The sequence below is a fragment of the Membranihabitans marinus genome (assembly GCF_019802045.1).
GTDB lineage: Bacteria > Bacteroidota > Bacteroidia > Chitinophagales > Saprospiraceae > Membranihabitans > Membranihabitans marinus_A.
Genome location: NZ_JAHVHU010000005.1, coordinates 230,686 through 346,028, shown reverse-complemented (window position 1 = coordinate 346,028; position 115,343 = coordinate 230,686). Strand labels below are relative to the sequence as shown.

Here is a 115,343-nt window from a genome sequence, read left to right as displayed (position 1 = left end):
CCAACCTCTTCCGCTTCAAAGCTTTCTTATCTGCCTTTTATTTACATCGTTTGGGCAGACGGCCTATTAACGGATTCTGAACTCGAGATCGTCCGATACACGCTCAGAAATGACTCAACCCTTCGTGAACAAGAACGGACAGAATTATTTAAGATGTTGGATCCACAACGTAAACCGGATTCCAAAACATTTAAGAATTGGAAAGAAAGCATTCAGAACAATAAATTGACAATTGATTTTGAAAAGGAATATCCGTTGTCCGATTATGCCATTCGGCACGCCAGAAAGCAATTTCCTGATTTCAAGGGAAACGAAGAAGGGTTGCAGCATATTGAGCATAATCTGGGACTGCAACCTGGTCAATACCGTCATTTTTTCCAGGATAGTGGGGGAGAAGTGGTGGAAAAGCCTTCCTTCGATTCTCATAAAATGAGGCGTATCTTGGATGGATCATATGATTCATTGATTCGTCGCATCCAAAAGGTGCTTAAAGAAAATGAATTGTATCAGTGGGAGCTGGTTAAAGATCTTCCTGCGATCCGATTAAAAACCAACAGACAGGTTGTGAATTTAGGTGAGAAAGGCTTTGGGCCTTTGGCTTTTCCTGGAAAGTATGGGGGAACCGGTGATTTGCAGGCTTACGGACATATTTTTGAAAATCTGATTTATGCCGGAGGAAGTACAGCTGTTAAGTTTGGTGTGCAATATGGCCTTTTTGGTGGAAGCATTGCAAATCTTGGTTCTCAAAAACATCATGATGCGTGGCTTCGCGATCTGGGACGCGGACAGTTATTGGGATGTTTTGCTATGACGGAAGAAGATCATGGCTCCAATGTCCGGAATGTAAAAACTACTGCTACCTATAAACGCGAACAAAAATCGTTGGTGGTACATACACCTGCGCCTAAAGATTGCAAGATCTATATTGGTGGAGCGGGATCGGCTCGATTGGCCACCGTTTTTGCACAGCTGATTGTCAAAGGAACAAATCATGGTGTCCATGCAGTGGTGGTTCCGCTACGAGATGAAGCAGGTGAGTTGTTGCCTGGCATTCGAATTGAAGATAACGGATACAAAGCCGGACTCAATGGAGTTGATAACGGTCGAATCTGGTTTGATCAGGTGGAGGTACCTGTTTTCAATCTGTTGGACCGGTTTGGATCCATAGATAAGGAGGGAAAATATCATTCACCGATAAAAAAAGATAGTAAGCGATTTTTTACCATGCTCGGTACACTGGTCGGAGGACGGATTTGTGTGGGAAAAGGAGCGGTGGGAGGATCAAAACTGGGGTTGGCTATCGCTATTCGGTATGCATACTCCCGTCGACAGTTTGGGAAGGACATTCATCGTCAGGAAAATTTGTTAATCGAATATCCAACGCATCAAATGCGCCTGTTTCCCCGGTTGGCGAAAACCTATGCCCTTCATTTTGCTTTGGAGAATTTAATGGAACGATACGCGAATGCAGATCCAGATGATGATGTACGGGAACTGGAAGCAGAAGCAGCGGCTTTAAAATCTGTAGCCAGCTGGCATGGAAATGATACGCTTCAGGAATGTAGAGAAGCCTGTGGAGGCAAAGGATATATGAGCCGGAACCGGATTCCTGAATTAAAAGCAGATTTAGATATTTTTGCCACCTTTGAAGGAGACAATTATGTGATTCTTCAATTGGCAGCCAAAGGAGTTTTATCTTCTTTTCAAACCGATTTCAGCGCGGACAGCTTCTTTGGAGTCATTAAGTTCTTACGACGAAAATGGGCGGACACGCTGGTTACGTACAATCCGATTTACACCAATAACGTGGATGTCTCTCATTTGTACAGTCGGGAATTTCACCGGGAAGCATTTAGTTACCGGCGGCGTCGGTTGACGTTTTCTCTTGCACAGCGGATGAATCGTATGTTCAAAAAACGAGTGACTCCCTATGAGGCCTTTTTGAAGGTTCAGACCCATATGATACAGATAGCACAGGCTTACGCGGAAGAACGATGTTTGCTAGCCATGCATCAGGTCATTGAGAAAACGAAAGAAGAAGATGAAAAATTCATGCTCAAAAAGTTGTCAGCGCTCTATGCGTTATCGACCATTTATGATCATCATGGATGGTATTTGGAGCAGGGGTATATTAGTGGAACCAAATCCAAGGCAATTCGACAATTGATCCATCGCCATGTACAGCAAATGGTCCCCGACGGACCGGCTTTGGTGGAGGCATTTGGTATTCCCGAGCAGTATCTGGAGTTGCCTTTATTAGGTTGAGTTGTTGAGTTGTTAAGTTGTGGATTCGTTGAGGGAACTGCGAATCCATGGTCTACTGCCCGGGTGCTATATAACTAATCATATTGGAAAGTCAGCGGAATGATTGGAGTACAAGCCTGGATTGCCGAGCTAAGCTTAGTTAGAAATTAAAATGGTATAAATCCCTTTGATTGCCCCTAATTCACTGCTATTTAGGCCAGAATCGGCCGGTTTTATATTTGTATGCCTGATATTCCGGAAATTTCTCTGCAAGTAATTTTTCTTCATATCTTGATTTAAAGTAAAATAGCACATAAAGCAAAACGGTGACCATTATCCTGTACAGAGAAGCTGAATAGAGGGCATAGCCCAGGCCGGCTAATAAAATTCCGGAATAGATTGGATGGCGGATGTATCGGTATACACCAGATGTGATCAATCGAGCTGACGGTAACGGGCTGGGGAAGGGGGAGAGGCTTTCTCTGATTTGGACCAAAGCCACGATGCCAAAAACAATGCCGACAATAGCGATGATAATTCCCAAATAGGACAACCAGGCAGGAATTATTATCCTTCCCAATTGGATATGGAATAAATAGGCCATGAATAGCAGGAATTGTGTCCCAGTGAATAGGTAGTCATTTTCTATTTGTTTTTTAACCATTTGTTTTACTTTAAGGACTGCCACGTGAATAAAGCGGGACAAGTTGTCAGATATAGGAGGTGTCTGCCACTTGAGTTGTCAATACGGTTCGGGGCACTCGCTTTCTCACCAGGATATGCTGCAAATGCCCTTCAATATCCAAACAACAACTCTTTTTAAATTATAATTGCACGAGTAGGTTATTTTGTTTCGAATTCTGGATTACGTTTTACAGGAACAGGAGCGGACACCTCTTCTCGCCAGTCCAAGAGTCTGTCTTTTAGTTTTTTGGCGATGTCAGGTCGGGAATCGAATAGGTTAGTCCGTTCACCAGGATCTGTCTCGAGATTATAAAGCTCAAAAGCAGTGGTCGGATTATCCTCGAAGTATTGATGCAGTTTCCACTTTCCTTGCCGAAGTGAAGAACCGGGCCGGGTACGAAACAGATCATCCCGCGAATCATCCCGGGCTCCGGAGTAGGCCTGTAGGTAAATGGGGAAGTGCCAATATAAAGATCGCTCCCTCGGCAGTGGATGACCGGTCCATTCCGGGGATATGTCGATACCATCCAGGATTTTTTCAGTAGTTTGTTTGTGGTTGATCACAGCAAGGAGTGTAGGGTAGAAGTCGATATTGCTCACGGGCAGGTCACTCACAGATCTGGGCTTGATATGCCCGGGCCAGGAAATGATTAATGGCACCCGGGTTCCTCCCTCATAGTAGGATCCTTTTCCCCCGCGGAGGGGATGCTGGCTGTGGATGGCAGCAATGCCGCCATTGTCCGAAGTAAAGAGAATTAACGTGTTTTTACGGAGCTTCAGACTATCGAGTGCGTTGAAAAGCCTTCCCAGATTGGTGTCCATGTTTTCGACCATGGCTGCGTACTCGGCTGTTTTTTTGGGTAAACCCCGATTTAGGTACTTTTGCACCAAGGACTTTTTACCTTGCAACGGAGTGTGTACTGCAAAATAAGGCAGATACAGGAAGAAGGGATGATCTCCGACGGACATTTGGGCAATCGCCTCTCGGGTCAACCGGTCCGTAAGATATTCTCCTTCCGGTCCATCTATTAGATTGGGATTTTTGTACGGGCTGAAGTAGGATTTGGGATGCCCCGAATGGGTTCCTCCTATATTCACATCAAACCCCTGGGTGGTGGGATCAGCGCCCAGGTGCCATTTGCCTATAGCGACAGTTCGGTATCCGGCTTTCTGAAGTTCATCGGCTAAGGTGACTACACTGTCCGGCAAGGTTGTGGTATTTAGTGTGGGGATGAGTTTCCGGTCTTTGCTTTTTCCACGCTCCGAAGAACCGACCGTGTAGATGCCATGGCGGGGGCTGTACTGTCCCGAAAGCATGCACGCCCGGCTGGGTGCACAGTTGGCAGCGGAAGCATAGGCCTGTGTAAAGGTCATGCCCTGAGCAGCGAGCTTGAGAATATGGGGTGTTTTTATATCATGGCTTCCATACAACTCGGTGTCCATATACCCCAGATCATCTACGTTGATGAGAAGGATGTTGGGGGGATTACTTCCAGGGCTTTTGGTTTTTAGGTGGCAGCCAATCGCAAATAGAATAAGCAATAAGGTTACTGAAAATATGGTCGGACTATTGTTCATTTCATTTTTTCATAGTTTATCCTAAGTTGAAAACCAATCCCTTCTTTAATTAATAATTTATCATTCACAATTAATAATCATTTGACGTCCCCCAAAGCTTCCATTCGGAATCGCTCCAGTTCAGGTTCCTCGTGCTCTTTGGCCATGATTTTAGTCATTTTTTTGACGATATCCGGATGCTGGTTTGCGACATTGTGTTGTTCCCGCAGATCATTATCCAGATTATATAATTCGATGGCTATATTTCCTTTATTGATATTTTGACGAATTGCTTTCCACGGCCCCATGCGTACTGCTTGTTGGCCACCGTAGGAAGGGAATTCCCAATAGAGGTATTCCCGGTCCAGCTGGTCTTTCCTGCCTTCTAGTACCGGAAGTAAATTTACGCCGTCCACATCTGAGGGTGTTTTAGCTCCGGCTATCGCATCGAAAGTAGGCATCATATCCCAGAATGCAGAGATGACATCCGACTGACTCCCGGCTTCGATCACGCCCGGCCAGGCAGCAATAAATGGGACCCGGATACCCGCCTCGTAAACGTACCCTTTCCCTCGACCTTTTTCACTTGGAAACGGGCCTCCGCTGCCAAACCAGGGAGAATCGCTCCCGCCATTGAAGGTGGGTCCATTGTCACTGGTGAAAATGATCAGCGTGTTGTCGTACAATCCTTCTTCTTTTAACTTGTCAATTAATTCACCAACTTGTTGGTCAAGATAAGAAATCATACCCGCATAGGCTGCGCGGGGATACCGATGAGGGAAATACCCTTGATCACCGAGGTAAGGTTCTTCATCACCAAACTTATTAACATACTTCATGTACCATTCTGGTGGGACCTGAAGCGGCACATGAGGAATCGGACTGGCATAATACAGAAAGAATGGGTGGTCCTTATGGCGTTCAATAAAACCGAGTGCTGCTTCCTGCATCTTCGCCGGGGCATAGTCCTTCTGATGAAATAAATCATAGGAGCCTATATCCATGGGATCACTTTCTTTGGGCAGTTTGGTGCCGGGAACGACGATTTCATTCTCCAGCCATATTTTTTTATCATTCTCCCACAGGAAAGGCGGATACAGGTTATGTGCCTGACGCTGGCAGTTGTACCCGTAGAAATAGTCAAAGCCCTGGTTGTTGGGGACGCCTTCTGTTTCAGGGGCCCCGAGTCCCCACTTTCCCACCAGGGCCGTTGTGTATCCGGCGAACTGGAGCGTTTCACCCAGGGTGGTGGTTGAATCAGGTATGGGGTACTGGCCCTCCAGGTGGATATTGTGCACTGCTTTCTTATAGTCCCAGGTGTCGCCTCGTTCCCCCCATTCGTGGTTACTTCGGATGAATGCGTGGCCCGGATGCTTGCCGGTGAGGAACATATAACGGGATGGGGCACAAACCGGCGACCCAGCGTAGTGCTGAGAAAATTTCATGCCCTGCCGGGCCAGGGCATCAAGGTTGGGTGTCTCGATCTTGTCCTGACCATAGCAGCCCAGATCACCATACCCCAGGTCATCGGCCAGGATGTAGATGATGTTGGGTTGGTTGGGAGATTGAGCTTCGAGATGCAGGAAAGAGGTGGTATATATGGATAAAATAAAAAATAATGCTGCTTTATTCATATTTAGTTTATTTTAGATTCGAGCCTTCTGCTTATCCGTTTGTGACACACAAACTCATGGTATAAAGATACTACTAATTTGCTCAAAATTAATTTTTCACGAACATCCGACCCCAACCGAAGGTCGGGACCCATCGCTAATATACCGACGACCCTTCAGGTCTTTTTTATGAACTGTTTAAATATATGCGTGCAACTAATTCCATTTGAATTCATAATTACCGCATATATTCTGAAATATTATTGGATTCTCTTCGTCAAAAATACTCGGTGTAACTCCAGCTACACCTCCGTTTTTTTCTCGACAATCTTTGAATATTTGCAAAATCTTATACGACAGTATCAAGTACAAATGGCATAAAGCACTTCATGGTCTTTTTTTCACAGTAGCAAGTGTCATGCATCAGTTCTTTGATTCTGATCACGCCCTATCAGTTATCTAGGTGTGGAATGAGGCGTATTCTGTGGTGAATAGAAACAGGCTAAGAAACTAAAAAGGAATCCGGATGAGGTGAATCCGATTATTTGATTAAAAACAACCAATCCTTATTACTTCCACAGGTATTTGATCTTCTCCTCCTGACTGTATCCGTATGGGAATTGATCTGTCTGATGATTGGCCCGGTATCTTTTTTCCCAAACTCCATTGCCTGGTGAGATTTTTCGGTTCCCTGGCATTTGGAGGTATCCGGCCGGATCTTTTTCCCGAATCCATTCAAAGGCATAGGATAAAAAAACATTGCGTTTCTCTTCAGGCAACAGGCTGAACCACGTGATTTCATCATAGCCCCAGACAAAATGATCTTCCAAAGCTGCTTCACCGGGATGGTCACTAATTCCAAAGTTGTCAAATTCGACCAGATAGGGGAGGCTCGAAGTGACCCATCCCGAAGGGGTGACGCCGCCTTTGCTGCGACCATACAAGCCATCCAGATAACCCATTTCCAGTCGTCCCTCCATGTTTTGGGCTGGTGTTTCTTTTATACGTAAAGGAAAAGAGTGAAAATCTAGTAACAATCGATTCTCTACGACCAATCCACCAAAAGGAGTATGTCCATCGCATAATACCCAGCCGCGACGCGAATTATGTGCTGCATATTTTCGTACGCGTATTAAAAGAGCTTGCCATGCCCGGAAATCGTTTTCAGCGTCGGCCCGGCCGGTCAGTTGAACCTGTCCCCAGTGAAGGGCTTCCATACCGGCATCGATGTAGGAAGTAGCCAGGAAATAAAACCATAGCCGGGTTTCCATCCGGGTTACATCCGGCACGCTGGCTCCTTCGCCCCAGTGATTGACAAAATCGCCCGACGAAAAGGTCATATTTTCATATTGAAAATTTCTACGGACCGGTTTTAATCCAAACGCATGAAAAACCCGTGCCGGTACCGACACATTTTCGACCTGTCTGGTTACGATTTCAAAAATGCATGCTTGAAAGATGAGTTCGGGATCCTGTTCCTGAAGTTTTGTGATGTTGGCTTTTATCGAATTAAAAAAGCGGGGGTGTGCGGCTTTGTTTTCCTGTCCCCACAAATAGGCCGATCGTCCGATAAATTTTGCTCCTATATCTAGGATCATTCGTTCGTCATCTTCCCGGTTCGGAATATCGGAATCCACATAGAACTCCGGTCCTGTCACAACTTCTGCCATGGTGATCGATCGACTGAGATAACTGCGAAGAACATTTTCCGGCATCGAATCTTGAAATGAGAAAGAAAGCGATGACGATTTATCATTTTGGAGGTCAGATCCTTGCTGGGGCCCGCAGCCTTGGGCGGTTAGGAGCACCATAAAAAGCAATACATACATCCAAGTGTACTTAATCAGATTGGTCATGATACAAATTTATCAGTTGCGTAACACATTCCGAGAATAATTTTGAAGAATCTTTTTTGAGATTTTTTCCTCAACCATGATATGAACATCCTGCCTTCTCATTTCTTTAGATAAGAAGGTTATTGGTTTATAAGCGGCGTATATGAAAGTAGATAATGTTTGGTCTGACATCAAAGATGCTCACCTTGGCAGTTTTGATATCTTGTCACCACTGCGGGATGGTCGTGCTTATACGCTGATAGAATTGTCAAATGCGGCCAATACGAACCGTGATTATACTCATAAATTTCTGGATAAATTGATTCGTGCCGGTATTCTTCACACGCGCAGAAACCGCAAACGGACCTATTACTACCTGGAAAATGAACTGGCTGCCGAACTGGCGATCTTCCTGAAGTTACCCGAGGATGTTAATGAAAAAACACTCCCCGACGGTATGAAGTTTTGCCGTCATTGTTACCGCCATCTGGCTGGATACGTCGGGGTGAAGTTAACGGAAGCGCTGGTCAATAGGCGATTTCTGATTGGACAGGAAGTTGATTATGTAGTTACAGAAAGGGGTTGGAAGATGTTATCTGAACTGGGGATAAAGCAGTCAGATTTTGATGATACGAAACCACTAACCAAACAATGTCTTGATTTTAGTGAACGTAAATCCCACCTGGGGGGCCAGTTGGGTGATGCTTTGTTGGATAGAATGCTCACTCGGGAGTGGATGGTTCATGTTCAGGATTCCAGATTAATTCGCATGACGGACAAAGGGCGTGAGGAACTACAAATGATCATTGGGGAAGATTTGTTCCACCCAGGCTAAAATCCGAAAAGAAATGAGCCCATGCCATTTTACGGAAACCCGATACCGGAAGCTGGATTACGCGGAAAGAGACCACGAAGGCATAAGAGGCTTTGACCCAAGGCGCAATACCGGTGAGAACCGTCAGCCTTTCAGTAAGGAGTAAAACCTACCTCTTGGTCAGCCTGATATCATACCATTGGGGCCCACGCTGCAGATACGTCCAAGTAAAGGAATCGCCATGTCTGCTCGATAATTGATAATCACTGTATGGGGATCGTGATTGATGTGAAAGATAAACTCTCGCCATCTTCGGGTTCATTGAAACTATCAAAAATAGTCTGATGCCTGAGTACAGTTTCTAATTCCTACATTCATCTCGTCGTTTTTTCATCCAGTGATGGTCCATAATTTAGCCCAAATAAGTCAAACGTCATCCAAGATTGGGATGACTGAAAGCAGTCTCTGCTCGGCCGAGACCAGAGGTCGTCAATCGTCCTCTGTTGAGGGCTATTCTGATAAGGTCTCATATTCTGATCAGAAACCCATTGTCCGAAGGGGATGAACTGGACGGTTATCGTTTGAAATATTTATAAGCAGCAGGCTTTTGGTTTCCATCGGTTTTCATCGTAGTGGTGATATTTTGATCCCACCGTTCCCAATAATAAAGAACGCCTGTTTCTGTTCCGACCAATAGGTCGGGAATCCCATCCTGGTTAAAATCTGGTGTGACCGGACCGTCCGTGTGCCCCATCAGTGTACGTGATACCACGCGCCCCATATATTGAAGAACCATTTTCCCGTCTTTCATGCCCAGGTTTTTCATCCAGTCTACTGCGGGTTTGGATGAAAAGACCAGGTCCTTCAGACCATCGCCGTCCCAATCCGTAAAAGTGATTTTTAACCGGCCATGACTTGATCCGGTTCGTTGATTTAACAGTATGGGTTGTCCGTCTGGTGATATGAAGTTTCGTTGTGGATGATCCAGTATCATCCCATCATCGGTGACTTTTCTGGGGTAGACGACAAGATATCCCTCGTAATCCAACATCACCAAATCCGGAAGCCCATCCTCGTTAAAATCCATGATAAAAGGAGAGGTGCGCCAGGGCGCTAACAATCCATTGCCTTCCGAAACGCCCGGTGTCCAGGCCGGTTTTTGAGGTACACCGTCCCATTCAACATATAATGGCTTCGGTGCTTTAAGTCGGGGATTTTTCTTTGTGCCAGTATTTTCAACCCACACGATGTTTCCGTTGTGATCATTAACCAAAATGTCCGGTAATCCGTTGTTGGTCCAGTCCCCCACATCAATCGTGGTATATCCCCAGTGCGGGTCTTCGGTATTGGGCAAAGCTTCATCTTGTAAGATTCGAAGGGGAACACCCCCCGCTTCTAAAAGCTTTGGTGCGTCCCATTTGGGTGGATATCCCCCACGATTTTTGACGAACAATACATCTCCGGCGCCGTTTCCGCACAGAATATCATCCAGTCCATCGCCGTCCCAGTCAAATACCCGGGGTGCCACCAAGGCACCCAAATCCATGAATTTCGCTTCTTGCTGAAAGAATACGGGAGGCAAAAATTCGGGGATACCATTTACCAATTGTCCGGTATTTTGGATAAATGAAACCTTCCCTTCTTCATCGCCGGCAATGATGTCGATGTGTCCATCCTGGTTGAAATCCACCGCCCGGAGTTTGATGGCTCCGCCATACCGGGAATAAAACTGGATGTTCTCACCACGGTAAGCCAGTTGATGTTCTTCTTCGAACTCATGTGAAGAGGGTGTACCTGAGTTCTGGAAATACACGATCCCGCCGAACGGTGTGACCGCTACATAATCCAGATCGCCATCTCCATCATAGTCAGCCAATGGGACTTCCAGGTAATAATCTTTGCCAATAGGGACTCCGGATATGGTTCTTATTTTTTGAGGAAGGGCATAATCAGGCTGTTCATTGGAGCCTTCATTTTTAAAGAACAGAAGATAACTTCCGGAAGGAGTGGTTGGACTGGATACCAGATCATACCGTCCATCATGGTCAAAATCAATCATTTTCCATGTGTTGTAATTGGTGTTTTCTACATGACCTGTTGCATTCACCGGTAGCTTGATTCGATTCCAGAAGACATTTTCCGGTACGTCAGCATATAAAAGAAGTTGTTCATTTACCCGGTCGGGGGTGAGCACATGGATGTGATCTTCGACTTGGGAGACAGCGAAAAACTTACCATCATAGCCCAGTCGAAACCGGTCCGATGACAGCCGCTGTCCTTGCCTGAATACAGGGTGATCTACGTTTCCGCTGATGTTCTCAAAATAAAAAATGCCGGATTCGACATAACTACCCGAAGCCGATATCAAAAGATCCAGGTCACCATCTCCGTCGAAGTCCATGGGTAATGGGACGGATTTAAATCCAACATCAAGATCAACGAGGAGGCCGGGATGGTTGTACTTGAGTTTTTGGAGACCGCTGTGACTTAATTCAAATTCTGATGTAGGAACTATTTTTGGACTGCAGCTCAGACCAACAAGGACAAGGAACGCGAAAAGATAAAAGCTAAGGGGTTGGCTCATTTTTGTTGTCGTTTATTTTGATGGCTGGTTGCGGCTTTAAAACACGCTAATTTGCATAAAAATTTGGAATAACGCAAGAGAACCAAAGTTTATACTGAAATGGGCATTGCCATTCCTGACAAGGTTGTTGTTATTTGGGGTTGTAGTGTGTCCTATTTACATTGACCAATAATAAGAATCCCAAAACCGGGAAATCGTAATTTCTCAATTTTGGGTTCGTCAGTCCTGGCTTTTCCAGGTTATGTATTAGGAAAGATCGCGCTGGTCATCAGGGCTATCATCCGGGAATAATATCTTCCGTGGGATTTACCAGAGAATTAACGACGTGAATGATACCATCTGATGCATGAACATCTGCGCGGACAATTTCTGCATTTCCAATCAATATGTCATCTTGGGCACGTTGAATTGTAATGGGAACTTCTTTTTTCATCGCTGTTTTAATTACCTGTCGTTCCATGAAATCTGAACTTTCCATTTCTGAAGGTATGATGTGTCTGCGCAAAAATTTTTGCAATTCAATTTTATTTTTAGGATCTATGAGATCCCTGAGTTCGCCCACGTTCATCTTGTCAAAAGCGGCATTGGTAGGCATAAACAACGTGAATCCTTCAGCAAATAACATATCCATTTCGAGGTCGGCGATGTCTATAAGTTCTGCAAAGGTTGAAAATCGATCATCCATATGAGCCAAAGTCATGGCTTCGTAATTTTCGGTTTCGATCCCTTCAAACATGGTCGAATAATCGGATTTGCTTCCGCTGCAGGATATCATTAGGCCGACAAAACCTGCGACGATGGTGAGATAAAAGATGTTTAGCCAGTTTGGTTTAATTAATGTAGTCCACATAATATTAGGTATTTTAATTCTTAAAATCAAAATATACTAAAAATTACTGCAGTGTAATGAATGATTTGTTGGTTTAATATAATAATAAATAAAGTGAAGAAAAAGATGCGGATTGTTTGGTTTAATTTAGTGTGTGTCAATATAATTTAATAGTAGGAGGGCGTTTTATCTACCTGATACCATCTTAATTCATACTTGCCGAATACATATATAAAGACAAGATTAAATGATGTTAATCAACGCTCATTGAAAGATCCAAAAATTCTTTGGTTTGAAGTAGAAAGAATGCGAAGAATTCCTTATTCGAATGCATCAGCTGGTGCAAGCAGTGTCAGGTGTGTAGTGGTTTTTAAGTAATCGATGAACAATATACCAAGTGCATAGAAATGATTGACGTGGTGAATGAGCCGGGGCATCACCTATGATCGGTTTTGTTTTAACCCTTTATAAAAAAAAGGTCGCTAAGAATTAACCTTAGCGACCTACAATTCTGAAGTTTTAGAAGCTCCCTAATTTCTGGCAGCGGCCTAAATGCGAGATTCCGTTGCTTTAGGGATAGATACTCGCATAATTAATCAATCATCATTACCATTAATAATTACTCTCCCCAACCTGGGTTTTGTTCGATAGCCGGATTCTGCGCGATTACATTTTTGGCAATGGGGAAAAAATAGTCTTTCCCGGGATCAAACACCCGGTTCTCAAACTGACTTCCGGCGTATACATCAATATACTGGTGGCCATCCACTTCTGTGGTTACGATATTAGCGCCAGGAAATTGAGTTTGGATATCACCATCGATGCGCATACCTAGCACACGTTTAGTCAACTCATCACCCTGAGCCCATCGCATCAGGTCATCATATCGGAATCCTTCGTAAGCCAATTCTACCCGTCGTTCCCTTCGGATCTCGACCAAGATGGCTGGTAAACCTTCATTGGCGTACTTTGGATCCAATTCTACATCCAGCGTGAGATGAGGCATACCCACCCGATCGCGGAGCAGGTTGATTGATTTGTCCAGGTCTGCCTGCGTTAATGTACCCAATTCTGCTTTGGCTTCAGCAAAATTTAGCAATACCTCACCCAATCGGAATAGGATAGCATCATTTTCTTCCTTAGCGTATCCTTTTTTAAAGTCATCGACGTCAAAATATTTGATCATGGTGTAGCCGGTTGTGGTTTTCCAACCGCCCGTCATACCGGGGAATCGGGGATAAGGGCCAGCTTCGTAATCATTTTTGAGCAAATACTTTTCGGTGTCATCTGGATGGAGGGACGTTTGTCGTAATCGAGGGTCTCTGTTTTCAAACACCGCTTCGATCGTCGCATCACCTTGATACATGGAAGACAATTGAATGGGTTTACCATCGATGGCCAGGTAGTCCTCGACCAGGTCTTTCGTCAACCCATTGGCTTTCGCACGCTGGTATCCATTGAATCGGTGGCCATTTACACCAGTAATGTACCTGCGAAATGCGATGACCTCGGAGATATCCTCCAGTTCGAGTTGACGGAAGAGATGGTTGTAGTCATTTTGCGGGTCGCCGGTCGTGTACAAAGTGAATGGTCCCTCGTTCATCAACACTTCAGAAGCACTAACGGCTTCCTGAAACCATTTCGCGGCATCACCTCCTTGGTTTCTGTATTTTTGGAAAGATCCTTCATACAACGCAATCCTTGATTTCAAAGCCAATGCGACCCACTTATCAAAGCGGGTTTCACTACTGCTCCAATTTTCGGGCAGGTGCTCGATAGCGAAGTTGATATCTTCCAGTACATTTGCCATCACTTCCGAACGTGGATCACGTGGGGCATATAATACATCGGATTCTGTGTTCAACGGCTTGTCAATCCAGGGCACATCACCAAAATGCTTGACTTTATCAAAGTAAAACCAGGCGCGGAATAACCGGGCTTCCGCGGCATACTTGTTTTTTACTTCCTCTGCAATAGGTGTTCGGTCATAGTTGTCGAGGAAGAAATTAATCCGTCGAAGCAAACTCCACCGCCATCCACGCTGGGTTGGATTGTCGGGGATGACCCGTTGTCCTGAAGCAATAACCTGATATTTGTCCAGTCGAGAATCTTTGGGTGCGCCATTGTCTGACATGCAGTCTTCCCATCCCATACCATTGTATCCGGAGGCAAACGGGGAATTGTAGTACCCCAGTAAGAAATAATAGCTGCCATTATTCCCTGCTTCGTTGTAGATGCCGTTATTATAAATCTCCAGGGACGATTCGGAGGTCCAGAAGGTTTCATTGTTTAGATCCGCTCCAGGTGTTCTGTTCAGAAAGTCATCATTACAACTTGATAGCAAGAAAACAATGAGGAGCGGTAATATATATAGTTGATTTTTCATAATATCATTTTTTCCATTCCAATTAATGGAGTCATTTAAAAAGTTACATTCAATCCAACAGAATAAGTCCGCTGATACGGATATCCCAGTCGGGAAGAAGCGCTTCCCAGATTTATTTCGGGATCAAGCGGTTTTCCGATATTGGAATATTCCCAAAGGTTCTGTCCGCTCAGATAAATGGAGAATTTCTCCATGCCCAGTCGAGAAATCAGTTCCGGTGGAAGATTGTATCCCACGGTCAGATTTTTGAGTCGGACGTACGAAGCGTCTTGCAAATACCGGGTCTGTGGATGCCGGTTTTTGGTCTGCCGGGCCAGTGGTCTTGAAAAATAGGCGTCGCGATTGTCTTCGCTCCAAGTATCGGTCACAAAGTGTTTTTGTACCTGGTACCACTGTGTGGGGAATGGCCAAAACGCATCGACAGTCGGCCAGTAGTCCCTTTTTCCGATTCCCTGGAAAAAGATGTTGACGAAAAAATTCTGATAGCTCATGTCTGATCCCAAACCAAATGATAACCGAGGGAGACTGTTGCCAATAATTTTCAGATCACCTGGATTGTCAATTGTATAGTCTCCGGTAGTGATCTTGCCATCTCCGTTCAAATCTTCATAACGAATATCACCGGGTTTCCACTCGGATCCGATTTCTGATTGGTCAGCGGCTTGGCCGATTTCTTCTTCGTTTTGAAATATGCCGTTGGTTTCAAATCCCCATATTTCACCCAAGGTCTGACCCTCATAATAATCGCCCAAAGCACCGGTCTTATTCTCATACTTTGTGATTTTTGCTATGTTGTCTGAAAGGACAGCGCGCACACTCCACTTGAATTCACTTCTCAGATCTTCCCGCCAATTCAGTGTTAACTCCCAACCTTTGGTTTCCAATTCGGCGCCATTTTGGGCCGGCGCACTTGCACCCAGTACCTGGGGAAATGAAACGCGGATCAACATGTCCGAGGTAGTCCGAGTATACCAATCAAAATTCGCTTCCAACCGGTCCCTTAAGAATCCGACATCCACGCCAAAGTTTAACGTAGTGGAAGTCTCCCAGGTCAGGGAGGGTGATACCAAGCCTGGAGGATTGATTAATAAGTCCGCGACATCATGCAGTAAAAAATTGGAGGTTCTACCAGAGCCCATGCTGGGAATGTACGGATAGTACAACTCATTGTTATTGAATTTAATGGTTTGATTTCCCAACGAACCATAGGATGCGCGAAGCTTCAGATTGCTCAGACTACCTGCGTCAGAAAGAAAATCTTCCTGAGATATTCGCCATCCAGCGGAGAATGATGGAAAGAAACCGTATCGCGTGTCTTTAGGAAACCGGGAACTCCCATCGTATCGACCATTAAATTCAAACAGATATTTGTCCGCCCAGATCAGGTTTAACCGCGCAAAAGCACCACGAAGTGCCCATTGGTTCTGGTTCCCGTTCACCAATTGGTCTCCGGTGGCGAGGTTAATCGCCGGTTGTTCCGGGTTGATCATGTTGTATCGACGTGAACTATACCAGTCATTGTCATCCAGCTCCTGATTGAATCCAATCATCCCCTTGGAATATAAACTACCGAGAAAAGTTCGCTCATACTGGGTATATAGATTGAGTGAATAGTAGTTGCTATTGTATGCCCTCAAATCGAGGTAATCATTGTTGGATTCGCCGTAAGATGTAGTAAAGTCGCCTTTGAGATACGGGACTCTTTTCCGGTACCGGCTGCGGCTGTTTCTGTAAATATTGTAGCTAAAATCACCTACGAATGAAAGGTATTCATTTGCTGTAGCGGTAAGGCCGGTATTTAGTAGAATATGATTCACTCTGTTTTTGTCTCGTCCCCCCAGCAACTGCGTTGATCCGGGATTTTCGAAGTATCTGCCTTTGTAAGCCGGATCATCACCCGGATATCTGATAGGTGGGTTCAGTGGGCTGGAGAACACCAGGCTGTTGGTGGGCTCTTCACCTCCTTTATAAGTGTGGAGACGGTTTGTTTGGTTATTGTCAAATCCGACCCGGGCCCGCGTTTTTAACCACGAAAAGGTCTGGTCCTGCACAGAAAGGTTGACATTGAATTTGTCGTAACCGTCTGGTCGTTGTTTATGCAACCCTTCGGTCTTTGAGTACCCCACCGATGTGTAGAATTGAGTGCGTTCATTTCCGCCTGATACACTCAAAGAATGTTTTTGTGTAGGTGCAAAGTCTCTCAACAGAAGTTCTTCCCAATCGTTGTAGCCATACCAGTTAAACACACCGTTAACTACTTCAAATTCAGGATTGTTTTGCGGATCGTCATAGTATGCTTTGATTCCTGCAAGACGTTCTTCGTTGAAGGTATAGGTCCCGTTATTGTTAAACATAGCCTCGTTGATCGCTACAGCCTGCTCATAAGAATTGTCAATGACATCGGGTAAAATGGTTGGCCTTGAAAAACTAAAGTTTTCATTGAAAGTCACTCTGGTCGCACCAGCTTTTCCACTTTTGGTTTGAATGAGGACCACACCAAAGGCGGCTCGGGCTCCATATATAGCAGCAGCTCCGGCATCTTTCAGTACAGTCACGCTCTCGATATCAGATACATTGATCATATTGGGATTCATTTCCACACCGTCCACGAGAATGAGGGGTGCCCCACCATTGATCGATGTAAATCCACGAATATTGAAATTCGCTGAGGCCCCGGGTTGTCCGTTCTGACTGGTGATGTTCAGATTGGGGATGACACCTTGAACCGCTGTGGATACATCCACCAGCGGACGATTTTCGAGAACTTCTGCCGATACCTGATCGACAGATCCGGTCAGATTGGCTTTTTTCTGCGTACCATAACCAACGACAACCACTTGATCGAGGGTCTGGGCATCTTCGGACATGGTAATGGTGATGTCAGTACGTCCATCGACAGCCACGGTCATACTTTGGTAGCCAATGTAGGATACCTGGAGTGTCGCATTTTCATCCACCGCAGTGAGGGTGAATTTTCCCTCAAAATCAGTGGAAGTTCCTTTTCCTGTACCTTCCACCAGGATATTCACGCCGATCAGAGGTTCCCCTTGCTCATCGATGACCTGTCCGGTGATGTCAATATCGTTTACAATAAGAGACTCATTTGTTTTTAGAAGTCTCGTTTCTTTGGTTTCTTCAGCTGATGTCTTACTTAGAAGGCAAAAAATAAGCATCACTGGAAGAGCCAGTTTTAGGATAGATCGTACCTGGTGTGTTCGTCTTTGCATAAGACGTGGAACAACACTGGTACTTCCAGAGTGTAATTTCTCCATGATTATAAGTTAAGATTGATAAATTAATAAGTTTCACAAAAAGAGTTAAGCAATGTACAGGAGGTGTTCTTATCTGCAAAATATTTTAACAGTTTTTCTTGCCGAGCTTATGTTCATCAGAACACCAAATTGTTCCGCATCAAGGCTGATCAATACCCAATCACGAGTTTTCGTATAAGGCATGGGGATGGATGAATCTCAAGCTAAATATCACCCCATACATCATCTCGAACTGCCACAAACGGACCGGCCTCATACCCGTTATCAGGAAAATTGGGAACCAGAAGAGCAGTATCATATATTTTAAAACATTTTCAACCGAATGGATGATTTTAGAGTTAAAATTGATTATTTTCCATTTAAGAATCCAGAAAATGGAAATAGCTTGAACCATCAAATAATAAATAAAATAATATGATGCATAGTAGACCTTTTATGGTGTTCGTCATGATCCTGTTCCTTTTTACACCCGATTACGGCGTAGGACAATCTTTTACCTCAGCCCAAATCGACTCGCTCGTTGATGCCACCCGTCAAAAAATGCCATTAGCTGGAATAGCTATTGGAGTAGTGAAGGATGGACAGGTCGTTCATCATAAAGGATATGGCATGACTGCTGTAGATAATCCTCAACCTGTTAATGCACATACTCGTTTTGCTATCGCGTCAAACAGTAAGGCGTTTACGACGGCTGCATTAGCTATCCTGGTGGATGAAGGTAAATTGACTTGGGAGGATAAGGTCGTGGACCATATTCCCGAATTCCGGATGTATGCGCCATATGTAACGGCGAATTTTAATATTCAGGATCTGCTGACACACCGGAGTGGCTTGGGACTGGGTGCCGGAGATTTGATGTTTTTTCCAGACGGCGCGGATTTTTCTATGGAAGATGTATTAAAGAGTTTCCAATATCAGCAACCCGTGTCCGCCTTTCGCACAAAATATGATTACGATAATTTGCTTTATTTGGTGGCTGGTGAGGTGGTCGCGCGTGTAAGCGGTCAGTCGTGGGCTGATTTTGTCCGGGAACGAATCATGGAACCATTGGGAATGTACGAAAGTGTGCCGGTGTATCAGCAAACAATTAAAAAGGATAATGTGGCCATGCCCCATCGGGTGGCTGAGAATCAGTTGGTGCAATTGGAGACCTACACCAAACCCAATGCAAGCCTTGGGGCGGCGGGTGGCATATATGCCAGTGTACATGATCTGACGAAATGGATGATCATGCATCTGAACGGGGGCGTCTATATGCAGGATGGGATGGAGCAACGACTAATTTCGGTAGATAGTCATCGTGAGATTTTTCGACCGCATACGAACATTGATTTTGAATTATTGCCCGATGCCCCGTACTATACCCATTTTTTCTCTTATGGATTGGGTTGGGGAATTCGGGATCGAAAAGGAATGATCTGTGCTGAACATACGGGCGTGTTGCCCGGAATGCTATCCCGTACCATATTGGTGCCAAGATTAAAGTTGGGAATTGTGGTGTTGACAAACACAGACCCGGGTGGATATGCATATCGTTCGATCTCTCAGTCCATATTAGATGGTTATCTCAACGTCATTGACCGGGATTGGATCGATACGTATGAACGGCAAATTTCCGAAATGGCGTCGACTTCTGATGCTGTCACCCATAAGGTGTGGCAAACGGTGGAAGAAAATAAATTTAGATCTCTTAATCTGGATGCATATACTGGGGTATATCATGACGATTGGTTTGGTCGGGTGGTAGTGGGCGTCAAAAATGGACAACTGTGGTTCTCGTCCCTAAGGTCTCCGAAGCTCAGCGGACCGATGCATTATTATAAAGGAAATACGTTTGCGATCCGATGGGACTACCGGGATATGAATTGTGATGCTTTTGCCAGCTTTATGTTGGACACAGAAGGGAATGCGGTTCGAATAAGTATGAAAGGAATATCTCCGAATATTGACTTTAGCTTTGATTTTCAGGATTTGGACTTAAGACGTGTCGAAGAATGATGGATCGATCTTCCTTTTCTACTGATCATGAAATATTGTGGAGAAACCACAGCAACATTTGACGGAAATCAGGGTAAAAAAAAAGACAATGTCGCGTTGCATTGTCTTATCCTGTGCATCTTGGAAGTATGATATATCTACTCCCAAAACCCACGACAAATATACGAGCTCAATGTGAAATCACCGTTCATCCACTGTAAAGTTCAGGTTAACTTATCCGGTGCCGAGACCGTAGTTTGTAGCCAAATGCGAGGACGCACCTGGCCATACCAAGTTTGTGCCCCATAGGTGTTATACCTTGAGCAATAAAACCATGATTTGTTTAGAAAAATGTATAAGAATTATTCGCTGTGAGAAGTGCGCTCCGCTTCCAGTTTCTCTTTTTCAGCTTTGACTTTTTCCAGGCGTTCTGCTTCCAGTCTTTTTTGCTTTTTTTCCTCTTCATCCATCCCTTTTTGGAGTTCATCTTCCAGCGATGACCGAGCGGTATTGAACTCTTTTATTCCTTTACCTAGGCCACGCATAAGCTCAGGGATTTTTCGGCCACCAAATAAAAGAAGAACTACAAATACAATAATGATAAGCTCTACGCCGCCAGGCATGCCGATTAAGACTAAATATGTCATGATATTTCCTTTTTATTTTTTATAAAGATACAGCTTACTAAAGACATTGTTGCCAATTCCTATAATTTTTTTTGTGTGTCAGGCGTATTTGCCCATTTCGCTAATAAGTCAATATTCCCTTTAACCAACTGGTCGGGTTGTACCAAAATCTGAGCATCCAGGGGTAGAAAGACATCGACTCGTGAACCAAATTTTATAAAACCCAATTCCTCGCCCTGAACCAGATGGTCTCCTGGCTGGAGTCTGCATACGATTCGTCGGGCGACAGCACCTGCGATTTGCCGTACCAGTAGTTGACGTTTTTTTGAATCTTCCAGGATGATGGTGTTTCGTTCATTTTCTGTACTGGACTTGGGATGCCACGCAACGAGGTACTTTCCAGGATGATATTTATAATGAATCACTTCACCGGTAATCGGCGATCTGTTGACGTGTACGTTCAGCGGGGACATAAAGATAGAGATCTGCCAGCGTTCCTCTTTGAAGTATTCGGGTTCGAAAACTTTTTCAATCACGACCACTTTGCCATCAGCAGGAGAAACAATGTTTGATGAATTTTCCTCAACTTGGCGGTATGGGTTTCTGAAAAAGTAAAAGGCAAAAGCTGTCCATACTAGAAGAAGGAGGCTTAGAAAACGAAGTAATGCACTGCCATAGACCACAGATGCCAGCATGCAAAATATTAATATGGCTGCGCTGCCCCAGGCTATAACACGTCCTTCCGGGTGTGTCTTCATTGTACATGACTATTTAATATCGTGACAAAGATATAATAAATAGGAATGGCAAACAACAAAGAATCCATTCGGTCCAACACCCCTCCATGGCCGGGCAGCAATGTTCCACTATCTTTGATATTATGTCTGCGTTTTATTTTCGATTCGAACAAGTCCCCCAAAATGCCAAATATGGCTACCAGTATTCCGATAGAAAACCAAATCGAAAACTGCTGCAGATCCAGAAAATAACGAGCGACTACTAAAGCAACAATCCCCGCAGCCAAAATTCCGGAAATAGCACCTTCCCAGGTTTTGCCCGGTGATATGGAGGGGATGAGTTTGGTCCGGCCGAAAAGTTTTCCTCCCAGATAGGCAAAGGTGTCACTGGTCCAAATAATACAAAAGAGCAGTAGCAGGAAGGTTGGCGGGATCGCAAGTCCCAGGATATATAAAAATAGAAATGGAACCAGAATATAGAAAAAAGAACCTGGAATAAATTTTCGGGGAAACACGTCTTTTCTGAAGGCCAGCGCACAGAATAAATAAAAAGCGATTCCAAGTAATATGGCGATATTGTTCCAGGCCGGTCCATAGGCCAGTTCTGCTAGAAATAGTCCGAACTGTAGAAAGAGAAACAAAATAAGACCGGAAAACAGGATAATCTCGTTCTTTTTTAATTTCTCTTGCAGGCGGCTCCATTCGTACATGGCCACGATAAGTAGAAGAGCACATACCAGCAGCCAAAATGGTTGCCGGAAGTACAATCCTCCAAGGAGCGCCAGGATATATATGGAGGCTCCCAATATTCTTCGGAGTAAATCTTTCATTCGGCCACAAAAATGTTACTTTTAATTTGAAAATCAAAAAAGAATAAAAAATGTCAAGAACAAAACTCAGCGTAAATATTAATAAAGTGGCATTAATACGAAATGCCCGTGGTGAAAGTAAACCTGATTTACTCCAGTTTGCCCGGGACTGCGAATCGTATGGAGCTGACGGCATTACGGTCCATCCACGCCCGGATGAACGCCATGTTCGCTATGATGATGTACCGGCTTTGAAGGATCTGGTGCGGACAGAGCTGAATGTAGAAGGGAATCCCACGCCAGAGTTTATGAAGTTGGTTCTGGATGTGGTCCCTCACCAATGCACATTGGTTCCTGACGATCCGGGGGCATTGACCAGTGATCAGGGTTGGGATGCCAGAACTCATCAGGATTTTTTGAGTGAGGTGATCGGAGAATTGCATCAAAAAGGAATCCGGGTCAGTATTTTCGTGAACGATGATCCGTCGATGATGGAAGCTGCGGCTCAGACGGGTGCAGACCGGGTAGAGCTTTATACCGGGCCTTTTGCGCTCCATTATCATGACGATTCCGCCGCTGCCATAGAAAGTTATATTAGGACGGCTGAACGTGCCCGCGAACTGGGTATGGAGGTGAACGCGGGGCATGACCTTGATTTGGAAAACCTCAACTACCTGGTAGCATCAATTCCATTTATTGCGGAAGTTTCCATCGGTCATGCGTTGATTTCCGACGCTTTGTACTATGGAATCGAAAATACGATTCAAATGTATCAGCAGAAATTGAAATAAGAAAGTGGTCGCATAGTATTTTCTATGATAGGGTATTTTGATTATGGACTCAGCGTTGCGCTGGGTCCTTTTTTATTTTTAGATAGATAAGAAATAACTCTTGTTGGTTTTTAAAAATACTGAAGTTGAATTCAATTACTACGATGGTGATGTGTTTGATTTAAATTAAGTTTGTTTTGTTAAAATAGGGGAATTGTTGGTGATGTGGTCAATAAAAGGTCAAAAGTCTTGGAAAATCTTAAAAATAAGTTGATATTAAAGAATATTTGAGTTATATGGTTAAAGTGGTAGTATCTGGATTTTATGGTGTGGTTTAAAAGTTTTTAATAAAAATAGAGCCATTAAAGAAGCGTTTTGGACTTAGCATACGTTTTTGAAATAAATATACGGGGCTGGGGTTTTTAGTATTTTGACTATAGATTCTGGTTTTATTCGTTAATTATAAATAAACATGGCATGAAAAGAATTTTATTGTTAATTGTGTGCCTGTGCAGCATGGGTGTTATTTTAAAGGCCCAAAATGTTGTAAGCGGGAAAGTGACGGATTCAGCTGGCGAGCCTTTAATTGGAGCGAATATTCTGGCTGAAGGTACTTCTATTGGAGCTGTCACAGATTTCGATGGACTGTATGAAATTGAAATTCCAGAAGGAGCTACAGTACTGATTTTTAGTTACACCGGGTTCGAAAGTGTAAAGGAACCCATTGATGACCGCTCTACGATTGATGTAAGTTTGACCGAGGGCCAACTGCTGGATGAGGTAGTGGTTACGGCCTTGGGGATTTCTAGGGAAAAGAAAAGTCTGGGATATGCGGTTCAAGAAGTTGGTGCCGAGGAGTTAACCCAGGCTCAACCTACCGATGCATTAAGTGCACTGAGTGGTAAGGTTTCCGGTGTGCAGCTTCGTCAATCTTCCAATATTGGTGGATCAAACCGGATTGTAATTCGGGGAGCGAGCTCATTTCTCGGTGAGAATCAGCCTTTGATCGTGCTGGATGGCTTGCCGATTGATAATTCCAATTTTAATACCAAAGCGACTCAAGGGGGAAATGGTGGCGTGGATTATGGGAATATGCTCAATGACCTCAATGTGGATGATATTGAGAGTATTTCCGTCTTGAAAGGCACTGGTGCCGCTTTGTATGGTAGTCGGGCTGCGAATGGGGTAATTGTGATTACGACCAAGAAAGGAAACATTGGGCGCGAACAATTCGGTGTTAATTTTAGTTCTTCAGTAGGATTTGAAGATGCTTATATGATGCCGGACCTCCAACGCAAGTATGGTGGCGGTGCGATTATATCCGATGCGGATGGCGGGCAGGATGGATTCGAGGTGGTGAATATCGAAGGTCAGGACTACAAAGTGGTTCAGTATGGCATCGATGAAAGTTGGGGGCCAAGATATAATCCTAATATTTCGGTATTGCATTGGGACGCGTTTTCAAAAGAGAGTTATCCCGAGCAGTATCTCAGGCCGAGACCTTGGGTCGCACCAGAGAATGATGTAGATGCCTTCTTCAACACCGGTGTGACCTATACAAACAGTTTGGCGATCGACCGGTCCAGTCAGGATTATGGGGTGCGATTCTCTTATTCGAACACCTCCGGAACCGGAACGATTCCAGGATCTGCACTGCATAAAAATAATTTTTCATTAAATGGAGATGCCAAACTGTTTGAGAATCTCAAAGCTGAGGCGTACCTCAACTATATTAAATCTACTACCAAAGGCCGGCCTGTATTAGGTTATCCTGCATCTGGACAACGGTATGGAAATACCTTCGGTCAGACTCTGTTTCAGTGGACACAGCGACAGTTGGATTACAAACGAATGGCAGAATATAAAAACCTGGATGGCACCCAGCGGTCCTGGAACCGCAATGCCTGGGATGATGCCACACCTCATTATTCGGATAGTCATTATTGGATAGCACATGAAAATTATGGCGATGATGAACGCGATCGGGTGTTGGGAAATTTTGGGTTGCATTATACTATTTTAGATGGCTTGGTCCTGTCTGGGCGGGTCAGTGCAGATAGCTATTCTTTTTACAGTCGAGAAAGAGTGGCTTATGGTTCACAGGCGGAGAGTAGTTATTTTGAATCCATCCGAAATAATTTGGAGTATAACCTTGAAACCACATTGAACTTTGACCGTCAGTTGTCGGATAATATTTCGTTGTCAGCCATGGCAGGTGGGAATCAGTTTAGACTACGATACCACTACAATGATGGTGCTACCTCGGGTGGTTTGGTGGTTCCAAACCTGTACAATCTATTAAACTCATCCGGAACGATAATTGCTGAAGATTTGTCTAGGGTAAAGAAAATTAATAGCGTTTTTGGTTCTGTTGGTGTGGGTATTGGAAATATGCTTTATGTCGATTTGACAGCTCGAAATGATTGGTCTTCAACATTGCCAGCCGACCACAATTCCTATTTTTATCCCTCTGTTTCCACCAGTTTTGTTTTTTCAGAATTGATGAGCCCCGGATCATGGTTAAGTTATGGGAAAATCCGGCTTGGTTGGGCTCAGATTGGTAAAGATACAGACCCTTATAATGTGAATCCGGTGTATAGTTTTTCTTCCTATTTAGTGAGCAATCCACTTTCTGGTCCATTTCAAGGGGCGACCCGGGTTTATGTGCCCATAAAACTTTTAAATCAGGATCTCAAACCTGAAACTACGACCACATGGGAAGCAGGTGTCGAACTAAGTGCGTTTGACGATCGTCTGGGTCTCGATGTTACCTTTTTTAATAACACAACAACCGATCAAATCCTACCGCTTGAGTTATCTAAAGCAACCGGATACGATTCAAAGTTTATCAATGCGGGCGAGATTGAGAATCAAGGGGTAGAATTGAGTTTAAGTGCTGGAGTGGTGCGTTCAAATGACTTTAATTGGAATGTAAATATCAACTTTACGAAAGTAAACAACGAAGTGGTAGAGATCGCTGAAGGAATCGATGCAATTGACATTGGTACAGCGCCATTCTCCGGTGTGACTTTACGAGCAAGTGTTGGTCAGCCATACGGACAATTATGGGGATATGATTTTTTATATGACGATAACGGAAACCGGATAGTGGGGGATAATGGGTATTGGTTGCGAACACAGAATCTGGTTCCCATGGGGACCGTGACACCAGATTATAATATTGGTCTGGGTAGTAATTTTAACTATAAGGGGGTTCGATTGAATGTGCTTTTTGATATTCAGAAAGGCGGTAAGTTTTATTCCGTATCACACATGTGGGGACATTATGCAGGAACCTGGGCACCTACGGCAGGGGGCAATGATAAAGGGAATGAAATTCGTGCCGGTGTAGAAGAAGGTGGTGGAATCAAACTGGATGGAGTTACGGCTGATGTCACCTTTAACGATGATGGAACATATACGGTGTCCAATGTACAGCCCAATGAGAAATATGTATCCGGTCAGGGATGGGCGGCTAGGCATTATCATGGTTTTGGGATGCCCAGTGCGCAGTCGTTGTTCGATGCCGATTACATCAAATTACGTGAGCTTAGTCTGGGGTATACCTTTGATTTTTCAGAGCGTAATGTGGGTGTGTCCAGAATCACGTTAACCGCTTATGGTCGCAATATTTGGACGGGTGGTTTGGCCTGGGATGGATTGGATCCCGAAATGACTGTGAATGGCTCTGGAAATATCCAGGGAATTGAGGGTGGATTCTTACCCACATCGCGGACATTTGGACTGAAGTTAAATCTTGGAATTTAAATAGAAAAACAATGAAAAAATTATTAATCATACTAAGTGTATTTTTCATCGGATTTGCGTGTGATGTGGATTATGAAAATAGTCCCAATTCCATCACCGTGCCGCCTACTTCGGGTCTATTAAATGGGGCCACAAAAAGAGTCGCGGATGATTTATATGATCAGTGGTTCTCGGGTCGGTTTACGCAGGTCGTGATGCAGTATTGGACACAGACAGCTTATGCTGACGAGGATCGCTACGTCTTTCGGGAGTCCCAGCGGGAAACCTGGGAAGATTTTTATTATAATCTGGAAAGCTATCGAAAGATTATTGCTTTGAATACAGATGAAGAAACCAAAGGTACCATGTTAGCATACGGAGCCAACGAGAATCAAATCGGTGTAGCTCGGATCCTAATGTCCTGGGTGTTTAATATTATGGCAGATACCTGGGGGGATATACCGTATTATTCCTACGGATCGGATAATGCCAATTTCCAGGCACTGGCTGTAGCGGATGCAGACGAAGAAATATTAGCACCAAAATACGCGACGCAGCAAGAAATTTATGCTGATATTTTAAGTGAGCTGCAAAGTGCTGCTCAGATGATGGATGCTTCGAAGAAAGGTATGGAAGGGGATAACATATATCATGGGGATGTGGATGCTTGGAAACGATTTGCAAACTCATTGCGGCTTCGGATAGCGGTGAAAATACAGGATGCCGATCCCGGATTGGCGGAAAGCCACATCAACAGTGCTATATCCGCCGGGGTCATAGCGTCCAATAATGATAATGCTGATTTTGAGTATGAGGCCAATGCACTGAATGGGGCACCGATGTATCGTGCCTATAATGTGGATAAACGAACTGACTTTGCGCTAGGCCATAGTTTTGTCGAACTATTGAAGGGGGATAACCTCGTTCATGGAAGTGAGATAGTAGTGCAAAATCCATTTGAAGGCATAAGTGACCCAAGACTGCCAATTTATGCACAACCAAATTCTGAAGGTACCATTATTGGAATGCCTAGTGTGACTTCTTCGGCAGAATCTCAAGTTATTAGTTGGCGTTCCCTGCCCGGTGATGCAATTATTAATACACCGGATTTTGAGCAACCCATTTTGGAGTACCCTGAAGTTTGTTTTCTCCTGAGTGAGGTTAATAACTGGGACCAGGAATGGTATGAAAAAGGGACACGCGCGTCGATGGAAAACTGGGGAGTAAGTGCAGAGGAAATCGATGCATATATTGCCCAACTACCAGCCGCTTCAGAAGAAACGGTATTGACGCAAAAGTATATTGCACTTTATATGGATCCGCATACCGCATGGGCCGAATATCGACGAACAGGTTATCCGGAATTTATTATTAAGCCCGGAACAACCTACACAGCTCGGGGTGTAAGTGGTGATGTAGAATATACGTTTACTTCATTAATCGACGGGATGACAGATTTACCTAAACGCTTGCAGTATCCTGATTTTGAACGAACGCTGAATGGAAAAAATCGAACCGAAGCAGTGTCTCGCATGAGCAATGGCGACGCCTTGAACTCCCCATTGTGGTGGGACAAATAGTTGGAAAGTTTGTAATAGGATTTAAAAGGGCGGGTTTTCCCGCCCTTTTTTATGTAAGCTGCGCATAAAACACTACTTTGTTAGACGACTTATTTCCTATTCAAGATATTAGAATCCAGAGTCACGCAATGAAATTTCCTTGATAATTTCAAGGTGAACGGCTAAAAGTTTTTTAATATAGTGTCAGTACACCTGGTCGTTTTATAGGATCTGGAATATGTTTCTATCCTTGACTCCTTCCTGCAGAGCTGTCCGCATTAAAAATTGAAAACCGATCAAGAAATTTCGGCAGTGGAGGCCAGGTTGAGAAATATTCCCTATTTTCATTTCTGATTATTTATATAAATTTGTATTTTTTTTATATTTTGGTCTAAATACGGTCAGATATATGCCTTTACCTGTAATTTAGCCCTCGGCCGGTATCATGACGAATGAGGTTTAAAACGACCTAATTGGTTGGTATCACATTATTAAACCAGCATATTTTGTTCAAACAATTGAACCAAAGTCAAATAATTGTTAATTTTTTCCAACACGTATTTTACCAAATTTTCAAAATAGGAGTGTAGGAAATTAAAATATCATTTCACTAGCTGTATTTTATTGACTAAAGTAAAAAATAAGTCGATTTAATTCGATTTTATTTGATCTCATGTCGAATTGGTTTTTTGAAATTCTTAGGGTTTTGCTATCTTTGACCTGCTATTTCTTGACCGCTTCAAGAAGCGTTTTGCGATTGGAATACGTTAAGTGGGTAGTTATTTGACTCTAAGTCCGTTTTAGGCATGACGAATTTGAGTTGAAAAAGTTAATCAGATTAACTTGGCATGAAAAGATTTTTTTTCTGATGCTTCTTTTTGGGTTGCATAGTTCTTCATTCATCGGTCCGGCCTGGATGTACGATTTGTTGGAGGGTACTAAGAGTACGACCAGAAAGATCGCAAAGTCTTATATAAGAACTCGCCATTTTAAATTCTTGATTAATACATAATATATAATGATCGGTAACTCCTGCGTAAAGGAGTTGTTTCTGCAATCCATCTCCTTGGTGAAAGGTTGGATTGCGACAATCGGTTGTGCTTTGGAAACAAATTTTTTAGTTGAAAAACAGTGTTAATACAGCATGTCTAGAAATTCTTATTCACAAAAAATTAAATCATGAAAAGATTATTACTTTTAGTTGCTTTTCTGGGGTTTCTATCCTTTACGGTAGAAGCGCAGAAAACCATCACTGGAACGGTGGAAGATATCGAAGGCGATCCTTTGATTGGCGCGACGGTTCAGGTGGTGGGGCATCCCAGCGTAGGAACGGTCACCGATTTTGACGGCATTTTTGAAATTCAACTGCCTGATGGAGCAAATGAAATCCGAATCTCCTACGTTGGATTTATTGCTGAAACGGTTACCATAGAAGATGGAGAGACCAATGTGACCATTGTTATGAATTCCGACAGCCAGTTGTTGGATGAAGTGGTCGTAGTGGCTTATGGAACTTCCACCAAGGGATCGTTTACCGGTTCTGTAGGGGAAGTGGATAGAGATTTACTCGAAAAACGACAGGTGTCTAATATCTCCAATGCACTGACAGGTGCAGTGGCCGGTGTGCAGGTACAAAACAGCAATGGCCAACCTGGAACTTCAGCCAAAATAAAGGTCCGTGGTATTGGATCCATTAATGCCGGATCCGATCCCCTCTATGTGGTAGATGGAATCCCTTATGACGGCGACCTGGCTTCCATCAACAGTTCAGACATCGAATCCATGGTGGTATTGAAAGATGCTGCATCGACGGCATTGTATGGTTCTCGTGGAGCCAACGGTATTATTATGATTACTACAAAAAAAGGTTCTTCCGGAGAAGCAAAAATTCGGTTTGATATCAAAGGTGGTGTCAACTCGCGGGCAGTTCGCAACTACGACGTATTGACCAGCCCACAGAATTATTCCGAGTTAGCTTACCGCGCCATTTATAATGCTGGTATCTACAACCTGGGATATGATCCGTATCAGGCCAATGCTTATGCGAATCAAAAATTGGTGACCAACACCGAAGGGGGCCATGGGTATCAGATTTATACGGTACCTCAAAATGAGGTATTGATCGGAACCAACGGTAAATTGAACCCCAACGCTACGCTGGGGTATAGTGATGGAACGTATTATTTCACGCCTGATAGCTGGGCTGATGAAACCTTTCAGAATAATCCGCGCCAGGATTATAACTTGTCTGTATCTGGCGGAACTGACAAACAAAATTACTATCTGTCCTTTAACTATATGGACGATCAGGGGGTCATTCCAGGTTCTGGATTTAAGCGTTTTTCCGGTCGATTCAACGGAGAGCAGAAAGTAAAAGACTGGTTGAAAGTGGGCGCCAATGTGAACTACAATCAGATCGACAGTGATTATCCCGGCGAACAGGTGACGACCAATTCCAGTGCGAATGCGTTTTTCGTATCCAATTACATCGCACCCGTGTATCCCATCTATGTACGTGATGCAGAGACTCAGGCGATTTTGCGAAATCAAGGAAGAAAAATATATGATTATGGAGATGGTAAAAGTACTCCATTCTCCCGGTCCTTTATGCAAATTGCTAATCCAGCCGGTGATCTGACTTTTGATAAGACAGATTATCTGAAAGATATTGTGAACAGCAGTTTCTTTGCGGAACTCAACCCGATCCAAGGACTTCGTGTAACGGCAAAGTATGGGATGAATGTAGGGAATACTCAGTACAAGAACCTGGGGAATGCTTACATGGGGCAATCCGCGAGTTACGGAGGAACGGCATATCAAGACCAAACTCGTATCTGGGGTATTGATCAGCAATATATTGCCTTTTATGAATTCAACATCAATCGTCGCCATCAGTTTGATGTGACTGCAGGATATGATGGGTATTCATATACAGAAGAAAATGTATTTGCATCCGGGCAAAATCTATACAACCCCGAGATTAACTATGTGGATAACGCCATTGATAATCTTCGTGGTGGCGGGGAAAAAGATTTCTACACTACCAAGGGGATTTTGGGACGGTTAAATTATGGATTGGACGACACATACTTTGCGAATATCGCTTATCGCCGGGACGCATCTTCGCGTTTTTCACCGGAGAACCGATGGGGTAATTTCTGGTCCGCCAGTGCCGCATGGATATTGACCAACGAGTCCTTCCTGGCTGGAAATTCGACGATTAATATGTTGAAACTCAAAGCCTCTTATGGAGAACAGGGAAATGATGACATCGGAAACTATTATGCCTGGTTGGATCAATATCAGGTTACCGGGGCAGAAGGTGTGTTTTCTGATGGAACACTGATCTACAAAGGAAATCCGGATCTGACCTGGGAAACCTCGACCTCATATAATATAGGATTGGACTTTGGTTTATTCCGGCACGCATTGACGGGGTCGATAGAGTATTTTGGCCGAAAGTCAGTGGATATGCTGTATAACAAACCAGTGGCAGGAAGTCTGGGGTATACCTCTATTCCATTGAATGTGGGTTCGATGACCAACTCCGGGCTTGAAGTTGACTTGGGATGGAACATTATTAGTTCCGATAATATTCGCTGGAGTCTGAGTGCAAATGCCACAGCGATCAAAAATAAAATCAATGAGCTCCACAAGGATTTGGATGGAGAGTTGATCGATGGTACTCGTATTTATTCAGAAGGCGAATCCATGTATAGAATGTATTTGGTAGATTATGCAGGCGTAGATCCGGAGACCGGAATGGCGCAATACTGGGCTCAGGATGAAAATGAAGGAATGATCAAAACGAGTGATTATGCAGTAGCACAATCGTATAAAGTAGCTACAGATGACCTGCTTCCTAAGGTGTACGGTGGATTTGGAACCAACCTGGAAGCGTATGGTTTTGATGCTTCAGTTCTGTTCTCTTATCAGTTGGGAGGTCAGATATACGACTCAGGATACCGGAGATTAATGCACAGTGGATCATCTAGTTTTGCCGGTAATAACTGGCACAAGGATATTTACAATGCCTGGACACCGGATAATCCAAATTCAGATATCCCTCGGTTAAATGCCAACGACAGGTACGCCAACTCCACGTCAACTCGTTTTCTTGTTAGCTCAGATTATCTGAGTCTGAATAACGTGACGGTAGGGTACACCTTGCCATCTCGTGTGATGGATGCAATGAAAATCGAGAAATTACGACTTTATTTCGCAGCAGATAATCTTGCGTTGTTGGCAAGCCGTACAGGTCTTGATCCACGACAGAGCTATACTTCTGCCACGACAGCAAGATACACTCCGATACGTACGATTTCCGGAGGAATTAACCTGACGTTTTAATCATTTACCAAAAATTAAAAATAAGGATGATGTATAAAAGATATTATATAATTTTAATAGTAGCCGTCTTCTTTGGAATGATGAGCTGCGAAGACTTGAATACGCTGCCGGTGGGGGACACCGTGACTTCTGATCAGAAGGAAGAGGTGGCCGAAAATGATCCGGCCAAAGCCGAAGCAGGTGTGAACGCCATTTTTGCTCAATTTAGCGCCTATGCCCCCAATGAAGATGCACTGGGGTCGGTCCGACATAACGACTTTGGTTACCCAGCGGTAATGATGTTCATGGATCAAAACGGAGTCGATGTTGTATCGGAAGATAATGGCTACAATTGGTTCGGAAACAATCTGGATTACAGCGACAGGGAATATACCTCGAACGAAGGTCAGATCCTATGGAACAACATGTATTCCATCATTAATAGCACGAACAATGTCATCGGCGCTTTTCCTGCTGATATTGAAGATCCGACTGGTCAGTTTTTTCTAGGCCAGGGACTTGCAGCCCGGGCTTTCAGCTACTTGGTGCTGGTGCAGCTGTATCAGTTTAACTATGTAGGGAATGAATCCAAACCAGCCGTGCCTATCATTACGAATGAGAACTCGAATGAAGCGGCCTTGAATGGCGCGCCCCGATCTACTGTTCAAGAAGTATATGATTTTATAAATTCAGATCTCACAACAGCAATTTCGTTGTTGCAGTCTGCTGAAGAAGGTGGAGTAACCAGAAACGATAAGCGGTACATTAGTCTCGCTGTAGCCTATGGTCTTCGAGCGCGAATGCACCTGGCTATGCAGAAATGGAATGAAGCTGCAGCGGATGCTACTGATGCCATCAATGCATCCAGTGCTGTCCCGGCACAAATCTCCGATGTAAATCATCCGACATTTTGGTCATCTACCCAATCGGACTGGATGTGGGGTATTATTATTCAGGAAACGGACCGGGTAGTGACTTCCGGAATTGTAAACTGGTATTCGCACATGGGGTCTTTTAACGGAAACGGTTATTCTACGGTTTCTGAAGGGAAGCAAATTAATAAAGCTTTGTTTGAATCTATTGCCGATACAGATGTTCGGAAAGGTTGGTGGTTGGATGAAAACAAGACCTCAGCGAATCTAAATGAAGAACAGGCCGATTTTATTGCTGGTCTTGGATACGTACCATACACACAGGTTAAGTTTGGCCCTTACAATGACAAGGTGGCAACTTCTACCAATGCGAATGACATTCCGCTGATGCGTATCGAAGAAATGTACCTGATCAAAGCGGAAGCAGAAGCGATGAGCGGAGGCGATGGCAAAGGTACACTTGAGAATTTCATAAAAACTTATCGCGATACCAGCTATGTGGTTTCTGCGAGTACGCCACAAGAAGTACAAGAAGAAGTATTCCGTCAACGACGCATAGAACTGTGGGGCGAAGGTTTGAACTGGTTTGACATCATGCGCCTCAATAAAGATGTAGATCGACGTGGAGGTGGATTCCCCAATGCGACGATGGTATTTAATATTGACGCAGGATCTGATCTGTTGTTGTGGAGAATCCCGGAAGCGGAGATTCAGGCTAACCCCGCGTTGAGTGAATCTGATAATAATCCATCTGCCCCAACACCGGATCCCGTACCAGACGAATAATGTTTATCCTTTAACTATAAAAAACAAAATATGATGTACAATAAAATAATTATAGCAGTTTTTGCCCTTTTTATCGGATTGACATTTTCATGTGAAGACGAATATGTAGATACGGTTGAGCCCAGTCCTGTAGTGGGAGCTGATGTTCCCGGTTTGGCTTTTTCCAATGAAAATACAACCAGTTTTGAATTGGATCCAGCTCAAAATCCATCCATCACTTTGACGGTAACCCGGAACAATGCCAGCGGCAGTGTTGATGCACCCGTTGTGGTGGTGGAAAACACGGAAAATAGTTTCGAAGTTCCATCGACGGTTTCATTTGCCAGTGGTGCGGATACGGCCACATTGGTGATCCCTGTGAAGGAAGGAGCACCCACGGCTACACCACTTACATTAAAATTGAAGTTCGAGGAAGCCTATGTAAATCCGTATACTGAGAATTATCCCGTGTATGTCGGAGAGCTCACGCTGATCAAGTGGGACAAGTATGCCGACGGAACCTACAACAGTGCGTTTTTTGAAACTTCCTGGGATCAGGAATTGCTTCGGCAGGAGGGGTCGAATATTTACAGACTCAAGGATGTTTTTGCACCAGGTGTCCATTATGAGTTTGAATGGGAGGAAGGGGCAGTAGAAGTTACGCCCTTGCCTGGAGTTCAACTTTCAGGATACGATCATGCGACCTATGGTCCGGTCACGACGACTACGAGTGCGAATCCTGAAGCCACAAATTATGATGCTGAGACCAGTACGTTTTCTTTCTTACGTAAATGGACGGTATCTGCCGGGTCTTTTGGTGAACTTGTAGATACGTATGTCATCACGGAATTGGCTGAGTAGTACGACGAAAAAATTTTAGGAAATTTATTAAAAGGGATGCTCGAGCGAGCATCCCTTTTTTTATCAAATTGGTTCGAACCCACTAGTTATTACACGATGAACATATATGATACCTATTGAATTCTTAATTGCCGAATATATTCCGAAATATTCTTCGATTCTCTTCGTAAAAAATACGCGGTGTAACTTCATTTGTACCTCCGTTTTTTACTCAACAATCTTTGACATATTTACAAAATCTTATACGGCATTATCGAATACAAATGGTATAATGCGTGCGGAGTCTTTAGCCCGCTATATTCACCACGTCATTCATACATTATCCTCGGGACAGCGCCCCACAGCCTAGGCGGGGACAGGTCGATTCCCATATCCTACCCACCCAAAATGAGAACATTTTGGTTCCTTCACGATTGACCACATTCGATCTCTCCCTTGGCGAGATTTTATCTGTACCTGTCCAACAGCCATTAAAAAAATAATCAACGCCAGGTAGGTAAATCAAAAGCCACGAATTTTGCGAGTTAGCTCCAAGTGTTGTGCAAAGTGGTCATCCTATGGATTTCTGTAACCGGTAATATTTAAAAATATTTTAATTTCTGAGATATAACAATTATATTTAGGAACATCAGTTTAAAGGTGTATGTGTGCTTTTACTGGGTGGGGTGGGACTTCTGAGTTTTTGGATGAAAATTTTAGAAACTTATGTTACGTCGTTAAAGAAGTCGAAGTCTCGTCAGAGTCGCTTGTAGAGAATGACCAAGATGTCGTCTGGTAATTACCGGAGAGTCTGATCAGGTTCTCCAGGGTGAGCACACAGCGTGAATTTTGTTGACCAATACAAATATTGATGACAGCAGAGTGGAAGATAGATGAGTTTGTCAGTTACTTACGGTTTGAAAAACGTTATTCGCTACATACATTGACGGCTTACCAGTGTGACCTGAAACAGTTTAAGGATTACATGCTTGATCAATATCAATTGCTTTGCAGTACAGAAGTGAAGTTGATGCACGTGCGGAGTTGGGTGTACGATATGACCGAACGGAAGCTTAAAAAGCAATCCATCAACCGAAAATTATCCACACTGCGTTCCTATTTTCAATTTTTAAAACGAGAAGGCCATGTTGAAACCAATCCGGTTGCCCAGATTCAGCCCATGAAGACCGGTAAACAATTGCCTGAGGTAATTCCGGAAGCGGTTATCAAAATGTATCTGCAGGGGGGAGGGCAAGACCATTGGAAAGATATCCGTGACCGTATTCTTATTGCGATATTGTATGAGACTGGGATGCGAAGAGCAGAATTGATGAACCTGGAATGGAAAGATATTGACCTGAGATCCGGGTACATTGTAATCATGGGGAAACGGCAAAAACAACGTCAGATACCTGTTCGGCCCGAGTTACTTCAATCCTTGAAACAATACCGGATGAGTACCATGGACGAATTTAATCGGTTGCCTTATCCGGTGATGGTAACGGATCAGGGTGAAAAGGTCTATGCCAAATGGATCTATAATAAGGTAAAATCAATTTTGGGCGGATGGTCTAGTAGTCAGCGACTTAGTCCTCACTTATTGCGTCATTCCATCGCCACACACCTGCTGAATGCCGGGGCTGACATCCAGGTTATTCGGGAGTTTTTAGGACATAGTACCCTTGCAGCAACAGAAATATATACACACAACAGCATTGAAAAACTAAAGAAGACATATCAAAATGCACTTCCGGATCTTGATGCTGTGATTGATTAATTCATAAAACCACATTGAATATGAAAATTAGAGTAGAATCAGTACATTTCACCGCAGATGCGGAATTAATTGAGTTTATTGAAAAGAAATTATCCAAACTGGAACAGTTTTATGACCAGATTTTGGATGTCAGTGTATTCTTGAAATTAGAGAATTCCGGTCAGGTACGAGATAAAATCTTCGAAGCACGGGTACATGTCCCGGGAGATACTTTATTTGTAAAAGAAGTCGATAAGACATTTGAATCGGCTACAGACAGTGCTGCGGATACTCTGAAGCGACAAATCATCAAGCACAAGGAAATGCAGCGGTCGTACTGACCAAGTCAATACATCACTGAAGCCTCGGAGAAATCATCCGGGGCTTTTTTGTAAATGGAGGTGTGTTTTTCGCTGTGATCTGTATGTTTGTGGATGAAACCTGCATAAGGAAGCATTCGTACGACGCCTTCGTTCGATCTGTTTTTATCATCCCCATCGTTGCACTGCGTCAATAAAAAAGCCGGTTGGCGTAAACCGATTTTGGCCGAAACGAAGAGGATTAAATGACATGTTGAATGGTGTCAATCCATCATTCAAAAAAAATAAAGAAATTCTGTTTTGATAATAAAAAATATTACACTATCTTTGCCATCGCTTTAAGAGAAAGCAGTACAATTTGAAATAATTTTTTAATATATCTATCGCTAACACCTTACTCTCTTGGTGGAATCAGTGTTTTAAATAGCCTGGTGTAAAGAAGAAGGAAAAGGAAGATTGATGTGTTATGATTGAGTCAATGGCTATTAAGATGGTTTTTTTGAATATTCTTGCAAAGAATAATAGTAAAAACTAATACAAGCCAGCATAGCTCAGTTGGCCAGAGCAGCTGATTTGTAATCAGCGGGTCGGGGGTTCGAATCCCTCTGCTGGCTCAGAAGCCTTTGCTGATGGTTTTGTTGAAAGACCGTTCGGGAGGTTACTCTGAATAATCAACCAATATACACAGATCTTTTTTTACTTTTCTTTTATCAGCTACTCTGAGTTTGTATATTGAGTTTAGGCATAAATTGAGATGTATATCCTGATTAAAGCATTCATCGGGTATGACACGAAGTCAGTACCAACCTTTTTAGATGAAATGTTATTTGGCCTGTAGTGGGTGTTTTGTCAGGGTGGTTCATGAAGTAAAGATGGACAAAATGGGGGTGCGCCGGAGTTGGAGAGCCGGGCCAGACTGTAAATCTGGTGACTACGTCTGAATAGGTTCGATTCCTATCACCCCCACACATATACATTGGATGGTAAAGAATAAGATTAAGATATTAATTTAAGCGGGAGTAGCTCAGTTGGTAGAGCATCAGCCTTCCAAGCTGAGGGTCGCGGGTTCGAATCTCGTCTCCCGCTCAATCGATATTTTATGCCAATGTAGCTCAGGGGTAGAGCACTTCCATGGTAAGGAAGGGGTCGGGGGTTCAATTCCCTTCATTGGCTCCATGTTAGCGTAGATGGTAACATCAATTAATTGTTGATAAATAAAAATCACATGTAATGGCAAAGGAAACTTTTGAACGGAGTAAGCCGCACTTAAACATCGGAACCATTGGTCACGTGGATCATGGTAAGACAACGCTCACAGCAGCGATCACTTATGTATTATCAAATGATGGATTTGCATCAAAAATGGATTATGATTCCATTGATGCAGCTCCGGAAGAGAAAGAACGGGGAATTACTATTAATACCTCGCATGTAGAGTACGAAACTGAGAATCGTCACTATGCCCATGTGGATTGTCCTGGTCACGCTGACTACGTCAAAAACATGGTAACGGGAGCTGCTCAGATGGATGGTGCTATCCTTGTAGTTGCGGCTACAGATGGTCCTATGCCTCAGACGCGTGAGCACATCTTGTTGGCGCGCCAGGTTGGTGTTCCTCAGATTGTCGTATTCATGAACAAAGTAGATCTGGTAGATGATCCTGAGATGCTTGAATTGGTTGAAATGGAAGTTCGCGAACTTTTGGATCAATATGAATTTGACGGAGACAACATTAGTGTTGTTCAGGGTTCTGCATTGAAAGCCCTGGAGGGTGATGATGATGCAGCAGCTGCAATCAAAGAATTGATGGCTGCAGTAGATTCAGACATTCCTGAGCCTGAGCGTTTGGTAGATCTTCCATTCCTGATGCCTGTAGAGGATGTATTCTCTATCACAGGACGTGGAACAGTAGCTACTGGTCGAATCGAGCGTGGTGTAATCAATGTTGGAGATCCGGTTGAGATTATTGGTATGATGGCGGAAGGCGAGAAGCCAAAGACTTCTACCATTACCGGAGTAGAGATGTTCCGTAAGATATTGGATCGAGGTGAAGCTGGTGATAACGCTGGTTTGTTGCTTCGAGGAATTAATAAAGAAGATATTGAACGAGGTCAGGTGATCTGTAAGCCCGGATCAGTGACACCTCACAAGCATTTCAAATGCGAGGTGTACGTTCTGAGCAAAGAAGAAGGTGGAAGACACAAGCCTTTCTTTAATGGATACCGTCCACAGTTCTATTTCCGAACAACGGATGTCACGGGTGATATTTCTTTGCCGGATGGCGTGGAAATGGTGATGCCTGGTGATAACGTAACACTGGAAGTCAAACTGATCAATACGATTGCTATGGAGAAAGGATTGCGATTTGCAATTCGAGAAGGCGGACGAACGATCGGTGCCGGACAGGTAACGGAAATCATAGAGTAAAACCAAAGAGGAGTACTTAGAACAGAGTACTTGGATTTTGGGTCAAAAAATTAGTATCAGACGCGATTAGTAATTAATCGCGTCTATACTTGATAGAGCGAAGAGGTAGAGCAGAATGGGGCAGGGTGTCAGTGACCTGAAATAGAGTACGAAAGACTAGGAACTAACAAAGGAGAGTGGCTCAATTGGTAGAGCAGCGGTCTCCAAAACCGCAGGTTGCAGGTTCGAGTCCTGTCTCTCCTGCTTTTATACAGATTAGGGGATTTTTGGCTGAGATTAAAGAGGAACAATGAGTAAAATTACAGACAGCTTCCGGGAGAGTTACTATGAACTCACACATAAAGTAACCTGGCCTTCTTGGCAAGAACTCATCAGTAGTACAATTCTAGTGTTGGTTGCCAGCATTATTTTTGCGCTTCTTGTTTTTGTTATGGATACCTTCTCCAAACAAGTTCTGGACTTGATTTACAGTCTTGCATAGATAAAATTATCAGATCCAAATGGAAGAAACGAAATGGTATTCTCTACGTGTAATAAGCGGAAAAGAAAAGAAACTTAAAGAACGCATTGAACTTGATCTGCAACGATCAGGGTGGACGGATATCGTGACCCAAATCGTGGTGCCTACCGAAAAAGTGTACAAAATCCGTGGAGGAAAAAAAGTCATTACTGAACGCAATATACTTCCAGGGTATTTGTTGGTAGAGGCTGATCCGGAGCGATTTAGTGGTGAAATCATACAATCTATAGCTTCGGTAAACAATGTAATCAACTTCCTGGGAGGTACCAATCCGATACCGATGCGACAGGCTGAGGCCAATCGAATGCTCGGCAAGGTGGATGAGTCCAATATTTCTGAAGAAGTAATGATCGAACCCTTCCTGGAGGGGGAGACCGTTCGAATCGTCGATGGACCATTCAATGACTTCGTAGGTGATGTGATTGAGGTCAACGAAGAAAAGAGAAAATTAAAGGTTATTGTTAAGATTTTTGGCCGGGGCACTGAAGTTGAACTGAATTTTGTTCAGGTTGAAAAGCAATAGGTCAAGAATAACAAAAGAAAATAGATACAAATGGCAAAGGAAGTAGATACTTATGTAAAATTACAGGTTCGAGGAGGGCAAGCTAATCCCGCTCCACCGGTCGGACCTGCACTAGGTGCTAAAGGTGTAAACATCATGGAGTTCTGTAAACGGTTCAATGCCGAGACTCAGGATAGGATGGGACAGGTACTGCCTGTCGTATTGACGGTGTTCAAAGACAAGTCATTTACCTTTATCATAAAAACACCGCCGGCTTCGGTACAGTTGCTCGAAGCGAGTAAAGCAAAAAAAGGTTCCGCAGAATCCAATCTGAATAAAGTAGGATCTGTTACCTGGGATCAGGTCAAGACCATTGCGGAAGTAAAAATGCCAGATCTTAATGCGTTCACCATAGAAGCAGCGATGAAGATGGTGGCAGGGACGGCACGAAGTATGGGAATCACCGTAAAAGGGACACCACCCTGGGAGAACTGATTTTAAACTTCTGAGGACCAGAAGTTTTTGTATTCGATTATGAACACAGAGGGAGCTTGTTGCTAAGCGCATAACCTCATAAATTATAATAATGGCAAAGTTAACTAAGAAAAGAAAAGCGGTTCTGGAAAAAATAGACAAAGAAAAAGTCTACCCTATTCCAGATGCGATGGCTCTTGTAAAAGAAGTAAATACAGCAAAATTTGATGCCTCCGTCGATATGCATATTCGACTTGGAGTAGACCCCCGGAAAGCGGATCAAGCCATACGAGGAACTGTTGTGTTACCCAACGGAACAGGTAAATCAAAAACTGTCCTGGTACTGTGCAATCCTGATAAAGAGGCTGAAGCACTTGAAGCCGGTGCAGACTATGTAGGGTTGGATGAATATGTCCAGAAAATCAAAGATGGATGGACAGATGTTGATGTGATTATTGCGACACCTGACGTCATGGCGAAAGTCGGGCAGATTGGTCGGATTCTGGGCCCCAGAGGTCTTATGCCGAACCCTAAATCCGGAACAGTGACCCCCAATGTGACGAGCGCTATTGAAGAAGTCAAAAAGGGTAAAATTGCTTTTCGAGTGGATAAATTTGGAATAATTCATACCTCGATAGGCAGGGTTTCTTTTACAGCTGAGAAGTTGGCTGAAAATGCCCGAGAACTCTTGACGACCTTATTCAGGATGAAACCAGCTTCTGCGAAAGGTTCTTACTTTCGATCTGTTACGGTGGCTTCTACGATGAGCCCCGGCGTAAAAGTGGATCCCAAAGCAGTAGTAAATTAATCTTAAAAAAAGACACCGATGACCAGAGCAGAGAAAACACAACTGATCGAAGACCTTGCTGTTCAGCTTAAAGAGTCTGAATACTTTTATATAACCGATTCCTCAGCGCTTTCCGTAGAAAATGTGAACAAACTACGGCGGCAATTTTTTGAGAATGGGATTCAAATGAAAGTGGTAAAGAACACCCTGATGCGAAAAGCACTGGAATCTTTACCTGAAGAGAAAAATATTGGCGGATTGTACGATTCGCTGAAAGGCCCGACGAGTATACTATTTACAGAAGTAGCAAATGCACCGGCCAAAATACTGAAAGAATTTCGTAAAACGCACGAAAAACCTGTACTGAAAGCAGCCTACATTGATACGGATGTTTTCATCGGGGACGATCAAATAGGGCCCTTGTCCGAACTGAAATCCAAAGAAGACTTGTTAGGCGATGTAATCGGATTGCTGCAGTCTCCTGCGAAGAATGTGCTTTCTGCACTTCAATCTGGATCTCAGACCTTGGCTGGTCTTGTTAAAGCCCTTGAAGAACGAGGTGCTGATAATTAATACTATTTATTCAAAATTGGCTTCCAAGCTTAAACGCTCTCAATATATATTTGAGCAAAATTAAAAAAAATCAAAATGGCGGAATTAAAAGAATTAGCAGAACAATTAGTAAATCTGACTGTTAAAGATGTCAGTGAATTAGCAGATATACTCAAAGAAGAGTATGGAATCGAACCAGCAGCAGCTGCTGTAGCTGTAGCCGGACCTGCCGGAGGCGGTGATGGTGGCGCTGAAGAAGAACAAACTGAATTTGATGTTGTATTGAAATCAGCTGGTTCAGCAAAATTGGCTGTAGTAAAAGAGGTTAAAAACCAATTGGGTATCGGATTGAAAGATGCCAAAGAAATGGTTGACGGAGCTCCTGCAACATTGAAGGAAGCTATATCAAAGGACGAAGCAGAAAGTCTGAAAGCAGCTCTTGAAGGTGCAGGTGCAGAAGTAGAATTGAAGTAATTTTAAAATCTTCAGCTATAAATATAATACGTAGAAGGTTATATATGAAATAATGTTTTTAAAAGACTTAACCACCCCGGGTGGGTTAAGTCTTTTTTGCGTATTCTGAATCTAGAAATCCCGGTGTTGTAACGACAACATAATAATTTTACCACCAAAAATATAGTGTCCAATGGCTTCCAATGGTAATCAAGTAACAGCGTCCGAACGAGTGAACTTTGGGAAAATTAATCTAATGACTGAGTACCCCGATTTACTCGAAATACAACTTCAGTCATTTCAAGAATTTTTTCAACTGGAAACTACGCCCGAAAACAGAGGAAATGAGGGCTTATTTCGGGTCTTCCAAGAAAATTTTCCAATCACCGATGCCCGAAATATTTTTGTCCTCGAATTTTTGGACTACTATATAGATCCTCCGAGATACTCCATCGAGGAATGCATGCAGCGTGGATTAACCTATAGTGTTCCTTTGAAAGCAAAATTGCGCTTATCATGTAATGATGAAGAGCATATTGATTTTGAAACCATCGTGCAGGATGTATTCCTAGGGAATATCCCTTATATGACACCGAAAGGTACTTTTGTGGTAAATGGAGCTGAGCGAGTGATTGTATCACAGCTGCATCGTTCGCCAGGTGTCTTCTTTAGCCAGTCTTTTCACCCGAACGGAACAAAAATATATTCTGCTAGAATTATTCCATTCAAAGGAGCCTGGATGGAGTTTGCTACTGATATCAATTCTGTAATGTATGCGTACATTGACCGGAAGAAAAAATTCCCGGTCACTACGCTTTTACGCGCTATTGGTTTTGATTCGGATAAAAAAATATTGAATCTGTTTAATCTGGCCGAAGAGGTCAATGCAGATGAAGACCGATTACACAATTCGATTGGCCGAAAATTAGCGGCTCGTGTACTAAAATCATGGACAGAAGATTTTGTCGATGAGGATACAGGGGAAGTAGTCACGATCGAACGAAATGAAATTATTCTCGAACGCGATGTCGTATTGGAGGAAGAGCACATTGAGGCTATTCTCGAGTCAGAAGTCGAAGTGGTCATGTTCCAGCGGGAGGATATCGATGAAGATTATAGCATTATCTTCAATACCCTCCAAAAAGACCCGACCAGTTCCGAAATGGAAGCTGTGACCTACATCTACAGACAACTGCGTGGTACCGATCCACCAGATGAAGAAACTGCTCGCGGGATTATTGAGAAAATGTTCTTTTCGGATAAAAGATACAATCTGGGTGAAGTCGGCCGGTATAAGATCAATCGAAAGCTGAACCTTGATATCTCGATGGAAACCCTGGTGTTGTCCGAAGAAGATATGATTGAGATCGTGAAATATCTGGTTAGTCTGGTCAATCAAAAAGCCGAACTCGATGATATTGATCACCTAAGTAATCGACGGGTTCGGACCGTAGGGGAGCAGTTGTATGGTCAGTTTGGCGTCGGGTTGGCACGTATGGCCAGAACCATACGGGAGCGAATGAACGTACGAGATAATGAAGTATTTACGCCGGTGGATCTGATTAATGCGCGAACGCTGTCCTCCGTGATTAATTCATTTTTCGGAACATCCCAACTCTCACAGTTCCTTGATCAGACCAATCCGCTCTCAGAGATTACACACAAACGCCGGATATCAGCACTAGGGCCAGGAGGATTGTCCAGAGAGCGTGCCGGTTTCGAGGTTCGGGATGTGCATTATTCACACTATGGTCGTCTGTGTACCATCGAGACGCCGGAAGGTCCGAATATTGGTTTGATATCTACGCTTTGCGTTCATGCCAAGGTGAATAAAATGGGCTTCCTGGAAACCCCATACCGACCTGTGGAGGAAGGCAAGGTGGTGATGGAAGGTGATGCTAAGTTTTTAAGTGCTGAAGGAGAAGATTATAAAATTATTGCACAGGCAAACTCCATCATCAATGATCAGGGTGAATTTCTCAATGATCGGATCCGATGTCGGGAGCATGGTGATTTTCCCGTATTGGCTCCGGACGAGATTGAGTTTATTGATGTTGCTCCGAATCAGATTGTAGGTGTTTCTGCATCGATGATTCCATTCTTGGAGAATGATGATGCGAACCGGGCTTTGATGGGATCGAACATGCAGCGTCAGGCATTGCCATTGCTTCGGCCATCTGCACCAATTGTAGGAACCGGGCTGGAAGGTAAAGTAGCGCGTGACTCACGAATGATGATTAATGCTGAAGGAGATGGTGTGGTCGAATCAGTCGATGCTAATGAAATTGTAATCCGATATGATGCCTCCGAAGAAGATCAGTTGGTTACTTTTGAAAACAATGTGAAGACGTATAGCTTGCTGAAGTTTTTACGAACCAACCAGGGATCGTGTGTAAACCTCAGACCCATCGTTCACAAAGGGCAAAAGGTCAAGAAAGGACAAATACTTTGTGATGGATACGCCACAGAAAAAGGAGAATTGGCTTTGGGGCAGAATCTTAAAGTGGCGTTCATGCCGTGGAAAGGCTACAACTTTGAGGATGCTATCGTCATATCTGAACGTGTCGTTCGCGATGACATATTTACTTCCATCCACATTCAGAGCCATGAATTGGATGTCCGAGAAACGAAATTGGGCGAGGAAGAATTGACTAATGATATCCCCAATGTCAGCGAGGAAGCAACAAAAGACCTTGATGAAAACGGAATCATCCGGGTTGGTGCCTGGATCAAGGAAGGAAATATTCTGATCGGTAAAATAACACCGAAAGGAGAAACCGATCCGACACCGGAAGAAAAATTGCTCCGTGCCATCTTTGGTGATAAAGCAGGTGACGTAAAAGATGCCTCATTGAAAGCCGGACCTTCTACAGAAGGGATTGTTATTCAAAAGCAATTATTTGCCCGCGAGAAAAAAGATCAAACCAAAAAAGCGGAGGAGAAAGAGAAGTTAAAAGAGCTGGAAGAAAACCACGCTGTAGTACTCAATGAACTCAAGACGCTGTTGATCGATAAACTTCGAACCGTGTTGAATGATGAGAAATCAGCCGGTGTGCGGACCGTGTACAATGAAGAGGTCGTCAAACCCGGTACAAAGTTTTCTAAAAGTCTGTTGAAAAATATCGATTACTCCATTATTGATTACAGCCAGTGGACCGATGATGAAGAAACGAATAAATTGATTGCGCGCATGTTGCACAATTATTCCATCAAAGTCAATGAGGAGGTAGGTCGATATAAAAGAGAGAAATTTAATATTAGCATTGGAGATGAGTTACCGGCTGGTGTGCTCAAACTTGCAAAAGTTTACATTGCCCAGAAGCGAAAGCTCAAAGTAGGTGATAAGCTGGCTGGACGTCATGGAAACAAAGGGATCGTAGCCAAGATCGTCCGGGAGGAAGACATGCCATTCCTGGAGGATGGAACACCCGTAGACATCGTGCTCAATCCGCTTGGTGTGCCTTCGCGGATGAACCTGGGCCAGATATTTGAAACCGTACTGGGTTGGGCTGGAGAAAAACTCAACCTCAAATTTGCAACACCCATTTTTGACGGAGCAACGGTGGAAGAAATTGATGAATATGTCGATAAAGCCGGGTTACCAAAACTGGGTCAAGCCTACTTATACGACGGCGGAACAGGAGATCGTTTCCACCAGAGGGCTACAGTAGGTGTGATTTATATGCTGAAATTATCACACATGGTCGATGATAAAATGCATGCTCGTTCGATCGGACCTTACTCATTGATTACGCAGCAGCCCCTCGGTGGTAAAGCACAGTTTGGTGGTCAGCGATTTGGTGAGATGGAAGTGTGGGCATTGGAGGCTTTTGGTGCTTCGAACATCCTTCAAGAACTGCTCACGGTCAAATCGGATGACATCCAGGGACGAACCAAAACATATGAATCCATCGTGAAAGGGGATACCCTTCCCGTACCAAATATTCCGGAATCATTCAATGTCCTGGTTCACGAGCTTCGTGGCCTCGCGTTGGATATTAAATTTGATTAACCAATAAATAATTGAATGTCATGGCATTTATAAATAATAAGGATACCAAACCCAACTCAAATCTCAATAGCATAACCATATGCCTGACTTCTCCGGATGACATTTTGGAACGTTCATTTGGTGAAGTGCTCAAGCCGGAAACCATCAACTACCGAACTTATAAACCAGAGCGTGATGGTTTATTTTGTGAGCGGATATTTGGACCGGTAAAGGATTATGAATGTTACTGTGGAAAGTACAAACGGATCCGATATAAAGGAATTGTTTGTGATCGCTGTGGAGTCGAGGTGACAGAGAAAAAAGTTCGAAGAGAGCGTATGGGGCACATCAAATTGGTGGTTCCCGTGGTCCACATTTGGTTTTTCCGTTCTTTACCCAACAAAATCGGATACCTCCTTGGTTTTTCTTCAAAAAACCTGGAAACGATCATTTACTATGAACGGTACGTGGTTATTCAAGCCGGAATAAAAGAAGAAGATGGGGTCAGCAATAAAGACCTTCTGACCGAAGAAGAGTATTTTGAGATACTGGATACACTGCCTAAAGATAATCAGGCGTTGGATGATGAAGATCCCAATAAGTTTATCGCAAAAATGGGTGCCGAAGCCGTTAAGGATTTATTGGCACGATTGGAGCTGGATGAATTGTCTTATGCCTTGCGCCACCAGGCAGCTACAGAGACTTCTCAACAAAGAAAGTCTGAGGCCCTGAAGCGTCTCCGTGTGGTCGAAGCATTCCGGGATGCAGCTACCCGGGTAGAAAATCAACCAGAATGGACCATTATCCAATACCTGCCGGTTATCCCGCCAGAGTTGAGACCATTGGTTCCATTGGATGGAGGCCGTTTTGCTTCGTCGGATATGAATGATTTATATCGACGGGTAATTATCCGGAACAATCGATTGAAGCGATTGCTGGAAATCAAAGCACCGGAAGTGATTTTACGGAACGAAAAGCGGATGCTTCAGGAAGCTGTTGATTCGCTCTTTGACAACTCCCGGAAATCCAATGCGGTGAAAGCGGAAGGCGGTCGACCTTTGAAATCTTTAAGTGATGTACTAAAAGGAAAACAAGGCCGGTTCCGTCAAAACCTATTGGGTAAGCGGGTGGATTATTCCGGTCGATCGGTCATCGTTGTCGGTCCTGATCTTCGATTGCATGAATGTGGAATTCCGAAAGGGATGGCTGCAGAGCTTTTCAAACCATTCGTTATTCGAAAATTAATCGAACGCGGGATCGTAAAAACCGTGAAGTCCGCTAAAAAAATGGTGGACAAAAAACAACCCGTGATATGGGAAATACTGGAAAATATCCTAAAAGGACACCCTGTATTACTTAACCGGGCACCAACACTGCACAGATTGTCTATTCAGGCTTTCCAACCAAAGCTGGTCGAAGGGAAGGCCATTCAGTTACACCCCCTGGTCTGTGGTGCATTTAACGCGGATTTTGATGGTGACCAAATGGCGGTTCATGTTCCGTTGAGTCAGGCGGCTATATTGGAAGCTCAGGTACTAATGTTGTCTGCACACAACATGCTGAACCCGCAGGATGGATCACCCATTACCCTGCCTTCCCAGGATATGGTTTTGGGATTGTATTACATGAGTAAAGAACTTAGTCCAAACACAGATTTTTCAGAAATTAAAGGCGCAGGACGTACATTTTATTCATTTGATGAGGTACGGATTGCATTCAACGAAGAACAGGCTAACCTTCATGCACCCATTAAACTACTGACTAAAGTAGCGGGCGAAAATGGAGAACTAAAGAACGACATTATTGATACCACGATAGGCCGGGCATTGTTCAATGATTCAGTGCCGGAGTCTGTTCCGTATATTAATGTGTTGTTGACCAAAAAGAATTTGAAGAAAGTGATTTCCAATGTCATTGAAATTACGGACTTCGCGACGACAGCCCGATTCCTGGATAAAGTTAAGGATCTAGGATTCTATTGGTCTTTCCGTGGTGGATTGTCATTTAACCTGGGCGACCTGATCACACCCTCCAAAAAAGAAGCGACGCTTAATGAAGCCCAGAATGAAGTGGATGAGGTCTGGGAAAACTACAACATGGGGCTGATTACCAACAATGAGCGTTACAACCAGATCATCGATAAATGGACGTATGCGGATAACGTGATCACGGACAACCTGATGAATGAGTTGTCTACACACAGAAACGGTTTCAACTCGGTGTATATGATGCTCCATAGTGGGGCTCGGGGATCCAAACAGCAGATTAAGCAGCTTTGCGGAATGCGAGGATTGATGGCCAAGCCGCGAAAATCTGGTGATACAGGTGGGGCCATTATTGAAAACCCTATTCTGTCCAACTTTTTGGGTGGTTTGACGGTGCAGGAATACTTTATTTCTACGCACGGTGCTCGGAAAGGTTTGGCCGATACGGCTTTGAAAACAGCGGATGCGGGGTACCTGACCAGACGATTGGTCGATGTATCTCAGGATGTGGTCATCTATGAAGAGGATTGCGATACGCTTCGCGGGATTGAAATGACAGCCCTTATAGAAAACGATAAGATCGTTCAGCCGCTTTCTGTACGTATTCGGGGCCGATATACCCTATACGAAATCAATCATCCGGAAACGGACGAGGTTATTTTGGAGGCGGATGAATACATTTCCGAGCCAATAGCCCGACAGATTGAAGCAGCTGGTATCGAAGAAGTAACCATACGATCGGTGTTGACCTGTGAATCACAGCGTGGTGTTTGTAAAAAATGCTATGGTAAAAACCTCGCTAGTGGTCGGGTCGCTGAAATCGGTGATGCGGTGGGGATCATTGCTGCGCAATCAATCGGTGAGCCCGGAACACAGCTGACGCTTCGTACCTTCCACGTGGGTGGTATTGCTTCAGTCAGTCAATCCGAATCTCAGTTGGTGTCCAAGTACAATGGTATCGTCAAATTTGATAGTGTCCGTACCGTCGAAGTTGACAGCAACGAAGGAGGTAAAAAAGGAATTATTCTTTCCCGAACCGGTGAAATGCAAATCCGGGATAAAGAGACGAACAGACTTCTTTCCACCGCCCACTTGCCATACGGCGCCGATATATTTATCGAAGAAGATCAGGAGGTGAATAAGGGTGATCTGATCTGTCAGTGGGATCCATTTAATGCCGTCATTATTTCGGAATTTTCCGGCGAGTTGGTGTTCCAATCCATCGAAGAAGGCGTAACCTATCGAGTGGAACGCGATGAACAAACTGGATTTGAAGAAAAGGTGATCATTGAATCCAAAAAACGTAAAAAGATTCCTACAGTTAAGGTCGTGGATTCCGAAGGGAACGAATTAAAGACCTATAACTTACCCGTAGGTGCTTACATTTCGGTTCAGGAAGGAGAAAAAATCGAAAAAGGAAAAGTCGTTGCCAAGATACCACGGCAGTTGAGTAAAGTATCGGATATTACCGGTGGTCTTCCCAGGGTTACCGAACTCTTTGAAGCACGGAATCCATCCAATCCGGCAGTGACCTCCGAAATTGACGGGGTCGTGTCCTTTGGAAAGATCAAGCGTGGTAACCGTGAGGTGATGGTCGAAGCAAAAGATGGGCAGAAACGCAAATACTTGATCGGACTGTCCAAGCACATTTTAGTGCAGGAAGGAGATTTTGTCCGGGCAGGAACGCAGTTGTCCGATGGTGCCACTTCCCCCGGAGACATATTGAATATTTCCGGTCCATTTGCTGTTCAGAATTATATTCTGAATGGTATTCAGGAAGTGTATCGTTCGCAGGGAATCGATATCAACAACAAGCACATTGAGGTCATTATCAGACAGATGATGCGTCGTGTGTTGATCATGGATCCGGGTGATACTACTTTCCTCGAAGGCGAACCGGTCGACAAATTGAGTTTCTTAAAAGAAAACGATGACATTTTTGATAAGAAGATCGTGACGGATCCCGGTGATTCGAACAAGCTCAAAGCGGGTCAGACGGTTACTTTACGTCAATTGCGCGAGGAAAATTCTATGCTCAAACGAAATGACAATAAAGTAGTGGAGTATCGGGATGCAGTAGCTGCCACCTCCAAACCTATTTTGGAAGGAATCACCCGTTCATCGTTGGGAACTTCATCTTGGATATCAGCGGCTTCGTTCCAGGAAACAACCAAAGTATTGAGTACTGCAGCAATCGGAGCCAACAGAGATGAGCTGAATGGTCTCAAGGAGAACGTCATTGTCGGTAAGCGAATTCCTGCCGGTACGGGCGTCAAACAGTTTCAGGATGTAATCGTGAAACATGTAGAGCCATCTGAAAAAGAAGTTGCTGAAGTTGAGTAATTGCTTAGGTGCTTCAATGAGAGATTAGTGGGATTTTCATTCCCTTAAAATACAAAACCCGGTTCTGGCAACATGAACCGGGTTTTTTATTTTGGGTTAATACGTCTTCTGATTAAGCGTTGATCAACTCTTCCTTCTGTCAGGCGTCAAGAAGCAAGACATGCCTCGCAATAACTCTTGGCATCGGAGTTTAGCTGTTAGCCCGCAAATCAAAGGTCACCCTAAATTGGGCTATGTAATATGACCAATTTTGGAAATTAAGAATTGATGTACTGTAAATTATGCATCACACCAGATTGACATGGTGAATAAAGCGGGTTAAACCTGCTCAAAGAATAATTTTTCTCAACATCTGATAACTCTTAAAAGCCCAGAAATCTATGATCAGAGGCTGTAGGAAGTACCTTCTTTACTGTCTTTGATCTTTATTCCCGCTTCAGCCAGCTGATCCCGGACCTGATCGGACAGGGCCCAATTTTTTTCGGCTCGTGCAGTCTGTCGGATCTCGAGTAAGATCTGCATCACATCATCCAGTTTACTACTGGACTCCTGCACCTTTTCCAGGCCCAAAACATCTTCCAGAAAGACGGTAAAGGTGTTTGTGAGCATTTTAATCGCTTCAGAAGATATTTGTTTTGTTTTGATCTGTCCGCTGTCAATATCATTTAATACTCCGGCCATTTCGAAAAGAACGGCCAGGGTCTTCGCAGTATTAAAGTCATTACTCATTTCCAAGTAACAACGATCATGTTGATCCTGGATTTTATCATCCAGTTCCGCGTCACCTTGGGCCGGATAGTCTTCAGGTCGCAGGTTTTTTGCGATTTTAAGGGCATTCATTAGCCTTTGATAACCCTTGGATGCAGCTTGCAGGGCATGATCGGAAAGATCCAATGTGCTGGAGTAGTGGGCCTGCAAAAAGAAAAAACGAATGGTCATCGGATCATACCCCTGACTGACATGTTCGTTGTTGCCATCCATTAATTCTTCCGGGGTGATGGTATTGCCGTCGCTTTTTGACATCTTTTTCCCATTCATGAGCAACATGTTGGTATGGATCCAGTAATTGGCTGGTGCAACTTTACAGGCGCCCACATTTTGAGCAATCTCATTCTCATGGTGCGGAAACTTCAGATCGGCGCCTCCGCCATGGATGTCAAAAGTTTTTCCCAGGTATTTAGTACTCATGGCTGAACATTCAAGGTGCCAGCCTGGAAAGCCCTTTGACCAGGGGGATCGCCATTTCATGATGTGACCATCAGTCGCTTTCATCCAAATTGCAAAATCTGCCGGATCTCGCTTTTCATCCTGGTTTTTAAGCGTACGCGTTTCTGAAAACAGTTCTTCCAGTACCCGGCCTGATAATTGGCCGTAATTACCCGATTCCTCGTTGTATTTTTTCGTGTCAAAATAGACCGAACCATTCACCTCATAAGCCAGACCATTGTCCAGAATGGCTTGAACCATTTGTATTTGTTCTGGGATATGACCTGAGGCTGCCGGCTCTATGGATGGCGGCAGGGTATTCATCAATGACATAATATGGTGAAACCGGCGCGTGTATTTTTGAGCTATTTCCATTGGCTCTAACTGTTCGAGTCGGGCCCGTTCTGCCATTTTATCTTCCCCGGTATCCATCAGGTGACCCACATCGGTTATATTTCGGATATACCGAACTTGGTACCCCAGGTGCATGAGGTAGCGGTACATGACATCAAAACTGACAAAGGTTCGGCAATTGCCCAAATGGACATCATTGTATACCGTTGGACCACAGACATACATCCCCACGTGGGGCGCCTTTAAGGGTTCGAACTTTTCTTTTTTCCGATGGAGGCTGTTATTGATATAAAGGGGGTATTTTTCGTATTTTTTCATTGACCTGATCTTATTTCGTAATTGAGATTGTGTTACTGAATGATAAAATGACCATTCTCATAAATTGTTTTACCATCGGCAAGGATTCGGCTGTCTGTGGACATGTCAGTGATCATGTCCCAGTGGATGGAAGATTTATTTATCCCATTGTTTTGTAAATAAGCTTGACCCACTGCAAGATGGATGGTGCCGCCGATTTTTTCATCAAACAAAATGTTTTTGGTCATTTGCTGAATCTGATAATTGTTCCCAATGGCAGCTTCTCCCAGACGACGAGCGCCCTCAATCTCAAATACATCATCAAGTACAGCTTGTCCTTTTTCTGCAGACCATGCTGTGATGTATCCGTCTTCAAACGTTAGTGAAATGCCCGAGACCTCTTGTCCTCTGTAAATGGCCGGATGGGTAAAATAAACTGTTCCTTGTGTGGAGTCATCGACCGGCGCCGTGAAAATTTCTCCCGAAGGCATGTTCGCCCGCCCATCCGAGTTGATCCATGGTCGGCCTTTGCATGAAAATGAAAGATCGATGTGTGGTCCCTGGTATTGGATAAATTCTGAGCGATTGAGTAAATCGGTAACACGTTGCTGATTCTTACGCACTTTGAGCCATGATTCAGTTGGATTAGCATCATAGAGCCTGCACGCCTGGAATACAAACTGGCGGTATTCGTCCAACGACATTTCTGCTGCTTGTGCGGCCGCTTGGGTAGGGTACTGGCACAAACACCGGTCCATGGTCTGATCTGCTGTTCGTTGGAAATACAAGGTATGGATGGGTTGCAGCGCCTGCTTGCGAATTTTGAGCTTAGCACCTGATATTGATTTATCTTCTGATAAATTGTACGGCGCCCGAATGCTCAGGTATTTATCGTAATGACGGTATCGATATTCCTGGACAGGGGAGACCATGCGAAGAAGTTCGTCATCCGCTTCATCAAAAAATATCTTGGATTGGCCTTCGAGCGCCAGATCAAACTCGACCAATGCGCCCAATCGTGTCCCAATCCGGTAAATTTCTTTAAGCAGGGGTTCTGCCAGAAAGGTGGATTGAACGAATAAACGATCCCCTTTCTTCACCTCCAGGCAATAATTAAGTAATAATTCGGCGTATTTACTTTCCATGTTACTACCAGTATTTAGCTTTGTAGGGGTATCTTTCTTTGTATTTCGTTTCAATCATTCCACTGAGCATGTCCCGCAATGTCTGAAGGTTTTCTTTGGTGCGCGCAGAAACCATCACAATCTGGCCTTCATATTTTTTATCCAGACTTTCACGGAGTTCGTTGACCAGCGCATCTTTCTCTGATTCGGTGAGTAAATCATCGAAGAATTTTTTTCTGTAGAGATCCAGCTTATTAAAGACCATCAGAATTGGTTTTTGTTCTACACCCAATGACGCTAAGGTCTGCTGTACGGTCTCTATTTGTTCTTCATAGGACGGGTGCGACAGATCCACCACGTGAATAAGGATGTCGCTTTCTTTGGTTTCCTCCAGGGTTGACTTAAAACTTTCAACCAAATGGTGAGGGAGCTTTCGGATGAAACCCACTGTATCTGACATCAGAAAAGGCATCCTGCCAAAAACTACCTTTCGGACCGTAGTATCCAGGGTGGCGAACAGCTTATTCTCCTCCAATACATCAGATTTACTCAAACGATTCATCAGGGAGGATTTTCCGACGTTGGTGTATCCCACAAAAGCGACCCGGATATATTGGCCCCGGTTTTTTCGTCGGGTTTCACTTTGGAGTTCCAGTTTTTCCAGACGATCTTGTAGTTTTTTAATCTTATCTCGTACGATTCGGCGATCCGTTTCAATCTCTTTTTCACCCGGTCCTCGGGTTCCTATACCACCTTGTTGTCGTTCCAGGTGGGTCCACAATCCGCGCAACCGCGGAAGCAGATATTGCATTTGAGCGAGTTCTACTTGGGTACGGGCCTGAGCACTTTGGGCATGATTTGCAAAAATGTCCAGAATCAGATTGGAACGATCAATTATCTTGACCTTTATTTTTCGTTCGAGATTCTGGGCCTGTGATGGACTAAGGTCATCATCAAAAATGACCAGATCGATATCATGGGCATCCACATACTCTTTTATTTCCTGCGCTTTACCGCTACCTATAAAATATTTTGAATCCGGGTGATTTACTTTTTGGGTGAATCGGGCTTTGGTGGTCGCTCCGGCAGTTAGTGCTAAAAACTCCAACTCATCGAGATACTCATTCGCCGTGACTTCATCTTCCTCCTTGGTGACGAGCCCAACCAAAACGGCTGTTTCTTCCTGATCAAGAAAAGTCGATTGGTCATTGCTGCTTATATTCCAGTCATTGGTCATAGTATGGCGCTTTGTTTTAGTGTGTTATCTATCATTGGACAATCCAGTTTGCCGGATTTTGAGGTTTCATATTCTTCCATAATTCAAAATGCAACACAGGAAGGCCCGCTCTGTTTTCACCAACGACACCAATGGGGTCTGCTCTGCTGACTTTTTGGTTCTCACTGACATAGACTTCCTTGAGGTTTGAATATACGGAAAAATATGATCCGTGGTTCACCACAACAACCATATTAAATTCACCGACATAAATAGCTTTGACAACGGTACCGTCAAAAATCGATCGGATGGTGGAACCGGGATCAACCTGAATATCGATACCATCATTTTCTATTTTGATGTTTTTGAGCAGCGGGTGATTCTGTTGTCCAAACTTCTTAATAATAATGCCCTGATTGGTTGGCCAGGGGAGCTTTCCTTTATTTTTCTCGAAATTACTCGATAGGGCCGTGACCGCCGGGCTGGCGGGCATCGATTTGGTTTTTTCAGAAATCAAAGCGGCAATTTTTTTGTTGAGGGCTTCTCTTTGACGTTCCTTTCGGGTGATTTCTTTTCGTAAGCTTCCGATGTTTGCGCTTAGTTCTTTTAAGACACGGTCTTGTTTTTTAAGTTCGGCCGCTAGATCTGTTTTTTGAGACTCTTTGTCTTTTTTACGCTGAATAACTGCCACTTTCTTTTCTTGTAACGAAGTTCGTTTGGCTTCCAAGCTGCGTTGTAACCCTTCGATTTCTTCTTTTTGGGATTTCCTATAGGAAGATACCTGCCGGAAGTATTGCCATCGTACAAAAGCCTGGTTAAAGGATGCAGAGGAAAGTAGTAACAAGAGTTTATTCTGTACCAAATCAGAACGATGCATCTGATAGAGCAGTTGACCGTACTCCTTTTGGATGCGACTGAGTTTTTGTTCACCATTTTTGATCTCCGAGGTTAAAGTACTCATTTCCCGATCCAGTTCATTTATTTCATGAGTATAGGTCCGGATGAGTTTTTCCCGGTTTTGGATTTGGTTTTGGATCAACTGGTACTGGTGACTGATGTTTCCGGACCGCTTCTGATTGAGCTTGAGCAGCTTATTGGTCTCTTTGATTTCTGAGATGAGCCGATCCCGTTCCGTTTCCAGTTTTTGAACCTCTTGAGCAACGAGGTGACTACTTAGTAAGCAAACCAAAATGAGTGTAACGATCCGGAACTTCGAAAGGTGTGGTAATGCTATCATCAAAGCTGTAATTTTTAATTTCCATCTGTATATTAATGGGTTGTATATTATGAAAATACACAATGTATTGGCGAAAATACGGAATATTTTTTAAAGTGGGACTATCGTATTGCTCGTAATTCGCTTCGATGGCAATCTTGTCGTTTTCGAGTACCCATATGGTCTGCTTAATTCGTTTATTAAATAATATGCTGATTAGCAAATGCGAGGCCTCCGTGGTATAATCATATTCGTAAACGCCGTCTTTTTTAAAATATCCATAATTAGCGCCCTTAACTAAAAACGGATTTCCGAGTAACAGATTGCGAAAGGTCTCATAAGAAAGGTCTTTACTGTATGCATTTTGCAGCTCGGACCAGGTGGCTGTCAGGTGTTCTTTGTTATTGCGGTCAAGAACCTGAATGCGCTCGTGATCGATCAATCCTCTGAAAAATTCAATGCCCAAGAACCGGACGATAAACCAAATCTTATCTTCTTTTTCCCGGACAGTCAGATTAGCATTGTAACTGGTTCCACTTTCTGTCATGGAGACCTTTAGCTTCCCTTTCATTTCAATGACGCCCAGCTGATTAAAAAAAGAATTTAAGACGGTTGGTTCAAATTCTTTTTTTCCACCGCTCAGTTTTTTGGATCCACTACACCCCATAAGAGACACCATCAACACTGCGAGTGCCAAATAATAAATTCCCCTGAAAGGCGGATTAATTGCTGATCTGAGTCTGAAGCGGGGCACCATATTTTTCTGCCATCTTATGATATTTTTGAGCATTTTCTTCTTGATTCAGTTTTTTATAATTCAGAGCAATCCATTGGTATACCGGGAAGTAAGTGGTCTTTTCAGTTAACGGGATGAGTGTTTCCAGTGATTTTTGATAAAGACCGGAGCGGTGAAGTATTTTTGCTTTTTGCACGAGGTATTCAGGTTTTTGAGGAACTTTGTCAAGTGCTTTTTCGATGACCTCCAGAGCGTGGTCAGCAGCACCTTTTTGCAGCAAACAAATACTCTCGTAATAGTCTATGTTTGGATTTTTATCCAGTATATCTCTGGCTTTCGCAAAGGCGGCATCGGCCTTTTGGGGTTTATCATTGGTACAAAGGACGAGGCCGATCAGTCCCTGTGCATTGGAATTCATTACGGGATCCTGACCGGATAAGGTCTGACAGGTTTCCAGATCAAACACAGCTTCTTCTGCATCACCCAAATGGTAGCCTGCTTCCCCTTTAAAGAGGTATATGGCTGCTTTATTGGGAAAATAGAGTGTGGCTTCGTCTGCGTAGTCGTTGAGTGCGTCCCACCGTTGCAGCTCTTTTAAGGACCAGAGCAGTTGCTCCCACACCATATAATTGTCCGGATGAATCTCGATGGTCTGAATGTAATAATCGGCCGCTTCGGCGTTCATGCCCATTTGAGCCAATATATCAGCACGCAGCGACAGCGCTTTGGGATTGTCCGGATGGCTTTGAAGGAGCCAGATACTTACCTGATTCAGGGCATCCAATTCATCTTCGGGTAGGGTGCTAAGATCCTGTTGGAAGTAGGACAGAATTTCACTAAACTGGGTGTCGAAATCAATATTGCCATTCTGAAAGAATGCCTTTTTACCAAGAAGTTTTCCAGTTTCGGAAGTGTCGTCTTGATTGTTTGATTCCACGACAGCCAGGTTGGCCCGACTGTCATTGGGATTGACCGAAAGTATTTGCTTGTAGACCTGCAAAGCTGAGTCTTCGTTGCCGTTTTTTTCGTAATAGTTGGCGAGCATATTGAGAATGAACAAATCCCGGGGAAAACGCTCTGACAGCTCGGTCAACAATTCCAGGGCTTTTTCTGGCTTGTCCAGATTCTCATACGCCTGAACCTGGCCCAAGACATCATTTTTATGGAAACCAAAACGCTCGATCATCCGATCAAGCAATTTAATTTGTTTTCGATACTGTCTGCTGTCCCGGTACAGGTATTCGAGTCGATCATAGTACTCTTTTTCATCCGGGAATTGATGCACGAGGTTTTCCAAGGTCTTGGTGGCCTGGTCGAACTGGTCATTTTTCAGATAAGCATCCGCTGCCCAAATATAGTACCATGGATTTTCTTTTTCGTTGGCCAGCGCCAGCGAAAAGTATTTAATGCTGTTGATCAGGTCTTTCTGGTTCAGATACAGTTTCCCGAGAAAAAATGCAGCTTCATGGTCGTTGACATCTTTTTTAAGCAGATTTTTGTAAATTTCGATAGCGCCATCTGCGTTGCCAATAATGATCTCTCCCTGAGCTTCAATAAACCGGGTCTGCCGATCGAGGTCATTTTCCGTATCCTGGACAAGAAAGTCCTGACTTACCGCAGGGGATAAGTAGAACAATATAAAGCATAAAAGCAGAATGTGCTTGTTTACAATTTGTTTCACACAGTGTTTTACTTTATTCAACCTTTGTGATCTTGCAAAAGTTCGTTCGAAGTCGTTTGTTCAACGGCATAGCGCCTGTATTTATTATAACGTCACCCGGTGATACCCACTGCTCTTTTTTAAGTATTTCGAGTACATCTTCGATGGTTCCATCTGTGGTCGTGAACTTTTCATATTTAAAGCATTTTACGCCTCTGACCAGATTAAGTGCGCAGAGCATATGATCGTGTGCAGAGAAGATTAATATGGGGCAATCCGGTCGGTAGCTGCTCATGCGAAAAGCGGTGTAACCCGAAGAAGTGATTCCGACGATTCCATCAGCCTGGATGGTTTCCGACATTCTGCCCGCCGTGTAGCATACGACATCCGAATAGTAGGTTTCTGATCCCGGTACGGCTGTGGGACGTCTTCCTTCCATTACCAGTTTGTTTTCTGATTCTTCGATAATCTTGGTCATGATTTCGATGGTCTCTACCGGAAAGTCACCGACACTGGTTTCTCCACTGAGCATCAGCGCATCTGCACCGTCGTAGACAGCATTAGCGACATCGGTCACTTCTGCTCTAGTCGGTGAAGGATGATGTATCATGCTATCCATCATTTGCGTGGCTACAATGACCGGTTTGGATTTGGCTATACATTTATTGATGATACTTTTTTGGATGCCGGGGAGCCGCTCAATGGGAACTTCAATGCCGAGATCGCCCCGGGCGACCATAATACCATCCGAACTATCGATAATATCATCGATAACTTCAACAGCTTCCGGTTTTTCAATTTTTGAAATCACCATGGCCGTGTGATTGGCTGCTTTGATTCGTGCTTTCAATTCATCGACATCACTGGCTTTTCGCACGAAAGACAGTGCAATCCAATGAACCTTTTGTTTCAGGATGAATTCCAGGTCGCGCTCATCTTTCTCAGTGAGTGCTGGCAAGGTGGTCTTTGTGTCCGGAAGATTCACTCCTTTTTTGCTGCTGAGGGTATGTCCGTGCACTACTTCCAGGGTTACACGATCCTTATTGTTTGTATCCACTACTTTGAATACCACCTTCCCGTCGTCACAAAGAATGCGCTCACCAGGATTGACATCCTGCGGAAACAGATCATAATTTATAGAAACTATGTTCTCATCACCTTCCACATCTTCGGTGGTGAAATCAATGGTTTGCCCGGGTTGGATATCAATGGAATCATTTTTAAATCTTCCGACCCGAATCTTGGGACCTTGTAAATCTGCCAGAATACTGACGTAGGTCCCCAATTCTTCATTGAGCTGGTGAATCGTATTGATGACCCGGGTCAGGTTATCGTGTTTTCCGTGAGAAAAATTGAGTCTGAAAACATCGACTCCGGTTAGTATTAATTTTTTGAGCATCTCGTAGCTGTCAATAGACGGTCCTACGGTAGCCACGATTTTGGTTTTTTGAAAGGTAGAATTCATAATTTTATATATCAATTTAGATCGCAGTTGTTTGACAGCGATTACGTGAGAACATTAAAAGGACAAAAGTAAGAAAATATTAAATGGAACTGAATAATACGGTTTGGGATTCTTCTTTTTCTTTGAATGCCAAAATATTTTGGCTGAAATAAGGATCATTTCTGGTAAAATCCTTATATTTTGGGTGCAGAGCTGCAATTTGATTGGTAAAAAGTTGGTCAAGCTATTTTTTATCTCTTAATTTGCGCTCCAATTAATTCATTAAATTTAATACAATTATGTCATCTGTAGCTGAAAAAGTTAAAAAAATCATTGTTGACAAATTAGGAGTGGATGAATCTGAAGTCACAGAAGAAGCCAGCTTTACCAATGATTTAGGTGCAGACTCACTGGATACAGTCGAGCTCATCATGGAATTTGAAAAAGAGTTTGATATTTCTATTCCGGACGAAGAGGCTGAAAACATTCAGACAGTAGGCCAGGCTGTAACTTATGTGGAAAAGGAAGCTGAGAATTAAAAGATCTATAACGTAATAATTGATGTTGGCCCTCTTTTTATCGGATGATAGAAAGAGGGCTTTCTTATGACCTTCGTTGTCTTTTTTTGCCGGACCTGCAACAAAATCAAACGTTTCGAACGTAGGTTGCGGAATTTATTCTATTTTTGTAAAGCAAGAAAATGAAATTTGTCACATGAAACGAGTAGTTATTACAGGATTAGGAGCGATTACACCCATCGGTAATTCGGTCGAAGAGTTTGCGGAAGGACTTCGGAATGGAAGAAGTGGCTCGGATTATATCACGCATTTCGATGCTTCCAAATTCAAAACAACTTTTGCTTGTGAAGTGAAAAATTTCGATGGTGACGAAATATTTGGTCGAAAAGAGGCCCGTAAAATGGATCTTTTTAGCCAGTATGGCGTAGTCGCTGCCCGTCAGGCTATTGAGGACAGCGGATTAGACTTCACCACCGAAGATGTGAACAGAATCGGTGTAGTATGGGGGTCAGGTATCGGTGGATTGAGATCCCTGGAAGAACAAATAGAAATAAATTCTGATTACGAGAAAAATCCACGCTACAATCCTTTTATGATCCCGAAAATGATCGCGGACATTGTGCCTGGGCAGATATCCATTGAATATGGTTTGCGGGGGATCAATTATGGAACGATCTCGGCCTGTGCTTCATCCAGCCATGCGATTATTAATGCGCTGGATAATATCCGGATCGGCCGAGCAGACGTCATTGTGACCGGAGGATCGGAAGCAGCCGTTACACGTGCTGGCATTGGTGGTTTTTCAGGTATGAAAGCCTTGTCGTCTCGTAATGATGATCCCGCGACAGCTTCGCGACCCTTTGATAAAGACCGGGATGGTTTTGTGCTGGGTGAAGGGGGTGGAGCTTTGATCCTTGAAGAATATGAGCACGCTGTTAACCGGGGGGCACGAATCTATGCAGAAGTACTTGGTGGTGCCATGACCGCAGATGCCTATCATATTACGGCGCCACATCCTGATGGTCTTGGTGCGGCGAATGTGATGACCTATGCACTGGAGGATGCCCGGGTGTCTCATGACGCCATCGATTACATCAATGTTCACGGAACATCGACGCCGTTGGGCGACGTAGCCGAAATCAAAGCCATCGAAAAAGTATTTGGTGAAAAAGCATATGAGGTGCATATATCCTCGACCAAATCAATGACAGGCCATTTGCTTGGAGCATCCGGTGCAGTAGAATCCATAGCCTGCCTGGTTGCCATGGATCAGGGTTTTATACCCCCGACGATTAATCATTTTACAGATGATCCGGAAATTGATGATCGCTTGAAGCTGACCTTCAACGATCCGGTGGAGGCTGAAGTTAACTATGCCTTGTGCAATACCTTTGGGTTTGGCGGACACAACACGTCGTTGGTTCTGAAAAAAGTGACCGCTTAAAGTTCATTTATTTTGATCAAAAAATTATATAATTATTTTTGGTCCAGGGATAAACATTTTATTCGTGATTTACGACGGATGTTGGGTTTTACACCAAAAAATCTACTGCTTTTCAAACAGGCTTTCATTCATAAAAGCAATCAGGAATTTGAGAATGAAAAGTCTAATGAACGGCTCGAGTTTCTGGGTGATGCTCTCCTTTCCACGATAATCGCCGATTTTCTCTTCAAAAAATATTTGTACAAAGACGAAGGATTTTTGACCAAAATGCGGGCAAAAATTGTTCGAAGAAGTACGCTCAATAAGGTGGGGTACGATTTGGGACTTGATATCTTTCTGAAGCAATACAATCAGGTTCACTTGAGCGATTCCATGCTGGGAAATGCCCTGGAAGCATTGATTGGTGCCATATACATGGAACGGGGATACGATTACACCCGCCACTTTGTAGTATCCCGGATTCTACAGGAAAATCTGGATATAGAAGTGCTTGAGAAGAAAGACGAAAACTTTAAAAGCAGACTCCTCGAATATTGTCAGAAACACAACAAATCCTTGGAATACGAACTCTTGAGAAAGTTTCGTGCCGATAAAAGAGATCGGTTTCAAGTTGGTGTTGTGGTCGATGGCCAACGCATATCAGAAGCTTCAGAATTCAACAAGAAAGGGGCTGAACAAATTGCTTCACGCAAAGCGATGGCTCGCCTGGGGCTCCTGACCAATAAGAAATCCTAATACTATGAAATGGCAAGAACTGTCTGGTCCTCAGCGATTGAAGGATATGCAGTCTGCAATTCAATTATTAATCCAGTGGCAGGAAACCACTTATCAGCTTCCACTCTTGGAAAACCCCGAGGCATTTTACAAGGAGCGATCCCGAATAGCGGCTTTGTTGGTGGATAACCACCTCGGGAAGCTGGCCCGAAAGGTTCGGCTGTTGGGCGAAGAGGCGGGATTGGATACGCCTTCTTTTCTCAATGATTGGGCTGAAATTGCTTTTTATACCGCGCTCTGGACAAAATTTGAACATTTGCCTGATGGGTTGAAGCTCAATCTATTATACCATTCCGGACCCAATATCACCAAAAAACACCTGGGTAAAATAAAAGCGCACAGCAGGATTTTGATGGTCGTGGGTATAGAATTTTCCCGCGAAGAACGCTTACTTCGCCGAACGGTATACTTCTGTGAACAAAAGACCGGTGAATATTTCTATGTATTGGATTACAGTTTCAATGATCGGCCATTCGATCACAATTTCGAATTGGGGGCTGATTACCAGGGAGATGTCATCTCTTATCCACTGGAAGGTGATGGCCGGATCAGCTGTGAAAAATGGCAAAAGGTGTCAGGTAATGGACGCATTGACCAAGTTCCGTGGGTATCGGCCCAGGAAGCAACAACTTTATTTCATAACGCACTGAAGGTAAATCCATTTATTGCTCCCTTTCCAGCTTTTTTATGTATGATTTCTGATTATATAGACGGAGAATGGAGTGTGGTGGATAGGGCAGGGTATCGGCTCAATATGATTCGGATGGATGAAGAAGCTGCTGCTCGGTTTTATGCCAGTTGTTTTCGGAATCCGACAGCGGTGTTTGTACTTTGTTCCGATCAGGGCGTCCGACCCATGTCCTACTACAACGGCACCGGGCTGATTGACCTGATGCGTGCAGCACCGGCCGATTAGCCTGGAATAAGTATGAGTATTGATATCTACCTGGCGTTGAAGATTGTTTTTTGGTAGTTAGAGGAATCGCGTATACGACTGGTTTTTAATCAAATTACAAAAGATGCGTAAGCCATCGATGATTACCTGCTAAGATGCTGTTCGTTGGTTGATTTTCCCTTGTTCACGGATCAGACTATTGTAATTTTTAGGGTTCATTGGTACCAGGGGTAACCGGACTTCCATTGAATCGATCAAGCCCAGATATTTCAGTGCCCCTTTGATCCCGCAGGGGTTACCGTCGACATACAGCCAGGGATGAATGTCCTGTAATTCGGCAAATAGTTTTGCTGCTTTTTGATAGTTGCGATTGCGACACGCACGCACCATATCAGACCATTCATGGGGATATGCATTGGATATCACTGAAATTACCCCGTCGGCACCGTGGGCCATCATGGCTAGTGTACACGGATCATCTCCAGAAAGAACCAGGAAATTTTCCGGACGGTACTTCAGGATGGTATTGATTTGCTCCAGATCACCGGATGCTTCTTTGGTTCCGATTACATTGGGGATTTCCCGGGCAATCCGGAGTGTTGTTTCTGCGGATATATTGGACGCTGTCCGACCGGGAACATTGTAGATGATAATGGGGTAGTTGCTTTTCTCTCCGATTTTTTGATAGTGTCGGAAAATGCCTTCCTGACTGGGTTTGTTGTAGTACGGACTTGCTGCAAGAAGGGCCGCCACGCCGTCGAGCCGGTAGGTCGTCAATCGTTCCAAAACCACTTCGGTATTATTACTTCCAAACACCCCAAAAACGACGGGTATCCGGTGATTAACTTTTTCCAGGGTGAAATCCAGAATCGACTGGCATTCTTTTCTGCTCAATGTAACGGCTTCCCCTGTGGTTCCTAAAGAAACAAGGTAATCAACACCACCTTCGATGTTAAACTCGATTACTTTTTCTAATGAATCAAAATCGATCTTTCCGTGTTCATCAAATGGCGTGACTAATGCAGTACCTGTTCCTTTTAGTTTTTCTATAGGTATCATGGAGCGTATTTTGGGTGCAAAAATAAGAATAGGTCAATCATTAATGGTGCAAAACAGGATCTTTTTTTGAATCCAGCCATGGACTGTGGTCCCAAAGCGGTTGATCCAGGGTATACGACGGATCGAAGAAAATCCCCGGCTGGTTACTTAGCTTTTGCAGTAGCTTTTTTATCGGTTTTGTATTCTCCCATTTGTGTGTATTTCTCAATGCGTTGATTCAAAAGAGTCCCGTGGTCCAGTTTGATCAATTCTTCCGTGGTTTTTTGGATGTGCTGCTTGAGTATCTCGGCCATCTCTTCCGGGAAAGTATGTGCACCACCCAGGGGTTCGGGAACGATGCCATCGATGAGGCCAAATGATTTCATGTGATCAGCGGTTAGTTTGAGTGCCTCTGCTGCTTGTTCTTTATGATCCCAGCTGCGCCACAAGATTTGAGAACAGGATTCCGGGGAAATAACGGAATACCAGGTGTTTTCCAGCATAAAAACACGATCACCAATACCGATTCCGATCGCGCCACCGCTGGCACCCTCACCGATAATATAACACATGATGGGAGTTTTGAGACGGGCCATCTCGTACATATTGCGTGCTATAGCCTCGGCTTGACCGCGTTCTTCAGCTTCGATGCCGGGGTTGGCACCCATGGTGTCTATAAGACAGAGGATGGGAAAACCAAATTTATCGGCCATTTTCATCAACCGAAGCGATTTGCGGTAGCCTTCCGGATTTGCCATCCCAAAGTTCCGAAATTGGCGTGATTTGGTATTATCCCCTTTTTCTTGACCAATGACGATATAAGTTTGGCCATCCATTCGGGCGAGTCCCCCCACGATGGCTTTGTCATCTTTGTAATACCGGTCGCCATGCAACTCTATAAATTCATCAAAGATCTGGTCAATGTAGTACAGGGTATGAGGACGATTGGGGTGGCGGGACAATTGAACTTTCTGCCATCCTGAAAGATTGGAATAGATCTCCTTTTGTGTTTTGGTGATTTTCTTTTCCAGTTTCTTGAGCATGGGTTCGACGTCAATATCACCGGCACTTCCTACCTCTGCTATTTTATCCCTTTGCTCATAAAGACTTTCCAGGGGCTTTTCAAATTCCAAAAATACCATATAAATGTGGATTAGTACAACACGAAATTACAAAACGATTTGTCATGAATGGAGAAGTTGAGAAATATTTTACAAATTTTGATGATAATTTTTGTAGATCTAAAATAACGTATTAGATTTGCGTTCGCTTCTTGAGAGGAGAGGCTTGCCAAAATATGGTCCGGTAGTTCAGTTGGTACTGAATCCGAGGCCTGTCATCCCTCCCCAATAATATTGGGGATTGGGGACGGGTACGAGTCCCGTCACAGAAGTTGCAAAGAGTTGTAACTTCACTCGAAGAAAAAAATATGGTCCGGTAGTTCAGTTAGTTAGAATACCTGCCTGTCATCCCCAATGTTATTGGGGACGGGTACGAGTCCCGTCACAGAAGTTGCAAAGAGTTGTAACTTTACTCGAAGAAAAAATTATGGTCCGGTAGTTCAGTTGGTTAGAATACCTGCCTGTCATCCCCAACGTAGTTGGGGACGGGTACGAGTCCCGTCACAGAAGTTGCAAAGAGTTGTAACTTTACTCGAAGAAAAAATTATGGTCCGGTAGTTCAGTTGGTTAGAATACCTGCCTGTCATCCCCAATGTTATTGGGGACGGGTACGAGTCCCGTCACAGAAGTTGCAAAGAGTTGTAACTTTACTCGAAGAAAAAATTATGGTCCGGTAGTTCAGTTGGTTAGAATACCTGCCTGTCACGCAGGGGGTCGCGGGTTCGAGTCCCGTCCGGACCGCTTTAATGAAGCTCCAAGCATTGATTTGTTTGGAGCTTTTTTTATATTAGGGAATCATGAGTGATCGATTCTATGTATATATCATTTATTCCTCCTATCATAATATCTATTACAAAGGCTTCAGTACGAACATCGGCAAACGATTGCTTCAGCACAATAACGATGAATCGAGATACACGGCAAAGAAAGGGCCATGGAAATTAGTATTTGTTCAATCTTTCGATAATCAGACCCAAGCATTGAAACGGGAACGATCTTTAAAGAAATACGATCATAATCAGATTGCAGCATTAATAAAGAGTAGGCTCAATGAGCTGGGATAGAGTATCTGTGACTATCGTAAATTTTAAAACCCCGGGTAAACAAAAAAGGCGCTTGATCCTTTATTATGTCCTTTTACTTATTCTTTCAGTTTAAAACCAACCCTACACACTGCATGAAAGTAACCATTAAATCCACCAAAAAGAAAGACCTGAAGTGATTTACCATGGGGAAAACCTATGATGTCATTGATTCATGGCGCGTCATGACGTCGAAAAAATACCCGGTTATATTGGATGACAACGGAGCCCGGTGTATGATCACCCTGACCAATTGCAATCACATCAAAGGCGATTGGGCGTTCACGGAAGGTAGCTTTGAAGATTTACAAAGTTGATATTATAAAATATTTTATCCACTGGAGCTAAACTTCGTATGGATGTTTTTTCTGGCCCATAAATGCGATCAGAGTAGAGATTAGCTGCGTTGAAGTTTTATCAGGCCGTCAGTCGGTTTGTTGGTCCATATTGCGTTTTTATTTTGTACCTTACTAACTCAAATTTAGGTTAGTCTTTAGAAAATAATACGGTTTATGGAAATAAACAGACCTTGCTCCGCTGAATTGAAATGGATCAAAGAATTAGGAGCTCAACCCGTAAAATGGATAGGGCGAACCTTAAGTACATTGCTATTGTGCTGTCTCCTGTGTCCAGGTATACGTGCCCAGCCAGCCATTATATTCGATACCGATATCGGCTCAGACTGCGATGATGCTGGGGCACTGGCCGTTTTACATAAATTGGCTGATAAAAAGGAGATTAAAATACTGGGGACGATCTTTAGTTCCAACGCTAACCCGTATGGAATCGGAGCCATCGCTGCCATCAATCAATACTACGGTCGGGGCGACCTCCCCTTGGGACAATATCAAGGATCAACGATCATCGGAGATCCTCAAAACTCCTATACAAAATATGTGGCTACGCAAACCGCACTATATGGACATGATGTTGTGGACCATGGACCTGAATTGGTCGCTGCGTACACGAATATATTAAAAGATCAGCCCGATCAGAGTGTTACGATAGTGACCGTGGGTCATCCCGTGGGCTTATTTTATCTCATCAATAATCCGGTCGGAAGGGACCTTGTTAAAAAGAAGGTGGTCAAATGGATTGGCATGACCCATACGGACGAGGAACCGGTTCTTGATTGGAATTTTGGTCAAAATGGAACGGCTTCCTACATCTCCGGGCTCTTGAAGCTGTGGCCTACAACAGCTTGTTTTAGCGGAGCTGGAAGCGATGTGATAACAGGAAATGTTCAGTTGCCTGAAACGCCGGTAGATAATCCGGTTCGAAAGTCTTACGAATTGTGGGGAAATAATGCCTTGATAAATGGTCGGTCAAGTTGGGATCAGATTGCAATACTCTACGCTGCCCGGCCTGAGTTGTTCACCATAGAGCAGGGCGAGCTGCAGCAAAATGATGAAATGGAAACCTACTGGACACCAAACACTAAGGAGATTCCCTCATCCCGAGACCATTGTAAAATTATTCCTGCCATCCGAAAGGAAGAAATGGAGTCGCTCATTGAAGAGTTGATGTGTGAGAAACCTTTAAAAAACATCGATTAAATCCCAAATAACTAATACTTAAATCAATCATGAAGATTACACTATTACCTCTTTTCTTCCTGCTTATGCTGTTCCTGCCTGAAAAGTCAACTGGTCAAACACAAAATCTGATCAACAGCGGTTTGGCCCGGATCGATATTACGCCTGAGATCCCCATCCGATTGACCGGTTATTCAGGCCGTGATGTGCCCTTTGAGGGGGTAAGTCAAAAGCTGTGGGCTAAGGCACTGGCCATGGGCGAGACCAAGGAATTATCTGTACTCATCACGGTCGACTTACTTGGTATTCCGGGGAATGTAACGCAGAAAGTACGTTCTGAGCTAGCCCGGGAAACAGGAATCCAGAACATCCAGTTGGCCATTAGTGCTTCCCACACGCACAGTGGACCTCAGATCGGAAATATTTTATCTCATTTTCATAAACCCCTAAGTCCAGATGAGTTGGCAGAGGTGGCAATGTATGCGAATAATCTGGTACCAAAACTGGTTCAGGTTGCCCGGGCAGCCATCGCTGACCGTGCATTGTCGGTCCTGTCTGTATCCTGGGGGGAGGTTGATTTTGCGGTCAATCGGCGCCTGAGCATTAACCCTGATGGCCCGGTCGATCATGCATTACCGGTACTTCAGGTGCGTTCACCGGACGGGAAGCTACGGGGATTAATGGTGAACTACGCATGTCATGCAGTGACATTTGGTCCGGAGAACAATACGGTTCACGGCGATTGGGTGGGCGAAGCCCAAGCACAGATGGAGGCCAATCACTCGGACGTGGTTGCCATGGTGACCATCGGCTGTGGAGCGGACCAAAATTCATCCCCCCGGATGAATACCGCGGATCCACAAAAGAATTTTGAATACATCCATAATCAGGGTAAGCGCATCGCCGATGAAGTAGAGCGATTACTGAATCTAAATCAGAATTGGAAGGAGCTTTCGCAAGCGCCGGTCGGTCAGATGAAATACCACACCCTAAAATTTGCGGATGAACCAGATCCCCGGGAATTAGCAAAAGATGCCATGGAGCAGGGCAGAAGTGCGAATTACTCACATTTGTTGTTGAGTAGAATGGCCCGTAGCGAGGATATTCCCATGGAGATTGAATATCCCATACAGGTCTGGAACTTTGGTTCAGAATTTTCGATGGTTTTCCTGGCGGGCGAGGTCGTGATGGATTATGGACTGCGCTTGAAAGAGCGGCTGGGTGTCGCCAATGTATGGATCAATGCCTACGCGAATGATATGCCCTGTTACATTGCTTCGCGTCGCGTGATCGATGAAGGGGGGTACGAAGCATTGGGGTCGATGAAAGGCTACGAAAAACCCTCCGCATTGTCACCGGAGGTGGAAGAAGAAGTGATCCAAGGTGTCTACGACTTGTTGCCACCCGATGTAGAACGTGGATTGGTGTTGGGCCATGGATCCGACGACCGAATTACGCTGCCGGCCCGTCGTGGTCATGGGATCGGACCAAATATAGAATATATGCCGGAATGGAAAGCATTCGGGTGGTTCCGGTCGGATGACCGCGTGGAGTGGGCGGTTAATGTATCCAAGGCGGGAACTTATGAGGTCTGGATGGAATGGTCAGTGTCCGATGCCCAAGCAGGAAAGTCATTTGTGTTGGAAGTGAAGAACGATAGTTTATCGGCAAAAGTCGAGCCGTCCGGATCGTGGGATACTTTTAAAATGAAGAAAATCGGTGCTATCCGACTCGTACCCGGAAAGCAAAAAATCATTTTTCGACCTGGTTCCAAATTTGGTACCGATCATGCATTGCTGGATCTGAGGGAAGTGGTATTGATTCCTGAAAATTAAATACCGGTATTGTCCAGCTACACGGTACCTATAATTTTTTTGGATCTACGACCACATATTTGACCGATCTTCGATTGTAAGTGTAAGTGATGTGGACAAGACCATCGTTGGATTGGATGATGGCCGGATAGGCGTATCCGGCTTCAATTGGTTCATTTTCCAGTGTCATGACGGGATGCCACTTTTTCCCAATCTTTGAAATTGCCAGGTTAAGAATATTCCGTCCTTTAGGTTCCGGTCCTTTTTTGGTACTGTGGTTGTAAATCAACAATTGCCGGCCATCCTTTAATGAAACGGCATCGGTTCCTGAATTGGGATTTGGTAATGAAGTAGCTGTCATCTTACTCCAGGTCATTCCACCATCCTCTGACCAAGACTGGGCAAGAACATCCTGTCGTGTTCTACAGAGAATCTGCATTCGGTTGCCTTCATAAGTCAATATGCTGGGCTGAATGGCATCAAATTCGATTCCATCATTAATCGGACCGACAACTTCCCAGGTCTTTCCCCGATCACGACTGATCTCGAAGTGAACCCGCCAGTATAATTCGTTGTCTTCCCCATTGTATTCGATGCTGGAAGGACTGATGATGGTACCATCATCCAACTGGATCGGTTTGTTCTTTACCGGACCCAAGAGGTGACCGATTTTGGGGTCTGTCCCCAGTTTTACGGGATCAGACCAGGTTTTTCCATTATCCTCTGAAGTGATCAGCATTCCCCACCATGTTTGTGGTGTGGGTCCTACTTTATAAAACAGCATTAGGGGACCGTTTTCCGGAAGGAAAAGTACCGGATTCCAACATGGATATCTTTTGGATGCACTTTCGACACCGTTGGCTACTTCCTCGGGCCAGGTCCACTCCCCATCTACTAATCGGGATACGCGGATGCCAACATCGTCATGTTTTTCATGCGTTCCACTAAAAAAAGCGCTAACCAGACCGGAAGGTGTCTCTACGATAGTAGAGGCATGGACTTGCGGAGTGGGACGATTGTCCAATGGGTAAAGCAATTCTCCATGCAAATAGGCTTGGTCGCCAGGTTGTGAAATACCAGGGAGGATTGAAATAGCTTTTTTGGATGATGTGCATCCAGTGAATAAACATAATCCCAATAACAAGGTAAAAAACAGTTGTTTCATAAGGTCGAGCTTATATTCTTGTAGGTCCTTTTTGATGAAAACCATTTTATTTCAAGAAAAATTGATTAAAGCACCAAATATAATTCGAAAAAGTGAATTACAGAATAATCCTGTGGTTATTGGAATTTTATTCTTTGCGGTCGAATACAACGATGCCAGATCAACTGGTAAGGTGTATCTTTCGTGAAGTTGATACAAGGAAAGGGCGAAATTTTCAGACTAATATATGCTGCGACGACATTTTAATTTAAAAAACCGGGCGTGGGTTTAAAAAAACTTTGGGATCGCAGCTCTTAACCTGATCGATCCCGAAGTTTCCTGTGGCTATGTCTCTGATTATAGTATCCGAGTAGAATGATATGTTCTATCAAACGGGATATCCAAATGAATATCCTGCGTTGTGAGATTAAAATGTGAATTACACATCCACTTTTGCATACCGGGCATTCTTCTCTATAAATGCTCTTCGTGGAGGAACATCTTCCCCCATCAACATGGAGAAAATGCGATCTGCTTCTGCAGCATCATCGATGTTAACCTGGCGCATCATCCGCGTATTCGGATCCATGGTAGTTTCCCAAAGCTGATCAGCATTCATCTCTCCAAGACCTTTGTATCGCTGGATTTTAACCGAATCCGGATTCCCGCCATCGGCGTAGCTCGTGACCAGATCGCGTCGTTCTTCTTCGCTCCAGGCATAGGCAAATTGTTTGCCTTTTTTGATCATATAGAGTGGGGGGGCTGCGATGTACAGGTAGCCTTTTTCTATCAAAGGTCGCATGTATCGGAAGAAGAACGTCAAAATCAAGGTAACAATGTGGCTTCCATCAATATCGGCATCACACATAATCACAATTTTATGATACCGGAGCTTATCAATATTCAAAATCCGATCTCCTTCTTTTTCTTCGATCGATACGCCCAGCGCAATAAAGAGGTTTTTAATCTCTTCATTTTCGTATATTTTATGTTCCAATGCTTTTTCCACATTGAGGATCTTTCCACGCAGGGGTAGAATGGCCTGAAACTGCCGGTCCCGGCCTTGCTTGGCGGTACCTCCCGCTGAATCTCCCTCGACCAGGAAAATCTCAGATTCTTCCGGTATTTTGGAAGCACAGTCCGATAATTTTCCGGGCAAACCACCGCCGGTGAGTATGTTTTTCCGCTGGACGATCTCTCGGGCCTTTCGGGCGGCTTCTCGTGCCGTGGCAGCGAGAATTACTTTTTCTATGATTTTTTTTGCCTGTTGCGGGTTTTCTTCCAAAAAGATCTTCAAGGCATTCCCAACCGTACGGGACACAATCCCCGTGACCTCAGAGTTTCCGAGTTCTCCTTTGGTTTGACCTTTGAACTGTGGTTCAGGTACCTTGACCGAAACCACAGCGGTCAACCCTTCTCGGAAATCCTCACTGGATACATTGACTTTTGCTTTGGTGAACATGCCCTCGGAACGTCCGTAATTCTTGAATTCTCTGGTCACTGCCATCCGAAATCCATTCACATGTGCTCCTCCTTCTCGGGTGTTAATGTTGTTAACGAACGAGCTGATGTTTTCGGAAAAAGAGGTATTAAACTGGAGGGCTACTTCGACTTCCACGTTATCTTCTTTCCCATCCACACTGATGGGTTGTTCGATCAAAGGGACTTTGCTTTCATCCAGAAAACGGACAAATTCAGACAAACCACCTTCAGAATAGAATTCATCCCGTTTAAAGCTTCCGTCTTCTTCCTTTTCACGTTTATCAGTTAAGGACAACTTCAGTCCTTTATTAAGGAAAGCCATCTCCCGAAGTCGATGTGCCAGGACATCATATTTGTAGACGGTGGTCTCAAAAATGTTTGGATCGGGATCAAAAGTGATGGTGGTTCCACGCAGGTCAGTTTCCCCGTGTGTACTTACTTCTGTGACGGGTTTTCCTTCTTCATATCGTTGACGGAATATCATTCCGTCTCGATGTATTTCGGCATCCAGGTAAGTCGACAAGGCATTCACAACGGAAACCCCGACACCGTGAAGACCACCGGATACTTTATAAGTATTTTTATCAAATTTACCACCGGCGTGCAAGACCGTCATAACCACTTCCAGCGCGGATTTTTGCAGTTTTTCATGCATTCCGGTTGGGATCCCCCGGCCATCATCATTGACCGTGATGGAATTATCCTCGTTGATGGTGACATCGATCCGGCTGGCATGCCCGGCCAGGTGCTCATCGATGGAGTTATCCACGACCTCCCAGACCAGGTGGTGCAAGCCTTTGGAATCCGTTGACCCGATGTACATACCAGGTCGTTTTCGTACTGCTTCCAGCCCCTCTAGAGCCTGGATATTATCTGCACCATAGGTGCTTGGATTGGGTGTGTTTTCTGACATAAAAGGTTTTGATTTGAATCAGCGTACAAAGATACGGTTTATTGGTTAGAGTGCGAAGTTCATCCTTATTAATTTGAGTTCTTTTACGGGGCTGATTATCTTATTTTCATGAAAATTATTTAATATCGGCCAAACTTTAGTAATTTACAAAAGAATGCCTGTTATGGAGGTGTCAATACATCAGTAAAATTAGTGAACGAAACGGCTGTGATGCAGGACTGTAAAGATAAACAAACCGTGGTACTGAAAGAATGGATTATCTCTGAGGAAAAGGATCTGAAGGAGTGGGCGCAATACCTTGTCCACCATATTGATCGATCGTCTGTTTTGTTAATGGAAGGCCCCATGGGAAGTGGTAAAACGACCATGGTTCGTCACATAATGGAAGCCCTGGAAGGCGAAGATGCCACGAGTCCTACGTTTAGTCTGGTCAATGAATATATCTATCCGGAGGGACGCGTATATCATTTTGATTTGTACCGAATCGAACGTGAAGAAGAGTTGGAAGATATCGGATTTGGTGAATACCTCGACCGGGAAGCTTTGTGCATTATTGAATGGCCCTCACGTGGTACGTATTATTATCAGGACATGAATGTTACCACACTGCGCATTGAAGTAATGCGAGATGAAAGCCGAAAAATTCAATGGATTAAAGGAGTAGTATGATGAGTTTTGCTGTAGACACTAAATATCAAACCCAGGAGGAAAAACTGGATGTGCCTCATAAAAAAAAGAATTGGTTTATTGGTATGCCCTTGGCTCCCAAAGAAGAATCCAGAATACCCTTGATCCCCTCCTCTGTAAAAGCTTTGAATGCACTGGGGTATAAAATCTGCATCGAAAGCAAGGCCGGTGAGAAAGCGGGGTACTCCGACCGGGATTATACTGAAAATGGCGCCGATATAGCTTATGCAAAAAAAGAGCTTTATCAGGCTGATATCATTCTTCAATGCTTTCCTCCTACGATGGACGCTATCGATCATATGAAATCCGATCAGATTTTGATATCGCCACTTCACGTAGGTTCTATGAGTCTTGAATTGATCGAAGCTATGCGCAAAAAGCGAATCATTGGTATGGCCATGGAATATATGATGGATCGAAACGGAAGTTTTCCCATTGTCCGTATTCTGAGTGAACTGGCCGGAACGGGCGCTGTATTGCAGGGAGCACATTGGATGACTGCCCAGTCCCGGGGGGCTGGTGTTCTTTTGGGCGGGATTTCGGGGGTTCCTCCGGCAAAAGTGGTTATTCTGGGTGCCGGGATCGTCGCGGAATATGCCATCCGCGCTGCTGCGGGCCTCGGTGCACAAATTTTTGTGATGGACAATAATATATACAAATTGATGCGCCTGCAGAATATTTTGGGCCGGAGAATGTCTACCTCGGCCCTGGATCCCACGACACTTGCCGCTCAGCTCAAAGAGGCTGATATCGTGATCGGAGCCATTCATTCAGCAGAAGGGCGGGCACCGATGGTGGTCAGCGAAGATATGGTCATGGATATGAAAAACGGCGCTGTTATCGTCGATGTCAGCATTGACCAGGGCGGGTGTTTTGAAACTGCTGTACCGACTACACTCCAGGATCCTGTGTATGAAAAACACGGTGTCATTCATTACGCGGTTCCAAATATATCTTCGAATTACCCAAAAACGGCCTCCCGCGCGATCAGTAATATTCTCAGCCCCATTTTTATGCAGGGAGCGGGAACCAATGGGATTGAACGCTTTATCGTAGAATGTGAAGGCTTGGCCCACGGAATATATTTATTCAAAGGAAGTGTAACCAATGAATACCTCAGTTCAAAGTTTGGATTAAATTATACTGCGTTGGAATTGTTGATGCCGCGGGAAATGTAGCGATGAAATCGATGTCCGGATGGTTGGATCGATTTCTAAATCACCGTCTTGGTCGCAGCTTTTTTTGAATAGAATTGATCCAAGGACTACATTTGTCGAAACGGACCCTGGTCGCATAATATCGCTTAATTTTTCCCACTTCAAAATCGGGTTTGATGGCTGCAACCTCTCTACCCCGCAAAAGTCAAACGTCACGCAAAATGGGGCTATGTAATATGTCCAAATTTGCTAATTAAGCAATTGATGCACTGTGCATTATGCGTAATAATAGATTGACGCATAAAGCGGGCTAAAAACTGGCCAGATACCTGACGACTAACGGGTAGTATTGGTGTTCCAGTTCAAGAACCCGCTGTTGGATATCCTCTGGTGTATCTTCGGGTCGGATGGGACATTTGGCTTGTAATATAATCTCTCCTTGATCGTAATATTCATTAACCAGATGAATGGTGATTCCACTGAATTTCTCGCGGGCTTTGTGTACAGCTCGATGAACATGCATGCCGTACATCCCCTTTCCTCCATAGGCTGGCAAAAGAGCCGGATGTATATTGACTATACGATCTGGATAGGCCTGGATCAGGTAATCTGGTATTTTCTGTAGATAGCCAGCAAGGACAATGAAATCAATGTGGTTTTTATCGAAGAAATTCAGTATTTCTTCTGAATCTGACCAGACGTTTTTTCTGAATACTTGAATGGGGATTCCGTGTTTTCGGGCGCGTTCCAATACCCCTGCTTCCGGCCTGTTAGATATCACACAGGTGACTTCCATCGACTGATCATCTCGGACCTGTTGGATGATTTGTTCTGCATTACTCCCAGAACCTGATGCCAGGATCGCCAAACGCTTCATTTACCGTACTAATTTATCGTATTTCTGAGAATTGGCTGCATCCATACTGCGGATTAAATTGAATGCTTCAATTTTTTCGGCTCGTGGGCTCACCGCAAAAACCTCATTGAGTTCCAGTGCTTTAGCCAGGAAAAAGACATTGACCAGCATGGAGTTCGGCTCGCTGTCATTGACCTTTTGAAGACTGTACATGGCATCGAGCATGACTTCACGGCCGACTACCGGCGCCTTTGACATTTCATCGAGGCCCAGTCTGTGGTAATTATACCATGCTTTTCGGAAGGGACGCATGGTCGGATCAAAAATTTCATTGATCATCCGATATCTGTTTCTGCTGTTGCCTTTGCGTCCCCACCCGGTTTGTTCACTCTGCATCGAAGCGGGGATTCTTTCGGATATTTCACGCGCTTTGTTAAAGTATGGATCGCCGCCATACAGCGCAAATGAATCTCCATCCATGCCCAAAATAAAGTAAGCATAAAAGGCTAAAGTTGCGGAGAGGTTATCTGAAAAGGAATTTTCGGAGTAGGTGATGGGCCGGGCCGGGTCGTAAGAAAAAACAATATTTTTATCTCGGTAGTTGATGAGTGTGGTCTCATAGTCACTATTGTATACCGGACGGCTGATTACGACATCCATTTCACCACTGAATGAGGTGGCTGATTCTTCTTTGGTAATGGTTATATTGATGTTTCCTTTGATTTTTTCAAAATCGTTGAGATCCTGGTCCGTCCAGGCTCGCCCGTTAAAGAATTCATTGAGTTGAGACTCCAGGGTTTTGAAAACGGCCGGATCAGCTAATTGCAGGGTGGGGAAGTTGACCGTTACCCGTACGTTAAATTCTTGTGCATTCACGGTGTTAAGTACGATGAACAAGAAACACAACCCGATTACGAACACTTTTTTAATCATATTGGAGCATTGTTTGATACGTAAGTTACAATATCATTGGCAACTTCAACTTTTGTTTTCAATTTTTTGGCCTCCACATGGCCTTGTTTTGATATAAAGGTTACCTTATTGGTATCTGTACCGAAACCAGATCGTTCATCTCGCAGTGAGTTGAGCACGATCAAGTCCATGTTTTTCTTATTTAACTTTCTTTGGGCATTATTTATTTCATTTTCTGTTTCCATTGCAAAGCCGATGATAAATTGCTGACTGGTTTTCGTGCCCCCCAGTCCGGCTGCAATGTCGGGAGTACGATCCAACTCAAGTATGAAGTCACTTTCTTTTTTAGCTATTTTTTCTTTGTGGTATTGCCGAGGCTTGTAGTCGGCGACGGCAGCTGCAAATACGCCGACCTGGCATTCGGTCCATACCTTTTGACAGGCATCATGCATTTCGTTGGCCGAGGTCACGCGAATGGTGTCAATCCCCGAAAACCGAACACTTAACGGTCCCGGCCCCTGAACTAAAGTGACCTTTGCTCCCCTTAGATAAAATTGTTCTGCAATGGCAATGCCCATTTTTCCTGAACTCCAATTGCCTATAAATCGAACCGGATCCAATGCCTCATAGGTGGGCCCGGCTGTCACCAACACGTGAAGTTTTTCTATGACCGGAAGTGGGGTAGTAACGGTTTCTTCAATGGCAACCAATAATTCTTCCGGTTCAGCCATGCGACCGGTGCCGGTAAGTCCCGAGGCTAACTCTCCATGTTTAGCGGGAATAATATGTACTAAGTCTTGCTTGAGTTGCTGTAAATTGCGCTGTGTCGAGGGATGCTCCCACATGTCCATATCCATGGCCGGGGCTACGAGTACGGGACACCGGGCAGACAAATACGTAGCGATCATTAAGTTGTCGCAATGTCCATGAACCATTTTGGATAGTGTGTTAGCGGTCGCCGGCGCAATAATCATGGCATCCGCCCACAATCCCAGTTCGACGTGATTATTCCAGGCACTTTCATCCTCTCCAGAGGTTAACTCCTGTAGTACCGGGTTTTTGCTCAGGGTGGCTGCGGATAGTGGTGTGATAAAGGCTTTGGCTGAGCGGGTCATAATGACACGAACCTGCGCACCGGAACGGACTAACAGACGAATGAATGACAGGGTTTTATAAGCAGCTATGCCGCCCGTGATCCCGACTATTATTTTTTTGTTTTTTAAATCTGCTAGTCTAACCATGCTCGGGGTACTTCGATTATAGGAAGTGGTGCAGCGTGTTTTTGAAACAACAGAACTATAGGTTTCAAATCCACCATCCACCATCCACCATCCACCATCCACCATCAACAATCAACTACTCATCCGCTTCGGAAGGTTCTCCGAAAGCCGTAACCTGCAATTCATTGTTGACATATTCTTTGGTTCCTATGATGGCAGGGTTGGGGAGTTTTTCATAGTACTTTGAGATTTCAATTTGCTCTTTATTCTCTTGAATTTCTTCAATCGTATCTGAAGTAATGGCAAACTCTTCCAACTTCTCACGGAGCTCATGTTTGATCCCGTGGGTGAGCTGATTGGCTCTTTTAGAAATGATTACCAAGGATTCGTAAATATTTCCTGTGTTTTTCACAAGTTCTTTGACATCAATCGGCTCGATACTCGGCTCAATATGCTGTACTCTGGAACGGATATCACTCATAATTATAATTCTTTTATTTTTGTAGTGCTAACATTCAAATATTTTTCAACTTCTTTTCTGTAACCACTGTTGGGATACCGGTCTATAAACGCTTGGGCGATGGTATTAGTTTTGGTAAATCGCTCTTTTTGTTTTTCATAGACACTGTTTGCTGCCAGATCATACTGTGACTTGACGATCAGGTATCGTATTTCCTCGGCATTTTGCGTTTCAGGAAAGTCTTTTAAAAGATTTTCCATGACTTGAACGGCGGCTTCATATTGTTGCAAATCGATGTACAATCGGGCTTCTCCCAATCTTTTTCGCTCCATCTTTTGTCGTAAGTCATCAATCAATGTATTGCTTTGTTCTACTTTGTCGCTGTTCGGAAAGGTATTGACAAATAATTGGAAGGCATCAATAGCCTTGTGGGTGTACTGCTGATCCAGCCTAAAATTGGGGGACAACAAATAATACGAATAGGCCGCCATAAAGTCGGCTTCTTCCCGGTGATCGGATGAAGGAAAAGAGGTGCTAAATGTTTCAAATAAATTGGCAGAGCTAATATACAGACCCTGATTGTAATTGGCGTACGCATATTTAAAATACAAATCTTCTCCTTTGGCCGTTCCTCGATATGAACTAAGAATGATTTCCATCAGCGATATGGCTTTGGAGTAATCTTCTTGTTCATAATACTCCATTGCTTTGGTATAGATCCGATCTGGTTCACCACTGGTCCTGACCTGTTCAAATTCAGATTTGCAGCCTGCAAATAAACCCAGTGCGGCAGCCATCAAAATGATTCTGAAATTTAATTTTTCGGAAAGTTTCGTCATAGCGCGCAAAGTTACAACATATTAATGAGAAATACCGGAGATTCAAGTATAAAATCTAGTCCACCGGATGCTGTTCGGTTTTGTTTTCTTAAGTCCTGTTTCGAAGATACGACCGGTTAACTTTTCTTTCCCAGCGATTCCAGACTGGCAGCAATGTCCCGGTCATTCGCCAATCTTGGAACTTTATTTTGTCCGCCCAGTTTCCCTTTTGTTTTCATATATTCCCGAAAAGTGTTTTGACGAAGGGGGGTCACCACCAGGGGCCGTAAGATATTCCCGATGATCAAATCTTCATAATAACTGTTTTGCTGAACCATCTGCCGATCCAGTTCATTGGAGAATTCCTCTATATTTTCTGGTTCACGACCAAATTCGATAAACCATTCATGATATGGAAGCCCCTCCTCCGGATTTACCTGTGGAGCGACTGTGAATTCAACGATTTGAGCTGGAAATTTGTCGATCGTATTCCGGAGTGCTTCTTCGACCTCTTTGCCGATAACATGTTCTCCGAATGCAGAGATAAAGTGCTTGATCCGACCGGTAACGATTAGACGGTAGGGATTGGTTGATAGAAAACGAACGGTATCTCCCAGGTTATAGCCCCACAATCCGGCATTACTGTTGATGATAAGCACATACTCCACACCGGTCTCTACCTCATCGACGGAAAATCGAGCAGCGTCTTCGCGACCAAATTCTGAAACAGGTATAAACTCAAAGAAAATTCCCGACCGGGTATTGAGCAACATGCCTTCGTGTGGATAAGTATCCTGGAATGCAATGAACCCTTCGGACGCCGGATATGTTTCCACGCTGTCTATACGCTGACCTACCAATTCCTCCAGCTGAGCCCGATAAGGCTCAAAATTCACTCCTCCATACACAAATACAGAATAGTGAGGGAATAAGCCCTTGATCGTTTTCTTGTTCGTGGCCGCCAGAAGCCGTTCGTAATACATCTGAACCCAAGGTGGAATTCCGGAAATAAGCCTTAGATCGATGTCTTTTGTTTCCTGAACAATAAGGTCTACTTTTTTCTCCCAGTCTTCGACGCAATTGGTTTCCCAGGTAGGCACCTGTGTTTTCTTAAGCCAGCCCGGCACTTCATAATTTACGATACCGGAAAGTCGACCGGTCAGAATACCGTTCGTTTTTTCCAAAATGGGTGAACCTGAAAGAAAAATGACCTTTCCATCCAGAAACCGAAGGTTGTTCTGTTTGATCCCGTAGTGAAATAAAGCATTTCGAGCCGTGTTGAAATGGTTGGGTAGTGATTCCTGCGTGATGGGAATGTACTTGGTCCCCGACGTAGTGCCGGATGTCTTAGCAAAATACTTTGGTTTTCCCGGCCACAAAATATCTGATTCACCATCCCGCACGCGATCAAAGTACGCCCGTGACCCTTCATAATCATGAATGGGTATGTGGTTCTTAAAATCTGAATATGTCTTTATTCTGTCAAACGAATGATCCCGGCCAAAGACCGTATCCCGTGCTTTCTGGATAATCATCTGTCGTATACTATGTTGATCCTCCTTGGCATTTCGGGCCATCCGGTCAATTTTTCTGGAGATGTAAGCCGCATACGGCCTGATCAATGTCGATTTCCAACCCATACTAATGCAAATTGTCTTTAGGGAATTCGGGCATGGACTTCTTACGAGGTTCACATGTCCGATGATGAATTAATCAATTCTTAAATCCTCAATATAGTAATCTTCGTACAGCTCATCGTTCCATAAGATGGACTCTTGAGAAAAATTACCTGAAAATGAGGTCTCGCCCGTGGTGAGCTGTATACGCTGACCATCCTTGGCGAAAATCTCAACGTGTTTCAATATATTTCCAGCATCTTGATAACTGAATCGTATTTTGAAATATTCACTTGATTTATCCGTGGGGATTAATTCGATGATTTTCAGTCGGGAACCGATACTAGAGGATTGATTTAAACCGGATTTGTCAAAATATTTGAAGTCCTGATTGTGAAGATACTTCAGAATGCCAGCCGGAGAACTGAGTTCCACGCTTTCCAAATCGATCGAGGTTATCTGGACCTCCTTTACTTTTTTCTGAACGGTATACTGGGTCGTACCATCCGAATATATGGCATAATCATCCAGATCAACTTTGTACTGATCACCCCGTTTAAAAAATGTTCCTTGAAAAATTTGGGGATCTTGTTCGGGAAAGGTGATTTGAAATTCGAAGTCGAGCTTTAAGGCATCCGCTTCCTGATACTTGTCGATGACCTGGTGAACTGATTCCTGAAGATCTTGATCCTGAGCGTGCACAACCTGATGACTGATACCCATCAGGAGTATTAAAAATAGGGACCTCAATTGGTTCATAGTTTAAGTGATTTATCTAGTAGACGATTTGACTGGTCAAAAGATATCGTAGTTGTAAAATTTAACCTATTATTAACTGTTGTTGGGCAAGCAGTCCAATAAAGCGGTCCGGTATTTTTTTATTACATTTGAAGAGAGCACAACGAGACATGGATGGCGCTGTGGGCGCATGCATATGGACTACATCACACGTAAAAATTATCACTCATGCAATGGAGAGGAAATAAAAAAAGTTCCAGGGTCGAAGACCGGCGGGGGAGCAGCACCGGTCGACGGGCAGCAAAAGGGGGTGGAATCATCGCCATCATTCTTGTTCTGATATCTGTATTTACAGGAAAAGATTTGACGGGGTTGCTGTCTCTGTTTGAACCGGGAACTTCAGTCCAGACAGAGCAACCGGTCGACCGTGGCCCGCGTCCCGATGATGATCTTGCAGAGATGGTCAGCGTTATTCTGGCCAGTACAGAAGATGTATGGACGCATTTATTTCAGGAGCAAAATTCACGCTATTCGGCTCCGAATTTGGTGCTGTTTGACGAGCGAACTTCCAGTGCGTGTGGGATGGCATCGAGCGCGATGGGCCCATTTTATTGCCCTGGAGATGAAAAAGTATACATCGATTTATCTTTCTGTAATGATCTGAAAACCCGGTTTCAGGCACCCGGTGACTTTGCAGTGGCTTACGTCGTGGCGCACGAAGTCGGTCATCATGTTCAAAATCTCATGGGAATTACTGATCAGGTGCATCAGATGAGAAGTCGGTTGTCTCAAAAAGATTACAACGCCTTGTCCGTGAAACTGGAGTTGCAAGCCGATTTTCTGGCAGGAATCTGGGGATACTATGCGCAAGATTCCAGATTGCAGTTGAACGATGAAGATCTGGAAGAAGCATTGCGCGCCGCCAATGCCATCGGGGATGACCGTATTCAGAAGCAGACCCAGGGATACGTGGTACCCGATGCTTTTACCCATGGGACTTCGCAGCAAAGAATGCATTGGTTCAGAAAAGGGTTTGAGTCCGGTGATCTTTCACTTGGTGAATTCAACGCTATCAACTAATATTCTTTGAGATTTGTTATCCCCCGTGTCTTTTAGTATCTTTCTAGCATGAGATTATCGGCGTTTCTGGTCGTGTTTTTTTCAGGGTTCACATTCCTTCACGCTCAACAGACCATTACGGTGGATGTGGGTGATCCTGCCGTTGAAGTGATGGGGTACGATGAGGCCGGTAAACCTGTCCGTCTTTCGGATTATTCAAAGGAGAAGTACGTGTTGTTAAATTTCACAGCCACCTATTGCGGACCGTGTTGGAAAACCTACCAACACATGAATGACATTCAGGAAAACTATAAGGAAGATCTGAAAGTGATTTCCGTACATTGGGACGATTTGCGGGAGCAATGGAGTTCAATAGCCCAAAACAAAAACATCGAATTCCAATGCACGTCCTTGTGGGAAGTAAGAGATAAAAAGAAGATCTTGGATACTTATCAGATTGATGGCTGGCCCTATTACTTTATCATTGACAAAAACGGAATGATCGTTGCGAAATGGTTTGGAGCCAGAGGGGGTAAATTGAAAAGAATGATACGAAAACATCTCAGATAAACTGTTCTTTGTCCGGTTTGTTAAACATGTAGAGTTCCTGATCAACCATCGGTATTGTAATTATCACGCCATCCTTTTGAAATGAACCGAGGGTACTTGTAACCGAGGACTGTGGACGACCGGACATGAATTATGTTGGTCATGTCGTACCAAAGGGATGGAAATAAAAAACGTCAAATGACAGAAGAAAAAGAAAAATATACCAACCACCTGATCGATGAATCAAGTCCTTATCTTTTGCAGCATGCGCACAATCCGGTGGACTGGTATCCTTGGGGCGATGAAGCGCTCGAAAAAGCCCAAAAAGAAAATAAGCTTATTTTGGTCAGTATTGGATATGCGGCGTGTCACTGGTGCCATGTGATGGAATCAGAAAGCTTTGAAGATGCTGTAGTAGCAGAATATATGAACACGCACTATGTATGTATCAAAGTGGATCGGGAAGAACGACCCGATATTGATCAGATCTATATGTCCGCAGTTCAGTTGATTACAGGAAGGGGTGGATGGCCGCTGAACTGTGTGGCACTACCGGATGGCCGGCCACTGTACGGCGGCACCTATTTTCCCAAAAACCGGTGGTTGTCATTTTTGCAACAAATCGTTGATTATGTCACGCAACAACCGGAAAAAGCAGAAGGGCAAGCAGATCATTTGACAGCGGGCGTTCGTCAAAGTGATCAGGTCGTTTTTAATTCGGAACAGGATGCCTTTTCGACTTCCCAACTGAAGACTATATTCGACTATTGGGAACCTCGATTGGACTTTGAAAAAGGCGGAAACCAGGGTGCACCAAAATTCCCTTTGCCGATTGGATTCGAATATTTGTTGCATTACCACGACCTGACCGGAGAAAAAAAAGCACTCGAAGCCGTAGTGGTTACGCTCGATCATATGGCTCGGGGTGGGATTTACGATCAGATTGGTGGTGGATTTGCCCGATATTCGACCGATCCGATCTGGAAGGTACCCCATTTTGAAAAAATGCTTTACGATAACGCCCAATTGGTCAGTTTGTACAGCAAAGCGTACCAGGTGACGGGTAATAAATTGTATGAAAAGGTAGTCCACGAAACCTTGGGTTTTATAGCCAGAGAAATGACGGATTCTTCAGGTGGCTTTTACTCCGCACTGGATGCGGATAGCGAAGGAGTGGAAGGGTTGTTTTATGTGTGGGACAAATCGGAGATGGAAGAGGTGCTCGGGGAACAGGCACCTATGATCCTGGAGTATTACCACGTTACGGAAGAAGGCAACTGGGAAGGGTCCAATATTTTGTTGGCGCAGGACGACCCCGAAGGTTTCGCAGAGAAATACGGTTTACCGCTTTCGGAACTGGAAAGTAAAGTCCATGAAGTCAATAAAGCACTGCTTGAAGCACGTTCTGCCCGAGTCCGTCCGGGGCTCGATGATAAAATATTGACCTCCTGGAATGCGATGATGTTGCGGGCGTATGTGGTCGCATCCCGAGTATTTGGTCGGGAAGATTATCTTGAGACCGCATTGAAAAACGCCCGCTTTATCAGGGATCAGGTGAAAAGAGAAGATGGGGGGTTGTTTCGGAATTATAAAAACGGGAAATCTACCATCAATGGATTTTTGGATGATTATGCGTTTGTCATATCCGGGTTTATCGAATTGTATCAGGCGACCTTTGATGAAACGTGGCTGGACGAGGCAGATCAACTACTGACTTATGCGCTTCAACATTTTTTTGACTCTGCGACCGGTCTTTTTTACTATACCTCGAACATGGATCCGGCATTGGTAGCGCGAAAAATGGAACTGACTGATAACGTGATTCCGTCTTCCAATTCTGAAATGGCCAAAAACCTGTATATCCTTGGTCAGTACCTGTATCGGGATGAATATGTAGAGAAAGCCCGGCAGATGCTGCACAACGTTTTAGGGGATGCCCTCAGGAACGGACCGTATTATGCCAACTGGGATATCCTGTTGATCTGGATGGTCAGGCCGCCCTATGAAGTGGCTGTCGTGGGTCCGGGTTTCAAGGAGATATTAAACCAATGGAATCTGCACTATCTTCCAAATGTTTTTTTATCGGGTGGTTCTTCCGAGGGCACCCTTGAGCTGCTTCAGAACAAATATGTGGCCGGTTCCACAATGATCTATGTATGTCAGGATAAGGTTTGCTTAAAACCCGTCACTACGATAAAAGAAGCTTTACAACAAATGTCGGATTAATTGTCCGGTCCATCCGATTCCGCCATTTGTGAACTGATAAATGGAATTCTTGGAGCGAGAAAGTATCCCGTCAGGCTTGCAAATAAGATCGGAATAAAGTGTCCAAAACCCGTCAGTGTTGCCAAGAGAATAGTGGTGCTCATAGGTGTCCGGGTAACACAGGTATTCACAGCTGCCATGCAACTTACGATCGTCAGGGTAAGGTTAGTCATCGGAAAGATGTGATGAATAATCAGGCCCAGAGTAGCTCCGACAAAAAACAAGGGAATGATAAAACCACCGCGCCAACCAGAGGTCACAGTAATGGAAATAGCCAGTATTTTGAATATCAAAATACCAGCCAACCAATGCAGTGTGTACCCACCGTTCAAAAGCTCGTTGATTTCAAAGTGACTAAAATAACGGGTGACCGGGAAATAATAAGAGATGATTCCCAGTAGCACCCCTCCGATCAGAGTTTTTATATAAATGGGTGCCGGTCGGTGATCAAAAACTGATTTGAAAAATTTTGTGCAGAATATAAAGCCCCAACCCACTGCGGTACCTACTATCCCAAATAGAATAGCAAATCCAAAATCAAAAACACCGGAATATTCGTAGGAAGATAAATTCCAGAGCGGACCAAGACCCAGTTGGATAATCAATGCAAAGACGACGTAACTAAAACAACTGGCTACGAGCGCTGGTATAATAGCTTTGTAGTATTGCAGAGCATGCTTGTGGTGGAGGATTTCGAGCGAGAATAAACTTCCTCCCAGAGGGGCACCAAATAAGGTGGTAAATCCCGAAGCCATACCAGCTATGCTCAGCGACCGCAATTCTTCGCCTTTCAGACGAAATATTTTTCCGAGCCAGGTACCTGTCGAACCGGTGACCTGGACCATCGGCGCTTCCGGCCCCAGGCTGCCTCCCGCCGCTACACAGAGTAAGGAAGACAGGATCATGGAAGGGTTGTTTTTGGGATCCAGTTTTCCTTTGTTGAATCGTATGTTATTGACAATAAGATGAATCTCACCCGGGTCACCAATGAAGTGTATCACCAGACCAGCTAACCAGCCACATATAGCCATGACCGGTATAACGAGCCACCCGGTAAACAGGGCTATTTTGTCGGTCAGGAACATAAGAGCAATCCAATACCCGCCCGCAATCACCCCTCCGACCAGCCCCAGCAGTGCCCACAATAGAAACATGCGACTAAAAACGAAGTGGTTGAATCGGATGGGTTGATCCAGTATGTTGAGATAGGTGACTAATTTTCTTCTCCGTTTGAGTTTCACAGCGACGGCTTCTTTTTATTTAAACAAGCTTTTTTGTTGATCGATAAAATGATGAATTTGATCGATCAGCAAGCATGTTCTTCTAAATATTCTATGCAAACCTATCAATTTTGAAACTTTTCATCCTATTTTCGTATTCATGATTTAACCTATTATCAATAATAAAGCAAGCATGAAAAAATCAAGTTTAATAGTAATTGGTATCATTGTGGTCCTCGGGCTCATTTTGTACAACACTTTTTCGGGAAGCTATAACAGCATGGTAACCATGAATGAAAGTGTAGAATCAGCTTGGTCGACGGTCGAGACCCAATACCAGCGGCGCGCTGATTTGTACAGCAGTGTGGTCAGTACCATTAAAGGTTCGGCTGAATTTGAACAGGAAACACTAAACTCAGTGATTGAAGCCCGTAGCAGAGCCACAAGTGTGAATATCAACGCTGATAATCTAAGTCCTGAAAAAGTGCAGGAATTTCAGAATGCCCAGGAACAACTGAGCGGGGCTTTTAGCAGATTGTTGGTCTCGGTGGAGCGTTATCCTGATATCAAATCGACTCAGGCTTTTCGGGATTTCCAAACCCAGATCGAGGGAACAGAAAATCGCATCAACAAAGCCCGGAAAGATTTTAATGACGAAGTTCAGACATTTAATACCTACATCAAACAGTTTCCACGGAATTTAATGGCCGGATTATTCGGCTTTGAAGAAAAAGGATACTTCAAAGCACAGGCCGGCACCGAAAACGTTCCTGAAATTGATTTTGGATGAAACTATCATTGATTAGCGATTATTTTTCGAAGGAAGAAAAACAGGCAGTTGTGGATGCGATCGGGCAGGCCGAAAAACAAACTTCCGGTGAAATTCGTGTCTATTTTGAACGGTCGACCAAAAAAATGACCCCGATGCAACGGGCATACCGGGCCTTCCGGAAATTGGGTATGGACAAGACCGAACATCAGAACGGCGTATTGATTTACATTGCTTTTGGTGATCGGGCATGCGCTATAATCGGTGATCGGGGAATTCATGAAAAGGTTGGAGATCATTTTTGGAAGGAAGAATTGGAAATTATGCAGACCAACTTTCGACGTGATGAATATGTGAAGGGCTTGCAGAAAACAATCCAGTTGGTTGGTGAAAAACTCTCCTATTATTTTCCCTATCAGCGGGATGATGTTAACGAACTTGATGATGAGATATATTTTGATGAAGATTAGCGGCGACAGATCTGGTGTTCAAAGACTGCTTAAGTCGGTGCTTGCATTGTGGTGTCTTTTGGTAATGTCTCTATCTGCGGTTCGGGCCCAAATTCCGGACCCTCCCAATCCACCGAGGTTGGTCAATGATTATGCCAATGTATTATCACCCGCTGAAGAACAAAGTCTGGAACGGCAGTTGGTCGGATATGATGATACCACGTCAACGCAGATTTTGGTGGTGACGGTGCGTCAGCTGGGCAATTATGATATTTCTGAATTTAGCTATGAACTAGGAGATAAATGGGGCGTCGGACAGGGTGGAAAAGATAATGGTATCGTGATCACTTTGTCTGAACAAGATCGTAAAGTTTTCATCGCTACTGGCTGGGGGATCGAGGGGTACATCACCGATGTGGAAGCGCGCCGGATTATCGATCAGTATATGATCCCTTATTTTCGCAAGGGTGATTATTATCAGGGATTTAAAGAGGGAAGTCGTATTATTTCCGAAATATTGTCTGGAGTATTTGATGCTGAAGAACTACGAAAAGAAAATGATGGGATTCCGGTTGGTTCGATCATTTTACTTATGGTGATAATTATTATCATCTTGAATGCCTTTCGACAAGGTGGCGGGGGCGGTGGCCACATTAACCGCAGAGGTTGGGGCGGACCCATTATTATTGGAGGGGGTGGATTTGGTGGCAGTGGTGGTGGAGGATTCTCCGGCGGTGGCGGGTTTGGTGGCTTTGGCGGCGGTGGCTTTGGCGGTGGCGGTGCCGGTGGAAGCTGGTAAACGGATGTGTAGATATGCTACGACGAGGCACTTTGTGGAGTGTTTAGCATGCAAATTCTTAGGACTGAACCAGATTCATGTGACTCTTTTTCAATAGAAACGGAATTTTTATTTGAACCAAAGTACCCTTGGCCGTCCCATTCTGATACTTGTCTATGATATTTATTTCGATTTTCATACCGCGGGATTCTTTGAGAACCTCCAGCTTTTCGTTGATGATTTGCAATGCTCTTGAAGTGGGTTTTTGCGGCTTCTGTCGGTTAATCATTTCAGCCTTACGTCTGCCTATACCGTCATCTTCGATTTCGCAAAGAAGCATATCTTCGGCCACTTTGATAAATCTCAGAGTAATGTTTCCATTTCCCTTTTTATGAAATAAGCCGTGTTGTATGGCATTCTCTACGAAAGGCTGAAGCATCATCGTCGGTATGACAACATTCACCAAATCTATGTCGGGATCAATTTCGAAATGGGATTTGATTCGGTCGTCGGCGACCATGATTTCAAGGTCCAGATAGTTTTTAAGTAAGTTGATTTCAGTGTTTAAGGTAATGTAACTGCTTTTTGACGAATCGAGATAGGATCGCATCAATCGGCTGAACGAAGTGAGATATTGATCGGCGTGATCTTCATCATGATCTTGAATATAGTATTGGATCGCGCTGATGGTATTAAATATAAAATGTGGATTGAGCTGGGTTTGCAAAACCTGAAGTTCCAACTCGGACAATCGTTTTTCCAGGTCTTTCTCTTTTCTTTTCTTTCTATTTCTAAAGCGAAGCCATCCATATATCATCGTTCCGATAATGATATTGGCAAGCAATAGAATTAGGATTCTGAACCAGATTGTTTGGTAGAAATGTTCGTGGACGGTAATACTGAATTGTTTTTCATTGTTAATATTGTTGCCATAGCGGTCGTAGCTCGAAAGCTTGAAGTGATAGGTGCCGGCTTTCAGATTAGATTGGATGACTCCGTCTACCGCAGAGAACAATACGGTGTCTTTAAGTGTCGTGTTGATCAATTTGAAATTGAAATAATCAATAAAATATCCGGCGAAGGATGATGGGAAGAGTTTGAAATAAGTGACTTCAGGGGATATGTCCAGGTGATTATTCTCAGGGAACAAAATAGTGGCTTTTTCATTTTTTCTTGAATAAGTTAATGCGTGATCCAGGTCAAAATCAGCGAAATAACCCTTCATAGAATCTCTCAGATCAAGTTGAAGCACTCCATTGGGGTACCCCAGGTAATACCCGGAGGGATCTTCGTGGTATGCATAAAGATTGAACTCATTGTTTGGTAAGCCGTCAAGAGTGGAATAATTCAAAATCAGATTTTCGTTGAGGTTGAGAACGGATAATCCAAAAAAAGTACTTAACCAGTACTTGTTCGCCTTTTCTCTGAATACTGCGGTCACGATATTATTCCTGAGTCCATTTTCCATGGTAAAATGATCGACCAAGCCCGAGGCCGGGTCATATATAAAGAGGCCATCACGGCTCGCTAAAAAATACTTGTTGTCGTAAAAGAATATGGAAAATATGGTGGTCTGATTGTGGGTATTGGGCCGCAACAGAATTAATTTTGTTTCCGCACTTTCAATGGCATATTTATATAGACCGTCATTTGTAGCCAAGAACATAGAATCCGGTTCCAGTAAAAATAGATCATTGATGGTGCTGATGTTTGGGATTATATTAAGGGGTGCTGAGACCGTGGTAGTATTGGTGTTGAACCTGGATAGCATTACTTTCCCATCTTCATTTTCCGAAGCAATCCATAAAAGGGACCCTTGCCCCATCTGAAGTGCTGAAATAAGATGAGGGTAAGGAATGACCTTCGACATGGTCGTTACCGGGTCATATCTTATGAGAAAGCTTTCTTGACTACCTTCCTGATCATTACAGATCGAAAACCAAAGCCTGCCGTCGGCATCGGTTTCAATCGTTCGGAGGCAATCAAAATCCAAGGTCTTTCCAGATTCCGGATGTTGAAACGTGGTCAATTTTTCTTCATCCGTATTCATATTCTTGGACCACAACCCTTGATTAGCAACCAATACGTAGAATAGGGAATCCGTTTTGAATAGGCCTCTGGAGATAAAGTTCCAGCGACTTTCTTCGGTTTGTCGATCGAAGATTTCGTTGCTGATCGAATTCTCAGTAAAACGTAGCGTGGAGAGATTGTTTTTTGCGGACAAGAAAATTTCTTTGTGAAAATCCTGACCGGCAAAATAATGAAGATCATGATTCTGGCTGATCAGGGACTCCATGGTGATCCAGCGGCCGCCCTCTCTGACATATAAATATGCCGCTTCAGTGATGTCGGGAAAGGAAGTTGCGGTAAAGATTAAATTACCATGGTCGTCTTCGAAAACTTTGCTGATATCTTTGAGCGGTTTGATAAGAGCAAGATAATATTGGGATTTGTAAATTCTGATTTGGTAGATTCCGTTCCTCTTGGTGACCCATATATTCTCAAACTGATCCGTGTAAAAGGTACTAATAGTTCCTGATGATCCGATCTTAACCGGATCCGTTAGTTGATTCTGGTCGGTGATCAGAAAGGTTATTATTTTTCTGTGATCGATCAAAAACCAGACTCTGTCCTTGGCGACACAAAAGGCGGTCAGTTGGCCATCCAGTGGAGGAATGGTTATGTCTCGAAGAAGCTTCCCTGTGGATCCGACGATCTTCAGGAGCAAGTTTTGAAGTGAATCGGTCCAAACTTCGTAGGCGTATTCATTAAACCGGACATCGTAAAAAAGTAATTTTTGTGTTTTAGATTTTGCACTATCCTGTTCTGCGATATGGATGGGGGGAGTCGTAGAAAGCGCATGCGAAAGGAGACCCTCGTTGGCGTTTTGTTCGATGATATAATGTGTGGAATCATTCCATCTTTGACCGTCGATGATGTGTCCTTTGAGGTGGTTTTCCTTGTCGAGGATTTGAGAGATGTTGAAAAATTGATATCCATTTGATCGCTTGAGATCATGTACTGAGGACAGCCAGAGTTTCCGGTCCCTGTCCACAAACATGTAGTCGATCAGGTTGTAGGAGTAAAGTTCTTTTTCGTGTCGGTACGTACCATACTCCGGATAAAATAAATCATAGGAAGGCATGGGGTCGATCTGTCCATAAAGGGTTCCCTCAGCAATCAAAATATATACGAGGATAACGATCAGACGAATCAATCTGTTCATCGAATAGTTTCGAATAATTTTGGTATTGGACGTGTGTAGAATAATAGGGCCGACGTTGTCAATACAATAATCATAGAAAGATACATGGTTTTTTGAAATAAATGGCTCCCTCTTCTGTTTTTTACCAGCGGCTTCTGTTTGGAGCATTGTTCCCTATAATGGATCTGGCTGCAACACACCCCCTATGCGATGACCCACCCCAGGCCATGGAGGAGAACAAACAACAAGGTGGATAAAGCAAGTTGTTTTAAAAGCGGATCAATAGAATCCTGTTTTTGACTGATCAACCGTTGGACATTGAATACGAAAAACGGCAAGGCCAATACAAAGATAAACTGGTGCCAGGAGGTGTAATTTAAAAAATGGTACCCCAGCGCGGTCATCCAGCCGGATGTCAACAGAACAATGTGATAAATCACCGCTTTTTTTCTTCCAAGCCACACCGGTAGGGTGTTTTTATGATGAACCTTGTCTGCTTCCAGATCCCGAATATTATTAAGATTCAAAACCCCCACCGAGAAAAAGCCGCAACTGGCTGCCAAGAGTATGTTTTGAGCGTCAAAGGTGCCGTTGATCACGTAATGTGAACCCAAAACCCCAGCCAAGCCAAAAAAAATAAACACAGAAAGATCGCCCAATCCAATATAGCCATAGGGGCGCTTTCCGATCGTGTAGGTAATGGCTGCTATGATAGCGAGCAGCCCTACCATTAATAATGTGATTAGTCCGCCGGTGGGTATATCAGCTACGAGAAGCAGACTCAGACCGCTTATGAAAGCCAACAGAGAAGTGGTGAATAGAGCACTTCTCATTTGCGACATCGTGAGGTGGCCTCCCTGTAAGGCCCGTACCGGTCCTACTCGTCCTGAAAGGTCCACCCCCGAAGCGTAGTCTCCATAGTCATTGGCAAAGTTCGATAACACCTGTAGCAGCACCGTGGTAACGATCGCTAGCATAAAAGCTATGCCATCAACGCGGCCATCAGCATAAGCCAGAAATCCGCCCATGAGAACACAGGACAAGGCCAAAGGTAAGGTTCTCAAGCGTGCTGCGTGGACCCAGGCATTCCACGTGCTCATAATGACCAATTTACGTATAGATCCATGGTATGAACTTTAGAGGTGCATACCTTATTACTGGGCTGATGAGTCTTTTTCCAGGTCTGGGTTCTCATGCTTGGTTTTTAATTTTTCAAAATACGCTTTCAGAATTTGATCATTCTGCATCCTGGGCGTGTTAATTTCCAAAACAGCCATCCGGGGTGTTTTCGCAAATTTCGGAAAAATTTCCTGAAGTTCGGTGTAGTTGTTCACAGAAAAGCACTCAATTTCAGGATTCCTGATCGCTGTTAACACGCTTTCTTGGTGTGGGGTTTCCAGGAAGGGATCGGCTACACTGGATTGCAAAGGCCCCTCTATAAACCGGAAAATTCCACCTCCCCGATTGTTGAGGACGATAATCTTATAGGATTTTGGGATCGGGGTTTGCCAAAAAGCATTGAGGTCATAGAGGAAGGTGAGGTCACCACAGACCAACCATACCGGAACCTCATTTTCTTGCAATGCAAACCCCAGACTGGTACTCGTACATCCTTCAATACCGCTGACACCGCGATTGCTGTAAAAATCAATTTCCTGTGGTAAATCAAACAACAAACTATATCGGACTGTAGCGCTGTTTCCAAGATGAAATACCAATGGCGTGGGCACATGTCTGGATAGAAAATGCCAGGCTTTGAGGTCTGACCATTGGGCGCCGGCAATATAATGTCGGTGAATATTCTCTGCGTTTTCAACCCGCATTTTCCAAATGTTTTGATAATCAGGCTTTTTGGTGCCAAACTCCCGGATGCCTTCCAAAAACCGATCGGGTGGAATGCGTAGGATCTCTGTCAAAGCACCGAAAGTATCTCTGTGATCTACATTTTTTCCGACGTGCCAGTGATCAAAGCCCGTGGAGCGGAGCAATACATTTTTTATTTTCTTAGAAACGATTTCTTTTCCGAAAGTAATGAGCAAGTCTGGTTGGTACCTTTCCCATTCTGCCTGATTTAGAGGAAAAATGCAGCGGTCGATATGATTGACCCGAAAAAAATCGCCCTTTACATTGGATGTATGCTCGGATAAAATAACTATGTTTTTTTGAGTAGACATATGCTTCAACCAGGCATTGAGCCGGTGCCTGGGCGGGTGCTGACCGACTAGAATCATCACCTTCTGACTGTCCGTCCACACTTTTCTTAACCGGGTCATCGTACCCGTTTGCAGAGATTTTTCAAAAATGGGATAATTGATGGTCCTGGCACGGGCCGGTTTTGCCTTTACAAACTCATACAACGGTTCTTCCAAGTGCAGATTGATGTGAACAGGCCCTTCATCTTCCCCGCTGGTATGAGCTAATACCTCGTTGATTTTTGAATCAAAATACCAGGCTTCCCGGCTGGATGTTTCCTCGATGTCCAGAGAGGCTTTTATATAATTCCGGAATACCTCGTTTTGCCGTATTGACTGACCATGGCCCTGGTCGATCAGGTAGGCCGGACGATCGGCAGAAAGAACGATCAATGGAATGTTCTGGTAGTAAGCTTCGGCGATGGCGGGTCCATAATTCAACAAAGCAGAACCGGAAGTGCAGGTTAGAACGACCGGTCGTCGCAATCTCATTGCCATACCCAGGGCCAGGAAACCAGCTGTCCTTTCGTCCGGCACCGAATACATCTCAAAATTTCCCATTCCTTTAAAGGTCTGAACAAGCGGTGCATTTCTGGATCCGGGACTCACGATCACCTGCTCAATTCCTTTGTGTGAAAAGATTTCAAGCAACCGTTGTACTACTTCTTTATTTGAAATCATTCTGTTTACGAGTCGTTTTAGAATTTGGAGCGTAATGTACCCAATTTATCCTGAATTTCGGTCCATTCCGCAGTGGCATCTGAATCGATGGTCAGGCCTCCGCCTGCATATAGCAACTGTCCGTCGCGCAACATTTCCAGACAACGCAGGTTGATGAACAGCCGGCTGTTCCCTTCATTCCACACCGGTCCCAAAAACCCGGTATAGTAATGTCGGGACGAATCTTCGATCTCGTGTATTTTCTGAATGGCGGCTTGCACCGGATAACCGCTCAAAGCTGGCCCGGGATGAAGCCGAAAAGGATTGACTACAGGTCCCTCAATGTCTATAAAATAATTTGTTTTTAAGTGAAATACAGGTCCTGCTTTTACGGGATGTGGACCTTCTTTCCGAAACTTCTGCCCCTCGATTACTTTCTCTACGTATTGTTCGACGTAGTGATGTTCTTCGCGTTCTTTCGCGGGCCAGTCCCCAAGTTTAGGCGCCCCTTTTCGCGTGCCGGCCAAGGCCGCTGTGCGTTGAAACGGGTAGTTGGTGTCTAACAATAGCTCCGGGCTGGCTCCGATCCACAACTCCTCATGGGGTATGTAGAATAAATATACAAATGCCGAAGGATAACTCTGCCTTAGCTGTTGCAAAAAAGCTGGCAGCGAAGGAATGGAAGATGTATCCGCAGACCGGGTGGAAAGAACTATTTTTTCGCACGAACCGACTTCAATACCTTGGATGGCCCGATGAAACATATCTTGATAAGTCGACTGCTTGGTTTGGTGTAAGGGCCGGTGTTTCTTTTGCCAGTTAAAATTTTCATATTTGGTCAGTGTCGTCTTTACAGGTTGGCCTGGTATCCGGTAAATGGGGTGGTCTGAAATTTCAAAGGGGGCAAAAACAACGCCCCGCTTTTGAAAAACATTTTCCGGGTTCGTCTGTTCCGCCGGACCACAGACTTCATAGAAATGATCCGTGTCAGGCAGCGAATAAAGAGCGATTGATTCAGTCATTGAAGTTGGAATGGTTTAGTTTTAGATATCGTGCTTTTTAATCGTCGCTCTACGGTTAGTTTTTCCCGTGGGTGTGAGTACGATGCGATCAACCCATTTGATTGATTTCGGTTTTTCATATTTATCAAGGATATTGTCCATGATTTCCACGAGTTGATTTTCAGGAACGGTGTCCGGATGTTGTTCCATGACCAATACGGCCACTTCGCCGTATGTGGGGTCGGGTTTGCCGGTAACGAAAAATGGCGTTTTAACGAACTGGTGCAATTTATTTTCGATCGTTTCGGGGTGGAGTTTTATTCCGCCGCTGTTAATTACATGATCCGCTCTGCCCAACCACCGGAACCGGGTAGTTCCATCCAGCTCACCAGTATCATTGGTATGCAGGTTTTTGATGCCGAGGTGCGGAGCATGAATGATCAATTTCTCACCATCTAGCGAGAACGAAGTAGAACCGACCGCTTCAAAATACTTTTGCCGGACCGGGTGCAGTTGTCTGAGGGCAATATGACTGTAGGTTTCTGTCATGCCATACGTTTCGTAAATATGACCAGGAAAATCAGTGATGTGTTCGATGAGGTCGTCGGGAACAGGACTGCCACCCAATAAAATATTTTTGATGTTGAAATAGCGGTCTTTGGATTCTTTTTCAAGAATACTTTGAAACTGGTGCGGCGTGAAGGCGGCGACATCTATGGGAAGCTCGGGGATTTGTGGGGTAGAAGTCGGTCCAATGGTGATTAAATTGAGCTGTCCTTCGATGGCTCTAGTGATCATCATCCGACCGGCAATATAGTGCGCCGGCATTGAAAGTAAGGCAGTGTCTCCGGGTTGAAGACCAAGAATATCCAGCGTAGCTCGGGCGCTTTTGAGCGCATACTCCTTTCCCAGGGTTATTCTTTTCGGGATGTCTGTAGACCCCGACGAGTAGGCAGCAATAGTATTTTTCTTATTCCACCACTTTTCTATGAACTCCGGAATGGCGGGATCTCCCATCCATTTGCGTTTAAATACCCGAAGGGCTTTGGGATCTGCAGCTAAGGCTTTCCCGTTTATTTTCTGACCATTTAAAGTAATGAAATCGTGTTTCATGATTTTGTTTTAAAAATAAAATAACTAGCTTGGTAACTCCGCCCATGTGCCATTCGGGTTCGCTAAAACCAAGCCCTTCTCTTCCCGGAGGGGAGATTTGATATTGTTTGTGAAAAGCTTTCCTGTTCCCAATCCCTGGACTTGATCGACCCCTAAAGAATAACAATATTGAGCCAAAATGTTCAAACCGACATTGGATTCCAGCGCGGAGGTGATCCACCAGCCCGTCTTTTGTTTTTTACACAGTGCGATATATTGGTCTGTTTCGACGATCCCTCCGATTAGGGATGGTTTGAAAATCAAATAGTGGGGTTGGATGGTTTTTAAGAGCTGTTCTTTTTCCAGGGGGGATTTGATACCTATTAATTCTTCATCCAGCGCAATCGGAATAATATTCTCGGAACAGAGTCTGGCCATCGTATCCTGCTGACCGGGTGCGATCGGTTGCTCGATGGAATGGATGTCAAATGCACTGAGTCGTTTTAACTTTTCGGTGGCATCGTTTGGGTCAAAAGATCCATTGGCATCTAGACGCAATTCAAGGTCTTTGGTAGAAAACTCGCTCCGAATGAAACGGAGTAAACTCACTTCTTCTTCAAAGTCAATTCCGCCTATTTTTAGTTTTAGGCAAGGGTATCCGTTTTTTAGTTTTTCTTTTATCTGAGAAAACATGGAAGTTTTGTCACCCATCCAAATCAAACCATTAATGGCGATCGGCTTGCTTCCGTGGACAAACCCACCCTGAAACCAAATCCTTTTTCCGCCGTTGGCAAGATCCAGTGCTGCTGCTTCCAGCCCAAACCGTACGGCGGGATAGTCGGTTAACTTTTTAAGTGAACTGACCGGTTGAGTGGAGTGGGCTAGTTCACTCATGATACGGTGAAAGTCTGCTCCTTCTGGACTCAATCCATCCAGGGGTGCTATTTCTCCCCATCCTCGTCGTTCCGGGCTCTGATGATTCCATGCTTCTACAAAATAGACTTTCCGGTGTCTTAATATCGAGCGTGAAGTCTGTGCAGGTTGCTTAAAATGAAGGTTATAGGGTGTTATTTTAATAGTATCCATAATGCATGTTTTAAGACCGGAGGTTCTTTTGATCCCCATTCTGGTCCGGCGTGAATTTAGCCGATTTATGGTGAAACTCCGAATTAATGATGGTTAATCCTATAAATTTTAGTGAATATAGATCAAGTATTATGTTGATAACCTCTTTTCAGAATTTAATATTGATTTATTGGTGTTGTGTTAACGTTTAGAAGGCCGATTTAGCTCTAAATAGTGGGTATTTGTTAACGTACACGAAAATAAATATTATAATTTGATAAATTATTTTGCTATAATTGCGCTATAGGCGGGTATTGATGCGATTGTACCCGCGATGTGAAGAGGTAAATTGTATAAATATTTTATTAATTAAACAAATGTCATGAAAAGATTTGTTATTAACAGATCTGTAATCCAAATGGGATGCAGTCTGGTGTTTTTACTATGGAGCCATTGGGCCATTGGTCAGGATCGTACGATTACAGGTACGGTGTATGACATCAACACAAAGGAAGCCTTGATCGGTGCAAATGTTCAAATCCAGGGAGACCCTGGAGGAACTGTCACTGACTTTGATGGCGAATTTTCCATTCAGGCACGTACAGGTGATATTCTGGTGGTTTCGTACATTGGTTATGACGCCTTTGATCAGGAGATAACGGCCGGAAAAGATAACTATGAGATCGGAATGGCGGAAGGCGTGCTGGTCGATGAAGTGGTTGTCGTAGGATACGGCACGCAGAAAAAAGCAGACCTGACCGGTTCGGTTGCGGTACTTGATGTAAAAGATATGATTTCACAGCCAACGGCTGATGTAGCCAACCAACTCCAGGGGCGCGCTGCGGGAGTGACTGTGATTAACAGTGGTCAACCCGGGGAAGCACCTAAAGTACGGATACGGGGAATCAATACATTCGGTAATAACAATCCTTTGTATGTAGTTGACGGTGTCCCCACAGACAATATTAATACCCTAAATCCCAATGATATCGAATCCATGCAGGTTCTGAAGGATGCCAGTTCTGCCTCCATATACGGGGCCCGGGCTTCCAACGGGGTGATAATCATTACGACCAAAAATGGGGAAAAGGGAAAAGTGAAGGTTTCTCTAAATTCTTTCTATGGTCGACAAGTTCCCAAAAAAGGAAATGTGTGGGACATTATGAAACCCATCGATCAGGCTAATCTGAAATGGTTGGCACTAAAGAATTCCGGCAAGCCCCTGGACGATGCCCAATATGGAAGTGGTCCTACACCCACCTTGCCTGATTTTATCCAACCCAACGGTGCCTCAAGAGATGAGGTTGATTTTGATAAATATTTTATTAATCCCAAAAATGCCAATGATCCCAAAACCTACCGGATCGTGGAGGCTAATAAAGAAGGAACAGATTGGTTTCATGAAATTTTTAATCCGGCACCGATGATGAGTCACAACCTCTCGGTCAGCGGTGGTGATGAGAATTCGACTTTTCTGATTTCAGGAAGTTATTTTGATCAGAAAGGGACGATGATCAATACCTACTTGAAAAGATATACCTTGCGTGCCAATTCAAAGTTTAATATTGGTGAACATGTTCGGGTGGGCGAGAACCTGGCGTTGTCATTTACCGACAATCCACGCACAGGAATTCTGTCGGAAGGTTCTCCTATTGGAATGGCCTACCGGATAAAACCCATCATTCCGGTGTATGATTATTACGGTAAAAACTATGCAGGAACTTTTGGATCAGGTCTTGGCAATGCGCACAACCCCGTAGCACTTGCAGAGCGAACCCGCAACAACAAAGGCCACAGTAAAAAGGTGTTTGGGAATGTGTTCGGAGAGGTGGATTTTTTGAAAAATTTTACCTTCCGAACCAGTATTGGCGGAGCTTTGGCTAATGGAAGTTATCATTCTTTTTCTTACCCGACCTATGAACGATCTGAAAACACATTATCCAATTCTTTTAGTGAATCGAGCTGGTACAACATCAATTGGACCTGGACCAATACCGTCAATTATACGCTGGAACGAGATATCCATTCATTAAAGGTTTTACTGGGCACAGAGGCTTACCATAATTCCGGGCGTGAAGTCGGCGGAACGACTCAGGATTACTTTTCATTTGATCCCAACTTTACTAATCTGGGGACCGGAGCCGGCCAAAAATCCAATTATAGCTATGGTTACGAAGATGCTTTGTATTCCTTGATTGGCCGGGTGGATTATACCCTGAACCAAAAATACATTGTGAGTGGAACTTTGCGCCGGGACGGATCGTCACGGTTTGCAGAACGTAATCGCTATGGGGTGTTCCCGGCGGTTAGTGCCGGGTGGCGCATCAGCCAGGAGTCGTTTATGGCTGGCACCGGTAATTGGCTTTCTGATCTTAAGATCCGTGGTGGATGGGGGATCATGGGAAACCAGATCAATATCGGTGGAGACAATGCGTTTACCACGTTTAGCAGTGCACTCAGCAATACCTTCTATGATATTACCGGATCCAATAGTAGTCTGAGGCTGGGATACCGGAAGAATCGGATCGGAAATCCCGATGCCAAATGGGAAAGCAACATCAACTCCAACATTGGGTTTGATGCAACTTTGTTTGATGGCCGCTTTGATATGACCCTTGATTATTACAGAAAAGATGTGGAAGATTTGCTTTATTCACCTGAATTAGCTGGAACTGCAGGAACTTCTACGCCTCCGACGGTCAATATTGCGAGCATGACCAATTCGGGAATAGACTTGTTTGCCGGAACACGGGGCGATCTAACCTCAGATCTGAGCTATAATTTGTCTTTGACTTTCACTTCTTATAAAAATGAAATTGTAAGTATCGCCGATGGTGTGGATTATTTTGGTCAAACGTCGTTGCGTTTCAGCGATCCCATCATCCGTAACCAGGTAGGATCATCCATTTCTGCTTTTTACGGTTACAATATAATTGGCTTCTGGGATACTGAAGCCGAGATCGAAGCAGCTAATCAGAAAGCCCAGCAGGTCACTGGTAATGAGAACACAGAATACCAAACTGCGATCGGTTTGGGTCGTTTCAAGTACGAGGATACCAATGGGGATGGTATTATTACACCGGACGACCGACAGATTCTGGGAAATCCCAATCCGGATTTTTCATATGGATTGAACGTCGGACTGAATTACAAGGACTTTGATCTGTCCGTATTCTTTTATGGCGTACAAGGAAATACCATTTTTAACTACGTACGGTGGTGGACAGATTTTTACCCTTCATTTGTCGGAGCCAAGAGTTATACAGCATTGAACAAAAGCTGGACGCCAGACAATAAAAATGCGGTGGTCGCCATCCAGGAAGATAATGGGAACTTTAGTACCAACGGCGTCCCGAATTCTTACTATCTGGAAGACGGTTCTTATTTCCGGGCCAAGAATATTATCCTGGGGTATACCCTTCCGGTCAATATTACCAGAAAGTTTTCCTCGACCAATTTGAGAATTTATCTTCAGGCGACAAACTTGTTTACTGCAACCAAATACTCCGGAATAGATCCCGAAATATCAGGATCCGATACTTCTTTTGGAATCGATGCGGGGGCGTACCCGACACAAAAGGAGTTTATATTCGGAATCAATTTATCATTCTAAAAAAAATAGCCATGAAATATTATAAATCAATAATCAGTATACTTCTGCTGTTGGGATTTTTTTCCTGCAAAGAAGATTTTTTAGATAAACCAGCGTTGGGTTCGTTAAGTGAAGACGTATTGGCTACAGAAGAAGGCGCAGATGCTCTTTTGATCGGGGCCTATGGGGCACTGGATGGCCAAAATCTAGGTGCGGGCAACTGGTCGGTCGCTGCCGATAACTGGATTTATGGAAGTATTGCCGGCGGGGATGCGCACAAGGGGAGTGATGGTGGTGATCAGCCCAATATCAATCCTATAGAGCGGTATGAAGCCGATCCATCCAATGGTTTTTTCAACGACAAATGGAAGGCGATGTACGAAGGGATATCCCGATGCAATTCTACCCTAACGGTATTGGGTAAAGTGGAAGATATATCTGATGATGCCCGGGCTCGTATTATGGGCGAAGCATTGTTCCTGCGCGGTCACTATTATTTTGAATTGAAACGATTTTTCAATAATGTTCCGTGGATTGATGAAAATACAGAGGATGTAAAACAACCCAATACCACCGATATCTGGCCCATGATCGAAGAGCAATTCAAGACAGCGATGGCGAATCTTCCTGAGGTTCAGATTGATGCTGGTCGGGCCAACAAATCCGCTGCAGAAGCGTACTTGGCTAAAACCTATATGTACCAAAAAAAGTACGCGGAAGCAAAACCCCTACTCGAAAATCTGATCGCGAGTGGGGTAACTGCATCAGGAGAACCTTACGGACTGCTGCCTGGCTATTCCATGAACTTTAATCCGGAATTTGAAAATGGACCGGAGTCGGTTTTTGCGGTTCAATTTTCGGCGAATGATGGATCGGGCGGGATTCAAAACTCCAGACAAGGAAGTATGCTCAATTTCCCATATACGAAATGGTGCTGTGGGTTTTTCCAGCCCTCTTTTGACCTGGTAAATTCCTACAGAACGTCTGACGAAGGTTTGCCCTATCTGGCTAATTACAATCAATTTCCGGTCAAACATGATATGGGAATTAATTCGGACGAACCGTTTACACTTGATGATGGACCCCTCGATCCTCGGTTGGATTGGACCGTAGGACGGCGGGGAATACCGTACCTGGGCCACGGTGATCACCCGGGACAGCGATGGATTCGTGATCAGGCCTACGCCGGCCCCTACAGTCCCAAGAAAAATGTGTACAGAGAGTCACAGGCTGATTGGGCATTCGATGCCGGCTCCTGGGCACCGGGCACTGCAATTAACTATGAAGTTATCCGCTTTGCTGATATCATCCTATGGGCGGCTGAAGTGGAAGTGGAGATCGGTTCTTTGGACAAAGCACGCGAATATGTCAATATAATTCGAGAACGTGCTTCCAACCCGGACGATTTTGTCAAACGGGAAGATGGCAGTAATGCAGCAAACTATGTGGTGAGCACGTTTGATGAACCATGGACTGATCAGGAGACAGCTCGAGAAATTGTACGTTTTGAGCGGAAATTAGAATTTGGAATGGAAGGTCGTCGGTTTTTTGACCTCGTCCGGTGGGGTGTGGCAGATCAGGTGTTGAATGATTACATCGACTCAGAAAGTGAGAAAATCATCTATCTCAAGGGGGCAACATTCACCTCGGGTCAAAATGAATATTATCCCATACCACAGCGACAAATTGATTTGAGTACGAAAGAAGGAGAACCAACCTTAATGCAAAATCCGGGCTACAACTAGAAATTTCACGGTAAATATCCAAGCTTAATAAAGCCTCCTGGTACTTGATGGACCAGGAGGCTTTTTTTGTTTGCAGTGAATCCTTCAGCATTCAAAAAAACACTTATTTCTCTAAGAATTGGTGGCATATTTCAGGCCTCCTTGGTCTATTAACAACTTCTAAGATCCCCACAAACTGAAAAATATTTAAAATCCCGGAACAGATTATGGAAGGTTGATTGTACAAAAACACTATTTCTAATCTTATGTAATTCAGTATGATAGGTGGTTTGCCCGGGCATCTAAACTTGACATTTTGTGTTACATCGTGTTTTTTACGCAGTTCCCCCTTTCGTAGTTTAGCCACATCATGCGCATCATTCCGGAATGGATTATTTTGATCACGAGATTAAATAAAATAGAATGAAAAAAATTGAAGCAATTATCCGAATGAATAAATTTGAAGCTGTCAAAAAGGCACTTGCTAACATTGGGGTCAGGTTTTTTACCGTCCATGACGTCCGCGGTTTTGGACTGCAAAAAGGGGAGACATTAATATACCGGGGCTCCGAATATGGCACGGAATATATAGAGCGGATCCAGATGGATATTTTCGCAACAAATGACAAATACCAGGAGATCATTAATGTTATCCTGAATTCGGGAACCACAGGTAGAGTGGGTGATGGAAAGATTGTGGTGTTTCCACTCGAAACTGTTTACAGAATCCGAAATGGAGAACAGCAAGAGCTGGCTCTATAACTTATTTCCTTCACCTTATAAATTAATAAAAAATGACTGATACGGCTTTGTTTACAGTAAATAATATATGGGTGCTCGTCGCGGCATCATTGGTGTTTATTATGCATTTGGGGTTTTCTACCCTGGAAGCAGGGTTGGTTCGTAGCAAGAACGTAGTAAATATTTTGTTTAAAAACGTGATGATTTTATCGATAGGGCTGGTGAGTTACTATCTTATAGGATTTAGTCTCATGTATCCGAATCAATCCTGGTACGGAGTTATTGGGTTTTCACAGGTCGGGCTGTCTCTGCCGGTCGGAGCATCTATTGATTATGCTGCGGGACACTACACCTATTGGACTGACTTCATATTTCAAGCTATGTTTGCAGCAACGTGTTGCACCATTGTTTCCGGCGCAGTGGCGGAACGAATGAAGCTGAATAGTTTTCTCATCATCTCTATATTTTTTATTTCGATCGGATATCCACTGACCGGCATGTGGAAATGGGGTGGAGGGTGGTTGGATCAGCTGGGTTTCTATGATTTCGCAGGATCCACTTTGGTGCATTCCGTAGGAGGGTGGGGTGCCCTAGCTGTAGTGCTGTTGCTGGGGCCTCGGATTGGAAAGTACGGTCGGGACGGTATTAACCCGATACCAGGTCACAACATTCCTTTGGCTGCTGTAGGTGTATTGTTGTTGTGGTTTGGTTGGTTTGGATTCAATGGCGGGTCTGTGTTATCGGCTGATCCGGATGCTGTATCGCTGGTGTTTGTCAATACAGCATTGGCCGGAGCCGCCGGTGCTATTGGCTGCTATTTTTGTTCCTTCTATTTGTTCAAATCGCACGATTTATCGATGGTGTTGAATGGTATCCTGGGTGGATTAGTTGGGATTACAGCCGGTGCGGATGTCATGACGCCTTTTTTAGCAGTACTTATTGGAATGATTTCGGGCGTCCTTATTCCTTTTTCGGTGGTGTTTTTTGACCGATTGAAAATTGATGATCCGGTTGGAGCTATCTCTGTGCATTTGGTGTGCGGGATATGGGGTACGCTGGCAGTCGGCATCGTTGGCGTAAAAGCAGGTTGGGAACAATTAGCCTTGCAGGGAATAGGTGTGGTAATTGTGGGATTATTTACTTTTCTATTTATTTATTTAATCACTTTTTTAGTCAAGAAGACGATAGGTATCCGGGTTACCGAAGAGCATGAGCTGGAAGGGATGGATTTGGTGGAACATGGCAGTGCTCCGAGTATTGAAGGTATGACTTCGACAATGGAAGTACGCGTTCAAACATAAAGATCGAGCGCTAGAAATAAGAAAGCGGGGTGATTCTCGGACGATTCACCCCGTTTCCTGTTTTTGTGACCAGAGCGTTCAGCACGGAAGTTTTTGACTTACGAACCTTAATCTTCCAGTGCCTTCTCGATTCGATGAAGGCAATCCATATAATGATATTTGGTCATTGGGTCCTTGCTTTTACGGACCGCCTTATTCAGTTTTTTCTGTAACACTGCTAATCTGCCGATGCTCAGTGAACGTATATCCGATAAAGCCGGGTTGACCGATCCGGTACTGCGCAAATAGCTTGAAATGGTTCCCGAACTGCTGCCAGCGGGTTTGGTCAGATCTATCATTTTTTCAAGATGTATCTTTTGTAAGTTGCGTCGATACACAGACGTCGGCTTTCTGCTTTCCAGTTCCGACCAGATTCCGTTTTCCATATCACTGAAAAACTCCTGCAGACCGTAAACCTTCTTGCCATAAACAGATTCGGCATCAATCAATCGTTGCAAGCGATCGGTGGCATACAGCCGATCTATCGTTGTCTTATCCCAGCTGGCGAGGGTGGCCACCCCATTGTCGGCTTTGAACCGGTTGCGGATATTTTCCGGAAACAACCACAGGGGCGGTTGAAATAGTTCGTTTTGAAGAAAAGCGACCGCTTCCTTTTGGCGTTCACGTGGTGCTGGAACAAAAACAGGTCCTTCCTGTTCGTAGGTTTTCGGATCATCAAAAAGACCTCCAACCCACTTCGTTACGTGGCCTACATAACGCATATACTGCGTCAGGACATTGTTGTATAATTCTTCAGCTTCTTCATAGTGACTGGCTTCCTCTTCCGTCCAGGTCACCACATTGCTGATGATCTTTTTGAGGTTAATAATTCCATACTCCGATGCTTTCATACTGTTGTCTCCCAGATCTTCATTTTGTGCACGGGGGTCAAAGGTACTTCTCTCAGTAAGAAATCGGAGAGCTGGATTATGCTGCGCCCGGTCCAGGTACCATTGATTGAGAATTATTTTGTCTTCATCGGGGCCAGAGGTGCCATAAATGGGTTTGTAATTCCATTCGATGGCCCACTTATCATAAGCACCTACGCCGGGAAATAAGTTCGTCACCCCGTCACCTTCCTGAGCGACATAGTTAAACCGGGCATAGTCCATGATGGAAGAAGTATGCCCGTGCTTTTCCAGCCACTCGGGATCACGGAGCTTTTCAACGGGTGTGGCTGAACTCGCACCAAAATTGTGACGTAATCCGATGGTGTGTCCTACCTCGTGGGCTGCCACGAACCGGATTAGTTCACCCATCAGTTCATCATCAAATTTGTTATTTCGGGATCTCGGGTCGGTGACACCTGCTTGTGTCGTGTACCAGTTTTTGAGCAATTTCATGACGTTGTGATACCATCCGATATGACTTTCAAGGATTTCTCCTGACCGGGGATCGTGTACATTGGGTCCGTACGCATTTTGAACATTGGAGGCAAAGTACCGGATCACCGAAAATCGGGCATCTTCCAGACTCATGGTCGTGTCTTCTACGGGCCAGTCTTTGGCCAGGATGGCGTTTTTCCATCCCGCCTGTTCGAAGGCTACCTGCCAGTCTTCGACGCCTTTTTTCAAATACTCTCGCCATTTTTCGGGTGTGGCCGGGTCAATATAAAAAACGATTGGCTTTTTGGGTTCGATGGCTTCTCCGTTTTTCTGACGTCGGATATCCTGGTTGTTTTTTGGTTCTAGTCGCCACCGAACTGTGAACGTTTGTGGGTCTGCTTGTTGACCCTCATCATTGTATACGGTATAACTGCTCGAGAAAATCCCTACGCGCTGATCAAAAAAACGACGTCGCATAGGTTCTTTCGGTAGCAGAACCATCGAGGTGTTGATTTCATAGGTCACCACACCTGCCTGGACGCCGGCGTGGAGATTTTGAGATGGACCTTTGGACGGACCCAGTGACGGCGGGTTGACGGTATAGGTTCGGACAGCGCGAACTTCCACATTGATGGGGTAGGTGCTGATACTTTTTATATAGGATCGATCTGCGGCCAGTGATTTGATTTTATACCGTTGTTTGGTTAGCGGCGGAAGATCAAACACCTGATTGGGCTTTTTAAAGAAATTGGTCACATCAATAAGGACCGAGGTGTCTTTTCGAGTGGCTTGAATGTCAAAAGCCCCGATAATGGGTTGCATATTGGAGTTGGCGACCGCTTTATATATCATCTGGGTTGTATCTTCAGCTACATTGATATAGCTAATGACCCGCATAAAGGCTTTTTTGTCAGGACCTTTCTCAAACCGGATTACCTGCCGATTGGCTTGCTCCCCGCCATACCCTGCTCCGGTGGGTGTCTTTGCAATTCGTGTGACTGTGATAATGTCTCTGCCGAATATCGAGTCGGGTATTTCAAAGTAATATTTTTCTTTGACCTGGTGGACGGTCACCAATCCTGTCTGAGAATGGGCGTCATCCGTAATATAATCCGTGAATTGTTTTTCTTTGGTGCTGTCCTGTTTGGTACTGTCCTGATTGGCAGTCTTTTCACGGGTGGTGTCTTGGACTTCCTGGGCTAATGTGGTTCCCACGGATGAAAAAGTAATAATTAAAGACAACAGTGTAATTCGACATAAATCATATCCAGTGGTAAAGATGCCGGTATTTGTGTTCATGATTTTATTTTAAAATGAAAGTATTCCTTTGACGAAATTAAATGCAATCGTCGTAGTATGAATTTAATTTTATAATGGACTGGTCGGTGAAAAACAAGAGAAAAATATTTTTGTATGTCCGTGACTGAGCCAGTGAGCGTACAGTTGTATTTTATAATGCAATAATACCCCGCCGCAAAGATAAAATAGATTTAGTATTTGGATAGAACCACGGTTTTATTTTCGATCATTTATAGTCTCTTGACCAAATTGACCCGCTTTGAGCATCAAAAGACAGTCCGAGGAATCCGAAGATGCATCGGACACCCCATATAAGTTAGGAACACACACTATTTTTGGATCACTGCATGAATCTTTTTCCACATTTCATTGTGAAAGATCAGTGGGACCAGGTCGTTGGCGGGGGCTTCCCCCATTCGTACAATGACCAGATCTTGGCCGGGAACGACATTGATGAACTGGCCATTTTTGCCCATCGCGGCGAATAGATCAGATGGAGCAGCTTCGGCCAGGGTCTGTTGAATTACGGTGGTCTGGCCAGGTAGGACTATGGCGGATTGACCATTGAGCCAGGTCAGGAATCCATAGGATGGGTTTAGGTCTTGTGATGGAGTCGTCATCGCAGCCAGGAATGCTGTATCGGTCATGATATCGTCGTCCCCCCATTTTCCTTTACTCAGTAGAAGCAAGCCAAAGCGGGCTGCACTGCGCGCGGTACTCCAGTAAACTACATTGTTTTTATGGGATCTCCATTGACCATCCATACCGATTTTGGATCGGAGCTGTTGAGTTGTAAATTCGTTGTACGACTGTTTGGAAGCGGAGCTGAGAACGGCTGCCAACAGTGTGTAGGGGGCATTGTGGTAGAACCATTGTGTTCCGGGATCCACTTTGTAATTGAGGCAGTCTGACGTAGTGCATGTATTGTCATCGGTCGTGAAATCCAGCCCGGTAGTCATCGTGAGCTGATGTCGGATGGTAATCTGATTTTCTTTCTCGATGGGCATGCTGGTCCAGTTTTTTCCGAGATAATTAGAGGTTTTATCATTAATATTCAGCAGTTTTTGTTGTTGTGCCAGTCCGGTCAGAAAAGCCGTCAGAGTTTTACCGGCGGAAGCCCAATACCATTGTGAGTTTTTATCGAAAGGGCCGGTTTTTTGTATGTTTTCTCCCCAATATTTTTCTGTAACGATTTTTCCTTTGTGCAATATGATAAATGCCCGTGTTCGGTTTTCCGATAAGTAATCGTAGAGATCCAAGGCTGCGGGGGTGTTCCAGTTCAATTCACCCATGGAGGTAGTGGCCCATATTTCGGATTCTTGATCAGGAAAATACAAGGCGTCTTCAGTCCGGACTGAATCAGGTGGCATGGCGTTTTTACTGCAGCTGAACAGAAGACAAATGATACCGAGCAGGTGAATGGATGGCATATGAGCTTATTTATTTTAGTGATTCGTTCCTTGTGTTGGATTATAAACAAGTAAAAAGGTTTAATACAGGTTTAAGCAAGATTTTATATGATAATTACGAACTATTCAAATCAGGGCCTAGAATTGGAGTAATACACTTCCTCTTTTTTAAGGTCTTTTATAAATGATTCAATTCCCCGGCTCGGTGTATTATTATTTTTTTATTTTTGGAGACTCACTGAACATTCAATTTTCCTACAACATGAAACGACGAGATTTTATTACTACTTCTGCTTTATCCGGAGCCGCATGGGCTGGGGGAGCATCCAGTTTGTCCGGTCAAAAACCGAGGACTAAACGCCGGTATCAAAATGGGAAAAGTCCCTGGCCGGTCTGTTTGGATTTCGCGACCATTCGCCCGGCAAAAGGCCTCCGAGAAAAGGTGGATATCGCTATCAAAGCAGGCTATGATGCTGTGGAGCCCTGGGACAGGGACCTGGAAGAATACGAGAAATCGGGTGGAGACCTCAAAGAAATGGGAAAATACATCAAAGACAATGGTCTTTTTGTGCCCAGTATGATCGGACTGTGGGGTGCATTACCAGAGACAAAAGAAGCCTTTCAAAACTCTCTTTCGGCTACGCGCAACCGGATGCGGATGGCTTCAGAAATAGGGTGTGAACACGTCCAGACCATTCCCAATCAGGTTGGAGAAAACTTTGATCGCCGCTTTGTATCGGATTGCTACCGGCAGTTGATTGAGATTGGAATTAATGACTACAATGTAAAACCCGCCCTGGTTTTTGTCGAGATGTTTCCACTAAAAACCATGGGACAAGCTCTGGGTATCGCAGCAGATGCAGATCACCCGGAAGCCCGTATTATCCCCGATGTATTTCATATGTATATCAGTGGGGGTGGCTTTGACGGATTAAAGTTGCTCCAAGGGAATGCGATAGCCATCTTTCAATTCAATGATGCGCCGAAAGATATGGCCATGGAAGATATGAAAGACAAAGACCGTGTATTTCCGGGTGATGGTATATTGCCATTACCTAAGATACTAAAAGATCTCAATGCCACAGGATTTGATGGTTGTGTGTCACTCGAGTTGTACAACCCGACGTATTATAAACGGGATTTGCTGGAGGTGGCTAAAACTGGATTGTCAAAAACACTTGAAGTGATCAGGAAGGCGGAAGTTTAGAGCATTGAAAAGGTTGAGGGGGTTGATAAGGCTGATAGAGTTGATGAAGCTTATTCGTTGAGAGAAAAATCGGGTTTAGAAAAAGAGATGTATTAGTCAGCCAGAACCCGTTGATCGTTAACCATTATCAATGATTGATGGAATCTATGTGGAATCGCCCCACTGGGGATGGTACATAGGTAGAAAGCAATATTTATTTATAAAATATCCATGCCGGCAGGTGTGGTGCATGGGGGAAGAGGATATTGATTCAAATTTTCAGATCCCCGCTCCAGTGCTTCGGTTTATAAATTTAGGCCGGTATTTGTGAATTGGAGCACCAGGAGACAGTACAACACATCAGAGTGTGTGGTCACCATTTTATTTCGGCGCTCTACCCGTTCCCGCTGTGCTATTACATCGTTTTCGTTCCGTGATTTCACACAAAATATTCACATCTTATCCACACTTGTAGTTTGTGGCGTATAACTGGAGAAATGAAGGTTTTAGACATAATAATTAACATTGTGTTTATAAGTTTATGCACACGAGAATTCATCAAACTTCGAGTCCTTCAGAATCATTGAGAAAAATAATTTAAATTCGCTTGATCTTACTTTTCAGGCCAAGAAATGAGGTGGAAGGAAGGAATCTTTTTTGAGTGGGGTACCAAACGGACCAACTCAATCCGCGACGGGGGTATATTTAAGATTGGTATGGAAAATGCGGATGAAACCCTATGCAACTATGTTATTGCGTAATTGTGATATTGGCGATGGCAATCCTGGATTCTATCAATGATGGAAATAATTAATAGGAATGTTGCATTATGATTAATTATTCTGTTCCTTAGAACTCAATTATGAAAATTGGATTATTTGTTCCTTGTTACATCGATCAGTTTTACCCGGATGTAGGTAAAGCAACGCTCCTGATCCTGGAGAATTTGGGGTATGAAGTTACCTATCCGTTGGAACAGAGTTGTTGTGGACAACCCATGGTGAATTCCGGCTTTGTGAAAGAGGGGGGGGCGGTCACGAAAAACTTTCGAAAGGTTTTCCGGGATTGCGATGTGGTCGTAGGTCCGTCGGGAAGTTGTGTCCACCATTTGGTCGATCACGAAAAGTTGGGTCAGCAATCCGGAAAACCTGAAGTTTATGAACTCTTTAGTTTTTTGCATGCCCAAAACAACTTTCCCCGGTCACTGCAACCATTCCCGCACAGGGTCGGGTTGCACTATTCGTGTCACGCCCTACGGGGGTTGAATATTGCCAGTCCCAGTGAGTTGGTGGAGCCGTATTTTTCTAAAATCCAACCCATTTTGGATGTCATACCAGAAATGGAAATTGTTCCTTTAGACAATGTGGATGAATGCTGTGGATTTGGCGGTACGTTTTCTGTTTTCGAAAGTGCTGTATCGATTGATATGGGGGAGCGACGCGTCGAAGATCATGTCTCACACGGTGCCGAATACGTTGTATCTATGGATAGTTCTTGTCTCATGCATATGGAGGGTGTCGCACGAAAACAAAAACAAAACGTCCGTTTCTTGCATCTTGCTGAACTTGTTGCAAAATTGTGGGAACGATGATCAGAACAATAGCTTATTATAATTTATGAGAACCAAACATGCCCAAGCTGCGGACCATTTTATACATGAATCGCCTTCCCCGAAGGCACAACACAACGCTGCGATTCACCTGCGGAGAAAAAGAGATGTTGCAGCGAATGAATTGCAGGAGTTTGAGGAATTAAGAACCAGGGCTTCAGAGATTAAAAAGCATACGCTCACCCATTTGGATCAGTATCTGGAAGAATTTGAAAAAAATGCCCTGGCAAACGGCGTGCAGGTTCATTGGGCAGTAGATGGAAACGAAATGAATGCCCGGGTGTATGAAATTCTGAAAAAAAATGAAGTGCCATACATCGTCAAAAGTAAATCGATGTTAACGGAAGAATGCGGACTCAACCATTTCCTGGAAGAACAAGGGATGGAAGTTTACGATACGGATTTGGGAGAGCGCATTGTTCAGTTGGCGCATGAGCCACCCAGTCACATCGTCGTCCCGGCAATGCACAAAACACGGGAGGAAATCTCCGCGCTGTTCCACGATACCATGAATACCGAAGCGGGAAATCTGGATGCCAAGTACCTTACATTGTCTGCCCGGAAGGATTTGCGGCAGCGGTTTATGAATGCAAAAGCTGCGGTGACCGGTGTTAATTTTGGAGTGGCCGAGACTGGAACCGTGACCATTTGTACGAATGAGGGCAATGCCGACCTGGGGGTAAATAAGGCTCCTGTTCAGATTCATTGCATGGGCATCGAAAAATTGATCCCCCGGCAGGAAGATCTGGGTGTTTTTATTCGGCTGCTGGCGCGATCTGCAACCGGTCAGCGAATCACGACCTACACGAGCCACTATCAAAAACCGAGAGCGGGCTCAGAAATGCATCTTATCCTGGTAGACAATGGTCGATCCCATCACCTGGGTATGGAAGATTTTTGGGAGGCGTTAAAGTGTATTCGTTGTGGAGCCTGTATGAATACCTGTCCGGTCTACCGCTCCGGAGGAGGTCACAGCTATGGCTATGCGGTGCCTGGCCCTATTGGAAGCATCATTGCTCCGGCACGTAATTTTGAAGAATATGATGACTTGCCTTTTGCCTCTTCCTTGTGTGGGTCATGCAGCGCAGTGTGTCCGGTCAAAATAGATATACACGGCCAATTGCTTAAGTGGCGGGAGGTTATTGTAGAGGAGGGTGAGGTCGATACCAAAAAGTCCTTACCCATGAAGGTTGGAAGTTGGATTCTGTCTCGGCCGAGCTGGTATCGGCGAGCTGGGAAATGGGCGCGAAAGCTGCTGTCCTGGTTTCCGGGTATTGCGCGCAAGACTGTTAATGACTGGACGAAAGGTCGAGAATTGCCTGAGCCCCCCAATGAAAGCTTTCGAGAGTGGTACTTAAAGACCAGAAAAAATGAAGAGAATGAATAGTCGAGAAACGATTTTGCAATCAGTACGTGATCACAAACCTGCACCCGTTGCACTCCCCACGCGTGCGCGTACTGCACCACCACCTATGGATGTCTTAGACCGATTTGTTTTTCATCTGGATGGTATAGGGGGAGTGACGCGATTTTTTGAGTCGAGGCAAGCCGCTTTGGAAACACTGAAACAGTCCAGCTCTGGATTAATGCTCCGGGATCTGATCCAAGGTGAATCAACAATCCAGGAAGATTCGGTCACAGAACCTGATGTGACTGCCGTGGAAGCGCGTTTTGCGGTAGCGGAAAACGGAGCTGTATATATTACGGACCAGGAGGTTGGGCACCGGCAATTTTTATTTTTGGGCCGCAAATTAATAGCTCTGGTTCCGCAGGATGCACTGGTTCCTGATATGCATGAGGCGTATGACCGGATCAAATTATCCTCAGTGGGCTTTGGGATTTTTATAGCCGGCTCTTCCGCTACGGCTGACATCGCTCAGATATTGGTACGTGGAGCTCATGGTCCCGCAGAAATGGAAGTATGGTTTTATGGTCAGCAATCTAAAGTGATGTCTGCTGAATAACTATTACAGGGTGTTTTTTCTGCTAATAGGTAATCATTTGGCGGATGACTGACAATGAGTGATCCCAGTTACATCGATAAAAAAACATTAATCAGTAAAGGTGTATTGTACATCCAGGAATGATTCATAAAGTGATTTTTCCTGATCGGGGGTGGTGATAATTATCCTCAACTGGTCTACCAGGACAGCATGAGGACCATCTTTCACTGAAACACCGACTTCTCGTGATCCCTTACCCGTAAATATTTTTGATTTGGAATAAAGGAAATTTGGTGTTTTTTTTCCATCAGTATATGGTTGGACCCATATTCGGGCTCCTTCTGGATGGCTTATATGATACTCATACCGAATCAGTACAAATTCACCAAAAGGCAAGTTAGCCGGCGAGTCAGGATTTGTGGAGGTGATTTTAAT

General features: G+C 44.2%; 83 protein-coding genes and 7 tRNA genes (2 of these 90 only partly in view). 51 read left to right on the top strand and 39 right to left on the bottom strand.

What is annotated here, in order from left to right:
* On the top strand, window positions 1–2,265 hold the 3' portion of the coding sequence (locus tag KUV50_RS05870; protein ID WP_222579165.1) for an acyl-CoA dehydrogenase. Its footprint begins 9 nt before the window's first position; the window shows 2,265 of its 2,274 coding nt (coding positions 10–2,274); its start codon lies off the left edge, out of view; the stop codon is at window positions 2,263–2,265.
* 187 nt (window positions 2,266–2,452) lie between these two features.
* Here the strand turns inward: KUV50_RS05870 and KUV50_RS05865 are convergent, their stop codons facing one another.
* From KUV50_RS05865 to KUV50_RS05850, 4 genes are all read right to left on the bottom strand, one after another.
* Entirely contained in the window at window positions 2,453–2,848 is a 396-nt protein-coding gene (locus KUV50_RS05865; RefSeq protein WP_222579164.1) for a methyltransferase family protein, read from the bottom strand.
* A gap of 239 nt (window positions 2,849–3,087) precedes the next feature.
* Window positions 3,088–4,506 (bottom strand): sulfatase, encoded by a 1,419-nt coding sequence (locus KUV50_RS05860; protein ID WP_222579163.1) that lies wholly within the window; start codon window positions 4,504–4,506, stop codon window positions 3,088–3,090.
* A 77-nt stretch (window positions 4,507–4,583) separates the two neighbouring features.
* Window positions 4,584–6,119: an arylsulfatase gene (locus KUV50_RS05855; protein ID WP_222579162.1), complete on the bottom strand. Its 1,536-nt coding sequence runs from the start codon at window positions 6,117–6,119 to the stop codon at window positions 4,584–4,586.
* 548 nt (window positions 6,120–6,667) lie between these two features.
* Complete coding sequence (locus KUV50_RS05850) at window positions 6,668–7,954, bottom strand: hypothetical protein (protein WP_222579161.1); 1,287 nt, start codon at window positions 7,952–7,954, stop codon at window positions 6,668–6,670.
* Between the two features lie 142 nt (window positions 7,955–8,096).
* Here KUV50_RS05850 and KUV50_RS05845 point away from each other — a divergent pair, with 142 nt between their 5' ends.
* Window positions 8,097–8,768 (top strand): hypothetical protein, encoded by a 672-nt coding sequence (locus tag KUV50_RS05845; RefSeq protein ID WP_222579160.1) that lies wholly within the window; start codon window positions 8,097–8,099, stop codon window positions 8,766–8,768.
* 553 nt (window positions 8,769–9,321) lie between these two features.
* On the opposite strand, the gene KUV50_RS05840 is transcribed toward KUV50_RS05845, so the two are convergent.
* From KUV50_RS05840 to KUV50_RS05825, 4 genes are all read right to left on the bottom strand, one after another.
* Window positions 9,322–11,331: an FG-GAP repeat domain-containing protein gene (locus tag KUV50_RS05840; protein ID WP_222579159.1), complete on the bottom strand. Its 2,010-nt coding sequence runs from the start codon at window positions 11,329–11,331 to the stop codon at window positions 9,322–9,324.
* Window positions 11,332–11,608: 277 nt separating this feature from the next.
* A complete protein-coding gene (locus tag KUV50_RS05835) occupies window positions 11,609–12,181 on the bottom strand; it encodes a fasciclin domain-containing protein (protein WP_222579158.1) in 573 nt (190 codons plus the stop codon).
* Window positions 12,182–12,779: 598 nt separating this feature from the next.
* Window positions 12,780–14,546, bottom strand: a complete 1,767-nt coding sequence (locus tag KUV50_RS05830; protein WP_222579157.1) for a RagB/SusD family nutrient uptake outer membrane protein — start codon at window positions 14,544–14,546, stop codon at window positions 12,780–12,782.
* Between the two features lie 35 nt (window positions 14,547–14,581).
* A complete protein-coding gene (locus KUV50_RS05825; RefSeq protein WP_222579156.1) occupies window positions 14,582–17,818 on the bottom strand; it encodes a SusC/RagA family TonB-linked outer membrane protein in 3,237 nt (1,078 codons plus the stop codon).
* Window positions 17,819–18,232: 414 nt separating this feature from the next.
* On the opposite strand from KUV50_RS05825, the gene KUV50_RS05820 reads away from it, so the two are divergent.
* Window positions 18,233–19,816, top strand: coding sequence for a serine hydrolase (locus KUV50_RS05820; protein ID WP_222579155.1), 1,584 nt, complete (start codon window positions 18,233–18,235; stop codon window positions 19,814–19,816).
* Window positions 19,817–20,157: 341 nt separating this feature from the next.
* Here the strand turns inward: KUV50_RS05820 and KUV50_RS05815 are convergent, their stop codons facing one another.
* Genes KUV50_RS05815 through KUV50_RS05805 form a run of 3 tightly spaced genes read right to left on the bottom strand, consistent with a single transcriptional unit; the run spans window position 20,158 to window position 21,988 of the window.
* Window positions 20,158–20,442, bottom strand: coding sequence for a twin-arginine translocase TatA/TatE family subunit (locus tag KUV50_RS05815; protein WP_222579154.1), 285 nt, complete (start codon window positions 20,440–20,442; stop codon window positions 20,158–20,160).
* Window positions 20,443–20,501: 59 nt separating this feature from the next.
* Complete coding sequence (locus KUV50_RS05810; RefSeq protein WP_222579153.1) at window positions 20,502–21,179, bottom strand: phosphatidylserine decarboxylase family protein; 678 nt, start codon at window positions 21,177–21,179, stop codon at window positions 20,502–20,504.
* Window positions 21,176–21,988: a phosphatidate cytidylyltransferase gene (locus tag KUV50_RS05805; protein WP_222579152.1), complete on the bottom strand. Its 813-nt coding sequence runs from the start codon at window positions 21,986–21,988 to the stop codon at window positions 21,176–21,178. Before KUV50_RS05805 ends, KUV50_RS05810 begins: the two co-directional genes overlap by 4 nt.
* 50 nt (window positions 21,989–22,038) lie before the next feature.
* Between KUV50_RS05805 and KUV50_RS05800 the strand changes: the two genes are divergently transcribed.
* The 22 genes from KUV50_RS05800 to rpoC all read left to right on the top strand — a co-directional run bounded on the left by KUV50_RS05800 (window position 22,039) and on the right by rpoC (window position 50,959).
* Complete coding sequence (locus KUV50_RS05800; RefSeq protein WP_222579151.1) at window positions 22,039–22,758, top strand: pyridoxine 5'-phosphate synthase; 720 nt, start codon at window positions 22,039–22,041, stop codon at window positions 22,756–22,758.
* 456 nt (window positions 22,759–23,214) lie between these two features.
* A complete protein-coding gene (locus tag KUV50_RS05795) occupies window positions 23,215–26,505 on the top strand; it encodes a SusC/RagA family TonB-linked outer membrane protein (RefSeq protein ID WP_222579150.1) in 3,291 nt (1,096 codons plus the stop codon).
* An 11-nt stretch (window positions 26,506–26,516) separates the two neighbouring features.
* Window positions 26,517–28,064, top strand: a complete 1,548-nt coding sequence (locus KUV50_RS05790; protein WP_222579149.1) for a SusD/RagB family nutrient-binding outer membrane lipoprotein — start codon at window positions 26,517–26,519, stop codon at window positions 28,062–28,064.
* Window positions 28,065–29,222: 1,158 nt separating this feature from the next.
* Entirely contained in the window at window positions 29,223–32,393 is a 3,171-nt protein-coding gene (locus tag KUV50_RS05785; protein ID WP_222579148.1) for a SusC/RagA family TonB-linked outer membrane protein, read from the top strand.
* 26 nt (window positions 32,394–32,419) lie between these two features.
* Window positions 32,420–34,030 carry a RagB/SusD family nutrient uptake outer membrane protein gene (locus KUV50_RS05780; RefSeq protein ID WP_222579147.1) on the top strand — a complete coding sequence of 537 codons (1,611 nt, stop codon included), beginning with the start codon at window positions 32,420–32,422 and terminating at the stop codon, window positions 34,028–34,030.
* Between the two features lie 30 nt (window positions 34,031–34,060).
* Window positions 34,061–34,870 (top strand): hypothetical protein, encoded by an 810-nt coding sequence (locus KUV50_RS05775; protein ID WP_222579146.1) that lies wholly within the window; start codon window positions 34,061–34,063, stop codon window positions 34,868–34,870.
* Between the two features lie 850 nt (window positions 34,871–35,720).
* Window positions 35,721–36,626: a tyrosine-type recombinase/integrase gene (locus KUV50_RS05770; RefSeq protein WP_222579145.1), complete on the top strand. Its 906-nt coding sequence runs from the start codon at window positions 35,721–35,723 to the stop codon at window positions 36,624–36,626.
* Between the two features lie 20 nt (window positions 36,627–36,646).
* Window positions 36,647–36,946 (top strand): ribosome hibernation-promoting factor, HPF/YfiA family, encoded by a 300-nt coding sequence (hpf, locus tag KUV50_RS05765; RefSeq protein WP_222579144.1) that lies wholly within the window; start codon window positions 36,647–36,649, stop codon window positions 36,944–36,946.
* 519 nt (window positions 36,947–37,465) lie between these two features.
* Window positions 37,466–37,539, top strand: a tRNA-Thr gene (locus KUV50_RS05760).
* Between the two features lie 269 nt (window positions 37,540–37,808).
* A tRNA-Tyr gene (locus KUV50_RS05755) sits at window positions 37,809–37,891 on the top strand.
* Between the two features lie 47 nt (window positions 37,892–37,938).
* A tRNA-Gly gene (locus tag KUV50_RS05750) sits at window positions 37,939–38,011 on the top strand.
* A gap of 15 nt (window positions 38,012–38,026) precedes the next feature.
* Window positions 38,027–38,101, top strand: a tRNA-Thr gene (locus KUV50_RS05745).
* Between the two features lie 54 nt (window positions 38,102–38,155).
* Window positions 38,156–39,352 carry an elongation factor Tu gene (gene tuf, locus KUV50_RS05740; protein ID WP_222579143.1) on the top strand — a complete coding sequence of 399 codons (1,197 nt, stop codon included), beginning with the start codon at window positions 38,156–38,158 and terminating at the stop codon, window positions 39,350–39,352.
* 170 nt (window positions 39,353–39,522) lie between these two features.
* Window positions 39,523–39,595, top strand: a tRNA-Trp gene (locus KUV50_RS05735).
* A gap of 46 nt (window positions 39,596–39,641) precedes the next feature.
* Window positions 39,642–39,833: a preprotein translocase subunit SecE gene (gene secE / locus KUV50_RS05730; protein WP_222579142.1), complete on the top strand. Its 192-nt coding sequence runs from the start codon at window positions 39,642–39,644 to the stop codon at window positions 39,831–39,833.
* Between the two features lie 19 nt (window positions 39,834–39,852).
* Window positions 39,853–40,395, top strand: a complete 543-nt coding sequence (nusG, locus tag KUV50_RS05725; RefSeq protein WP_222579141.1) for a transcription termination/antitermination protein NusG — start codon at window positions 39,853–39,855, stop codon at window positions 40,393–40,395.
* A 30-nt stretch (window positions 40,396–40,425) separates the two neighbouring features.
* The gene (gene rplK, locus KUV50_RS05720) at window positions 40,426–40,869 is read left to right on the top strand and encodes a 50S ribosomal protein L11 (protein ID WP_222579140.1); all 444 of its coding nucleotides are present in this window, start codon (window positions 40,426–40,428) and stop codon (window positions 40,867–40,869) included.
* A 91-nt stretch (window positions 40,870–40,960) separates the two neighbouring features.
* The gene (gene rplA / locus KUV50_RS05715) at window positions 40,961–41,656 is read left to right on the top strand and encodes a 50S ribosomal protein L1 (RefSeq protein WP_222579139.1); all 696 of its coding nucleotides are present in this window, start codon (window positions 40,961–40,963) and stop codon (window positions 41,654–41,656) included.
* A gap of 18 nt (window positions 41,657–41,674) precedes the next feature.
* A complete protein-coding gene (gene rplJ / locus KUV50_RS05710) occupies window positions 41,675–42,208 on the top strand; it encodes a 50S ribosomal protein L10 (protein ID WP_222579138.1) in 534 nt (177 codons plus the stop codon).
* 75 nt (window positions 42,209–42,283) lie between these two features.
* Window positions 42,284–42,661 carry a 50S ribosomal protein L7/L12 gene (rplL, locus tag KUV50_RS05705; protein WP_222579137.1) on the top strand — a complete coding sequence of 126 codons (378 nt, stop codon included), beginning with the start codon at window positions 42,284–42,286 and terminating at the stop codon, window positions 42,659–42,661.
* 172 nt (window positions 42,662–42,833) lie between these two features.
* Window positions 42,834–46,652, top strand: coding sequence for a DNA-directed RNA polymerase subunit beta (gene rpoB / locus KUV50_RS05700; RefSeq protein ID WP_222579136.1), 3,819 nt, complete (start codon window positions 42,834–42,836; stop codon window positions 46,650–46,652).
* Window positions 46,653–46,672: 20 nt separating this feature from the next.
* Complete coding sequence (rpoC, locus tag KUV50_RS05695; RefSeq protein WP_222579135.1) at window positions 46,673–50,959, top strand: DNA-directed RNA polymerase subunit beta'; 4,287 nt, start codon at window positions 46,673–46,675, stop codon at window positions 50,957–50,959.
* A 384-nt stretch (window positions 50,960–51,343) separates the two neighbouring features.
* On the opposite strand, the gene cysS is transcribed toward rpoC, so the two are convergent.
* Genes cysS through pyk form a run of 7 tightly spaced genes read right to left on the bottom strand, consistent with a single transcriptional unit; the run spans window position 51,344 to window position 60,233 of the window.
* Window positions 51,344–52,837, bottom strand: a complete 1,494-nt coding sequence (gene cysS, locus KUV50_RS05690) for a cysteine--tRNA ligase (protein ID WP_222579134.1) — start codon at window positions 52,835–52,837, stop codon at window positions 51,344–51,346.
* Between the two features lie 32 nt (window positions 52,838–52,869).
* The gene (locus tag KUV50_RS05685) at window positions 52,870–53,961 is read right to left on the bottom strand and encodes an aminopeptidase (protein ID WP_222579133.1); all 1,092 of its coding nucleotides are present in this window, start codon (window positions 53,959–53,961) and stop codon (window positions 52,870–52,872) included.
* Between the two features lie 4 nt (window positions 53,962–53,965).
* Entirely contained in the window at window positions 53,966–55,177 is a 1,212-nt protein-coding gene (gene hflX, locus KUV50_RS05680) for a GTPase HflX (protein ID WP_222579132.1), read from the bottom strand.
* 31 nt (window positions 55,178–55,208) lie between these two features.
* Window positions 55,209–56,393 carry a murein hydrolase activator EnvC family protein gene (locus tag KUV50_RS05675; RefSeq protein WP_222579131.1) on the bottom strand — a complete coding sequence of 395 codons (1,185 nt, stop codon included), beginning with the start codon at window positions 56,391–56,393 and terminating at the stop codon, window positions 55,209–55,211.
* Complete coding sequence (locus KUV50_RS05670) at window positions 56,326–57,069, bottom strand: DUF4292 domain-containing protein (protein ID WP_222579130.1); 744 nt, start codon at window positions 57,067–57,069, stop codon at window positions 56,326–56,328. Before KUV50_RS05670 ends, KUV50_RS05675 begins: the two co-directional genes overlap by 68 nt.
* Before the next feature lie 25 nt (window positions 57,070–57,094).
* Window positions 57,095–58,789 carry a tetratricopeptide repeat protein gene (locus KUV50_RS05665; RefSeq protein WP_222579129.1) on the bottom strand — a complete coding sequence of 565 codons (1,695 nt, stop codon included), beginning with the start codon at window positions 58,787–58,789 and terminating at the stop codon, window positions 57,095–57,097.
* A gap of 13 nt (window positions 58,790–58,802) precedes the next feature.
* Window positions 58,803–60,233 carry a pyruvate kinase gene (pyk, locus tag KUV50_RS05660; RefSeq protein WP_222579128.1) on the bottom strand — a complete coding sequence of 477 codons (1,431 nt, stop codon included), beginning with the start codon at window positions 60,231–60,233 and terminating at the stop codon, window positions 58,803–58,805.
* Window positions 60,234–60,511: 278 nt separating this feature from the next.
* Here pyk and KUV50_RS05655 point away from each other — a divergent pair, with 278 nt between their 5' ends.
* From KUV50_RS05655 to KUV50_RS05640, 4 genes are all read left to right on the top strand, one after another.
* A complete protein-coding gene (locus KUV50_RS05655) occupies window positions 60,512–60,751 on the top strand; it encodes an acyl carrier protein (RefSeq protein ID WP_222579127.1) in 240 nt (79 codons plus the stop codon).
* A gap of 175 nt (window positions 60,752–60,926) precedes the next feature.
* The gene (gene fabF, locus KUV50_RS05650; protein ID WP_222579126.1) at window positions 60,927–62,174 is read left to right on the top strand and encodes a beta-ketoacyl-ACP synthase II; all 1,248 of its coding nucleotides are present in this window, start codon (window positions 60,927–60,929) and stop codon (window positions 62,172–62,174) included.
* A gap of 12 nt (window positions 62,175–62,186) precedes the next feature.
* The gene (gene rnc / locus KUV50_RS05645; RefSeq protein WP_261395009.1) at window positions 62,187–62,909 is read left to right on the top strand and encodes a ribonuclease III; all 723 of its coding nucleotides are present in this window, start codon (window positions 62,187–62,189) and stop codon (window positions 62,907–62,909) included.
* A 4-nt stretch (window positions 62,910–62,913) separates the two neighbouring features.
* On the top strand, window positions 62,914–63,864 hold the full coding sequence (locus KUV50_RS05640; RefSeq protein WP_222579125.1) for a hypothetical protein: 951 nt from the start codon (window positions 62,914–62,916) through the stop codon (window positions 63,862–63,864).
* A 129-nt stretch (window positions 63,865–63,993) separates the two neighbouring features.
* Here KUV50_RS05640 and dapA read toward each other — a convergent pair whose 3' ends face one another.
* Both dapA and KUV50_RS05630 read right to left on the bottom strand, forming a co-directional pair.
* Complete coding sequence (gene dapA, locus KUV50_RS05635; protein ID WP_222579124.1) at window positions 63,994–64,902, bottom strand: 4-hydroxy-tetrahydrodipicolinate synthase; 909 nt, start codon at window positions 64,900–64,902, stop codon at window positions 63,994–63,996.
* Window positions 64,903–65,045: 143 nt separating this feature from the next.
* Window positions 65,046–66,023, bottom strand: coding sequence for an acetyl-CoA carboxylase carboxyltransferase subunit alpha (locus KUV50_RS05630; RefSeq protein WP_222579123.1), 978 nt, complete (start codon window positions 66,021–66,023; stop codon window positions 65,046–65,048).
* Window positions 66,024–66,439: 416 nt separating this feature from the next.
* Here KUV50_RS05630 and KUV50_RS05625 point away from each other — a divergent pair.
* The 6 genes from KUV50_RS05625 to KUV50_RS05600 all read left to right on the top strand — a co-directional run bounded on the left by KUV50_RS05625 (window position 66,440) and on the right by KUV50_RS05600 (window position 70,454).
* Window positions 66,440–66,505: transfer RNA gene (locus KUV50_RS05625), tRNA-OTHER, on the top strand.
* 164 nt (window positions 66,506–66,669) lie between these two features.
* A tRNA-Asp gene (locus tag KUV50_RS05620) sits at window positions 66,670–66,743 on the top strand.
* Between the two features lie 56 nt (window positions 66,744–66,799).
* Window positions 66,800–67,066 carry a GIY-YIG nuclease family protein gene (locus KUV50_RS05615; RefSeq protein ID WP_222579122.1) on the top strand — a complete coding sequence of 89 codons (267 nt, stop codon included), beginning with the start codon at window positions 66,800–66,802 and terminating at the stop codon, window positions 67,064–67,066.
* Between the two features lie 164 nt (window positions 67,067–67,230).
* Window positions 67,231–67,401: a hypothetical protein gene (locus KUV50_RS05610; RefSeq protein ID WP_222579121.1), complete on the top strand. Its 171-nt coding sequence runs from the start codon at window positions 67,231–67,233 to the stop codon at window positions 67,399–67,401.
* Between the two features lie 195 nt (window positions 67,402–67,596).
* Window positions 67,597–68,640, top strand: a complete 1,044-nt coding sequence (locus KUV50_RS05605) for a hypothetical protein (protein WP_222579120.1) — start codon at window positions 67,597–67,599, stop codon at window positions 68,638–68,640.
* 29 nt (window positions 68,641–68,669) lie between these two features.
* Complete coding sequence (locus tag KUV50_RS05600; RefSeq protein WP_222579119.1) at window positions 68,670–70,454, top strand: neutral/alkaline non-lysosomal ceramidase N-terminal domain-containing protein; 1,785 nt, start codon at window positions 68,670–68,672, stop codon at window positions 70,452–70,454.
* Window positions 70,455–70,482: 28 nt separating this feature from the next.
* Here KUV50_RS05600 and KUV50_RS05595 read toward each other — a convergent pair whose 3' ends face one another.
* Both KUV50_RS05595 and gyrB read right to left on the bottom strand, forming a co-directional pair.
* The gene (locus KUV50_RS05595; RefSeq protein ID WP_222579118.1) at window positions 70,483–71,598 is read right to left on the bottom strand and encodes a sialidase family protein; all 1,116 of its coding nucleotides are present in this window, start codon (window positions 71,596–71,598) and stop codon (window positions 70,483–70,485) included.
* A 418-nt stretch (window positions 71,599–72,016) separates the two neighbouring features.
* Window positions 72,017–73,972, bottom strand: coding sequence for a DNA topoisomerase (ATP-hydrolyzing) subunit B (gyrB, locus tag KUV50_RS05590; RefSeq protein WP_222579117.1), 1,956 nt, complete (start codon window positions 73,970–73,972; stop codon window positions 72,017–72,019).
* 192 nt (window positions 73,973–74,164) lie between these two features.
* Here gyrB and tsaE point away from each other — a divergent pair, with 192 nt between their 5' ends.
* Window positions 74,165–74,641 carry a tRNA (adenosine(37)-N6)-threonylcarbamoyltransferase complex ATPase subunit type 1 TsaE gene (tsaE, locus tag KUV50_RS05585; RefSeq protein ID WP_222579116.1) on the top strand — a complete coding sequence of 159 codons (477 nt, stop codon included), beginning with the start codon at window positions 74,165–74,167 and terminating at the stop codon, window positions 74,639–74,641.
* A complete protein-coding gene (locus tag KUV50_RS05580; RefSeq protein WP_222579115.1) occupies window positions 74,638–75,837 on the top strand; it encodes an alanine dehydrogenase in 1,200 nt (399 codons plus the stop codon). The genes tsaE and KUV50_RS05580 overlap by 4 nt, the downstream gene beginning before the upstream one ends.
* A gap of 289 nt (window positions 75,838–76,126) precedes the next feature.
* On the opposite strand, the gene purN is transcribed toward KUV50_RS05580, so the two are convergent.
* The 7 genes from purN to KUV50_RS05545 form a co-directional block, all read right to left on the bottom strand.
* Entirely contained in the window at window positions 76,127–76,693 is a 567-nt protein-coding gene (purN, locus tag KUV50_RS05575) for a phosphoribosylglycinamide formyltransferase (RefSeq protein WP_222579114.1), read from the bottom strand.
* A complete protein-coding gene (locus tag KUV50_RS05570) occupies window positions 76,694–77,605 on the bottom strand; it encodes a DUF4835 family protein (RefSeq protein WP_222579113.1) in 912 nt (303 codons plus the stop codon).
* Window positions 77,602–78,825 (bottom strand): bifunctional phosphopantothenoylcysteine decarboxylase/phosphopantothenate--cysteine ligase CoaBC, encoded by a 1,224-nt coding sequence (coaBC, locus tag KUV50_RS05565; protein ID WP_222579112.1) that lies wholly within the window; start codon window positions 78,823–78,825, stop codon window positions 77,602–77,604. Before coaBC ends, KUV50_RS05570 begins: the two co-directional genes overlap by 4 nt.
* 115 nt (window positions 78,826–78,940) lie before the next feature.
* Window positions 78,941–79,285 (bottom strand): DNA-directed RNA polymerase subunit omega, encoded by a 345-nt coding sequence (locus KUV50_RS05560; RefSeq protein ID WP_222579111.1) that lies wholly within the window; start codon window positions 79,283–79,285, stop codon window positions 78,941–78,943.
* A 2-nt stretch (window positions 79,286–79,287) separates the two neighbouring features.
* Window positions 79,288–80,103 (bottom strand): outer membrane protein assembly factor BamD, encoded by an 816-nt coding sequence (locus tag KUV50_RS05555; RefSeq protein WP_222579110.1) that lies wholly within the window; start codon window positions 80,101–80,103, stop codon window positions 79,288–79,290.
* Between the two features lie 116 nt (window positions 80,104–80,219).
* On the bottom strand, window positions 80,220–81,722 hold the full coding sequence (locus KUV50_RS05550) for a GH3 auxin-responsive promoter family protein (RefSeq protein ID WP_222579109.1): 1,503 nt from the start codon (window positions 81,720–81,722) through the stop codon (window positions 80,220–80,222).
* A gap of 69 nt (window positions 81,723–81,791) precedes the next feature.
* Window positions 81,792–82,457 carry a LolA family protein gene (locus tag KUV50_RS05545; RefSeq protein WP_222579108.1) on the bottom strand — a complete coding sequence of 222 codons (666 nt, stop codon included), beginning with the start codon at window positions 82,455–82,457 and terminating at the stop codon, window positions 81,792–81,794.
* Between the two features lie 207 nt (window positions 82,458–82,664).
* Between KUV50_RS05545 and KUV50_RS05540 the strand changes: the two genes are divergently transcribed.
* From KUV50_RS05540 to KUV50_RS05530, 3 genes are all read left to right on the top strand, one after another.
* Window positions 82,665–83,516: a neutral zinc metallopeptidase gene (locus KUV50_RS05540; protein WP_222579107.1), complete on the top strand. Its 852-nt coding sequence runs from the start codon at window positions 82,665–82,667 to the stop codon at window positions 83,514–83,516.
* A 48-nt stretch (window positions 83,517–83,564) separates the two neighbouring features.
* Window positions 83,565–84,065, top strand: coding sequence for a TlpA family protein disulfide reductase (locus tag KUV50_RS05535; protein WP_222579106.1), 501 nt, complete (start codon window positions 83,565–83,567; stop codon window positions 84,063–84,065).
* Window positions 84,066–84,242: 177 nt separating this feature from the next.
* Complete coding sequence (locus tag KUV50_RS05530; RefSeq protein ID WP_222579105.1) at window positions 84,243–86,270, top strand: thioredoxin domain-containing protein; 2,028 nt, start codon at window positions 84,243–84,245, stop codon at window positions 86,268–86,270.
* Here the strand turns inward: KUV50_RS05530 and KUV50_RS05525 are convergent.
* On the bottom strand, window positions 86,267–87,550 hold the full coding sequence (locus KUV50_RS05525) for a chloride channel protein (protein WP_222579104.1): 1,284 nt from the start codon (window positions 87,548–87,550) through the stop codon (window positions 86,267–86,269). The two genes, KUV50_RS05530 and KUV50_RS05525, sit on opposite strands and share 4 nt — an antisense overlap.
* Window positions 87,551–87,722: 172 nt before the next feature.
* On the opposite strand from KUV50_RS05525, the gene KUV50_RS05520 reads away from it, so the two are divergent.
* Genes KUV50_RS05520 through KUV50_RS05510 form a run of 3 tightly spaced genes read left to right on the top strand, consistent with a single transcriptional unit; the run spans window position 87,723 to window position 89,546 of the window.
* Window positions 87,723–88,319 (top strand): LemA family protein, encoded by a 597-nt coding sequence (locus KUV50_RS05520; RefSeq protein ID WP_222579103.1) that lies wholly within the window; start codon window positions 87,723–87,725, stop codon window positions 88,317–88,319.
* Window positions 88,316–88,768, top strand: a complete 453-nt coding sequence (locus KUV50_RS05515; protein ID WP_222579102.1) for a TPM domain-containing protein — start codon at window positions 88,316–88,318, stop codon at window positions 88,766–88,768. Before KUV50_RS05520 ends, KUV50_RS05515 begins: the two co-directional genes overlap by 4 nt.
* Window positions 88,740–89,546, top strand: coding sequence for a TPM domain-containing protein (locus tag KUV50_RS05510; protein WP_222579101.1), 807 nt, complete (start codon window positions 88,740–88,742; stop codon window positions 89,544–89,546). Before KUV50_RS05515 ends, KUV50_RS05510 begins: the two co-directional genes overlap by 29 nt.
* Window positions 89,547–89,604: 58 nt before the next feature.
* Here KUV50_RS05510 and KUV50_RS05505 read toward each other — a convergent pair whose 3' ends face one another.
* From KUV50_RS05505 to KUV50_RS05480, 6 genes are all read right to left on the bottom strand, one after another.
* Window positions 89,605–92,751, bottom strand: a complete 3,147-nt coding sequence (locus tag KUV50_RS05505; RefSeq protein ID WP_222579100.1) for a sensor histidine kinase — start codon at window positions 92,749–92,751, stop codon at window positions 89,605–89,607.
* 182 nt (window positions 92,752–92,933) lie between these two features.
* A complete protein-coding gene (menA, locus tag KUV50_RS05500; RefSeq protein WP_222579099.1) occupies window positions 92,934–93,830 on the bottom strand; it encodes a 1,4-dihydroxy-2-naphthoate octaprenyltransferase in 897 nt (298 codons plus the stop codon).
* Window positions 93,831–93,884: 54 nt separating this feature from the next.
* Window positions 93,885–95,603, bottom strand: a complete 1,719-nt coding sequence (menD, locus tag KUV50_RS05495; RefSeq protein ID WP_222579098.1) for a 2-succinyl-5-enolpyruvyl-6-hydroxy-3-cyclohexene-1-carboxylic-acid synthase — start codon at window positions 95,601–95,603, stop codon at window positions 93,885–93,887.
* A 17-nt stretch (window positions 95,604–95,620) separates the two neighbouring features.
* The gene (locus tag KUV50_RS05490; RefSeq protein WP_222579097.1) at window positions 95,621–96,604 is read right to left on the bottom strand and encodes a chorismate-binding protein; all 984 of its coding nucleotides are present in this window, start codon (window positions 96,602–96,604) and stop codon (window positions 95,621–95,623) included.
* A 21-nt stretch (window positions 96,605–96,625) separates the two neighbouring features.
* Window positions 96,626–97,696 carry an AMP-binding protein gene (locus KUV50_RS05485; RefSeq protein ID WP_222579096.1) on the bottom strand — a complete coding sequence of 357 codons (1,071 nt, stop codon included), beginning with the start codon at window positions 97,694–97,696 and terminating at the stop codon, window positions 96,626–96,628.
* Between the two features lie 24 nt (window positions 97,697–97,720).
* A complete protein-coding gene (locus tag KUV50_RS05480) occupies window positions 97,721–98,761 on the bottom strand; it encodes an o-succinylbenzoate synthase (protein ID WP_222579095.1) in 1,041 nt (346 codons plus the stop codon).
* Between the two features lie 361 nt (window positions 98,762–99,122).
* On the opposite strand from KUV50_RS05480, the gene KUV50_RS05475 reads away from it, so the two are divergent.
* The 4 genes from KUV50_RS05475 (at window position 99,123) to KUV50_RS05460 (ending at window position 106,098) form a co-directional block, all read left to right on the top strand.
* On the top strand, window positions 99,123–102,353 hold the full coding sequence (locus KUV50_RS05475) for a SusC/RagA family TonB-linked outer membrane protein (protein WP_222579094.1): 3,231 nt from the start codon (window positions 99,123–99,125) through the stop codon (window positions 102,351–102,353).
* An 11-nt stretch (window positions 102,354–102,364) separates the two neighbouring features.
* Entirely contained in the window at window positions 102,365–104,077 is a 1,713-nt protein-coding gene (locus tag KUV50_RS05470; RefSeq protein WP_222579093.1) for a RagB/SusD family nutrient uptake outer membrane protein, read from the top strand.
* A gap of 402 nt (window positions 104,078–104,479) precedes the next feature.
* Window positions 104,480–104,818 (top strand): P-II family nitrogen regulator, encoded by a 339-nt coding sequence (locus tag KUV50_RS05465; RefSeq protein WP_222579092.1) that lies wholly within the window; start codon window positions 104,480–104,482, stop codon window positions 104,816–104,818.
* Window positions 104,819–104,850: 32 nt separating this feature from the next.
* The gene (locus tag KUV50_RS05460; protein WP_222579091.1) at window positions 104,851–106,098 is read left to right on the top strand and encodes an ammonium transporter; all 1,248 of its coding nucleotides are present in this window, start codon (window positions 104,851–104,853) and stop codon (window positions 106,096–106,098) included.
* 107 nt (window positions 106,099–106,205) lie between these two features.
* Here KUV50_RS05460 and KUV50_RS05455 read toward each other — a convergent pair whose 3' ends face one another.
* Together KUV50_RS05455 and KUV50_RS05450 are read right to left on the bottom strand one after the other, a co-directional pair.
* Window positions 106,206–108,761 (bottom strand): zinc-dependent metalloprotease, encoded by a 2,556-nt coding sequence (locus KUV50_RS05455; RefSeq protein ID WP_222579090.1) that lies wholly within the window; start codon window positions 108,759–108,761, stop codon window positions 106,206–106,208.
* 329 nt (window positions 108,762–109,090) lie between these two features.
* Window positions 109,091–110,191 carry a serine hydrolase domain-containing protein gene (locus tag KUV50_RS05450; RefSeq protein ID WP_222579089.1) on the bottom strand — a complete coding sequence of 367 codons (1,101 nt, stop codon included), beginning with the start codon at window positions 110,189–110,191 and terminating at the stop codon, window positions 109,091–109,093.
* Between the two features lie 241 nt (window positions 110,192–110,432).
* Between KUV50_RS05450 and KUV50_RS05445 the strand changes: the two genes are divergently transcribed.
* The 4 genes from KUV50_RS05445 (at window position 110,433) to KUV50_RS05430 (ending at window position 114,929) form a co-directional block, all read left to right on the top strand.
* On the top strand, window positions 110,433–111,377 hold the full coding sequence (locus tag KUV50_RS05445; protein ID WP_222579088.1) for a sugar phosphate isomerase/epimerase family protein: 945 nt from the start codon (window positions 110,433–110,435) through the stop codon (window positions 111,375–111,377).
* Window positions 111,378–112,218: 841 nt separating this feature from the next.
* Window positions 112,219–112,947 (top strand): (Fe-S)-binding protein, encoded by a 729-nt coding sequence (locus KUV50_RS05440; protein WP_222579087.1) that lies wholly within the window; start codon window positions 112,219–112,221, stop codon window positions 112,945–112,947.
* Between the two features lie 25 nt (window positions 112,948–112,972).
* Window positions 112,973–114,352 (top strand): lactate utilization protein B, encoded by a 1,380-nt coding sequence (locus KUV50_RS05435; RefSeq protein ID WP_222579086.1) that lies wholly within the window; start codon window positions 112,973–112,975, stop codon window positions 114,350–114,352.
* Window positions 114,345–114,929 carry a lactate utilization protein C gene (locus KUV50_RS05430; RefSeq protein WP_222579085.1) on the top strand — a complete coding sequence of 195 codons (585 nt, stop codon included), beginning with the start codon at window positions 114,345–114,347 and terminating at the stop codon, window positions 114,927–114,929. The genes KUV50_RS05435 and KUV50_RS05430 overlap by 8 nt, the downstream gene beginning before the upstream one ends.
* 87 nt (window positions 114,930–115,016) lie before the next feature.
* Here the strand turns inward: KUV50_RS05430 and KUV50_RS05425 are convergent, their stop codons facing one another.
* A protein-coding gene (locus KUV50_RS05425) for a hypothetical protein (RefSeq protein ID WP_222579084.1) crosses the window boundary here: on the bottom strand, window positions 115,017–115,343 show its 3' portion. Its footprint extends 93 nt past the window's final position; 327 of the gene's 420 nt are visible here — the last part of the coding sequence; its start codon lies beyond the right edge, outside the window — the gene reads right to left on this strand; it ends in the stop codon at window positions 115,017–115,019.

What these genes read in the sequence shown, in the direction of transcription:
- KUV50_RS05830 (WP_222579157.1), bottom strand. Translation starts at nt 14,546, where the DNA reads ATGAAAAATCAACTATATATATTACCGCTCCTCATTGTTTTCTTGCTA.
- KUV50_RS05675 (WP_222579131.1), bottom strand. Translation starts at nt 56,393, where the DNA reads ATGATAGCATTACCACACCTTTCGAAGTTCCGGATCGTTACACTCATT.
- KUV50_RS05855 (WP_222579162.1), bottom strand. Translation starts at nt 6,119, where the DNA reads ATGAATAAAGCAGCATTATTTTTTATTTTATCCATATATACCACCTCT.
- KUV50_RS05605 (WP_222579120.1), top strand. Translation starts at nt 67,597, where the DNA reads ATGGAAATAAACAGACCTTGCTCCGCTGAATTGAAATGGATCAAAGAA.
- KUV50_RS05445 (WP_222579088.1), top strand. Translation starts at nt 110,433, where the DNA reads ATGAAACGACGAGATTTTATTACTACTTCTGCTTTATCCGGAGCCGCA.
- KUV50_RS05580 (WP_222579115.1), top strand. Translation starts at nt 74,638, where the DNA reads ATGATGAGTTTTGCTGTAGACACTAAATATCAAACCCAGGAGGAAAAA.
- KUV50_RS05490 (WP_222579097.1), bottom strand. Translation starts at nt 96,604, where the DNA reads ATGACTGAATCAATCGCTCTTTATTCGCTGCCTGACACGGATCATTTC.
- KUV50_RS05850 (WP_222579161.1), bottom strand. Translation starts at nt 7,954, where the DNA reads ATGACCAATCTGATTAAGTACACTTGGATGTATGTATTGCTTTTTATG.
- KUV50_RS05640 (WP_222579125.1), top strand. Translation starts at nt 62,914, where the DNA reads ATGAAATGGCAAGAACTGTCTGGTCCTCAGCGATTGAAGGATATGCAG.
- KUV50_RS05540 (WP_222579107.1), top strand. Translation starts at nt 82,665, where the DNA reads ATGCAATGGAGAGGAAATAAAAAAAGTTCCAGGGTCGAAGACCGGCGG.
- KUV50_RS05560 (WP_222579111.1), bottom strand. Translation starts at nt 79,285, where the DNA reads ATGAGTGATATCCGTTCCAGAGTACAGCATATTGAGCCGAGTATCGAG.
- KUV50_RS05615 (WP_222579122.1), top strand. Translation starts at nt 66,800, where the DNA reads ATGAGTGATCGATTCTATGTATATATCATTTATTCCTCCTATCATAAT.
- secE (WP_222579142.1), top strand. Translation starts at nt 39,642, where the DNA reads ATGAGTAAAATTACAGACAGCTTCCGGGAGAGTTACTATGAACTCACA.
- KUV50_RS05785 (WP_222579148.1), top strand. Translation starts at nt 29,223, where the DNA reads ATGAAAAGATTATTACTTTTAGTTGCTTTTCTGGGGTTTCTATCCTTT.
- KUV50_RS05805 (WP_222579152.1), bottom strand. Translation starts at nt 21,988, where the DNA reads ATGAAAGATTTACTCCGAAGAATATTGGGAGCCTCCATATATATCCTG.
- KUV50_RS05610 (WP_222579121.1), top strand. Translation starts at nt 67,231, where the DNA reads ATGGGGAAAACCTATGATGTCATTGATTCATGGCGCGTCATGACGTCG.
- purN (WP_222579114.1), bottom strand. Translation starts at nt 76,693, where the DNA reads ATGAAGCGTTTGGCGATCCTGGCATCAGGTTCTGGGAGTAATGCAGAA.
- KUV50_RS05845 (WP_222579160.1), top strand. Translation starts at nt 8,097, where the DNA reads ATGAAAGTAGATAATGTTTGGTCTGACATCAAAGATGCTCACCTTGGC.
- KUV50_RS05480 (WP_222579095.1), bottom strand. Translation starts at nt 98,761, where the DNA reads ATGGATACTATTAAAATAACACCCTATAACCTTCATTTTAAGCAACCT.
- coaBC (WP_222579112.1), bottom strand. Translation starts at nt 78,825, where the DNA reads ATGGTTAGACTAGCAGATTTAAAAAACAAAAAAATAATAGTCGGGATC.
- KUV50_RS05820 (WP_222579155.1), top strand. Translation starts at nt 18,233, where the DNA reads ATGATGCATAGTAGACCTTTTATGGTGTTCGTCATGATCCTGTTCCTT.
- KUV50_RS05530 (WP_222579105.1), top strand. Translation starts at nt 84,243, where the DNA reads ATGACAGAAGAAAAAGAAAAATATACCAACCACCTGATCGATGAATCA.
- KUV50_RS05470 (WP_222579093.1), top strand. Translation starts at nt 102,365, where the DNA reads ATGAAATATTATAAATCAATAATCAGTATACTTCTGCTGTTGGGATTT.
- KUV50_RS05450 (WP_222579089.1), bottom strand. Translation starts at nt 110,191, where the DNA reads ATGCCATCCATTCACCTGCTCGGTATCATTTGTCTTCTGTTCAGCTGC.
- rplL (WP_222579137.1), top strand. Translation starts at nt 42,284, where the DNA reads ATGGCGGAATTAAAAGAATTAGCAGAACAATTAGTAAATCTGACTGTT.
- rplK (WP_222579140.1), top strand. Translation starts at nt 40,426, where the DNA reads ATGGCAAAGGAAGTAGATACTTATGTAAAATTACAGGTTCGAGGAGGG.
- KUV50_RS05510 (WP_222579101.1), top strand. Translation starts at nt 88,740, where the DNA reads ATGATGAGATATATTTTGATGAAGATTAGCGGCGACAGATCTGGTGTT.
- nusG (WP_222579141.1), top strand. Translation starts at nt 39,853, where the DNA reads ATGGAAGAAACGAAATGGTATTCTCTACGTGTAATAAGCGGAAAAGAA.
- KUV50_RS05655 (WP_222579127.1), top strand. Translation starts at nt 60,512, where the DNA reads ATGTCATCTGTAGCTGAAAAAGTTAAAAAAATCATTGTTGACAAATTA.
- hpf (WP_222579144.1), top strand. Translation starts at nt 36,647, where the DNA reads ATGAAAATTAGAGTAGAATCAGTACATTTCACCGCAGATGCGGAATTA.
- KUV50_RS05440 (WP_222579087.1), top strand. Translation starts at nt 112,219, where the DNA reads ATGAAAATTGGATTATTTGTTCCTTGTTACATCGATCAGTTTTACCCG.
- KUV50_RS05685 (WP_222579133.1), bottom strand. Translation starts at nt 53,961, where the DNA reads ATGGAAAGTAAATACGCCGAATTATTACTTAATTATTGCCTGGAGGTG.
- rplJ (WP_222579138.1), top strand. Translation starts at nt 41,675, where the DNA reads ATGACCAGAGCAGAGAAAACACAACTGATCGAAGACCTTGCTGTTCAG.
- KUV50_RS05550 (WP_222579109.1), bottom strand. Translation starts at nt 81,722, where the DNA reads ATGGGTTGGAAATCGACATTGATCAGGCCGTATGCGGCTTACATCTCC.
- KUV50_RS05835 (WP_222579158.1), bottom strand. Translation starts at nt 12,181, where the DNA reads ATGTGGACTACATTAATTAAACCAAACTGGCTAAACATCTTTTATCTC.
- KUV50_RS05520 (WP_222579103.1), top strand. Translation starts at nt 87,723, where the DNA reads ATGAAAAAATCAAGTTTAATAGTAATTGGTATCATTGTGGTCCTCGGG.
- KUV50_RS05840 (WP_222579159.1), bottom strand. Translation starts at nt 11,331, where the DNA reads ATGAGCCAACCCCTTAGCTTTTATCTTTTCGCGTTCCTTGTCCTTGTT.
- hflX (WP_222579132.1), bottom strand. Translation starts at nt 55,177, where the DNA reads ATGACCAATGACTGGAATATAAGCAGCAATGACCAATCGACTTTTCTT.
- KUV50_RS05515 (WP_222579102.1), top strand. Translation starts at nt 88,316, where the DNA reads ATGAAACTATCATTGATTAGCGATTATTTTTCGAAGGAAGAAAAACAG.
- dapA (WP_222579124.1), bottom strand. Translation starts at nt 64,902, where the DNA reads ATGATACCTATAGAAAAACTAAAAGGAACAGGTACTGCATTAGTCACG.
- rplA (WP_222579139.1), top strand. Translation starts at nt 40,961, where the DNA reads ATGGCAAAGTTAACTAAGAAAAGAAAAGCGGTTCTGGAAAAAATAGAC.
- KUV50_RS05430 (WP_222579085.1), top strand. Translation starts at nt 114,345, where the DNA reads ATGAATAGTCGAGAAACGATTTTGCAATCAGTACGTGATCACAAACCT.
- tuf (WP_222579143.1), top strand. Translation starts at nt 38,156, where the DNA reads ATGGCAAAGGAAACTTTTGAACGGAGTAAGCCGCACTTAAACATCGGA.
- KUV50_RS05535 (WP_222579106.1), top strand. Translation starts at nt 83,565, where the DNA reads ATGAGATTATCGGCGTTTCTGGTCGTGTTTTTTTCAGGGTTCACATTC.
- KUV50_RS05795 (WP_222579150.1), top strand. Translation starts at nt 23,215, where the DNA reads ATGAAAAGAATTTTATTGTTAATTGTGTGCCTGTGCAGCATGGGTGTT.
- KUV50_RS05815 (WP_222579154.1), bottom strand. Translation starts at nt 20,442, where the DNA reads ATGACATATTTAGTCTTAATCGGCATGCCTGGCGGCGTAGAGCTTATC.
- KUV50_RS05460 (WP_222579091.1), top strand. Translation starts at nt 104,851, where the DNA reads ATGACTGATACGGCTTTGTTTACAGTAAATAATATATGGGTGCTCGTC.
- KUV50_RS05770 (WP_222579145.1), top strand. Translation starts at nt 35,721, where the DNA reads ATGACAGCAGAGTGGAAGATAGATGAGTTTGTCAGTTACTTACGGTTT.
- KUV50_RS05600 (WP_222579119.1), top strand. Translation starts at nt 68,670, where the DNA reads ATGAAGATTACACTATTACCTCTTTTCTTCCTGCTTATGCTGTTCCTG.
- gyrB (WP_222579117.1), bottom strand. Translation starts at nt 73,972, where the DNA reads ATGTCAGAAAACACACCCAATCCAAGCACCTATGGTGCAGATAATATC.
- KUV50_RS05570 (WP_222579113.1), bottom strand. Translation starts at nt 77,605, where the DNA reads ATGATTAAAAAAGTGTTCGTAATCGGGTTGTGTTTCTTGTTCATCGTA.
- KUV50_RS05780 (WP_222579147.1), top strand. Translation starts at nt 32,420, where the DNA reads ATGATGTATAAAAGATATTATATAATTTTAATAGTAGCCGTCTTCTTT.
- KUV50_RS05485 (WP_222579096.1), bottom strand. Translation starts at nt 97,696, where the DNA reads ATGAAACACGATTTCATTACTTTAAATGGTCAGAAAATAAACGGGAAA.
- KUV50_RS05775 (WP_222579146.1), top strand. Translation starts at nt 34,061, where the DNA reads ATGATGTACAATAAAATAATTATAGCAGTTTTTGCCCTTTTTATCGGA.
- KUV50_RS05505 (WP_222579100.1), bottom strand. Translation starts at nt 92,751, where the DNA reads ATGAACAGATTGATTCGTCTGATCGTTATCCTCGTATATATTTTGATT.
- KUV50_RS05595 (WP_222579118.1), bottom strand. Translation starts at nt 71,598, where the DNA reads ATGAAACAACTGTTTTTTACCTTGTTATTGGGATTATGTTTATTCACT.
- KUV50_RS05865 (WP_222579164.1), bottom strand. Translation starts at nt 2,848, where the DNA reads ATGGCCTATTTATTCCATATCCAATTGGGAAGGATAATAATTCCTGCC.
- KUV50_RS05810 (WP_222579153.1), bottom strand. Translation starts at nt 21,179, where the DNA reads ATGAAGACACACCCGGAAGGACGTGTTATAGCCTGGGGCAGCGCAGCC.
- KUV50_RS05475 (WP_222579094.1), top strand. Translation starts at nt 99,123, where the DNA reads ATGAAAAGATTTGTTATTAACAGATCTGTAATCCAAATGGGATGCAGT.
- KUV50_RS05825 (WP_222579156.1), bottom strand. Translation starts at nt 17,818, where the DNA reads ATGGAGAAATTACACTCTGGAAGTACCAGTGTTGTTCCACGTCTTATG.
- KUV50_RS05555 (WP_222579110.1), bottom strand. Translation starts at nt 80,103, where the DNA reads ATGACGAAACTTTCCGAAAAATTAAATTTCAGAATCATTTTGATGGCT.
- KUV50_RS05465 (WP_222579092.1), top strand. Translation starts at nt 104,480, where the DNA reads ATGAAAAAAATTGAAGCAATTATCCGAATGAATAAATTTGAAGCTGTC.
- rpoC (WP_222579135.1), top strand. Translation starts at nt 46,673, where the DNA reads ATGGCATTTATAAATAATAAGGATACCAAACCCAACTCAAATCTCAAT.
- KUV50_RS05800 (WP_222579151.1), top strand. Translation starts at nt 22,039, where the DNA reads ATGTCAAGAACAAAACTCAGCGTAAATATTAATAAAGTGGCATTAATA.
- fabF (WP_222579126.1), top strand. Translation starts at nt 60,927, where the DNA reads ATGAAACGAGTAGTTATTACAGGATTAGGAGCGATTACACCCATCGGT.
- pyk (WP_222579128.1), bottom strand. Translation starts at nt 60,233, where the DNA reads ATGAATTCTACCTTTCAAAAAACCAAAATCGTGGCTACCGTAGGACCG.
- menD (WP_222579098.1), bottom strand. Translation starts at nt 95,603, where the DNA reads ATGATTTCAAATAAAGAAGTAGTACAACGGTTGCTTGAAATCTTTTCA.
- KUV50_RS05860 (WP_222579163.1), bottom strand. Translation starts at nt 4,506, where the DNA reads ATGAACAATAGTCCGACCATATTTTCAGTAACCTTATTGCTTATTCTA.
- cysS (WP_222579134.1), bottom strand. Translation starts at nt 52,837, where the DNA reads ATGAAAAAATACGAAAAATACCCCCTTTATATCAATAACAGCCTCCAT.
- KUV50_RS05630 (WP_222579123.1), bottom strand. Translation starts at nt 66,023, where the DNA reads ATGGTATTTTTGGAATTTGAAAAGCCCCTGGAAAGTCTTTATGAGCAA.
- KUV50_RS05435 (WP_222579086.1), top strand. Translation starts at nt 112,973, where the DNA reads ATGAGAACCAAACATGCCCAAGCTGCGGACCATTTTATACATGAATCG.
- KUV50_RS05545 (WP_222579108.1), bottom strand. Translation starts at nt 82,457, where the DNA reads ATGAACCAATTGAGGTCCCTATTTTTAATACTCCTGATGGGTATCAGT.
- rpoB (WP_222579136.1), top strand. Translation starts at nt 42,834, where the DNA reads ATGGCTTCCAATGGTAATCAAGTAACAGCGTCCGAACGAGTGAACTTT.
- KUV50_RS05455 (WP_222579090.1), bottom strand. Translation starts at nt 108,761, where the DNA reads ATGAACACAAATACCGGCATCTTTACCACTGGATATGATTTATGTCGA.
- menA (WP_222579099.1), bottom strand. Translation starts at nt 93,830, where the DNA reads ATGAGCACGTGGAATGCCTGGGTCCACGCAGCACGCTTGAGAACCTTA.
- KUV50_RS05790 (WP_222579149.1), top strand. Translation starts at nt 26,517, where the DNA reads ATGAAAAAATTATTAATCATACTAAGTGTATTTTTCATCGGATTTGCG.